Origin of the sequence: Leptospira johnsonii, assembly GCF_003112675.1 — a bacterium.
GTDB classification, from domain to species: Bacteria; Spirochaetota; Leptospiria; order Leptospirales; family Leptospiraceae; genus Leptospira_B; species Leptospira_B johnsonii.
Genome location: NZ_BFAY01000011.1, coordinates 1,556,023 through 1,671,365, shown reverse-complemented (window position 1 = coordinate 1,671,365; position 115,343 = coordinate 1,556,023). Strand labels below are relative to the sequence as shown.

Sequence of the window (115,343 nt, the reverse complement as noted above, 5' to 3'; positions counted from 1 at the left end):
ATCTCCGGCAAGGATAGAAGTCTTGTTCCCGAATTTGGAAGGAACACTTGGCATTCCTCTTCTAGTCTGGGCCTCATCCACCACATCGTCATGAAGAAGGCTTGCCGCATGGATCAGCTCCGCGATCGCACCTACGTCGGAGTATTTTTCTCCCTTATAACCCAAGATCTTACAAAGGCAATAATGTAGAATAGGACGTATCCTTTTTCCTCCGGAACGGATCGTATATTCTTTGATCTCGGCCAGAATGCGTAGATCTTCGTCTATGATATCTTTTAGTTTTTTATCGAACTTACGGACTAAGAGATCCTTCAATCCTTTTGCTTTCACGCGGGTTTCCTGTTACGACAGTATTTAGAAACGAATTTTCGGCTCAAGCAGTAAAGGAAGCGAGGAGAGAGGTTCGGAGCCAATTTATGGTCAAGGTTTCCACTTATTGTCCAGGGCAAGAAGATGACGGGAAAGGATCTTTTCCATATCTCTGTCCTCTTTTTTGCGGTAGATATGAATGAGGTTGCGAAACATTCTTTTGAGAATTGTCAAACTACTCGCATGAGTGAAATATCTTTCATGGGCCTGGAATCCGTTCGCTTTTAGAAAACGAATACAGGTAGAACGATCCAACATCACACCGCCGTGATAAGAATCAATATACGTTTGGAATTCGGAAGATTCGAAATGTAAGAGAAAATGCAGAGGCATATTGACCCCATATAAGGGGAGTTGTAATCTATGCGCCACTAACAGATAGATAACTGAAAGAGAAATTGGGATCCCTTTTTTAGAAGAGAATACCTTGTGAAGATAAGAATTGTTCGGGTCCTCGTATTGATCGTGATTTCCGCCGAAACCTTCTTCCTGAGAGAGCACTCTGGTTAAAAAATGCACCTTGACTTCGTCGGAAGCGAGGTCCTCGTTCAGGTCTACTAACTCTTCGACTCGAATCGCTATCTTATCCAGGTACGTTCTGAACTCCAAATAAGAAAGATCCGAATCAATGACAGAAGAAAGTAGAAACACACCTTCTTCAAGATCGTCATAATGATTTGGATGACCCTTCTCAGCTAAGATAGAATAACGATAACTGATCCTTTCCGAATGGACCGCAGCACTTACAGACCGTGCAAACACTCTGAGAGTCGGATCTTTTAGCTCATCTGCAATGTCTTGAACTCTAACTTGCCAAGGGATCATGCTAGCGATCTCTTTTATGATCCTAGATTTATCTTGAAGAGAAGAAAATTCCAACTGATAGAACTTATCCTCGATCTTATCGGGAGGAAAAGGAACTGTACCGAAGAAAGAATCGGAGGATTGCATATCTATAAAATCTAATTTCAAAAACGAAAGTCAATTCGGATCTGATAGATCTAAATAAAAAAAGGATGAGTACTATAAGTAAACTATGTCTTCCATCTTTTTCGAACGCACCTGTTTAAGTGATCGGAAAATGAATGAGACTTTTGTTATGTTAAGAGAAATGTTCGGGTTAGAAAAATTTCTTTTTCTAACCCAAGAGGATTAAACGGTTACTTGTTCTAATTCTTCCAATGCTTTCTTTTCTTGTTCAGCATTTGGAGGAGTTCCATGCCATCCTGGATTATTTTCCATGAAGGAGACACCTTTTCCTAGTACTGTATCAAAAAGGATAATGGTAGGAGAGCCTTTATGAGACTTTGCCTTTTCGAAAGCCGAAATAATGGATTCGATATTATGACCATCTGCTTCTAATACATTCCATCCGAATGCAGCAAACTTTTTGTTAAGAGGCTCCAGATTCATTACGTCTTTGGTAAATCCATCGATCTGTATCCCGTTCTTATCCATAAACGCAATCAAGTTATCGGTTTTATAATGAGCAGCGGATTGAGCTGCTTCCCAGGTCATACCTTCTCCACATTCTCCGTCAGAAATACATGCATATACTTTGTAGTCTTTTTTAGAGAGTCTCGCTCCCAAAGCGATCCCGACTGAAATGGAAAGTCCTTGGCCCAAGGACCCGGAAGAACTTTCGATCCCTTTTAAATAACGGGTAGAGGGATGTCCCTGTAATTTGGAGTTTATGTTCCGAAAGGTAAGAAGTTCAGATTCAGGAAAAAACCCGGCTTGGGCCATAGCAGCATAACGTACTGCGCATACATGCCCGTTGGAAAGGATCAATCTGTCCCTGTCTTCCCAATCCGGATCGGAAGGTTTATGGTTTAGGACCTTTTTGTATAATACTGCGTAAATATCCGCTAGTCCCAGAGGCCCTCCCGGGTGACCGGATTTGGCAGCAGTGACCATTTTGATCACGTTTTTGCGGATATTATTAGCGAATATTTTGATTTCTTTGGTGTCTTCCATGGTTGCAAAGGCTCCGTATTAATTAGAGCGGAACAGAAATAGTCCCGAGAGATAAACGAGTGTGTATAATGGTAGAAAAATAAAATGAAGCTTCCTATGGAATTCTTTTTTTCTAGTTAGTCCGGACCAACCCATGAGTAACATCAGGACCAGGGTAAATGCCGCAATAGCTCTGTGAATATCTATATACAGTTTATCTACTGTGGCAATCAGGCCTGCCTGCTCTATCCCTTCTCCCAAATACTTTAAACCGAGCAGATAAAACGCGGTCACCAGATTGAAAAGAATACCTCCCGAATTAAAAATCCGATGAAGTCGATTGTTCCGAAAACGAAACCAATACCCTGTATAAAAAAAGAGGATCGAGAGAGTCATTCCGGCATTTATCAGAAAAAGAGACATCTGTCCAAAAGACAATAATCGAAAGCAGGAGAAAATCCTTTTTAATCGATTGACCCGACAAAATGGTTTCGAAAACTGTCTCTGAACGCTGCCTTAGCTCAATTGGTAGAGCAGCTGATTTGTAATCAGCCGGTTGTGGGTTCGATTCCTATAGGCAGCTCGTTCATTTTTCGAATAAGATTGACCGGCCACCCTGAGCAAAAATAATGGCTTTCAACAACGGGTAGGTACTCAAGCGGTCAACGAGGGCAGACTGTAAATCTGCTGGCCCAGCCTTCGAAGGTTCGAATCCTTCCCTGCCCAAAAATTTCTTTCTTTCCCCTTAAAACAAAATCCTAATATACCAGAAGATCCGGAAGGATTCGAAGCTTGCAACCGTGAGCATTCATAGCGACCCGTAGGGAGCGTAAATGAATGCGACTCGAGCCCATGGATGGCGAAGAGCGCAAGAAAGACGCCGTGGAGCCCAGTCGAGCAGGATGCGAGACTGCGTAACGGCGAATCCGCATTTCTAATTTTACTCAATATTCCGCGAATCCTTTATTTGGAACCTCCAGCCCAACCAAGGTCTCATGTATAACAAGAGTAGCTCCATGAAAATCAAAAAAGAATTCGTTACACCTTATTTAGTTTTTATCTTCCTTACCGTCGGGGTCACGGGTGTCTTGATGTTCTTTCATATCTTGGATGATTATACGAAAGTTGTTCATGAGTTCTTGGGGCTAAGCTTCGTTGTTTTTGCGATTTTGCATATACGAATGAATTGGAGTAATATCAAAAATTACGCGAAGAAGCGGCAACTTCTTCTTCCGAGTATTGCGATCCTTATTCTTTCAGTCGCGTTTATTGTTGGCGGGAAAATACATGGGAATTTGGAAGACCAGATTTTGGAAAAATTCGCAAAGTCCCCTGTATCAGATTCTTTCAAACTATTGAACGGAGACTATCAGAAAGCAGCAGAAATATTGAAGAAGAATAATATTATTATAGATGATCCTTCTGATTCTCTGGAAGAGATCAGCGCCAAAAATAAAAAATCTCCAGAAGAAATAGTAGAATTAATTTTGAAGTGATCTCGCACATGAATTTCAACATATAAACCAAAACTTATAGATCTTACATTCAGAAAGTAATCATCGCAGAGCTAGACTCTTAATTCTTATTCCAAATCACGTAAGAAGGTTTTACCGAAACCACAAAGTATTTATCCTTTATACGGATCTCTGCGTAAGCACGATTTAGAATTTTACGATATACTATATATTCCAGATTCCAAGGACCAGGCTCGGAAGAAGGACCCAAAATTTTTGGTTGTGCGAGCTCTCCATTCGATTCGGATTCAGTTCCGTTTTTCCAGACCCATTTTACGGAAAGAGGGAGATAAGCAGGATCTGCAAATGCGAAGCTAGCTTCTTCCTCTTCTTCTGCTACGATAGAAAGTAATGTTTCCAAACTTCCTGGAGAGACTTCCTTGCAGAATTGAGGTTGGATGGAAGGAGTCCCGAAGAATGGCCTACGGATCACCTTACATAAATATTTTGCTCTGTCCGGAACTACAAGATCCGCTTCTTTATCACGAGCATCCCAAAAAGGAAATTTATTTCTGTTCTCCGGAGGAATGAGCTTATTTAAAATATCTGCAGACTCTGAATCTTCTTCCGAGTCGTCGTCTTTGTCGGAAATTTTGGCGCCTACTTGTTTTAAGAATAGATCGATCGCTTCTCTACCGCCGCCTTCGAGTGCATATGCAAATACTGGGTCTGGATTTTCTCTCATCAGAATCTTGAGAGCCGGCAAATAACTTTGAATCCAATCCCAGTTACCAGACTGGCAAATCTTCTTCATTAAAATTTCGGACTCGTCTCCTGCATTGAAAGAATCTCCGATCATTGTGCAGGCTTCTTTCTTTCTATCCATGATCAGAAGATTTTTTGCAGTCTCCCATTTTCCTCTTTTGGAAGATGCGTAGGTCCCGCTTGTCAGAAAATATCTGGTGCTTGATTCGAATTTTCCACTATGTCTGAGAAACTTCGCGTATAAGAATAATAGATCGGATTTGGATTCGTTGCTTAATTCTTTGAATCTTCCGGAGAAAAACACTCTTCTGTAAGGTGTTCCCTTTCCGGATTGGATAGAAGATCCCACCCAAAGCGGAAGCGCCTCATCTTTTGTCAGGACATCTTTGGAGAAAAGATAAAAGAATACGTTATCCCATCCTTCGAAATCCTTTTGTTTCATTTTTAAAGAATAACAAAGACGTATCAAAGAATGATTCTCTTTTTTGGACAATACTCTATAAGGATCAGGAGGAGTGGGCTGGATCAGTTCTCCAGTTTCCGGATGCACTGTCGGTTCCGGTGCTTCCCAAACTGGAGTTTCTTTAGAACATGAATTTATAACGGCCAATAAGGAGAACGGTGTGACTCCTAATCCATCCGAAAGTGTTTTTACTAGAGAGGACCATTCTCCCTTTTTATTTTTCAAACTTCCTGCTCTAGTTTGGTATTGGACCGCAGGAATGTATTTATTAAATTTTTCGTATAGAAAGTAAAGCCTGGAAGACGCAGTTTTTTTAAAGTCCCCTATGCCGGAAGATCGGACTACTTCTTCGTATAATGGGATCGCAAATATCGGAGAAAGTTTTTCTAACTCGTAAGCTTCTTCGTAAGAAACCCCGAAGCTCAAACTCGGGAATAGAGAAAATACCAGAAAGAAAAGGATCCCGATCTTTCTTTTAGAAAACATTCTTCAAAAGCTCCTGTTTTGCATCCGACTTATGGGTCAGAGGACAGGTTTCCGCAGGAAGATGGGCCGGATGAAATAATTCGCTGGTCTTCTTAGGACAATCCGGACCGGGAAGTTTTCCGGATTCAGGACAGATATCCATACTCACCGCTCTTTGGGAGTACTGGTATTTTTTTCTTTCTTCTTTATCGCCCGATTCTGCGGAATCGAATAGTTTAGCGATTGTTCCCCATAGAGGGGCGGCAATTGTTCCGCCTAACGCAGAACTTCCCATCCCAAAACCGGGAGAATCGTAACCCAACCAGACCGCCATGGAAATTCCAGGTCTCACTCCTACGAACCAAGCATCTCTATGCTCGTTTGTAGTCCCGGTTTTTCCGGCGACTTCTCCCCTATAGCCTGTGTTGCGGACGCCTGCATGATTTGCGCTTCCATGCAATAGGTCCACCATGATCTCCGCAGTAGGCGGTGTGATCGCTTTTCGAGTCTGGGGCCATTTTAAATTGAATTCGTCCTGGTCCTTTCTTTGGTAAACCACGTTACCCGCTCTATCTACCACTTTTTCGATCAAATGAGGTCGAATTATATTTCCGTCGTTTGCAAATGCAGAATATGCAGAAGCCATTTCTAAGGGAGAAAGCTCCAAGGAGCCTAATGCCAAAGAAAGATCTCGCCTAAATCTATTCTTTAATACTTTCTCTTCAGGAAAGAAAAATCTTTCGAATGCGCTTGATATCTCGCCTAATCCTAGTTTTTCGGCGATCTGGACTGCCGCAGTATTTTTGGATTTTGCTAACGCTATTCTAAGAGAAATATCTCCGTCGTATTGATTTCCTATATTTTCAGGCATCCAATTCGAAACTGAATTTTTATAGATCAAAGGTGCATCTAAGATATGTGTCGCTGGATTTGCGATCCCTGAATCAATCGCTTCCGAATACAGGATCGGTTTGATTGTGGATCCTGTTTGCCTGTACATTCCGGTGGCTCTTGGGAATTGGTTATCCGATTTGAATTCCGTTCCCCCATGTAAAAGAAGAACATCTCCTGTCTGAGGATCCACTGCTACGACTGCAGCCTGCAATCCGCTATCTCCTCCGGTCACAAATCGATCCGTGTCGATGAATAATTCCAATGCGGGAGAAAGTTCCGCCACTAAATTCCGGAAAGGATTTACATCCGCATTTTTACCGTTCTCCGTGAGCCTGTTTCGTCTAACCTGTCCGCTCTTTAAAAGATTTTCCACATGTGTTTTGATCACCTTTTGCAATTCCGCCTGAACAGGCTGAGAAATTGTGGTATAAACTGAAAATCCTCCACTTTCATAGATATTCGTATCCGGATACATCGTTTGCAGGAATTTTCTTACATGTTCCGTTACGTAAGGAGAATCATCTTTACGATTTCCATATACTGTCTCTCCCGGAGAACGAGTATTAAAAGCCTGATAGATCTCTTGGATCGTAGGCCTTAGATCTTCTTTTAATGCTCCGTCATTCTCCAGAGATCGGAGGATAGCCTCGACCCTTCCGGAAGATAGATCAGGATTTTTTAATGGAGAATAACGATTAGGAGCAGATGCCAAAGAAGCCAGAACGATCATCTCTGCCACATTCAAGTCTTTCGGTTTTTTCCCAAAATAGAACTCGGATGCACTTGCAAACCCGAATGCTCCATGGCCCAAATACACATTATTCATATAATGTAATAGGATCTTTTCTTTATCTAAGGAAGATTCGAGAGCATAGGCAAGTTGGGCTTCTTTCAACTTTCTTCCCAAACTTTTTTCACGATCGTTCAGAAGGATACGGGCCAACTGTTGTGTGATGGTAGATGCGCCTTGTTTAAACCGAAAACTAATTACGTTTACAAAAAATGCACGAAGCACTGAAGAATAATGGATTCCACCATGAGAAAAGAAACTGCGGTCCTCAACAAGTAGTACCATTCTTTTCAAATTCTCAGGATATGCTTCCCATTCTAAATTACTGGTTTTTTTACCGAAAATTTCGGAAACTTTTCTGCCATCCCTATCATAAATAACTGTAGGTTGATGAATATAAAAAATACTTAATAGACCTGGGACTTCTGCTTCTCTTTGGATGACTCCCATCCAGAAAAAGATCAGGAACACCAATGCTAAAGGTAATGGAATAACAATGAGCCAGATATTCGGGCGGAATTTAGGAAATTGGAACCTTCTTCCCCTCTCCAATAATCTTTCGGATAAGGTTTTGATCGGACGATGGAAAGCCGTAGGAGATTCGGTTTCGGTCCTGACTCTTTGGAACCAAGGACGATCTTCCGAATGATTTTTAGACCAGGATTCTTTCCAATTTTGCCATTTGGTTTGCAAACCTTCTAAAATACCGGCGAGCGGAGATTCCTTCGGAACTTCTTTTTGAATGGGATGAATGGCAGGTCGTTCTCTTTCTTGAAATGTTGGAGGTCCAACAGGCGGTAGCGGCGTCTCCTCTTTGGGAGATTGTTTTTCTTCTATAGTTTCAAGAGGAGAAGATACGTATTTGACTAATGCTTTCTGCCCGCAACGATAACAAGTGAGTTTAAAAACAGTCCCTGTAGGAACTCCTTCCGGCAGCCTGGAAACAGTTCCGCAAGAAAGGCATTCGAACTTAGTTTCTGTAAGAGTGCGGACCTTGGTTTCCAACATCTCTATTAATGTCGGAGAGATCCGCTTACCCTACAAGCAAGAAAGTGTTTATGGCACCGGTTTTCTTTCGGTGATTACCAGGAAATCCGCCAATTTCCAATCTTCTTCCTGAAAACTTTTGCCTTCTTCCGAAGGAAAAATACTGACTGTCAAAACATTCAGGCCCATCTGTTTCAGCCTATATGTCAGCCCTAAACTTCTATCAGAATGAAATCTTCCGTTCACATGCACGATCTTTCTTTTTAATAAGAAGTGTGCCTCCGCAATCGAGTCCGCCATAGAAGCGTCCCAAACATATTGGGCATCTATAAACTTTTGTTTGTCCGGAGAAAAACCTGTAGGTGCATGTTCTGCGATCATTGCAGAGAGAAGCTCTTCGTATTCTTGTTGTCTGAATAAATTATAAGTATATCTGGGCGGAAGAAAAGGAGATCTGATCTTGTACAAAGAGTCCAAACCTTGATGAGATACCAGGTTCACATATTTCCTGGGAGCGTTAGCCGCAAGCACTGGCAGATTTTTTTCTTTAGCAAAAGAAACCATCGGATGATAATCTGTTTGGTAATTCGGCCAAAATTTTCCCGAATTCAAAAAACCTCTTTCAGTGATCTCTCCTTTGCAATATTCATCCACAGATCTTTGCTGATCCTTCTCCAGCATCTCTAAGGAAAGGAGGGTAGAATATGCAGAGGTCAACTTTTTGAACGCCTCCAATTTCCAAGCATGTCCAACTTTATCGTTATGCTCTTCCCCGAATATGATGACATCTGCATCCTTCGCCTTCTCGATGATAGACGAAAGATCCACCTTGGATTTACTTTTTGAATCGTAGATTTCAGGATTAAAAGTTTGAGAGAATAATAAAGAAGGAAAAAGAAGAAGGATGCATAAAACACGAACCGACATGAAACTAGTTTGTAAATCGAAAGAAAAAAGAAAAGAACTTAAATAGGTATTAGAAGGTTGTAAATCGATCGACAAAGATACAATAGATTAGATCTTCCTACCTGTTTTTAACGAGGTGAAAATGAATACGGAAATCGTTACGATCAAAACAGCTCATGGAGAAATGCAGACATTTGTGGCTTATCCGGATTCTTCTCCTTCTCCTTGTATTTTAGTATTACAAGAGGCTTTTGGAGTAAACGATCATATCAAAGATGTCGCAGTCCGGTTCTCCAAGGAAGGTTATATTGCAGTCGCTCCAGAACTTTATTATAGGACTGCACCCCCAGGATTTGCTGGAAGTTACGAAGATTTCATGGCATTAAAACCTCATTTCAGCCAACTGACCCCTGAAAATTTGCAATCGGATCTGAATGCTGTCTTGGATTGGATCAAATCAAATCCTAAAAGTATCTCGGATAGAATTGCTAGTATTGGCTATTGTTTAGGTGGATGGGTTTCCTTTTTAGCAAATTCGCTTTTTACTTTCAAGGCTGCGGTTTCGTATTACGGATCTAGAATAGTCCAAACCTCGGAAGAATATTCTCCTAAACAAAATTCACCTTTACTTTTGGTTTGGGCAGGAAAGGACAGAAGTGTAAAACAAACACATATCGCTGCGATCTCTGAATTGTTAAAGAGATCAGGAAAAAATTTCGTGGAGTTGTTTTTTTCAGAGGCAGAGCACGGGTTCTTCTGCGACGCAAGAGCGGCGTACCATAAAACTTCTGCCGCTCAAGCGTGGGCAATCACATTAGCTTTTCTGAAAGAACATGTATAGGAACTCCTACATCTCGATTGGAAATTCAATGATCGCTGTTGGAATTCCTACATCACATACAATAAAATTACTCAAAGAGTGCGGCTCCCCTATTTTAGGACCTTCTCAATTTCATCCGTGACTTCTTTGCTATCCGGTTCTATTCCGGAACGGAATCTTGCCACGATCTTACCTGTAGGAGAGATCAGGAATTTTTCGAAATTCCATTTTACATCTCCTGGGTCCGGAGAACTAGAAGTGAGATAGGTATATAGAGGATGCTGGTCTTCTCCCTTCACGGAAATTTTGGACATCATATCGAAGGTTGCGCCCTTTTTCACTCTACAGAATTGTTCTATCTCTTCGTTGCTTCCCGGTTCTTGGGATAGAAAATTATTCGCAGGAAAGCCTACGATCTCCAAACCCTTGTCTTTATATTTTTTGTAAACCTTTTCCAAGTTCTCATATTGGTAGGTATACCCACATTTAGAAGCTACGTTTACAATGAGTAAGGTTTTGCCTTTGTATTTGGAAAGTACCACATCCTTTCCTTTGATATCCTTTACAGTAAAATCATATACAGCCTTAGGAGCGGCGAATAAAGAAGAAGAAAAGATCAATAAGGAAAGTAAGATCAAAACGGATTTGAAAGCCATAGTGGAATCATACCCGAGTCCCGGAAACAGGTCCATCCGTTTCCGGGATTTTCTTTCGGTCTTAAACAGGTTTTTTAAGAGAAGATCGTTTTATTGCAAAACGAACTCCTTGGAAGTTCCGGTGAATTTTTTGTAAGTCCAGAAAACTCCCCAGAATTGTTTCGCCAAACCGTTGTATACAACTCTGTAAGTCCCGGCTTGCTGATTACGTATCAACCAAGTGATCGTAACTTCAGATGTTGCAGAAAGATCTCCACCTGTCCTCGCCCAATCATATGCAGTATACGGATTATTATCGTTGGCGACTGTCGTCCAAGAACTTCCGTTCTTCTTTTGGATTTCCAAATATGTGTAGGTATTCGGATCATAATAAGAAGATAGAGATCCATCTAGTTTTTTATCCTGAACCACTCTTGGATGTGATCCTTGGAATTTGACTGTAACAGTATCCTTAGTTCTGTTGTAGGAAGAATTGGCATCAGTCAGAACTTTTCCAAAATCTCCTCCGTCATTCACTATACCGTTTTGGGATAACCAAGTTTGTATAAACTGTTGGCCGGAAAGATCAGGAGGATTCGGCCCGGCTGTCGTCGAACGATTTGCTACTATATCTTTTGCTATCCGATCAAACTCTTGGATCAATGCTGCGTTTGCCCAAGGACCATAAGCAGTAAAACCACCTTCGAAGTTTTGAGCGGAATATTCTTCTCGAGTAGTTAGATACTGAGCGTAAGCATTTGCCATCGCTCCTACAACCACGTTGGAGATCCCCGCCGGAGCAAGAGTACTCGTTAACTTTGCTTTTAACCTTCTTCCTGCATTCGTAGTAACTTCGAAAGGAGAAGCCACAATCGCAGTGTTTCCAATGGTAATCACTTGTAACGGAAGAACTACCGGAACAAAAGGCACCTGAGGATTCGGGAACCAGAAATTATCCACTTCTCCCACAGGAAGAAGAGTGAATTTTTCCTTATCACATGCCTCATACTTTGTGGAACCCAATGCCAATTGAGCGAGCGGCCATAGATAGCCCAGGATCTGAGCAGCGCCGCTTAAATTGGTCAAAGAATAATTCTTTTTAACCCAGGCTCCATTCTCAAAAACGAAATTGTTCCGGATCTCACCTTCTTTTGCAAACTCAACAGGTGCACCTTCTTCGTCTCCCGCCAAAAAGCCGCCGCCGATCGTTGCCACACAGGTTGTATTTCCAGTACCAGTATCCCAAGGCATGGAGAAGGTCCCGATATAAGAAGGATCTACAGCAATTTTATTATTCCAAACTACGTGAGAATGTCTGTATCCGATATTCCCCGTGAGAGTCGTACTAGCTGCATTATATAATTCTAATGCCCTACTACCTTGTTTTGTTCCATGAACGATAGGATTTTCTAATGTATCTAGACTTGGATCTATATCATTCGGTCTTAAGAAAGGTTTTGTGATATCCGTAGGATCTGGAGTATTCGGACTCACATCTCCCATCGGCCCCTGAGGAAATGCAGCCACGAAGTTTCCGCCAAATGTGTTTTCCACCAGATAAGAAGCGTAACCCTTATTGTCTCCATGAGCCCTACGATTAGTAATTCCGAGAGAAGTTCCGTGAACAGCAAACCAGTTTAGCAATCCGATCGGAGAACCATCCGTACCCTCAAAACGAAGTAAACTCATTGTTTCGTTTATATTCGTAGGGTAGTTTGCCTTGTCTAAATTCCAGTTATAAGCCGCAGAAGATCTATTATTCGCAAAATTGGAAAGATTTCCCGCAACAAACTTGATCCTTGCTTCTCTTCTATTATTATAAGCCGCCTTAATAGAATCTGCGATACCGTTCACTACTATATTATAATGAACTTTATCAAAACCGATCACTCCGTTGAATAGATTGAATAAAGTGTACCAAGAAATATTAGAAGGAGCGGAATGTGTATGTGTCGCGAATAAAAGTATATTATCATTATTAAACGCAGATCCATAACCGTCGGCCTGTAATTTTTTAACAACCCCCATCTTCACACCTTGGTACATATGGATCATATCGTTAGTAACGATAACCACTCGCCCTCCGCCGGGACGTTCTATTACAAATGCTCTGGAATAAAGCCTCATCGCCAAACCAGACATCTCGTCACCCGGACTATTATACCCGGTGCTAGACTGCACAAAAGGTCCGGTAATATCAGCCTTTGCGGCTCCTACCAAAAACACATCCGCAGGAGTAGATGTAGGTAGAGCAAGACTGTTCAAAATGGGATTAGAGCCGGACTCCTTTGATCCATTAGAAGAAACGGCCAGTTCTAACAATTTATCGTCGTCCGATTTCTGATCACAACCTGTTAGGATGAGGATCAGAGCCAATGCCAAGGTCAAAAATTTCGAATATTCCTTTTTCATTTCCCTTGCCTCCACAGTTCACGAAGTGGCGTAACCGAAATTTAAGGAAGGTCAAATAATTTTTAGAAAATATGTAAGTAAACACATACGTTCGAAAAAACATTATAAATTTTTAATTTATTTCGAACGTAGCAGCATCAATCTAAGAATATTTTATAATTCAAATATAAGTGATCGGTACATCAGTGTAAGTGGAGGTATTTTATTTCTTAGCAATGAACCAATCGAAACTAAAACTAGCAACATTCGACTGAGTCTCATCAAAAAGTTCCACCCCAACAGTGAGTCCCGCTCTTCCCTTCCTTTCAAGTTGGGCCATAAAAGCGGACCATTCTTGCTCGTCGATGACTCCTTTGGAGACCACTCTGCCTTGGGCAGGCTTCTTATATTTCACTTCGGATTTACGCACTACCGGAATGATCTCAAAAGGAAGAGAAGCTACTCTTGAAAGTAGATATTCTCCTCCACTTCCTTCTGCGAGAGCAAATAACGCAGCAGCATGTCCTGAGCCAACATGGTTTTTGTAGATTGGTTTGTCTTCCATGACTAAGAGAGCATCCTCTCCCTGTTTAGGTCTGGAAAGTTGGATATGCACATTGAATGGTATGGACAAAACGTCGAATTTCTCTGTCATATGCCTAGTTAGAAATTACGTTCGTTTTATATCAAATCGAAAAGAACGCAGATTCTTGATTTATTCTTAGATTCGTTTGTAAAACGAACTTTTGGACTACTCCATATCCAGCATTTTCATCTGGTATTGTAATTTCCCCCTGGATATCTTCAAAAGCCTAGCGGCCTCAGATTTATTACCTTTACATTTTTGTAATGCTGTTTCTATCAATCTTCTGGAATACATGGAAACCAAAGGCTCGAACCCGGCTGCATAAGATCCGTTCGCAATAGGAATTTCCCCGATCTCTTCTCTCTGGGAGCTTTTCAATTCCAATAGCTCGGGAGGAAGATCCGAAATTTTAATATGATCACCTTTTAGATCTGCGAGAGTTCGGATAATACAGTTCTCTAATTCTCGGATATTTCCGGACCAAGGAAATTCCAAAAAAAGATCCATAACTTCTTCGCTGATATTAGGTTTATCCATTTCCATTTGTTTGGAATAATGTTCCACAAATCGATTTGTAAGAAATGGAATGTCGGATCTTCTTTCTCTTAAAGGTGGAATCCCGATCTCGAAAACATTGATCCTATAATACAGATCCTCTCTAAAAGTTCCCTTTGCGACCATCGATCTAAGATTTCTGTGAGTGGCAAAGATCGCTCTACATTCCGCCTTAAGTTCAGAACGACCTCCCACTTGTTTGTATTTACGTTCTTGCAATAATCTTAATATTTTAGGTTGGATCTCTATAGGCATCTCACCCACTTCGTCGAAAAATAAGGTCCCACCGTTAGCCTCCGCGACGAGTCCAGCGTAATCGGACTTTGCATCGGTAAATGCTCCTCTTACATAGCCGAAAATCTGGCTTTCCCAAAGATTCGCCGGGACTGCAGCGCAGTTGATCGGCACAAATGGACTGTCTTTTCCTCTTCCTAATTCATGAAGAAGTCCTGCAATGATCTCTTTTCCAGTGCCTGTCTCCCCCGTAATCAAAACGGGCTGCTCTCTTCCGGAAATTCTTTCTACTCTATCTACTACCGCCTGCATACTTCTGGAAGCATATATTAAGGTCTTATTAGATAAGATCCTCTCCTGGGGAACTGCATCATAGATAGAATCCCTTTCTAAAATAGTTCTTTCTAAGTTGGAAGTATATTGTTGGAGTTCCTGCCTAGCCTCTCGAATGGATCGAACCATAGCATTGAATGCTTGGGTCAAGAGTCCGATCTCATCCTTATTGCGAACCTCTACTTCGACGGAAAGTTCTCCTCCTTCTACCCTATCCAAACCTTTTAATAAGGCAAATAAAGGATTTAAGATTGAGATCTTCATAAATATCAGAAAACCGAAAATCAATACGCAAAGACCTACGAAAAGTCGGATCGCCCAATCTAAAACATACCCATGAACAAAACTTCTATAAGAAGAATATTCAAGTCCCATCTCCGTATTATTTACAAAATTTTGATATACGATCAGAGGTTTTCCGGAAGAGGTCAAAATGAAAGATCGAACTCCTATAACTGCAGCACTCAGATCAGATTTGGAAGTATTCTCCCCTATCTTAGAAAGAAAAACGGAGTCCTTTGGAGGAGATGATAGTTTTGCATTTTGTAATACATTTGTCTGGATACTATCGTATTCGTTCTCTATCGCCTTGCTTAATCCGCCCGACATCACCTGGGTCACGGACAACGCCATTGCAAGTACTATAGTTAGTATCCGTACGGTAAGAGAAGTTCTATGTCCTCCATAACTTACAAAAAAGATATGAAATACAAAAAAACCGGAGATCACAGAGATAGCTAGTGCGTTTACGAATACTTCTGCGCTTACCTGACCGAGCCGGAACAAGGTTAGATAGATCGTAGGTATCAAAAAATTCAGGAAGAAGGAGCCCAAGATCCCAGCAAGAGCAATCCTTTTCTGATCCTTGTTCTTTAAGATCTGTGCGATTGCGATTACGATCACACTTAGAACTAAGAATAATGAAATGATCGCAACGACTCTTCCCGGAAAAGTAGCGGTTAGATCCCAGTATTGTCCGTTAAATCTAAACGTTTTGACCGAGTCCTTTGTCTCCCATACGAACCAAAGAGAGATACACGCAGCGATTCCCAATTGGATCCTAAAAAGATAAGAAGAAACTTTAGGAAAAATTACGGATGGAAATTTTAGAAAAAATCTTTGGAAGAAAACGCCGGCGAATAATGCGGCAGAAACTGAGACCCATCTATGTAATGCTCCTCTTGGATCCGTTTCGATGGAAGCATATACGCAGGCAGAATATAAAAAGACCAAACATAAAAAGGAGAGCATCAACTCCCTGATCCCAGAGATCTTATTTTTTACACTCAGGCAATACACTACGCCTAAAATACATAGCAGTACTGCGATCAAAAAAGAAAGGGTCAGGAATTGGAGATACATGAAATAAAAGCGGAGTTTAAAAAGACCATTCCGAAACGGAAGGTCAAGCGACATTTCGGTTTTCTTGGATCAAGTCCCGAAACGCCGCTTAAGTGATAGTTCTAACGTTTTCCTTTTTTATTAAAGTATTCTTCCAATCTTTCTTTTATGTTCTCTCGGATATCCAAATAGAAGAGTCCATAATCGGAGATATGATAATTTTTCTTATTCCCTCTTCTGGATTCGTAATTCGGATTAGAAGGTAGATCCACCCAAAGCATCTCCCCTTCACACTTAGTCCTAACATAAGCTTTATCCAATGCGGAGAACTGGATGCCCACTCCACCCTTATGTTCTTCTTTAGGAGTTTCGGGACTGTTCGGAGTCCAGTTCACAGGATTCACACAAACTCCTCCTATATATCTTTCGGGAGGAAGTGCAAAGTCTGAAAGTTGTGAACCCCATTTTTTAGAATTCCAACTGATATAACACCCTAGGTCTTTTGCATTCTTACAAACTTTCAGATTTTTAAACTCTGAAGAATGTATTGCCCAACCTGGGAGATATGCAGCTACAAAGTTCGGGACCTTCTTCTTGTCCAAATATTCTTTTAATACGTGAACAAGCATCATCGAACCTTGGCTATGACCTGCGATAAAGAACGGTCTTCCTTGGTTATAATGTTTTAGGTAGTGATCGAATGCAGAGAGTACATCTTTTTTTGCAATCTCGAATGCCTTCTCTCCATTTCCGGAATCATCTATAAAAGAATATAAGGCGGCCTGTCTGTATCTAGGCGCATAAACTTTTGCTGACTCATTAAAGACAGATGCTTGCATTTTTAAGGGAGAAAGTCCGTAAACGATCAAGCTGCTTCCGATCTCTGCATTCCATCCTTCTGCCTTTATAAAAGTGGTAGGATGAACGAAGAAAACATCCGCCTTCGCCACTTCCTGTCCGTCCGTCCAACCTACAATAGCAGGAACCTCATCCGGATCATCCTTCAATTCAGGAAGAGCTGCCCAGGATTCTTTTTTTGAATAATCTGGAGTAGTGGGAACATTCTCCTGGGTGAAAGGACCGGAAGGTTTGATCAAATACAGAAAGATCGAAGTGCAGTTTGAAAATAAAAATCCCCAGAACAGCAAAGAAGAATATAAGAAAAGTCTCATGCGTTAGAAATCCTCCTCTTTCCCTTTGATTTTTTTGGGAAAGATTCCAAAGAATACAAAGCAATATCCGTGCCGAGTATAGAAGTTCCGAACCTTGCAGATCCTTCATATATAACAGCGATTCTACTAGTTTGCGGAATAGAAATCGATTGAAATCAATCAATTGTCTATTTTCGGCGACTGAAAATGATCATTCGAATTTTCTTAGAACAACGATTCAGCTAATACTTTCAAAATTTTGAATCTATTTTGTAGAACGTACGCTATGCAAAACATTTTTTGCGTTAGGCACAAGTCTTGCTTTAGGAAGCATACCGGCCCGAATGAATTCGGTCCGGGGAGGAAAAAAAATGCTGAAGAGAATCACGATGTTAATGCCTCTATTGATCGGCGCTCTGCTATTTGCAGGTGCCGGAGAAGTAGACGCTTCTCGTTGTAAAACAACCGGTCTTTTGATCAAGACGACCAGTTGCTCTTACTCTACAAAAAAAATCGAAGCTAGACCAGGGATATTCAGGGATGTAAGATACCAAGTACCCGAAGGAACCGCACCTGCAGGTGGATGGCCTGTAGTAGTAATGTACCAAGGATCGTTCTTTACAGTACAGTTCTCTCGTACGCAGGGAGCACCGTTCGGTGGATATTACGAAGTAAAAGTCATCGAGAAGATGTTGGATAATGGATTTGCAGTGATCGCTCCGGACGCGGGGTTGGATCTTTTCTGGGAAACCAATATACCTACGATCTATGAACTGACAGCTGATTATATTTTCTTAAATAATCTGTTTGCTGCGATCCGCAATGGAAGTTTCGGTCCGATCAATGCGAATAAAAAATTTGCAACCGGTATTTCCAGCGGAGGATACAACACGAGTCGTATGGCGGTATCCTTCCCGGGAGAATTCAAGGCATTAGCGATCCAATCCGGTTCTTACGCAACTTGTAGCGGACCGATATGTATCGTTCCAACTCTTCCGTCCAATCATCCGCCTACATTCTTTGTACACGGATTCATAGATGCTGTTGTTCCTTGGTGGACCATGGATTTGTATTATGACAAACTCAGATCTCAAGGAATTCCTGCGGATAGATATACTGATTACCTAGCTGGGCATGAATGGGTATCTGCATCCGCAGGAAAAATATATTCTTGGTTTAACCAATACCGTTAAGTAAATTCCAATTCGAATCCGGTGTTCCCCGCCGGATTCTTTTTTTAGGATGAACCTATGAGATCCTTATCCAAATTCCGATTATCAATCTTCTCATTTCTTTTTACTTCAGTAATATTCTGTTTTTATTTTATATTCTCCGGATCAGATCCAGAATTATCCACTACTGCTAAAGCCCACGAGCCAGCGGAAGAACCCCTCAGCTTTGCAGAAAGTTTTACCGGATCTATTTTTTCGGAAGAAACTTCGGAGCCGGATCTCGACAAAAATTTTACGGACTCATTCATATTAGTCGAACTAGCAGGCTTTCCTTTTTTGTCCAAGACAAAAGAGATCTTTGAAAATTTAGGAGAGAATATATTCCGTCCTGGTCTAGACCAAACGGAAAAAGCAAAATCCTTCCATGAAAAACTGGAATATTTGGAAAACAAAAGATCTTTTGCAGGCTTAAATACTTTCGAAGAAGAAGATTATGTTCTGTTGCAGTTGAGAAAAAAAAAGGATCTGCGAGAGATCCTGAACAAAACATTCGAAAAGCTTAAAGAAGAACTTTCTGAGACCCGGAGAAAAGAATTCAGAACGGAACTAGAATCTTTGGATCGATCGATTTCCGAACTTTCTAAAAAGTCCGGAAATCATTAGTCTTATTTACGCATCAGGTCGATCTTTCCAATCGACTTTTTTTCTATTTTCCTATCCAATAACTATCTATATATTTCCTTTTTAGAATGTAGTAGTGAATACCGGTCCGATTGCCCAGGATCTGTTAAAACTGAACAAGATCTCAGGTTCCGAGTATGCATAGTTCGCCATGATCCCCATATTCGGATGTAGGAATACCAACAAGGTAGCGGAAACGTTCCAAGCGGCTTGGGTAAAGTTCCGTCTCGCGTTGATCGTAAGACTTATGAACTTTTTATAATCCATAAAGAAAACAATCCCTGCACTTCTTGCCTGTCTGGAGACCTGGGTCATCGAATCCACTGTGCTAACAGAGCCTACCCCTTGGTAATACCAAGCATCCAACATTCCATTTGGATCGGCAGGATATCCATTCACATTATTTTGTACAGTTCCTGCAGTAGTTCGTACGTTGATATGGTATTCGTTACCTGCATATTGGAAGTAAGGAGTGATGTACCAGCTTTGAATAGGTAACTTGATACGAAGTCCTGCCTTACCCACATCGGAACTATATCCATCGTCTGCATCTATTGTAGGAAAGGATTCGTAGAGCCCGTTGCCGACCGTCGTTCCAACAACGTTACGTGCCTTATAATACGCTCCGAACGCAGCGTATCCTATCCCCACCATGGGTTGAACATAACGACTTATATTCATATAATAGTCCAAGTTGGTAGAATAGACATTCCCTCCTGCATTTCCCTCCGCAGTATTCACGCCTATCGGAGGATTTCTAAGAGGAGCAAAATTTACATCCACTCTTGCGTATGTCGCTTGGAAAACCAAGGAGTCGCTTAGGATCATGAACTGTAATCCTTTTTGTGGACCGATCCCTTCTACTCCTAAGTCCATGGCTCCATTTTGTGTAAGACCACTCGCTCTGCCTAAAGAAGGAATTTCTCTTTGGCCGGAGTTTGGATTTACATAGTTGAACGGAAGTTTCGTCTGTAATTGTAAATCGAATTGGCCGGCAAAGGCTCCAAGTAAAATTCTCCATTTATCTTTAGGCGGTTCCGCAGTTTCTTTTTCTTCTGCGGAGATCGGTAAGACCATAAGTGGAAGAAATAGTAAGAGAATAAAGGCCCTCACTAACTTCCCTTTCCATCCGTATCGCATTAACATTCTCCTCGTTTTTTTATACGAGCCTCCTGAATCCAATTTGAAGTTTTCAGGAGACTAACCTCTCTAAGCAGTTTTCGTGCCAGAAAGTAATTTATAAAACTTTCCCGAGAAACACGCGTAAAACAAAGAGATAAAGCATTCTAATAGGAAACTGATTAAAATCGATCGACCGTTCTTTGCCATACTGATTGAAAACAATCGATGTTTTGGGTTCTCAAACAATCGGAATAAATTAAATGAAGAATTGATGCAGGATACGAGGGATCATCCAAAATAAAAATCTAAACTAGGATTGGCACGCTTCCTGCTAAAAGTCTTTGGGGGCTTTATGAGCTTGCAGCTGACTTTTTTTTCCTTTGGATCTTTGATCGTTTGTATATTCACCGCGGTGCTTGGAAGCTTTCTGGCCGCCATCCGCAATAGGTCCAAGTCCAGTTCTTATTTGGCTGGAGCATTTTTTCTATTATCAATTCATGCGTTCGCATTCGTGATCGCATACAGTATAGATTCCCCTATGGCAGCTTATCATAGATGGTTAATCTTGGCTGTCATCCCTGCATTCTCTTGTATGGGGCAGTTCTTTTTCTTCTACCCGAATCCAGTAAAAGAAAAATTTGCATTTCGTTTTTTAAGCGCTCAATTATTCGTTTGGATCACATTCTCCGTATATTATATTTTCTGCACATTTAGAAAAGAACCCGTATTTGATTTTACAGAGCAGATCTGGACCTTCTCTCTTCCGTTAGAAAACAAAATCTTAGGTGTTTTGGTATTAGTTTATTCTTTCCTAATGATATGTACAGGCATATGGAGAAGTTGGACTACTTCCAAAGAATCCAATCGTTTTACAGGACTATTCGTTCTATTCTTCTCCTTACTCATTTTTCCTCCAGTGATTGCAAATAGTATGAGCCGAGCCGGACTGATCTCTAGAACGGACTTCTTGACTGTGTATACATTCTTCATGATCCCTGGAAGTTTTGTGATCCTGGTGCTTTATATCAATACCACTGCGGACCAGACTCGTTTTCTGAATAGGATCACCGGGATTTGTTTGGGAACATTCTTACTCATACTATATTGGATAGGATTAGCTTCCGTTTCCAGACAAGAAGATACATTCGATCTAGGTAAATTGAGAGAAGCGGAGAATTCGATTTTTATAAAGAAGGCTGTTCCGGGATCAGATTCGGTATCGCATGTGGGAATTCCAACAGACCGAAATTCGCACTCCACCTCACGTGTAGGAACTCCTAAAAACCCAAGCACCCGCAAACGATTTTTAAGACAATCTTCTGGATATTATGGCTCCGTATTTCCATTAGAAGCAGAACGTTATTTTATAGAAGGTAACGAAGAAGAACCAAGATCCGTACTATATAGATTCTCTCTCCAGAATCGAGATCATAAATACGAGGCAACATTTCCATACGAAGAATATAGGAGCTTTCTCCATATAGCGATCAGACCTTACTTCGCAGTTTTATTTATTACTGTACTTGTAGTACTTTTTGGATTTAGGCTCTTCTTTAGAGGAGCGATCTGGAATCCTCTTAAAAATTTATTGATAGGAATTGGAAAAGTAAACCAAGGAGATCTGAATACAAAGATACAAGTTCGTATCCAAGACGAGATCGGTTTTCTTGCAGATTCATTCAACGGAATGGTAAGCTCAATCCGAGAAGCAAGAACCGCTCTTTCCGTATATGCGGACACATTAGAAGATCAAGTAAAGGATAGAACTTCCAGGCTCACGCAATTATTGGAACAACAACAGGGAGATTATTTTTTAACGTCCCTTCTTCTAAAACCTTTCGGAATAGAGACAATCCGGAACGGAAGTGTCTTTGTAGAATCGTTCACTCGCCAGAAAAAACAATTCGTATTCAAACAACAAAACCACGAGATCGGCGGGGATCTTTGTATGTCGACCAGCCTCAAGATCGGAGGAACAAATTGTACCGTGTTCATGAACGCGGACGCAATGGGAAAATCTATCCAGGGTGCGGGAGGCGCGATCGTTCTAGGCTCCGTATTCGGCTCCATCTTAAATAGAACAAGGCTATTTGAAGATAAGACGATAGAGTTTACTCCGCAACGTTGGTTGAGATCAGCCTTTTTAGAACTTTCTAAAGTGTTTGAGATTTTCGAAGGGAGTATGCTCGTCACCGCTATCCTAGGTGTGATAGAAGAATCCACAGGCAAAACTTATTTAGTAAACGCAGAACATCCTTCTCCCATCTTATACAGAAATGGAAAAGCAAGTCTGATCCCGACCAAACATTTTTTTAATCGGATCGGATTGCCTTTCGATTCATCTACAACGTTCACGGTTCAATCCTTTCAACTCAGACCGGGCGATTGTTTGTTTTTAGGTTCGGACGGCAAAGACGATCTGATCGTAGGTATCCGAGAAGACGGAACTAAAGAGATCAACGAAAATCAGGAAGCTTTCTTATCCAGGATAGAAGAAGCGCAAGGAGATCTATATAAGATCTACCAAGACATGGAGGAATATCTTACAGACGATATTTCTTTTTTAAAGATAGAATACTCACTTTCCAAAGAGCCGGTCAGAACGAACGGACAAGCTACAAGACTCGTATCAAAAGAAACGAATTAAAAACAATAAGGAGAAAAAAATGCAAAGTGGATTTTTACTGGAGATAGTTCTTCCGATCTCACTTTTTATAATTATGTTCGGGATGGGATTATCTTTGACGCTCAAAGATTTCGAGAGAGTCGCTCTATTCCCTAAGGCAGTATTGGTAGGACTTTTAGCCCAACTTTTACTATTACCGTTTTTAGGATTTATGGTTGCTACAATGTTCCATCTGGAACCGCTATTGGCTGTGGGATTAATGGTTTTGTCCTGCTGCCCATCCGGCCCGACTTCGAATATGTATTCGTATTTGTTCAAAGGAGATGTGGCTTTATCAGTAACGTTAACCGCTCTCATTAGCGTGATCAAACCTTTCACTCTTCCGTTCTTAACTTACTACTCCATGGTATACTTTATGGGAGAGGGGAAAACGATAGATCTTCCAATAGTAAAAACCATTTTGCAACTTTTCATTATTACGGTCCTGCCTGTAGGGATCGGAATGGCAGTGAAAAATTATTCTCCAAAATTTGCTGCTGCTTGTGAGAAGCCTGTAAAAGTTTTTTCAATGATCATTCTATTTGCGATCATTGCAGGCCTAGTGAAACAGAACTGGGAAAAAATGTGGGGATTTTTTGCTCAAAGCGGAGCTGCTGCTTTAACTATGAATTGTATCTGCATCAGTCTTGGATTTTTACTCGGTTTACTTTTGCGTTTAAGTAGGACCCAAGCGGTTACGATCGCTTTTGAGTTGGGGATCCAAAATGGAACCACCGCACTTTTGGTGACAGGGACCATTTTACAAGTTCCCACTATGACTGTGGTGCCTATTACTTATAGCCTGCTCATGTTTGTGACTGCATTGGTATTCGGACTATTCATCTTAAAAAATAGAAGATCCATTTTGGACCAACCTTCTTTAGAAAGAGCAAGTTAAAGTTTCTATATAAAAAACCCCGAAAGAGTTTCACCTTCGGGGTTTTAGTTTTAGAATTAGCTTTAATATTAATATTAACCTTTATATCTTTCGATCAACATAGATCCTGCAATTCCTCCATGAGCACATGCGGTGAGTAAGACCTTGTTCGCATTGGGGTCCTCTTGTAGATCCATGATCGCATTATTCACCAAGCGAACTCCAGTAGCACCGAACGGGTGACCGATCGCAATAGATCCTCCATTAGGATTGATCTTCTTCTCATCGAATTTTTTCTCCCAATCCCAACCAGTATCCATTTTCAATTGTTCCATAGCTGCGACTGCAGTGGCGGCGTAAGCTTCATGGATCTCAATGTAATCCATATCTTCTAATTTCAGCTGTAGGTCTTCCAACAAACCTTCTGTGGCGACTGCTTGTCCAAGTCCCATCAGATTCGGATGTACACCTTTCATTCTCCAGCCAGAAAGAAGTCCTTCTATCTTTAATCCTAGAGCATTTGCCTTTTCGACAGTGGTAATGATCACCCCCGCGGCCCCATCTGAACGAGGACTTGCATTGAAGATAGAAACAGTAGGTCCATGAGTTTTCTTCAGATCTTTGCCGTATTTTTTCTTAAAGTCTTCGAACTTACTCTGAGGATTATCAAAAAGAAGCATCGCTCTTCCCATACGGCTTGGATTTTCTACGAGACCTTTTCTGAGTTCCACTGCTTCGTCAATTTTTAACATGTTACCTTCTTGGTCTTTTACAGGAATGATAAACGACTCATATTTTCCTGCCATAGAAGCGTCGTAAGTACGTTTAAATGATTCGAATGCAACCTTATCAGTAATCTCACGAGACAGTTCATAATTCTGTGCAAGTATCTCTGCGGTGACCTGCATGCCGTAAGAATTCTCTCCATCATCCAAACCGTCTTCCAGAGTGTCTCTCAGCTCTACGCCTTCAGGAAGATTATCAGGCAGAAGTTTATTCAATTTCTCTAATGATCCGGTTTTCTTATTCAATCTTGCGTTTTTTACGATAAAGGGCATGTCCGTCTGGGACTCTTCCCCTATCACGAGAAATACTTCTCCTTCTCCCAAGATAATCCTTCTTGCTGCCTCCGAGACAGCTTCCAATCCGGATACACAATTATTGGAAAGAGTGATGGAAGGAATTTCATCCCTGAGCCCGATCAGATTTGCGATTACGCGGGCAGGATTCGGAGAACTTGGAAACCCTTCTCCCACTATGATACCGTCTATTTCTTCTTTTTTGATCCCGCTTTTCTGAATGATACTTTCCGCTACGATCTTTCCTAAGTGATGAGCTGGGTAAGCTCCCAATCCTTTTGCGATCTGCGCGAACGGAGTCCTAAGAGGTGTGCAAATTGCGAGTTTAGTTTCGAGTTTCATCGTTTTTCTCCCGATTTAATTCCGAAAATTTTCATTGGTGCATATACACTATTTAGACCATAAAAAACGAAACATTGAAAGTAAAATAAATTCCGAGCGACTAAAACAAATCCGTACAAACAAAGAAATAAAAAACCCCGAAGAAGTTTCCTTCCCCGGGGCTTGGATACAATTCAAAAAGCTAAGAATTAACCTTCGAATCTTTCAATGAGCATTGCTCCTGCAATTCCACCGTGAGCACAAGCAGTGAGAACCACTTTTTTAGCTTTAGGATCTTCTTGAAGATCCATGATCGCGTTGCTTACCAAACGGATACCAGTAGCTCCGAATGGGTGACCGATCGCGATAGATCCACCATTAGGGTTGATCTTCTTCTCGTCGAATTTTTGCTCCCATTTCCAACCGGTATCTTTTTCGATCTGAACAAGAGCTGCAACTGCAGTTGCTGCAAATGCTTCATGGATCTCAACGTAGTCTACGTCTTCGATCTTCACTCCGGTGTCTTTAAGAAGGGCCTCAGTAGCATAAGCTTGTCCGATTCCCATCAAGTTAGGATCAACGCCATACATTTTCCATCCGGAAAGTACTGCTTCGATCTTTAATCCAAGAGCTTTAGCTTTTTCAACAGTAGTTAAGATAACACCAGCTGCTCCATCAGAACGAGGGCTCGCGTTGAAGATAGAAACGGTTGGTCCGTGAGATTTTTTAAGATATTTGGAATACTTGGTTTTGAATTCATCAAATTTCATTTGAGGGTTTTCAAAAAGAAGCATTGCTCTTCCCATACGGCTTGGGTTTTCAACAAGTCCTTCACGAAGTCCAACTGCCTCATCGATAGTAAGTTCGGTTCCATCTTCGTCTTTCATCGGAATGATGAATGGAGCGTATTTTCCTGCTTTAGAAGCTTCTAATGCTCTTTTGAAAGATTCGAAAGCTAATTTATCAGTGATCTCTCTAGAAAGTTCGTAGTTCTGAGCAAGGATCTCAGCAGTTACTTGCATTCCGTAAGAAGTTTCTCCGTCGCCAAGTCCGTCTTCCAGAGTGTCTCTAAGTTCAACACCTTCAGGAAGATTATCAGGAAGAAGTTTTTTCAGTTTATCCAAAGATCCTGCTTTCTTGTTCAATCTTGCGTTTTTCACTACGAAAGGCATAGAAGTTTGGGACTCTTCTCCGATTACTAGGAAAAGTTCCCCTTCTCCAAGAATAATACGGCGAGCTGCTTCGGAAAGAGCTTCGATCCCGGATACACAGTTATTGGAAACTGTGATCGAAGGAACTTCGTCTCTGAGTCCGATCAAGTTAGCGATCACTCTCGCAGAGTTCGGTGCGTTAGAGAATCCTTCTCCGACCACGATCCCGTCGATTTGATCTTTTTTAACTCCACTCTTTGCAATGATGTCTTCAGCCACTATACGACCTAAGTGATGGCCAGGATAGGGTCCTAAAGCTTTCGCAATCTGAGCGAAGGGAGTTCTTCTTGGCGTACAAATCGCCAATTTTTTATCGAGTTTCATTGTCTTTCTCCAGACCTTTTATTTGGTACGTTCATTAGAATAAGATAATATTTCATTTAGAGCCTCCTTCAGGGAATTCGGTGACTCTTGCGAATACTTTCAACAAATCCTCTCCAGGTTTTTTAGGTCTAGATTTGCTTACGGATACTACGAGTAGATCATCCATGGATTCCGCCAGAATCTCTCCAGTTTCGGAGTCGCTGACCTCTTGTCTCATACGGCTCCAGATCTTATCAAAACTATGAATCCAGGTTTGTATCTTCGCTCTTCTGCCCGCGGCGAGAGGTTTACGATAACGGATCTTTCCACCCATATAGAAAAGTGTGGTGTCCATTGCGACCAGATCTTCCAGGCTCAGTCCACATTCTGCAGTAAAATTCCAGCGACCTTCTTCCAATAATCTCCAATAGTGAGAAGGGTTGTAGTCGCCGAATGGATTTCTTTCGCAATAAAATAGATCTCTCTCTGCAAGTGTGCGCTCGCAAGATCCGGAAAAAGAAGGTATAGATTCGAAAGAAGAGATCAGTTCTTCGGAAGTAGCTTCGGCCGCGATGAGTTGGAAAGGTTTTCCGTCCTTCTCAGTTCTTGCTAATGTTTTGATCTCTGCTGCAACTTTTCCGTTCGGATCCAAAACTTCTTGAGAAAATGTTAATAGGCCATCTTGGCCGGAGCGATAACTAGTGCGTATGGATAATTCAGTGTTTTCCATTTGTTGGGCAAGAAAACGAATATCACCCCCGACGGTTTGTAATCGAACTGATTCTTCGATCATTCTTTTCCAAGAATAGCCCGCTTCTTCTAGGATACGATACCTGTCCCCTAGGCAAGAGTCTTCATAAGTCCTGCTAGTAGTGTGTCTTTGTGTATCTAGATCCGAAAATCTGGTTCTGACTTGTTCTTTTTCCGTAACAGACATTTTGAACCGTCCTGACACTAGCTTAGACCCCTAGGAAATCGGGGCAATAAAAAAATACAGAACGTTCGTTCTGGTTTTTTATACGCTAAACCCAAATTCTATTGACGAAACGAGGTTTTTAGGGCAATACTGAAAAAATAACGTATTTAAGCACATGACCGCTCAAAGAAAAAAAAGAGATTCCGGGGCCAGTGTCCGAGAAAGAATTCTGGATACTGCGACAGATCTTTTCTACAAACAGGGATTTTCCAATACCGGAATGAGACAGATTATCCAAGAATCCGGGTCAGTGGCTGCTAGTCTTTACGATCATTTTCCTTCTAAAAAAGAACTTGGGATCGCTTACCTTGCTCGTCAGGAAGAAAAGACTCTTTCCGATCTTGGTTCTCTCATGGAAAGATATCCTGAAGTCCAAGAATTTTTAAGAGCTTGGGTGATCTTAAAAGAAAGACAGATCCGCCATCATGAATTTTTCGGAGATCCGTTTGCTGGTTTTGCAAATCAAGTTATGGATGCGGATCCTGAATATACCGAATTTCTAAAAGGTATCGCCGAAAAATGGACTAAGATGATCCGAGATTATCTCAGCCGCGCAGTTGCTTCCGGACAATTTTCCAGAACGATGGATATACAGTATGTTTCCAGAAGAGTGTTAATGGCGTATCATGGCTCCATCACTCTCTGGAGAATGACCAAAGATCTGCGTTATATCCGAGAAATGGAAGATAGCCTTAGGGAAATTTTCGAAGAATATACTGCGAAATAAATCGTATTTATTTCCGAGCTTTGGATCCAAATTTGATCTTGGATGCCGATTTGGTTTTTTGGGGCTCTTCGATCACATCTCTTAATTCCGTTTTTTCTGCCTGTAAAAGTTTTAAAGGACTTTCTGCACTTACCCTACAATCTTGCATATGCGTAGCAGAAAAATTTGTAACAGCTAACATCATCTGAGTCCAAGCAGTCATAGTTTCCGGATTTCTTTTAGCACTTTGTAATCCGTACAAAATAGGATCCTTCATCTTATCCATCAAATTGCAGGAAGGAAAATAGATCCCCCCTCCCTTCTTCAAAAATCTAGAGACTGGAATAAAAAGGAAATTTCTAATATGACTCGGTTTCCCTTTGGAAGCCTCAGCGAATTTCAAATAGATGATCAGGTTTTTTTCGGCAAGAGTTTCTGCCTCTTTGATGGACGCTAGATCCTTTCTTACGATGGAAGAAGATCTTGCAAACCCTCTTTCTATTTCGTGTCGAATGTGACGAGCACATAGATGCTGGATCATCTCCCATCCTCCAAGCACAACCGCTTGAGGACGATAGTAAGCGATAGAGTCATCGCTTTGCAGATAAAAATGTTTTCCTTCCTTCTGGTTCAGATCATAATATAGGTCCCCGATAATCACACTATTAGAGGCGTGCTCTTCGGCAGAATGTCGTAATTCCTCCAAGGCGACCGCATCCGTCAAAGGAACAAAAGAGTCGTTCCCGGCCAAAAAATCCAAACAACTCCCTATAAATTCATGGTGCTCACTATGCTCCTGATATGCGGTTACTTGGGGAGAATTACAAGTGAGCAGAAAGAATAAACTACTCAGAAAAAAGAACAGGGTTCGAGTCATAATCTAATCGACCGAGTATTTCAGAATCCTTGAATTTTGTCGGTCAAAATCTCAGATCCGGTTTTAGAAATATTGGGATTTAGATCGATTATAAAAGTCTGTTCAAAAATAAATTTCCAGCTTTAGGATTTTAGATTTGAAATAGGCGGTTCTATAACTAATCTTCGTCCCTCATGAAAGAGAAACTAGGCATTTTCAAAAAGCTCCGTTACCATTTCGATAATTTTATGTCTAGGGGAGGAGGTTCCGTCTTCGTAGCTCTGATGACCCTTTTCTTAGGAGCGTTCGTACTCTTATCCTTACTACGGATCTCCGGGGCATTCGTCTTTCCGGATGAATCCATCAAAGAGTCTGGCGATTTTTTATGGAGAGTATTTTTACAGATCTCAGATGCAGGAGCAGTTGCAGAGGATGGAGAATCCAACTGGTTCAATAAATTCGTAGGGATCTTAAGCGTATTTTCAGGTTTAGTCCTATTCTCCAGTTTAGTTGCATTCATAACAAACCAATTCGATCAAAAGATACAAGAACTCAGAAAAGGTAAAAGTGAGGTTTTAGAAACGGATCATACATTGATCTTGGGTTTTGGAATAAGGACCATTGAAATATTAAGAGAATTGATCGAAGCAAACTCTTCCGAATCCGGAAAGGCCGCGGTTATACTTGCGGACCAAGACAAGGAAGAAATGGATGATTTTCTTTCCGAAAATCTGGAGGATACAAAGACCACAAAAATTATCACGAGGTCCGGACTACCTTCTCATCTTCATTCATTAAAAAAAGTGAATGCATCCAAAGCAAAAAGTATCATCATACTCAATCCTTCAGGTTCGGAGGAATCTGAAGAAGGTAAATCCATAGGAGATGCAAAAGTATTAAAGTCCATTATGGCACTCGTAGCTTTAAAGGGAGAGTCCGGTCTTCCTCCTATCGTTGCAGAACTTCATGGATTAGAAAATCGGAATATTGCTTCTGACCTCTCCGAATCAGTCCAGGTTATGGACGAAAGAAGTATTCTTTCTAAATTGCTTGTTCAAACTTCCAGAACTTCCGGTCTTGCGATTGTGTATTCCAATTTGGTCGGTTTCGAAGGAAATGAGATCTATTTTTATAAACCTAAGAACGGTTGGAGAGGCTTAAACTATTCCGAAATTTCGTTTAGATTTAAGGAATCTGTCCCCTTAGGTTTTAGAAAGACCAGCGGGCAGATTATTTTAAATCCGGATCCTGAATATTTACCGGAGAATGAAGAAGATGCAATCATTCTTGCAGAAGACGATTCTAAGATCAAATTCGACGAGAAGCCCTTGGTTGTGACTGCTGCGCTTTCTTATCCGAATACTACTCTTTCACGGCCGATCGACAAACAATTGATCATTGGTTGGAATTCCAAAAGTAAGATCATCGTGGACGAATATGCAAAATTTTCCTCTCCAGACTCTCAAATTGATCTTTTAATAAACGAATCCAACGAAGAGATCAAAACTACTCTTGCAAAACTCAAGAGAAAATATCCTCAGATCAAGCTTAGATCCTTGATCGCAAATCTTTCCCAAGAAGGTATTTTGGAGAAACTTTCTCCTGAACAGTATGATTCCGTAATATTCCTGGCCGAGGAGAAGGAGAACATCGAGGAAGTAGACGCAAGGACCATTTCTCTTTTGTTGAGGTTCCGACAATACTTTAAGAAGAAACACCGATCAGGCGGTAAAAAAGCTGAGACCCAACTTATTACCGAGATCATGAATTCCGAAAATACGGAATTAGTTTTAGAAACTGGCGTAAAAGACTTTTTGATCTCGAACCAATTCGTTTCCAAAATGATGGCGCAAGTTTCCCAAGAACCGGATGTAATGAGAGTATATGAAAGTTTATTCGATCCGGAAGGAAGCGAGATCTATCTCAAACCCGCATTTTTATATTTCGAGGATTTTCCAAAACGTGTGAACTTTGCTGATTGTATGTATGCTGCCCAACAAAGAAAGGAAACCTGTTTTGGGATCAGGATCGTTTCGGAAGAAACGGATGAATCCAAAGGTTATGGAGTGTATTTGATCCCGGATAAGTCTGAATATTTTTCCCTGCATGAATCCGATTCTTTGATCGTTTTATCGGAAGACCAGTCTTAGTTTATTTCGTCTCTTCTTAGATAAATCGGGAGAAATACATTGAGACTAAGAATTTTTCAGATCCTAGTTTACACTCTGATTTTTACCTCCTCGTTTCACGCACAAGTCCAAACTCCTAAAGTGGATTTGCTAAACGGTTCCAATTCTCCTAAGTTTATTCTATCGAATTGGAAAACCGCTCCTTCTAACTGGGAAGAATTGGATAAATTTACTTTTCCGAATGGTAAAGATTTTGAATTAAAAATTCCGAATACAGTCGGGTACTACACAGGGCCGGATGGAGGAACTGTTTATCAGTGGAGTCCCGGAGTTTATAAATGGGATCTAAAAGACGGCACTAGTTTTATGCATAGATCCTCTGAAGAATGGGGATTAGAAAAAGAAGGAGTTAAGATCTATTCCTTTCCTAAAAAATGCCCGAACTGCCAATCGGAGCAAGTGCTAACCTTTCCCGACAAATCTCAGATCACAGTTTCTTTTTATACTGTGTCGGGCAAACTGGAATACCTGTATGAGAATACTTCGGAGAAAAAATTCTTCCGATTTACGAAACCAGGAAGATACGGAAAACTATCAGAACAGAAAGATCGTTTTTATTTCGAGTTCGAACCTAAAAATTCACTTTTCGTACATGCGTTTACGGAATCTAAAACTACGAAAGATTTTTTCAAAAAAGCGGAGAATGATTTCGATCTGGTCCCTTCTTCTAAGATCCTGGTAGCTTTTTTCCAAGATGCGAAATCGTTCAGAGAATTTAATAATCTAGCCGGGATTGCTTGCAGTGGTGGTAGAGGTGGGATTTACGGGATCAGTTTCTGCGATCCAAGTTCTGAAAAGGATATGATACCGGAAGATGCAGATCCGGAGATCAGAAGACATCAATATTCTACCCAACCTACTCATATGATCTATCATGAGATCACTCATCATATGCAGCAGATCAGATGTGGCGCGATCCGAACTGGAAAAAACCAACCCCCCATTGTTCAACCTGCCTGGCTTGTAGAAGGTCACGCCGAATTTATTGCACAATACGGGTGGCCAAAATATAAAGGAACCAAATATAGAGAATATTATGAAAACTTTATTCTCAAAAAGAACAAATTGCAGTTGGAAAGATCGGATCCTTATCTTGCTGGATTTCTTGCAATGGACTTTATCTCCCGAAAATACGGGATTTCTAAGATCAAAGATCTTTGGGATAAAACTTGTGAAGGAGAAAGTATAGATTCCGCATTAAGATCCGTGCTCAATTCGAATGTTTCTAAATTGCAATCGGATCTGTTAAGTTATTTAGATTCGGAAACCAAAGATCTTCCGACAAAATTTTTGGAATGGGAAATCGTCGGAACTATCACTTTACCTTTTACTTCCTCGGAAGCTTCTTCTTTCAATACGGAAGAAATTGCTGAGTTAACGAATATTACCGATCCTTCTTCCATTCCAGATATTCGAGTTCCTTTTTCGTTGAAGATAGAATCGCTGATAGGGAAAGCAGAAGGTGTGTTTCAATCTCCTAGAAAGGAAAGAGTTTTCCTTTTTAAGAATGGAACGTATCGACTGGAGACTCCTAAATACCAGGTGAATGTGTTCCCGGATGGGACAACAAGTTTCACTTCTGAAAAAAATTCGATTACTGTTTGGGGAGCCGGAACAAGGAAATGGGACTCCGGCGGAAAATCTCTTACGTACTTCCCACCGAAACAATAAAGGAGTCTAACGTTTCTTTTTAGGTTTTGCTTTTTTAGGAACTGGCTTAGTCGTTTTCTTTTTAGCAGGACTCGCTTTCTTAGTCGCCGGTTTTTTAGGAGAAGCTTTTTTGGAAGCAGAAGTGACAACGTCCTTCTTAATATCTTCCTTAGCAGCCGGTTTTTGTTTGATAGGAAGTGGATCCTTCTTCTCTTCGGAAGTGACCAAGGAGCCAATACACTCTATTCCTAGAGGTCCTAAATATAAATTCAGATGTCCATATTCAGGGATCTCAACATCGTCAAAATGGCCCAGGGTAGCGCTTTCCCAAGGACGGACTATACCTTCTCCTTTTGTAAACACCGCTTGTACATTATGAAATTTTGAATAAGTTTCTACAACTTCCTTCACTAATTTTGATCCAGGCATCATTTGCCAGGTGCAAGGAAAGATTGGAGCAAGGTAAGCCATATAAGTTCCATTCATAGGAGAACCTACGACGAAAATTTTTCGGACCCTGTCTCGTCCTTTATAAGTTAAACCTGCAGCGATCAATCCACCCATGGAATGGCAGATCAAATAACAGTCTTTGATATCCTTCTCTATTAGGAAATTCTCCAGTATCTTACTTTTTTTACGGATGTTTCCTGTTTGGAAACCAAGAGGGACTACATACACAGGATGTCCAAGAGAGATTAGATGTTTACGCATCGCCGACCAGGTCAGACCTCTTCCTAAAAATCCGGAAACACATACGATAGGTCGCTTGTATCCTTCGGTATGGTCCGGAAGTTCTATAAAGATCCCCAGGATATGACAGAAAAAATAATATATATGGTGATAGATCTCAGCTAAATGTTGTACGAATACGGGACGGATATTCCCTTTTTCAGGAAGGTAAGTAAGATGGTCTCTCTTCATTCGGTTTCTGCCGCGGGCGAAAATCCCGCCCTACGGTAGAATCCATTCTCAGCCCCGAGGCGCAAACAGAATTTTATGTCCTTCTACTCTGTGAAAAGTGGAAGAATGTCATTTTGTTTTAGCCTCGTATTCCGCAAAAAAATCGCATAATTCTTTTTGAGAATACTGATGATCCGCATAGGTAAAAGTGCCTGAGTTCATAATTTCAAGCGCAGCCTGACGGATCAGATGAAAACAGGCTCGAGCGAGACTTCCGCCTATGCTAATTCTTCGAACCCCAAGAGATCTTAATTGTTCAACGGTGAGTTGGTTATGACTTAAACCCATTACAACATTCAATGGACCATTGATAGAATTTACTAATGTGCCAATCGTTTTAGGATCTCCTATCCCTGGTATAAAAAGGCAATCCGGCCGCAAAAGCGATACCGGCACTCGTAGTTCCTATCGCAGAATATCCCGCACCTGCTAACATACGAGCGCTTCCGGCATCCCATGCGTTAGGCATTACAAAAATATCTTGAGAATGTAGGTTTCGGAATATTTCGCCTAACCGATCTTGAGTAGAAGCCATTCTTTCCTTTGAATATTAGTCTTTTTTAAACTTCAAAGAAGCTGAATTGATGCAGTATCTTAGCCCGGTCGGTTCAGGACCGTCGGGGAACACATGTCCCAAATGTCCGCCGCATCTGGCGCAAAGAACTTCCGTGCGCGTCATTCCAAGGCTTGTGTCCGTTTCAGACTGGACCGACTTGTCCGCTGTAGGTTTATAAAAAGAAGGCCAGCCGCTTCCGGATTCATACTTAGTGTCCGAATTAAATAACTCGGCTCCACAGGCAGCGCAAAGGTATTTTCCTTTTTCCTTATTGTAATAATATTCTCCGGTAAACGCTCTTTCTGTCCCTTTCTCTCTGATGATCCGGTATTGTTCCGGACTTAGGACTTTTTTCCATTCTTCTTCCGACTTCTGCACTTCGTATTTCATTTTACCTCCTTTCTTTTCTTTCGGAGCTCCTTCAGATTCGGAGCACCCTAATAGAAAGCTTCCTAATAAACATATAAAACCGATTCCTAATCCGATCCGATACATGGTTCAATTCCTCGTCAGAAACTTCGATTTCTCTCGGAAAAGGTTACTTTATGAGTTAAATTATTATATTGTTCTAGTTGTAAAGCTCAAACATTATTCCAAACACCTGTTCGGTTCTTCTCCTTTGTTCGCATTACAAACCAAAGTTATCAATCCAAAAACAAAGCGATCGGGTAATACTTGACACAAGCTTAATAAAGCAGTACACCTAATACCTCTAAGCGACAGGGAGTGTACAAATGATTCAAGGAAACTATTTCCAGGATAATGCCGACTTACAAACTCATTTTGATAATCTTATAGATTGGAAGGAGATCGTAGCAGCATACGAAGGCGATTTCCATGACGCCGCCAAATACAAGCAGACGAACGACGAAAGATATGCATATGCACCTTCTAGTGTCCAGGAAGCGATAGATTATTATAAATCTACCGTGGACGCATTGGGAGAAATTATGGGAGACTTCGTGGCTCCTCGTAGTAAGGAAATGGACCAAACCGGTTTAAAATATGAGAACGGCAAGGTCACCTTCCCAAAAGCACAAGAAGAATGTTATAAAACCTTAAAGGATGCAGGTCTTATGCCTATTTCCATCTCCAGAAAATACGGAGGTTTGGGTCTTCCTGCGACTGTACAATCCATGATGTGTGAGATAGCTGCCAGAGCAGATGCAGCATTCTGTCTAGCATACGGAAATATTAATATAGTCGAGATCATGGAAAGATATGCTTCCGACGAAATGTGCAACGAATGGTTGCCTCAGATCGCCGCAGGAAAGTTCAGCGCTGCCATGGCTTTGACCGAACCAAATTACGGTTCCGATCTACCTAATGTGCAAACCAGAGCGACTCAAGATCCGGATGGGATATGGAGGATTAACGGGGCAAAACGTTTTATTACTCATGCCTGCGGTTATGTGGATTCTCCTTCCGTAATTCTTACGTTAGCAAGAACAGGAAGCCCTGAGAGTGGAGCAAGAGGACTTTCTTTCTTCTTAGTACAGGGAAAAGACGTTCATGTAGCAGGGATTGAACATAAAATGGGATTACATTGTTCACCTACTTGCGAAGTAGTCTTTGAAAATTCTCCAGGAGTGCTCATCGGAAAAACAGGTTACGGTCTTGTAAAATATTCCATGGGGATGATGAATGCTGCGAGACTTACGATCGCAACCCAATCCTTAGGGATCGGAACTGCCGCCTATTTCGAAGCAAAAAAATACGCGTCAGAAAGGATACAATTCGGCAAACCTATAGAGAAAATCCCTGCAGTCCGAAAAATTTTGGACAAGATGGAAAGGGAAATTTTGGCCACAAGATGTCTAGTTTCCGAAACAGGAAGAACTATCGATCTCTATCATTGGAAAAAAGAAAGAATGCTCAAAGAAGAAGGTAAGAGCGAGAGAGATGTAAACCAAGACGAGACTATCCGTCGTTGGGAAAAACTCGCAGACTTATTCACTCCGATGAGCAAATATTACGCCTCCGAAGGTTGCGTGGCTCTTGCATCCGACGCGATACAGATCCATGGCGGAAGTGGATACACCGAAGATTACGATGTGGCAAGGATCTACAGAGACAGTAGGATCACCACAATCTACGAAGGCACCACTCAATTGCAGATCGTAGCGGCAATCGGAGGAGTGGTCTCCGGGATGGCAGCAAGCGGACATCTAAGGGCTTACGCAGAAGAAGAAATGTCCAAATTTTCTCCTTCTACAGATCTAAGATCTCTTTGGGAAAAATTGGAACAAGTAGTTCATTCTTACAAATCGATAGGAGACAGTTTTACAAAAGACGAACTCGCTTTCGAAACCGTGGAGATCGCAGCTAGATTCGTGGCAGGGATGTTGTTAGAAAAATCCCTTACTCAAGTAGATGGGGATCTGAAAAAACAAAGGATCAAACATTCACAAGATTATAATATAGATTCCTTAGCTATCGCAGAAGGAAATCTATTGCGTCTAGAAAGAGCGAACAGGCAAGCTGCAGCGGCTGTATAAAAAATAACGGCCGGCAATCGTCGGCCGTTTGTTTATTCTTCCTTTTTTTCTCCGGGAAGATGAGGAATTTCTCCTATTGCAACTCCAAGAGCAATACGATTTAGAGAATGTTGATGCAACATTTTTCGATAAGTCATCTCTGCATTTAACATTGCTATCTTGGAGGCAATCGCTTCTATCCTACTATTTCTACCGGAACGATAACCGCTCGCCTGGCTTTGAGAAGTTTCTTGAGCGGATACGAAAGCCTTTTGGTAGATCGCTAATATCTTTTGGGAATTCTTAAAACTTTCAAAAGCATTCCGGATCTCCTGAGTAGCAGTTCTTCTAGTTTGAGAAGCAGTTAACTTTGCTTGCTTCTTTGCAGAGTCCGCCGCCTTTAGATCCGCCATTTGAGAGAATGGAGTTAGAGGCATAGTAATCTGTAGCTGAGCAGTGATATCTTTGGAATGAGTCGTGCCGGGATAAGGAAAAGAATAATAATTATTTAATGCGATCGTAGGAGCAAAACCCACCCATGCCTTGTCCTTTTGTGCTTCGGCCACCTTGACACTTTGGTGGGCAGAAAGAACATCGTATCTTCTTGCTAAATATTCTTCAGGCTCCATACCGGTAGGAACCGGCTCCAATTCTGCCTTGAATCCAGCAACAGAGATCGGTTTTTCATAACCAACCATCGTGGCCAATGTGATACGCACTTGCTCCAATTGGAATTTTGCATCCGCAAGAACAGCCTCGGCGTTGGAAAGACTGGTCTCAGAATTAAGAAGATCCGATCTCATGATCCTTCCTACAGCATACATTCTTTTTCTTTCCTGCAAGGAGTCCTGATTCAACTCGTATGCTTCTTGGGAAATTTTCACACTTTCTTCCAATTGTAGAAAGTTGAAATAGGCCTGTGCAATTTCTAAATACATTCGACCTGCTTCATGTTTTGCTTCTAATCTTCTTTGCTCCGCCAAACTTTTGGAGGCTCTATAATCCTGGTAAGAAGATAGTCCCGCGGAGATCGGAATACTAAGTAACAAACGAGAACCTGCTCCAACAGTAGGAGGAAGATTACTTCCGGTACTGGAAGAAGGTAATAAACTGAGAGGATCCCCGCTCTGAATGGCCTTATATGTTTTATAATTATCTACTATAGAAGGCTGCTGTGTATGACCAGGGATCGAATAGAACTTGTTGAAAACATAAGAAAGAGTAGGCATAAAACCTGCGAATGCCTTGTCTTTCTGTGCTAGTGCTTGTTCTGTCGCCTCATTCTTTAAGGCAATCCTTTCCGTTCTTTCTACCGCAAGAATATAAAGATCATCCAAGCCGAATGTTTCTTTCGCGATAGTTTTCTCCACATCTTGCGTAGTGATCCCTGTAATATTTTTTAAACTTTCTTCCACTACTCCGTCTGCGACTTTCACTTCCGGACTGGAAGCGCATTCCCAAAACAGGAGACAAGCAAGAATGAAGAATATTATATTTTTATAATTCTTAAGAGTATCTACGTACTTCATCTTTCTCATTTTCCATAAGATAATAAGCGGCTGGGACGACCACCAAAGTGATCAATGTAGAAACGATCAAACCGCCTAAAATGGTGATCGCCATCGGGATCCTGGTTTCCGCTCCAGGCCCCAAGGCCAAAGCGGGAGGAATAGCAGCCGCAATCGAAGAGAATGTGGTCATGAGGACGGGTCTTAAGCGAACAGGGCACCCGATCCGGATCGCATCCGCAATATTCTTCCCTTCTCCCCTGACATGATTCACAAACTCCACAAGAAGAATGGAGTTTTTCTTAACGAGTCCCAAGAGTAGGATCAATCCGATAAAGCTATACATATTGAAGGACTGGCCGGCTATCCAAAGAGCGATTAACGCACCCGAAAAACTAAAAGGCATGGAAAGAAGAATGTAGAAAGGCTGCTTTAAACTATTGAACTGACTAGCCAAGATCATGAACGACATTACGATCCCTAAGACCAAAGCTCCCGACAAACTGGATTGTGATTCGGAAGCAGTTTTTGCAGAACCGGTAACATCTACATTATACCCTTCCGGGAGCATTTCTCTTGCGATCCGAATTGCTTCGCTGGTAGCCCAGGTTTGTCCTTTTTCTTTCGGTGGGTTCCCGAAAATTTTAATGGATCTATCTCTGTTCACTCTGGTGATATTTTTAAGAGTGTTGGTTGCTTGAAGAACCAGTACATCCTTCAAACGAACGATCTCTCCGTAAGTGTTCCTGACCCCAATATTCGGAATGATGTCCGTATTTTCTCCCATGTTCTTGTCTATCTTGACTCGAACATCGAAACTTCGACCATTCTCGGTAAAACGACTTACATTACGTCCTCCCATCAGAGGCCCGATAGTATTCCCGATATTCGCCATACTCACACCACGGAGTGCAGCCGCTTCTCTGTTTGGTAGAATTTTTACCTCCGGTTGTCCGGAAACATAGTCTGTGTCTATATCCAAAATCGTTTTAGAAGAATCTAATTTTTCACGGATAGAATCGGAAAGTTTCGCAAGTGTGGCCCAATCAGGTCCTGTCAAAACCAACTCGACGGGATAACCTCTTCCCGCGCTGAAACCTCTTTGGGAAAGATCTTGGACGGAAAACTTTGCTTCCGGCACAAGTTCTTTCAGATCTTTTCTGAATTCTATGAAAACTTCCGACTGAGTGATCTCACTTCCCGTTTTTTTACTCTTAGGACGGTTTCCCATATCCTTCATGGTAACAAAGAACATTCCGGTATTGGATTCGGTGCCTCCCATTCCTCCAATATTGCTCATATATTTTTCCACAATAGGACGAGAGCTGAGATAATTCTCTACCTTCTTCATCGCTTCGTCAGTGCGAATGATAGAAGAACCGATAGGCATTTTTGCTCGAACGATAAACCTTCCCATATCCTGAGGAGGAATGAACTCCTTTTTGAGTAAGAATAAAAAGATAAGAGAAAATGCAAAAAATAGAATAGAAGAGACAATCACTGTTCCGGGTTTACGTATTACAAATTCTAAAACTCTACCGTAAACTCTCTCGGAGAACTGAAGGAAGTTCTCTATCACAGGATCCATTCTTTTGAAAAAAGAAAAACGATCCGCGCTGTTCTTTAGTTTGGAAAAGAATGTGTCCGCAGGTAAGGTAAAAGGTGACTTCGATTTTTGTTTTTTCTGGGCTTCTTTACTTTCCCTATAACGAGAGGCTCTCATCGGAGTAAAACTCAATGCTTCGAATAGAGAAAGAGCAACCGCTACGGAAACCGTAACTCCGAATTCCAAAAAGTAACGACCTATGATCCCGGACATAAACGCAACCGGAAGGAAGATCGCGATGATCGCAAGTGTGGCAGCTAACGCAGCAAATCTAATCTCGGAGGCACCATCCAAGGATGCCTGGAACCAAGTTTTTCCGGATTCTCTATGCCTACTGATATTCTCCAATACCATGATGGCATCGTCCACGACGATACCCGTTGCCAAAGAAAGACCGAGCAAGGTAAATGTGTTTAATGTAAAACCTGCAAAATACAGTATTAAAAAGGTTCCCATTACGGAAGTAGGGATTGCAAGAAGAACGTTCCAAGTACTGCTCCAATTTCCCAAGAACAATCTACATACAATTCCTGTAAGCACAGCGGAAAGTATAAGAGTAAAAACTAATTCGTGAACTGAATCTCTGATAAAAGTAGTGTTATCATTGGAAATATTCATTTCGAATCCGGGAGGAAGACTCGGCCTAAGCTCTTCTACTTTTTCTTTCACCAAGTCGCCGACTTCTACTGCGTTTGCACCTTTGATTTTTTTGATCCCGAGACCTACAGCTGAGACTCCGTTAAATCTAGAAATTCTTCTGATCTCATCCAGGCCGTCTTCGATCTTAGAGACTTCTCTCAAGCGGACTGGACGGAACATCGCAGCCCCACTTCTGGAGTTGATATATATATTAGAAAATTGTTCTACAGTTGGAACATCTCCAACCGCTCTTAAAGAAACTTCGGAGAGTTTATTCTGCACTCTTCCGGAAGGAACTTCTATATTCTGTTCCGTTAATGTATTGATGATATCGGTGACTGTAAGTTCCGCTCTCAAAAGTCGGATCGGATCCAAGAACACATTGATTGTGCGGTCCACGTAGCCGCCTAGGATGATCTCTCCTACTCCAGGAACTTCTTGAAACTTATCCTTGAGCCTGGTCTTAACGAAGACCATCTTTTCTTGATCGCTTCTATTCGGGGCAGTCAATGCAACCCAGATGATCGGTTGGTCGTCCGGATTGGACTTCATGATGATAGCAGGGTCAAGATCATCAGGAAGTTTATTACTTACCTGAGCAATTTTGGTTTGGATCTCTTGGACTGCGACATCCACGTCCCGTTTGAGCTCCAACTCCACCGTAATCGTTGCAGAACCGTCCGTGGAAACCGAACGAACTTCTACCACACCTTGGACTGTCATAAGAACTTCTTCGATAGGATCGACTACGTCGGTCTCCATGACCTGAGCATTCGCGCCAGTCAAGTTGAGAGTAACGTTCACGATCGGAAAGTCCACGTCCGGCATCTGAGAAAGTCCCATACGAGAGAAGCCTATACTTCCCAGCAGGATGATAGCAGCCATCATCATCCACGCAAAAATCGGATTACGAATAGAAACCTCGGAAAGCTTCAAAGGAACCTCTTTCTATATATATTTGTAGGGAGGAATTTTTGTTTAGTTATAGGACCTGTCTTTTTCGCACAAGTGCCAGATTTTTTCTTGTCCGAAGGATCGGAAAAGGGTACTAAACAGAACTCATGTCGTTTCAATTATTGGATCCCGAAAAAGGAATATTTCTCTCGGAAGCAGGTTCCACGAATACCATCCTAAAAGGAAAGGAATTCCCACCAGGGTCTTGGATCCTAGCGGATTTTCAATCTTCCGGAAGGGGTAGAAAAGGAAAAACCTGGAGTATTTTGGGAAAAGAGCCTTTTATCTTTTCCGGCAAATTTTCCTCTGATTCCAACTTATCTTCACCCGGGCTATTCTCTCTCTATGTTGGAGTCGCGGTCGCTAAGGCGATTTTGGCCGTATATCCTTCTGCCAGCAAAAAAGACCTTAGGATAAAATGGCCGAATGATATCTACCTAAATGGAAAAAAGGTCTGCGGCATATTGATCGAAACGGAAAAAGAAGGAGAAGTTTGGGATTGGATCCTAGGGATAGGGGCCAATCTGTATGGCACTGAAATTCCGGATTATCTAAGCGACGCAGGATTTATCACTGACGATCAAAATGAAAAAGGAAGAAGGAACCGGTTTTTAGAAACATTACTTCCTCTTCTGAACGATGCAGTGTTAGCAATTTCAGATGGAGAAAAAAGAATAGAATTCATAAATGAAAAACTTCTCTGGAAGGGAGAGACCATTGCTTGGACGGAAAGCGGAGAACAAAAAACCGCAACTCTTCTAGGAGTTAATGAAGAAGGAAAATTATTAGCCCGGACCTCGGTCGGAAACATGGTCGAATTCATTGACAGCCCCGAGGATTTTAGGTCCCTGGGATAGAATGATCCTAGTAATCGACGTTGGAAATACCAACACGGTCTTCGGTATTTATAAGAACGGTTCCAAAGAACCGATTTTCCATAGACGAACAGTCACTCGAAGAGATAGAACCTCCGATGAGATGGGGCTTTATCTCAAGGGCTTCCTCCGAGAATTCGAAATAGATAGCGGCCAAATCGTAGGCGGCATCTATTCCTCTGTGGTCCCTCAATTGAATCCGATCATAGAAAGAATGATCCATGATTGGTTCCAAATAGAACCGATCAGAGTTCAATACCAAATGAAGTTGCCTTTCGGGATCAAGTATCCCAGACCTTTTGAGATAGGCGCAGATAGATTGGTAAATGCTGCTGCCGCCGTAAAGGATCATCCAGGAAAATCAATCATCATAGATTTAGGAACAGCTACCACATTTTGCGTAGTGGATGATACTCCTGATTATTTGGGCGGAGTGATCGCACCGGGACTTAAAGGTTCCATGGATGCCTTAACCAGAAACACAGCGCAATTACCTCCGATAGTATTCCAAGCACCTACTAAAATATTAGGAGATTCTACTATAGAGTCCATACAGGCAGGATTTTTCTTTGGATGGATAGGACTTCTGGAAGGGATCATCAAAGAAGTCAGAGCGGCTCACGGAAATGATTACAGAGTGATCGGGACTGGGGGACTTGTAACCACCATCCACGCAGCAAATCCTAAAATTTTCGATAAGATAGAACCCCTACTCACTTTAAGGGGACTGCAAATATTATACGAAGATAATACGAAATGAATCTTCTGATCGTAGGACTGGGAGGATTTTTAGGATCAGTTTGTAGATATATATTATCCCAAACAATCTCGAAAGAATCCGGTTTATTTCCGATTTCCACATTTGCAGTAAACATCCTAGGCTCTCTATTGATCGGAGTATTTTACGGACTATCTCAAGGAAAAATTTCGGAAGAAATTAGACTGTTTGCAACTGTAGGATTTTGCGGAGGATTTACGACCTTCTCCGCTTTCGCTTTAGAAAACCTAAAACTTCTACAATCAGGAAGCTATTTTAGTTTTTTTGCATATATATTGCTTAGCACGACAATTTGTATCACCGCGGTGCTGTTAGGCGTATATCTAAGCAAATAAAAAATCGATCGATTCTATCCTAGGGTTAAGGCAAACGGATCTGCGTTTTTGCGCAAAAGGTAAAAATTTCCGATCCATAGATTCTCCAATATATCACTTTTTTTTAAAAGAGCCGCTCATCGCGAAACCTACATAAGCAGACGCAATAGCATCCCAAGAATCATCATGCCCCGTTAAATTTTCCAGGCCTAAAAGAAGTTTAAGAGCAGCTTTAATATCTTTTTTGTCCGCGATCCCGCTGCCTGTAGTTCCCTTTTTGATTTGGGAAGCAGTCGGCTCGACTACAGGAATATTATGCTCTCCTAATGTTAAAAGAACGACCCCCCTCGCCTCGTAAACCTTAGCGGCAGTCGTTCTATTCTTAGCAAAAAACAATTCTTCGACAGAAGCGAGATCAGGACGATACTCATCCAAGATCGCGTCCAACTGTCTACGAATGGCAATCAAATTAACTGGACTTTTCGTTCCACTTGGAACTTCTATCGTGCCGTACGTAAGAACACGGATTACAGACTTATCTTTCTGAAGAACGGAATATCCTAGACGATGGGACCCAGGGTCTATTCCTAAAATTTTCACCAAAAAGACTCCTGAGTTAAAATCTTACTCTAAGTTGTAGGAACTCCTACCTGGGTAAAAGGGCGCCCCCGCCCGGCATCGGGTGGGGGGAGTGGCTTGTGGGAGAGCCAATTCCCCACTATCATAAATCCTTCCAATCAGCAATAGAATTTTCTCGCGCAAAACCTTGTAGGAATTCCAACAAAATTCTGCCAATCACCGATCTCAAGAAAAGGAAGAAGAAGCCGAAGAAGAAAACCCCCGCGACTTCTAAAAACTCTCAGCCGAATTCTTTTTCTAATTCAGGAGACAGTTCGAAATTGGAGTTCACACCTTGAACATCGTCGTGACCTTCCAAGTTATCGATCAACTTCATTACTTTTTCCGCAGTTTCTTTGTCAGAAACTTCCGCACCGACTAAGGCCACGAATTTGATCTCGGATTCTTCCGACTTGATCCCTTTGTCGGTCAAAGCAGTTTGGACAGCCTCATAATCATCCGGAGAAGTCACTACTCTGAAAACTTCTCCCTCGTTCTGCACATCTTCTGCGCCTGCACCGACCGATAATTCGAATAATTCCTCTTCGGAAATCTGATCGGAAGGAATCACGATGATCCCTTTTCTTTCAAAAAGACGACTAACGCTACCTGTAGTCGCCAATGAGCCGCCCAATTTAGTAAGAATACTTTTGATCTCGGGAGTGGTCCTAGATTTTTTATCTGTTACCGCTTCCACCATGATTGCGGTTCCACCAGGGCCGAAACATTCATAAAGGCATTCTTCGTATACAACGCCTTCCAACTCTCCAGTTCCTTTTTTGATCGCTCGGTCGATATTGTCCTTGGGCATGTTACTTGCCTTTGCCTTCAATACCGCGAGTCGAAGTCTCGGATTGGTGTTAATGTCCCCTCCGCCCATACGAGCCGCAACTGTGATCTCCTTGACCACCTTGGTGAAAATCGCCCCTCTTTTAGAATCGATAGCGTCCTTTTTGCGTTTAATCGTTGCCCACTTACTATGCCCGGACATCGGATTTCCCCTTACATTTAAGAATAGATCGGTTTAAAAAATATATAAGATCAAAAACAGGAAAGCCGGTCAAAAACCGGTCCCACTTTTTCAACAAAACCCGGTTTTTCCAGTCTGTCCATCCTTTTTGGCCTCCCCTCCCGTCGGAGAAATCCAACCCAAAAGCCGGACCTTTATAGCAAATTCGAAACTCCAAAGCCATCACCCTGAAAAAGATAAAAAGTATATTATGAATTCATAAAACGAATGGGCGGCTCCCTCGCAAACAACCGGTAGTGGGTGAGCGAGCCTATAAAGCTCGGGCAGCGCTGCTACGGGAGAGGTCTCTATTTTAGAAAAAGACCTCCCCACCCAATCGTAGCGACCCATAGGGAGCTATATTCCCGAAGGGTCACTGAGCATAGCGAAGTCAAATTTGTAATCAGCACCATAAATTTCACGCCCCACCCTACTTTGGGTGGGGGCCGGACGGTGGTACACAAAAACTTTCGAGCAAACAAATTGTGCCCATATCACAAATCTCTGTAAAAATCAACCGAATTTCATCTCCCTACACCTGTTGGAATTCCAACAGGATTTTCACTTGCAGAATAAATTCTGCATCCTCTTCCGACCTCCCATATTTCGCATAACGTATAACATCTTGTCACTGGATTTATGCTAAAAATCCATGCGTTATTAATAACGGTTGTTTTACATAAAACGATCCATTCGTCCCCCAATGCGATCTCTTTGTCCCTAATAAATTGACTAGTTATAGAACCTAGAGTAAACTCCCGCTTATGCGAATCCTAATCGTAGAAGATGATGTATTGTCCTCTCGCTGTTTGGAAATTTTAGCGAAAGAATTTTTGAATGAAAGGATACAAAGTATCCATGTAGTTTCAGATCCGGAATCAGCAGCAGAATTTATACGCAAAAATCCTTTGGATCTATTATTCTTGGATATAAATCTCCAAGGAGAAACCGGCTTCAAACTTCTGGAAATCGAAAGCAGAAGTTTCTTTCAAACGATCATTGTATCTTCTGAAAGAGATAATGCGGTAAAAGCTTTTGAATTTTCCGTGTTGGATTTCCTACCAAAACCGATCACAAGAGAAAGATTCGGGATCTCCATCCAAAGATATCTTTCATCTCATCCGAATATGTTCTCTCCGAAAGTAATTCCTCTAAAAAAAGAAGAGGGGATCAATTTGATAGAACCGGAGAATATAGTATTCGCAAGATCGGAAAGAAATTACACAAGACTCTTTACTAAAGATGGAAATGTGGAGAAGGTCAGAAAAACCTTGGACCAACTCCAAAAGGATCTGGAAGCATATGGATTCTTCAGGGCCCACCGAAGTTATCTGGTCCGATTGGAAGAAGTCAAAAAGATCTTATTCAAAACACCTACTACCTATCGACTACTTCTCCATACGGACCATAGTATTCCCGTTAGTCGATCCCAAGGAAGTAAACTTCTCTCATTATTCAAAAATTCGAATCATAAGGTATTAGGTCTGCCGTGAAACATTTCTATGTTGCAATTCGATTTAGGACCAAAAACTTTATACTATCTATAAAGAAACATTTTCAGATCTTAAGAGAAGTCAGAAGTAACGAAGAATTCATCCGATCCGCGTACTTTGAAGTCTATCTGATCCTCAGATATCTTTTCCCATTTTTATTCGTTGTTTATATCCCTTTTGCAGTCCTGGATTGGGCTGACTTTCTAAAAAACTCCGGGTATTTTCCCCTCTTAATTTATAACTCTATTTTTATTCCTGGCTGTTTTCTTTTTACAGCTCTTCTAAATTTTCCCATTCTAAAAAGCGAGAAAAGCAGAAGATGGATCGCGATAGCCGGAACCTTATTCTTAACTTCCGCAGGAACAGCGATGAACCTGTTGATCTTCCAATTCGGGACGGATATTTCTTTATTTGCATTCACTCAACTAGGGATCGCAGTGCTTCTTCGCTATCCGGATAAAGCAAAGAAGATCATCTATTTCACAAATTACGCAGTATTCTTCGCGGCAATGTTCTGGTTGGGAAAGAACTCATCTTTTTTGATACAGAATTTTTTCTTCACAATGGTTATGACCATTCTATTGGATCTTATCAGTTTCCTTACCAAGGTGAATTCTTTTCACAAAGAACAATTTATCCGAGATCTGAATCGAAAATTGGTGATGGAGTCTATTAAAAAATCTGAAATTTTAAGAATTGCGATCCATGATCTAAAAAGCCCTGTCACCGGGATCTTAAGTTTGGTAGGACTTTATACAAGAGAACCAAGTCATATATCCCCTTCGAATCGAATCGCTTCTTCTTATGTCGATCCTCCTGAAATTTTAGATCATATCGACAGGACTTCTCGTAAAATCCTAGAATCTATCGAAGACGTTCTATATCTAGCAAGTTCCGGTGACACGGAAACTATCGTGAATCAAACCCAAAAATTAAATCCGGAACTATTATTAAGATCCGTTGCCTGCAATCTAAACTTCTTATTCTCCTCAAAGAATATAAAGATAGAAGATAGTCTCTCAGAGTATAATATTTACTTCCAGGCAAATCCTCAGATATTATACAGAGTATTCGATAATCTATTAAGTAACGCCGCCAAATTCTCTCCTGAAAATTCTGAAATTTCTCTCAAAAGTGAACTAATTTCCAAAACGTTTGAGAAAACCCTAATTATCAAAATAGAAGATTCAGGACCTGGATTCCAACCCGAAGACGAAAAAAACATGTTCAGGGAATTTTCCATTCTCTCCGCAAAACCTACAGGCTCCGAATCCTCCAGTGGGATCGGACTGGCACTGGCTAAAAAATTATTAGATAGAATGGGGATCCGTATTCGCCTAGGTAACTCCGAAACACTCGGAGGAGCCCAGGTAATATTAGAATTTCCGCAATCAAAAGCGAAATAGGGAGTTAAGAACTGGAGGCAAATCAAAATGAAAGATGTGAAGAGAATATGGTTAGGAGGAATAGTATTAGCGTTATCCGTGACGTCATTCTACTGTAGTCCCGACCAAAATACGAACAATACACAGGACCTGGCTTTATTAGGAGGACTTTTAGAAACTCCTGAGAAGGGTGCAGGAAATCTAGCCGGATTAGATAACGCGGATCCGAAAGCGCAAAATGTTTTGGACGATCTAACAAGCGTGGTCTATGGCTCTTACGACGTAGTGTACATTCCGGGTGCTGTATGTAGCAACGGAACACCGTACAAAATATTCGTAGATCGCGCAGATGGGATCTTAGATTGGATCTTAGGATATTCCAGCAGATTATTAGTATACCTAGAGCCTGGAGGAGCTTGTTGGGATTACGAAAGTTGTACCGGGCAAACAGGTATTAGAGGAGCAGCAAATCCGAACGGTATTCCGGATAACCATATGAACTTCGGAGCGTTTATAGATCCGAACGTTCCAGGAGGAAGTCCTAATGCTGTGATCTCTCCGATCATATTAAGAAACCATCCTACTGGACAAAACGTTAAAACTTCCAATTGGAATAAGGTCTTTCTTCCGTACTGCACCGGAGATGTCTACGCTGGTAATAAGGTAGCGACCTATTCCGATCCAACCGGACAGAATCCTCCTATCACTTATCGTCATGTGGGCGCTAAGAATATGGAGCTGGTCATCAATTGGTTGAAAAATAACTTTAATAAGCCGAAAGAGATGCTTGTTTCCGGATGTAGCGCAGGCGGAGCTGGATCTTTGATCAACTATCACTTCATTAGAAAAGCTTTAAGTCCTTCTAAAAGTTATCTATTGAATGATTCGGGACCGATTTTCCCTGCTCCAGGGTTTGGGAACCAATGGCCCCTGCACCAAAAGATCAAAGACGCTTGGAATACGGAGTATTTTATCAGCAAGGCTCAACCTGATTTCCCTTCCATAGATATTCGTGCGGATTACGGAAAGATCAGCGAGGCACTGGCCCAAAAATACCCGAGCGATAAATTGGCGATCACTCTATTCAGAAGAGATGCCAATTATTCCATGTATTCTTATGCAAGATTTTATGGGTTAGATGAGAACAATCCAGCTGATAAAGAATACATCATTTCCACTCTTTGGGGTCAGGACATAGAGAATTTAAAGGCTCAATATGATAGATATCCGAATCTCGAATATTTCATACCATATTACAGAAGTATAAATGATAGCCATTGTACTTCTATCGTGGAATTTACCGGAACGGAGATAGAAAATACCGGAATTACGCTTGGGACCTTCATTAACGATTATCTATTGGGAAGCTCTACTTTCAGAAGTTTCTTCGAAAGTGTGAACCCGAACGATGCAAACGTAACGAATTTCTGGTTCGCGTTAGTTAACCTTTTACTATGATCTCTCGGAAGAAGGCGGTGAATGCCGCCTTCTTCTTTTTTCATTCTTCTTTAAGCCGCTTTTTCTTCTTTTAGCGGAACCACATAACCCCAAAAAAGAGCCATCGCAATTCCTGCAATATACATCCAAATACTGAAGATCGCAGAAGGAAGAGCCACCTTAGGACCAAAAAACTGGATCGCAAGAGTCATACCCAGAGTGGTATTCTGGATCGCAACTTCGATAGAGATCGTTCTCGCCTGCTTCTCCGCAATCCCCAGTACTTTAGGAAAAAGATAACCTGCTAAAAATCCGAAAGTGTTATGAAGAATGACCGCAAGTCCCACTAAAAGGACCATATCTATAAAATTTTCCCGGTTCTTATAAGTTACAAAGGCGACTACAAAAACCAAAAACAGAATGGAGAAAATTTTATAAGGAGTTTCTATCTTCTGAGCGATGTTAGGAAACTTATGTTTTACCGCCATACCGATAGAGATCGGAAGCACAATGATCACAACAACAGTCTTAAGCATTTCAACAAAAGAGATCTGCATCACACTCGACCCGGCAGGATCTAGTAAAGAACCGAAGAATGTAACGATCACTGGAGTCAACAAAGGACAAAGAAGTGTAGAAAGTGCGGTGATCACAACTGCGAGAGCCACATCTCCTTTTGCTAAATAATTGACCAAATTAGAAGTTGTTCCGCTAGGACAAGATCCCACGAGAATGACGCCTAACGCGAGTTCGTATTCCAAACCTAAGATCAAAACAACTGCATATGCAGCCAAAGGCATGATCACGAAATGGCCCAAGGTACCGACCAAGGTTTGGAGAGGAGTTGTAAAAATCCGTTTGAAGTCCCCGATTGCCAGCCCGAAACCCATTCCGAGCATTACGATTGCCAAAAGAGCCGGAAGAAGCCCCTTTTCGACTGCACCTAGTTGCATGATTCACTCCTTAACATAACACCTGTTTTATTATTTTTATATCCGAGAATGATCACGGATTTTCTTTCCGGAACCGTATCTTACTGGCCGGAAAGCCCTTGAGTGAAAAGCTTTTTTTCTCTCCGATCCGAGCGACTTTCTACTCCCAAAACCTTAAAGTTTAAATCAAATCGTCAAAGGGATCCGATCCGGTATTTTGGTTGCTGAAAGGTTCCGAATCCAAACTGACCCATTTAGTTTGACATAAAACTATATGCTTTCAAAAAAAGGGCATTCTTATACAACTGGAGGGAAGAATGTGCACTTTATCCTTCTCCGTTTCCGAAGCTGGCCTTTTCAAAAAAATATTAGAAAAATGGAAACTGTTTAAATTTAATAAAATGATCCGCAAAAATTGGCCTGTCTATCATAGGCTCGGCTCCAGATTCGAATTTGTATCCGAAGATCTTTTAAAACTAAGAGTAAGATTCCCTTTTAACAATAAAACCAAAGGTTATAATGGGCTTCATTTTGGCGGCGCGATTTACGCATTCGTAGATCCATTGTATGTGTATTCTATTTCAGAGAACTTAGGTCCGGAGTTTCTTGTTTTGGACACAAAAGCGGAGATAGATTTTCTAAAAGCAAGTAATCAGGATCTAATCGTAGAAACGGAAATTTCTCCCGAAGATATAGGATCCATCAAAGAAGAATGTAATAATAAAAAGAAAACGACCCGGATCTATTCAATAGAGATCTTAGATCCGGGTCGGCAGAAAATTGCCATCGTCAAAAAGACAATTTATATTAGGAAACTGAATCCTTCTTTTCCCATAACTTCAAGACTATAAATCCTGAGATTACTCCAAATATAAGGAAAACGCCACCTAACGTATATTTCAATTGTAGAACATAACCAATTCCGAAAAGCCAAGCGTACAAGGAAAATATCGCTAATAACCAGATCCGAACTCTATAATAGAATTTTTTGCGAGCGGAAACTCCGCCCCATTTCCCCCAGAAACCGAATGGTTGCAGTTTAGCCACAAAGGTATCTAATACTTTGTCCGGAACGGGAGCAGTCAAAAAAGTCACTAAAATAGAAACAATCACACTTCCCAATGCAGTGAAGAACAGTAGATAGTCTGCATTTACGTCCGGATATGCTTTATATAAAATCAATGAAAGAACTAGAGCAGTTCCCATTCCGGACAATTCGGTCCAAGCGTTTGTCCTCCACCAGATCCATCTTAATATCTGAGGCAAACCCAGACCGGAAGCCATCGCTAAGAAAAACTTCCAAGCGGATGCAATAGAATTCATCTGAGTTGCAACTAAGATAGCAATCCCTGCCATTAAGACTACTGCGATCCTTCCTGCGATTACAGTTTCTTTATTCCCTGCATTCGGTTTTAAGAATCTTAAATATAGATCGTTCACCAAATAACTGGCACCCCAGTTGATATGTGTATCTGCGGTAGACATGAATGCGGCCATCAAGCTCACGAATACTAATCCCAAACATCCTGCAGGCAAAACGATCTTCATGAGCACCGGATATGCGATCTCTCTGTCGGATTGAACGACCACACCTTCTGGCTGGAATAAGTCCGCGTCTTGCAAAGGGAATACGACCAAACAAACCAATCCTGTTAAAACCCAAGGCCAGGTGCGCAGAATAAAATTAGCGATATTAAACCAAAGAGAACCTAATTCCGCGTCCTTAGGAGTTTTTGCGGTATGTAACCTTTGGGCCAAATATCCTGATCCGTCGGAATGGTATTGGATCCACCATTGTACTCCGATGAATATTAGAAAAACTTGAAGAGGAAGTCCATGTTCATCTTCTCCTATCCTTGGCCAAAAAGAAATAATGGATTCGGATCTTCCCGGATACAGAATCTCTAATTTGGAATACAGGCCTTCTAAGCCGCCCACATACTGGATTGCGAAGATCGCAAATACGATCGCGCCTCCTATTCCCAAAGCAAATTGAAATAAGTCCGTAAAGATCACACCTTGGATCCCGCCCATACTGCTATAAAACACTACGACTGAGAAAAGGATCAGAACAGTAACTGTAGTATTCAAATCTCCTAATATTAGAAAGCTCGGCCAAGCTTCTGAGATCGATCCGAATACTTCTGCACCAAGCAATACATTCCAATCCAAGAAGGGAGCAGTGATCTTGGACATCGCCTTAAAGACCCAACCCAATATGATCGAATTAAAAAGAATACTTAAGAAAAAAGCCTTAGAAGCTCTGAGTATTGCGGCGCCTGTTCCGGAGTATCGTAATTCTACGAATTCTACGTCCGTAAGAACTTCTGCCCTTCGCCAAGAGGCCGCGAAGAATACCGTAATGATCAAATAGCCGATTGCCCAACTCCACCAGAGCCAGTTTCCGCCGACTCCGTCCAAGGCAACCATTCCTGTAATGACCAAAGGAGTGTCCGCGGCAAATGTGGTCGCTACCATGGAAGTTCCAAGCCACCACCAAGGTAGTTTTCTATCCGCGACAAAATAGGAACTCAAACTTTCTCCGGCCTTAGAGGAAAGAAGAAGCCCGGCCGAAAAAGCGAAAATGATATAAGCTAAGATCAGATACCAATCAATAGGAGAAAAAATGGGGCCCCCCTTCTCCCAAAGAAGGGAGAACTCTCCATAAAGATCGGCCGACTTTCCTTGAAAACAAGGATTCTTTCCCTTGCTTCTTATTTGATTTCTCTTGATCCCCTCTCCGAGCCCAAAAAGATGGTAGGCAGCGATGGCAAACATAATCGTCCAAAAGTATGGGGGAACATCTGTAGGATCTCCTGATCGCATCCGGAACGTAGCCGGTAGAATCAAACGTTATCATGAAGAAGGCAACCATGTTGTCGTAGTCGTTTCCGCAATGGGGCATACGACTGACGAGTTGGTGGATCTTGCAGATAAGATCACAAAAAATCCTCCTAAGAGAGAGATGGACATGTTATTGTCCACAGGCGAGCAGGTCTCTATTTCTCTTTTAGCAATGGCTCTCTGGGATATGGGAGTTCCTGCAAAATCGTTCACTGGTTCTCAGATCAAGATGATCACCGACGGGAACTTCTCCAATGCAAAGATCCAAGGAGTGGATCGTTCTAGAATCGATGCAGCATTAAATGAAGGAAGCGTTGTGATCGTAGCCGGATTCCAAGGGATAGACCAAAACGAGAACATCACTACCTTGGGAAGAGGCGGTTCGGATACTTCTGCGGTAGCGTTAGCCGCTGTGCTTGGCGCAAAAGAATGTGAAATTTATACGGATGTAGACGGGGTATATACTGCTGACCCAAGAGTGGTTCCCCAGGCCACGAAACATTCTCAAATCACTTATGAGGAAATGTTGGAACTTGCAAGCCTAGGTGCAGGGGTTCTTCATTCCAGAAGTGTGGAGTTGGGAATGAACTATGATGTGGTCATTCATGTACGTTCCAGCTTTAATAATAATCCGGGGACTTTGGTTGTAAACGAGGACAAAATTATGGAAAAATTGAAAGTAAGCGGAGTTACCGCAAAAAACGACCAAGCCAGAATTACAATCGCAGATGTTCCTGATAAACCTGGACTTGCAGCAGTTCTATTTGGAGACTTAAGTTCCAAAGATATTCTTGTGGATGTGATCGTTCAATCTTCTCCTTATAACGGAAGAAACACCATCTCCTTTACCGTTCCTAAAAAAGACCTGGGCCTGGCCCTTCCTATTCTGGAATCCTTCTCTAATTCCCAAGGCGCCAAAAAGCCTGAGATCAATGAAGAGATCTCTATCGTTTCTGCAGTGGGGATCGGAATGAAATCTCATGTAGGAGTGGCTGCTCAGATGTTCAAAGCTTTGGCGGAAAAAGAGATCAATATCGAAATGATCTCCACTTCAGAGATCAAAATCTCCTGCGTAATTCCAAGAATTCATGCAGAAACTGCCGTAAACAAGATCCACGAGACCTTCGGGCTTTCGAAAAACAGTTGAACAAGAGAGGATCGGGAGCATCCTTTTCCCTGTGTTAGGAATTTTTCCCGGATCCTCGGTTTCATTTTCGCGTAAAATCGCCTTATTCTCCGGTATAGTTTCTCTAAGTGTATTCACTTCAGAGATCCGTCCCGCCGAATCCTTAAATAAGATCATTGCAACCGTTGGAAACCAATCCATCAGCGAATTGGATTTCGACGATGCTCAAGATAAATACCAAAAACTTTCCAATACCAAGTACCTCAAAAATGAGGACATGAGAAAATCTCTCCGCACCAGGATTATAGACTTCCTGATCGATAGAGCCGTAGTAGATTCTATCGCAGAAGACGAATCCATTCAGGTGAACGAAAAAAGACTAGAGAGCGAGATCGAAAAAAGAATGGAGTTTATGGGGATCACTTCCCGCAAACAATTCGAAAAGGCGGTCGAGTCCAGTTCCGGAATGTCTTACGAGTTATGGTATACTGAACTTCCTTACCAGATCAAAAAAACGCAGCTTATGCAATACAAGGTGCCAAACCACCCTCCTTCGGATAAGGATATCCGCGCTTGGTATGCTCAGAACAGAGAAAAAGTAGGATTCGAAGTCCAATACAGACAGATCGCAATTGCTCCTAATAATGATTCCATTACGGAAGAATCCAGGATACATAAAGAAGCAAGTGAGATCAAAAAAAGCGTTTTATCCGATCCAGCTTCCTTCGGTTTGGTCGCAGGTTCTCCCAGAAACACCGACGCAGGCTTAAGAGCCAGAAAAGGACTTATCGATTGGATCTCTTCATTCGAATTATATAAAACTAACCGTTCCGTTGCAGTGGCATTATCCACAATACCTGTTGGTTCCGTTTCGGAAGTTTTCAGAGACGAAAGAAAACGTTATTGTATCGTCAAGGTAGAAGGTAAAAGGCCCACTCCTTTGGAAAACGTACGCCAAGGTATTGTCAATCTTCTCAGCCGGGAAAAAGAAGACGAAAATTTTATGAAATGGGTAAGAGAATCCAGGTCAACCGTGCCGATACAGATCTTCGACGAAATATATAAAAAAGAGAATAAGATCCCGGACCAACAAGAGACCTTTACCTTGGATTAAGTTCGGAAATTCGAAGCAAAACGGATCTCGAACAGAATATGAAATATCCCCCCCAAGCAGTCGTATTTTATCGTCCGGAAGATCTTATTTCCGTAAAAGGAAATATAGATCAGCAGACTTCTCTTCTCTATTTGGAACTTACTCTTAAAAAATTATCTTCCGTCTTAAAAGGGGTCCCTGTCTATTCCAATCGAAACCTCGGAACCGCCGACGAAGCCAAAAAGATCTGCAACAAATTAGAATATTCTGATTTCATAATATTTGAATCCGGATCGGAAGCGGATTTTTTCTCCAAGATCTGCGAAGCACTTCCTTCCTCCAGGACCGGAGATCCGGAATGGGACGAGACCTGTTTTCTGGTTTTTGACGGATTTGCGCCTATATTAGATCATACTCTTACTGAAGAATTGATACTTCGCCACGAAAAATATCTGGCCCAGTATTCTTACTCGGAAAATCTTCCTCCTGGTATTGTGCCCAGAATTCTTTCCAGAGAATTTGTAAGAAGTCTTCCGGCAGGTTATGCAGGAGGGACCCAAGACTTCTTAGCCAAAAACATTAACCAATTCGATACTGAAATTTTTTATACCTCTCCGGATCTGAGACAATGGAGATTAGACTTCTCCGCAAATAATCCAAGATCTTTCAGACTCTTGTCTTCTTTTTTAAAGGAGAAGGAAAACTGGAAGTATGATGAGATCCAATCCTTCCTGATCTCCCGTCCTGAAATATTCCGCTCCGCTCCCAGTTACTACGAAGTGGAATTGTATAGAGGATGCGAATACGAATGCAATTTCTGTCCTAGGCAAAATCTAAAACCGGAAGAAGACAATATAGTTTTAGATCCTCAGATCTTGGATAAACTTTTATCCCAAGCAGAAAATTTAGGACTCCCTTATAGTGTATGCTTTGGAGGCTTGGGAGAACCTACACTCCATCCTAATTTCCCGGAATTGGTCCAAAAAGTTTTGGCGTCTCCGAACCTAAAAGAGCTATTCATCGAATCCGCTTTATACGGCGACCTTTCCGATTTTATCAAAACTGTTTCTTCCTTGAAAGAAGAAGAAAAGAAGAAGATAGCATTGATCGTAAATCTGACCACCAGAGATAAAAAAGTTTATTCTAAACTTTACGGAAAGGACAACCTGGACAAGGTTTTACAAAATCTAACAGCAGTTTCTCAGGCCTTGCCTAAGTCTTCCATCCATTTACAATTCCTAAAAATCCAAGAAGTGGATTCTGAATTGGATTCCTGGTATGAGCAGACCCAAAAAGAAGGATACGAGATCATTTTACAAAAATATAATTCTTACTCTGATGTTCTTCCTCAGAGAAGAGCCTCGGATCTTACACCTCTAGGTAGAGATTTCTGCTGGCATATTTCCCGAGATCTATATTTGAACGCAGATGGAGAAGTTTCTATCTGCAAACAAACTCCCGGTTCAAAAAAACATTCTATCGGAAATCTAAACAAGGATCCCTTGGAACAAATTTGGGCCAAAGGAAACCCATTCTTCACTTCTTCCGCGAAAGGAGCACACGATACAATTCCGGCTCCATGTATTTCCTGCGATGAATGGTATACATTTAACGCCTAAGCCTAAGATCCGTTCTTTATTCGCTTTTATACAGGCGAGGACCGGATCCACAAGATTCCCCAAAAAAGTAATCCGTCCAATTCCTCCGAATTCGGATAAAACGATTTTAGATCATATTCATTCTAGGGTCCTGAAGATCTTACCGAATTCTAGGATCGTATATCTGGTCCCGGAAGGAGATTTGGAACTGGAATCTTTTTTGGAAAAGAAAGGAATGTTTCACTTCTCCGGACCTTTGGAAGACGTGCGAAAAAGGTATATTCTTGCTTCTGAAAAATTCAAAGCGGACTCGATCCTAAGATTAACCGGGGACAATCCATTTTATGATACGACCCACTTAGATCTACTCATCCAAACATTCATAGGATCGGATTCGGATCTGGCTTACTTCAAAGGACTGCCTCTCGGAACCGGAGGAGAAATTTTCAGGACTTCTGCACTTCTAAATCTTTCAGGCTCACAACAAGAAGAAAGACATAAAGAACATGTAAGTCTTCATATAAAAGAAGATCCGAATCTATACAAGATCACCGCAATCCCAAGCCTGTTGACAAAAGAAGAAGGTCCCAGGCTGGCAAATTTCAGACTGACTGTGGATACACCTGAAGATTTTGAAACAATCTCCGATCTACTTACTCAGAGATCATTCGAATCCATTTGCAATTTTAATACAAAAGAATTCCTAGAATGGGAGAAGGAAGCACCTTCACTATTCCAAAAGAACTTAGATGTTCCACAGGTAAGATTTGCTCTTCCTTCTCCGAACCAAACTAGTAAAGGAAAAGTGGGAGTATTGGTCGCTCCTGCGAAAGAATTCGGTTCAGGACATTTTTCCAGGACTTCTCTTTTGTATTCTTTCTTACCCTATAGAGGTTGGGAGCCTGAATGGCTTCCTACATTTCCTAAAGACGGAGAATATGATATTCTCCTAATAGATTATAGAGATATAGAAGTTCCGATCTCTTACCGAAAAACGAAAGTCCTGCTCTTGGATCATTTCGGAAAAGACAAAAAGAACTACAATTTTTGGGACCTTCTTCCCCATCCTGAAAACGATCCTAATTTTAATTGGGAGCAGATCCTAATTCCTCCGAATCTAATCTCAACGGCTACAAGTGAAGAAAAAAGTCCCACCAAAGAGTTTGAGATCTTTTGTTACGCAGGAAACTTAGGAGAAGAAGAATCCGAGAATCTGGATCAATTCCTCATCCAAAATTCTTCCAAAAAGAAAATTAGGATCGGAGGAACTCCTCCTCAAGCGGATGGAATAGAATATTTTCAAAGACTTTCACGAGTCCAATACTTGCAGACATTGAGATCCTCTGAAAAATTTTTAGGATATTTCGGCCAAAGTGTGTTCGAGGCCCTGTTTTTAAAAATACCTTCCGCAACATTTTCAATTTCTCCTATTCATAGAGAACTCTCTCATGTTTTAGAAAAATATAATATTCCATACACTGACCTGAGTAGTAAAACTGAATTCTCTTTAGGCACAAAAACGATCGGAGAGAATGGATATAAACTTTTGTTAGATAAAATAGATTCTCTTTAAGACAACTAACGTGCCTATGCGCGGGCATTGCAATCTGCGGAATGTAGATTTCGCGGGTCCATCTATTCAAACTTCACGCTCACAAACAACTCGACCGACCGTCGGATTTTCCGCCAGAAAGTCAGGAAACATTTTTCATTTTATTTGTTTCCTTTGTTGATTTTTTCGCCCGATGTTTTGAAATGTGTTTGACCGACGCATAGTCGGATGTATTGTCAAAACCGACTAACGGTCTATACCGACCGTCGGTTTAGCAGGAGGAACCACAATGATCCCAGCAAAAATCTCCACAAAAGAAAGAATTCTCAACGAATCCAGACGGCTATTCTTCGAAAAAGGGTACGAAACAACTTCCATTCAGGACATTCTATCCGCTTTAGATATAGCTAAAGGAACCTTTTATCACCATTTTCAATCCAAAGAAGAACTTTTGGAAGAAATCGCAGTGCAATTCGCCAAAGAAGCACATACTGCGATGCAAGCAGAGATTGGAGACTTGGGATCAGAAGGCACTGGCCTGGATAAACTCCGCCGAGCACTCATAGTTGCAAGAAACTGGAAAAAAGGAAAAGCAGAAGAAGTTCGGTTTCTTCTAGAATCCCTTTTCTCAGCCAGCAATCTTCAATTGAGAGATAAGATCAGACGCAAATCCGTGGACCTAAGTTTTCCGTTATTTGCTTCTTTAATCGTAGAAGGCCAGCAGGACGAATCGCTCAAAAGTGCATTGAGAGCGGATCACCTGACTTCCATCATTTTTGACCTAAGCGATGCTTTAGGCGAAAAAGTTGCTTTCTATCTTTTAGGAAGAAGTAAAGAATCCGAAGCCGATATCTACGACTTGATGCTTTCTTATCACAAAACGATAGAAGATCTGCTCGGTTGCCCAGAAGGCGGATTAGATTATTTTAGCAGAGAAGATTGGAGCGAACTCGCTCAACTTTTCAAAGGCGGTGGTGCGGTTTCTGTCCCAAGCTTGGAACCCTTACCATTGGTTGCGAACGCAGGTTAAGTGAAATAGGGTCCTGCCCCTAGGACAAAATATGTTACTTTATGCTTTAGTTCCTACACTCCCCAGATTGGATTCAAATTCAAATCCGGACGTGGAGGACTATTTAGAAAAAACTCCTTCCGTAAGGAGTGAAAAATTAAAGGATTTGGTGGATTCGATCCGGGAAGAATTTTCCGATCTGAGAGAAAGTCTGAAATATGGAATGCCTACTTTCGAAAGGAATGGGCGATGGGTCGCATTCTCGAACCATAAAAACCATCTTTCAGTCTATTTCTGCGAAGAATCTTTTGTAAGGGCATTTCGTGCCAAGTTTCCAAAATCGGAAAACGGCAAGAACTGCGTGTTGATCAAGGATAAGGAGAAGTTCCCTTCTTCTTATTTGAAAACATTGCTCAAAAAGACCTTACAATAAGGAAAGATCAATTCTCTAAGTATCTCACTAATAAAAAGATCTTTAGGTTTGCTAGGCCATAGAATCGACTCTATGGCCTTTTTATATTGTTTCCCGCCTATTCCTAAGGCCAGTACGACTTGACCTCTTCCTTCTACGGAAAATTCTATCCGAACGAAGGCTATGAAGAAACAAATCAGCGATCGTTACGAACCTACCAGCGTAGAACCGAAATGGATCTCTCTCTGGGAGAAGGAAAAAAGTTTTGAGCCCGACCTCAAAGCAGGCCAATCTTTTACGATAGTTCTTCCTCCTCCTAATGTGACCGGAAGCCTTCATATTGGTCACGCACTCAATCATACTATCCAAGATATTCTGATACGTATTGAACGTAAAAAAGGGAAATCCGCTCTTTGGGTCCCGGGCACAGACCACGCTGGGATCGCTACTCAAGTAGTTGTTGAAAGAGAACTCGCAAAAGAAGGCAAAAAGAGAACCGACTTCACCAGAGAAGAATTCGAAAAAAAAGTTTGGGAATGGAAGGAACACTCCGGTGGAATGATCCAAAACCAGCAAAGGCTTTTGGGGGAATCGGTAGATTGGTCCCGTTCCAGATTCACTATGGACGAAGGATTGTCCAAAGCTGTATTCAAGGTTTTCAAAACATTATATGACGAAGGTTTAATATACAGAGGGGAAAGGATCATCAACTGGTGTCCTAAAACTCTCACTGCAATTTCCGATCTGGAAGTGGAGCATAGAGAAGTAAAAGGTAAACTTTACCATTTACGTTACCCTATCGTCGGTCAACCGGGCAAATATCTGATCGTTGCTACCACAAGACCGGAAACGATGTTTGGGGACGTTGCAGTTGCCGCTCATCCAGATGACGAAAGATATAAATCCTTAAAAGGTGCGGAGTTGGAACTCCCACTTACAGACAGAAAAATCCCTCTATTATTCGATTCTTTTGTAGATAAAGAATTCGGATCCGGTTTGGTTAAGATCACTCCTGCTCACGACCCGAACGACTTCGAAGCGGGACAAAGATTAGGGCTCAAACCTTTACTTGTAATGAATCCTAATGCGACTCTGAACGAGAACGCAGGCAAATACGCAGGGTTAGAAAGATTCGTAGCTCGGAAAAAAGTAATCGATGATCTGCAAGCTTTAGGCCTAGTAGAAAAGATCGAAGAGCACACTCATTCTATCGGCCATAATTCTAGAGGTGGAGAAATTATAGAGCCTTACTTATCCACTCAATGGTTCTGCAAAATGAAACCTCTAGCTGAGCTAGCCGTCCAGGCGGTTCAATCCGGAGAAACCGAATTTGTTCCGAAACTTTGGGAAAAAACTTTCTTCGAGTGGATGAACAATATTAGAGATTGGTGTATCTCTCGCCAATTATGGTGGGGACATCGTATCCCTGCGTATCATTGCAAAAATTGCAAACATATAGAAGTTTCCGAAACCAAAGTAGACAACTGTCCTAAATGTAATTCCACAGAAGTGGAACAAGACACTGACGTTCTAGATACTTGGTTCTCTTCTCAGCTTTGGCCATTCTCCACTTTGGGTTGGCCGGAGAATACTGAAGATCTTAAAAAATTCTATCCTACATCTGTACTCGTAACCGGATTCGATATCATATTCTTCTGGGTAGCCAGAATGATCATGATGGGAAAGAAGTTCACAGGTAAGGCTCCTTTTGCCAAAGTGATCATCCACGGATTAGTAAGAGATAAAGAAGGTAAGAAGTTTTCCAAGTCCATAGGGAACGTTATCGATCCTTTGGACATGATGAATAAGTACGGAACTGACTCTTTCCGATTCTTCTTAGCAGCTACTCTGCCGGAAGCAAAAGACGTTCTTTTTGATGAAAGCAGATTAGACGGTTATCGTTCTTTTTGTAATAAGATCTGGAACTCCAGTCGTTTTATCCTTATGAACTTGGATGCGGATTGGAAATTAGAAGATCTGGAATCGAAATACGGTCCTAAACTAGACCCAATGGACAAATGGATCCTCCATAGGTTCAACGAAACTCTTGCAAATTACGAAAAAGCATATTCCAAATTTCTGTTTTTCGAAATGGCTTCTCAAATTTACGATTTTGTTTGGGGAGATTTCTGCGACTGGTATATCGAATTAGTTAAACCCAGAATTTATGGAAAACTGGGAGAAGAATCCAAAGAAGTCGCGAAACAAGTACTTGCAAGTATTCTAATTAAAGCATTGGGACTTCTCCATCCTTTTATGCCGTTCTTAACCGAGGAAATTTACGAAGTATTCAGCGAAGGGGACTTCCTGATCCAAACTCCTTTCCCAAATTCTTATAATGTTTCTCCAGAAGACGAAGGTGTTCTAAAAACTATTATTCTGCAAGATGTAGTGACTCAGATACGTGTGCAAAGAGCGGAGAACGGTGTTCCTCTGGATAAAAAATGTAAAGTGATACTAAAATCTTCCGAATCTTTAGTTGCTTCGGCAGTAAAAGATTTTGAATTCTCTATCTTACAATTAGCTCGTTTGGAAAGTATCGAAGTCAATACAAACTATGCAGGAGAAAAAACCGACTCTGTAGGAGCATTCCGTTTCGGAGAAGTGATCCTTCCTTTAGCAGGAATGATAGACTTCGAAAAAGAAAGAGCACGTATAGACAAAGAATTGCAGAAGTTGATCCAAGAAGAGGAAAAACTCGCTTCCAAATTAGGGAATGAGAACTTCATAGCAAAAGCGAATCCGGACGTGATCGAAAAAGAAAAAGAAAAACTGAAAAACGTCCGTGATAAAAAAGAAGTTCTCCAAAAAGGTTTGGAAAAACTAGGTTAATTTTCGGATTTCAAACCGCGGTAAATATTATGTCGAAGATCCTTTTAATCGGCTCTGGAGGTCGCGAAAGCGCTATCGCTTATAAGCTTCGCCAGTCCCCTAAACTCAGCAAATTGCATGTTTTTCCGGGCAACGGAGGCTTTCCAGACTCAGAGGTTTTAACCCCGAATTCTTTCGACCTAAAGAACAAATCTTCAGTCCAAAGCTTTATTCAAAAAAATGAATATGATTTAGTAGTAGTAGGTCCCGAAGACCCTTTAGTGGATGGGATCGTAGACTGGCTAGCGGAGATAGGAGTTCCTGTTTTCGGACCTTCTGCTTATTGTGCTCAAATTGAAGGTTCCAAAGAATTTGCAAAATCCTTAATGATAGAAGCGGGAGTCCCTACCGCAAAGTACGCTTCTTTCGAAGACTATGAGTCCGCACACTCATATGTTCAAAAAGAAGGAGCGCCAATTGTAATTAAAGCAGATGGTCTTGCCGCAGGCAAAGGTGTAACTGTTTGCACCGAACTTTCTCAAGCAACACAAGCCTTGAAGGAGATCTTTTTAGATAATAAATTCGGAAAAAGCGGATCCAAAGTTGTTATAGAAGAGTTCATGGAAGGACAAGAAGCTTCTATCTTTGCGATCAGCGACGGAAATACTTATTTCACTCTTCCTGCAGCTCAGGATCATAAAAGAGCGTATGACGGAGACCAAGGACCGAATACCGGTGGAATGGGCGCTTACTGCCCTGCCCCGATAGTTACTAAAGAAACATTAGAAAAAGTAAATACACAGGTCTTTCAACCAGTATTCGAGATCTTTCGTAAGAAAGGAAATCCTTATAAAGGCCTCCTATATGCCGGATTAATGATAGATAACAAAGGAAATCCTAGAGTTGTAGAGTTCAATTGTAGATTTGGTGACCCTGAGACACAATGTGTGTTACCCATGTTAGAAGGCGACTTACTGGAAATTTTCCAAGCATCTGCCAAAGGGGCACTCGGAGAAGTAAAAATAAGTTTGAGACCTGGAGCGTCCACCGTAGTCGTTTTGGCCGCGGAAGGTTACCCCGATTCTTATGAAAAGAATATTCCTTTGAATTTGCCTGAAACGAATAGTAAAGATCTAGTAGTTTTTCATGCAGGCACTTCAAAAAAGGATGGAAACTTAATATCGACGGGTGGAAGAATTCTAGGAATCTCTTCCTACGGTAAGGACTTAAAAGAATCTGTGGATAAGGTTTATTCTTATCTCGGCAGTTTCAAAATTTCCAAAACCTTCTTCCGTAAGGACATAGCGAGTAAAGCTCTTTAATTATGCCCTTTCTAGTTTCTGGAAATATCGATTTAGTCGAAAGGTCCAACCTTCGCAAATTAGAAAAACATTTAGGGATCATTCTATCTCCTCATCAATATCCTTTAGAGCAGTACAATCTAATTCGCGCTGCCTTAAAACAAAAACTGGATTCGGATACTCTGGTCCGTTCCATGACACGTAGAGAACTATTATCTTTTATTTATATACTCACTCAATTCGGGGATGTGGTCCAAAAGGAAACTCCTGACGAATATCTCGATGTAGAGAATGTTCCAGTAGTGATAGAATGGCAGGCCGGTCATTACATGATCCCTTACGAAGTTTTGGATTTTCTGGCTCAATCCAGAGTATTCCGAAATCAAAACTATCTTTTCGCATTAATACCAGCGCTTCCCAGCAAAGAAAAGAAAGCATGGTTAGAATGGATCGGCGCAGGTTACGGCAGGACCTTTCCAAGAGAGATCAATCACGAACTATACTTCCAATGCAGACATCTGCAAAAACCTTTCCAAGGCAAAAGTTTAGTCCAAGAGGAATCAATCCGATTGGAACAACTCTGGGCTCCGGGCAAAAATGAGACCGTAGATTGGTTCTATAAAGGGATTATGCCTTTTTATTCATCCATGAAGGAACTACAACGTTCCGAAAGAGATCCATTCCTACTCCATGTTTTGGATCTGATCCGCTCCGGAAAACTTGTCCTAAAACGACTTCCGGAAGAATTTGGCAGAAAGGATGAATTCCAGCTGGTCTCCACAGTGGAAGGAAACACTCCTCAACTCAGAGACACAGTGTTTAGCTGGGAAGAAGCCAGAGAAGAAAGAGAAGATTTTCTCTTTCGATAAATTCTCCTTTTACATTCAGATCTCGGATGCAAAGCCGGAAATTTGCAAATTAAATTAATATTATATATTTTATTGGACCGAAATGGAAGTTAAGAACGCCAAGGAACTGAAGCGCCTCTCTAAAGAACTTCAAGAGAATTTTCTAAATCGCTGGAAACTTCTGAATCTAGATAAGGACCAGGACCAACTCAAGTCTTATAATGATCGTATCGCCGAGCCCACTTTTTGGGACAACCAGGACCAAGCGAAATCGATCAGCCAAAGAAAGACTGAATTAGAAAGAAAATTAGACCCTTGGATCAAAATCCGAAGAGATATATTAGATTTTCCTGATTTAGTGGAATTGACTTTCGACGAGAAGGGCGAAGCCGGAGTAGACGAACTCAGCTCCGAATACCAAAGATTAAAGACTGAATTCGAAAGACTGGAACTTTTAGGCGCTCTAAACGAACCGGAAGATATGAAACCCGCTTTCTTGAATATCCACCCGGGTGCAGGTGGAACGGAGAGCCAGGATTGGGCGGAGATGCTTTTCAGAATGTATCTGAAATACTTCGATAAAAAAGGATACCAATACAGCGTTGTGGACTTCCAAGAGGGAGACGGCGCTGGGATCAAGAATGCCACCATACACGTGATAGGCGATTTTGCTTACGGATTTATGAAATGCGAGAATGGAGTGCATCGTTTAGTAAGGATCTCTCCATTTGACGCGAACAAACGAAGACATACTTCCTTTGTGTCCGTTCACGTTAGCCCGGAATTAGACGACGATATAGATATCAAGATTGAAGATAAGGATATCAGAGTGGATGTGTATCGTTCTTCCGGAGCAGGAGGACAGCACGTTAACACCACCGACTCTGCAGTTCGTATCACACATATTCCGAGCGGGATCGTGGTCGCTTGCCAGAACGAAAGGTCCCAAATCAAAAACAGGGACACTGCTTTTAAAATGTTAAAAGCAAGACTTTACGAACAGGAACAGGAAAGATTAAAAGACGACCTTGAAAAAAAGTCCGGAGAAAAAAAGGACATCGCTTGGGGAAATCAAATCCGTTCTTATGTATTTCATCCTTATAATATGGTGAAAGACCATCGCACAGATCATGAGACTGGGAACGTGCAAGCGGTCATGGACGGTGATATCGAGCCGTTCATCATGGCTTACTTAAAAACTCTTTAATGTTTCTCCTGAACTCCTTCTAAAAAGATGGTAACGATCGCATCGAATGCCATCGTATTAGAATAAGGACTTTGGAATAAGTAAGTCGGATTTAAGATCCCGTCCACTGCTGCCAGTAAAATATCAATCGTCAGCTCCGGTGTGACATCTTTCCGGATTTGTCCCGCTTTTTGTCCTTCCCGGAGAAGGTCCCCTAAACTTAATATCCTTTGTTTTCGGAACTCTCTCATAGTGATGAAAAGATCAGGGCGGACCATCTCAATATCTTTTGCAAATGTTTTGGACATCTTAGATCCCAGATCCGAAATGAAGAATAGGATTTCTTTCAGACGATCGATCGGGTCCTTAGTCTTATCCTGCAAAACCTTATCAAACTTTGCCTGGACCTTGGATCTCATTAGTTCGAAAACGGAATCGATAAGCTTATCCTTAGTATCATAATATTTATATAATGTTCTTTTGCTGATACCGATATGTTTTGCAATCTGGTCCGTATTCGTTTTCGCAAAGCCAGAAGACAAAAAAAGTAGAAAGGTTCTTTCTAAAATTCTTTCTATCATTTCTCCCCCTTTCCGTTGGAGATCATTCCATCCACAAGTTTGATCTGCTTTTTAGCTGATTTCGCGAAATCAGCGTCGTGAGTGACCATGATCACAGTAGTTCCTTCCGTTTTATTGATATCCTTAAAGATATCCATGACGATCTTTGCATTCGCGGAATCCAGAGCGCCAGTTGGCTCATCCGCAAAAAGATATCTAGGCTTCATCACCAAAGCTCTGGCAATCGAAACCCTTTGCATTTGTCCTCCGGAAAGTTTGGAAGGAATATGATCCAATTTATCTCCGAGATCGAATCGTTTCAAAAGACCGATCGCATATTCTCTTTTTTCTTTAAGTTTTCCCGCTTTTAAAGCAGGCATCAACACATTCTCCAAAGCGGTAAACTCAGGAAGAAGATAATGAAATTGGAATACGAATCCCATATGAAGATTCCTAAAAGAGTGTAGATCCGTTTGGGATAAAGAGCTGATATTTCTTCCATCAATACTGATAATACCTTGGGAAGGATCGTCTAAACTGCTGATCAAATACAAAAGTGTACTTTTACCGGAACCTGATTTTCCTGTTAAAGAAACAAACTCTCCTTCCTGGATCCCAAGACTGATCCCTTTAATCACTTCAGTGGGGGGTTTTCCGAAACTCTTTTTAACGTTCTCTAATATGATCCCCATTATTCCCCCCTAATGATCTCGATAGGAGAAAGTTTACTCGCCGATCGAGCAGGAAAAATGCTCGCGATCAAAGTAGCAATGAACGCAAGGAAGAAGGCCTGAAAATAAATAGAAGGAGCAAAAGACACCATCATCATACCTGATTTGGTCTGCATAAGTGGATTGGAAAAAGATACATGCTCCAGCCTCCTGCAGATCAGGTTTCCCAGAAGCATTCCTAAAACTCCACCAGCTATACCTAAGATCAAACCTTGGATCAGGAATATTTTCAGGATATCATTTGCCTCATATCCTATGGATCTAAGAATGGCGATCTCCCTTCTTTTTTGTCCGATCACAATGTTTAAAATATTATAAATTCCGAATGCTGCTACAAGCAGAATGGTCCCGACCAAAGCATAGCGAATCGCGTCCTGCATTTTAAATAAGGAAATGAATGTAGCATTCACATCTTCCCAACTCTGCACTTTTACATCTCCAAATTCCGCCCATTCTCTTGCTTTGAGAGTCGCTTTAGAGACATCCTTAAGACGAACTGCTATATCGCTGATCCGATTCGGAGTTTGGTTTAAACTTTGGGTATCGCCCAAATTTGCGAATACAGTGGTTTCATCAATCGCCTTGTTTCCCATTTGGAAAGAAGCAGCTATTTTAAAAGGAATCGGCTCCGATTTTCCGGTACTGATATAAACTGTATCTGAGATCCTGGCTCCGAGCAATAATCTCAATCCTTCTCCGATCACAAGTTTGTTTCCGCTTTCTTTGATCTCTAAGAAGTCACCTTGGATAATATTCTCTTTGATCCTGGCAACCTTGGATTGCAACTCTGGCTTAACTCCGATAATCCTACCTGCTTCAGCGATCTTCCCCCTTCTAAATATTACTTTTATCTGAAGTTGTGGAGAACTTGCTTCTACCTCCGGATCGGAAGCCACTTTTTTTTGCCATCCCGCCTGGTTCTCGATCTGTTCTGTGTCCCTTCTACCTGAAGGAGGAACGGACCAAAAAGGAATTTCCTTAGAATGGAAAAGTACATGGTCCAAGTCCTTTTCCCCTATAATTTTTACCTGAGAAGAGATCCTTATATGAGCATCGTTATTCACGAGCTGGTCGATAAGATATTCTCTTAAACCTAACATGATCCCTGAGATCACTATATAAGCGGTTGCCCCTAAAATAATCCCAAGTAATGTAAGAATGGTTTGTTTTTTACGGGCAAACATCTGCCTAAGAGCGATAAATAACATCTATTTATCCTCCTGGACAAGCACCTTATCTCCTAAGCTAACCTCTCCAGATACAAGTTCGGCGTATTCTCCATTCGTCAGTCCAGTCTCGATCTCTTTGACATGAACTTTGCCATTTTCTAATACTTTAATTTTTCCGGATATGATCCCTTTGACCGGAACTAATATTACGTTTTCCTTACTCGAAGTCTCTATCGCAACATCTGCAGTCATACCTGGAAGTATCTCAGGTGGAATTCCTATCGGAGTGATATGCACTTGGAATTGCCCATCCGCGGGATATACTGACTTTACCTCTCCCTCGAAGTTTTTATCACCCAAAGCTTCGAAACGGATGCGGACCCTCTGCCCTTTTTTGACCCTTACGGCACCCTTTTCCTCTAAAGAAACAGTCAGATATCTTTTTTTCAGATCCATCACTGTGACGACAGGGGTTTGGGGAACCACGGTCTCTTTAGTTTCGTAAGCAACGTTAGTCACCACTCCGGCAAAAGGAGATCTCATAGTCCCAAAGCTGTCGAACTCCACAAGAGGAGTTCCTTCTTGGACCTGGTCCCCTTCTTCCACATGAATTTTTCGGATGGCAGAAGGTATCGCGACCCTCAGATGATACACCTCTGAAGAGCTTACCGTTGCAAGACCATAGACGGATTCGATGATGGAGCCCCGAATGATCTCGGAGGTATCATTGTTGGAATTCCTATCTCGCCAAATAAAAAGAAGTATTAGTAAGATTATTGGAAGAATGCCCCAAACTAGAAGCTTAGGTCTCTCCTTGAGCTGAAGGATCCAACGATCAAATGGAAGAGAAATTTTCATGGCCTTGTCCTACTCACACTAGGACGGAATGAATTCCAAAAGTAAACTATTTTATTGCATTTCAGTTTACCAATTAAGATGCCATAATGACATGATCCTCTTTTTCAAAAACCGAACTTCCTTGGACTTCATGACTGAACCGCAGAGTAGGAACTCTAACAACAAATGACCAATCAACAGTCCCACTCGATTTATATTTACAACTGAACATATATTAATAACTATATCGAATCTCGAAATCAGAGGATCTATATGAACAAAACTGTTATAAAAGTTTTATATTGGGCAACCACAGGTCTTATCGCCGTTGGAAATTTGTTCGGTGCTTATGCGTACACAAGCCAAAGTCCACAAGTTTTAGAAGGACTCGCTCATCTTGGCTATCCTGGATATTTAGCTTTAATATTAGGACCTGCGAAAGGTCTGAGCGCGCTCGCTCTTCTTTATCCGAAATTTCCAAGACTTAAAGAATGGGCTTATGCAGGCGTCACCTTCAATGTATTAGGCGCTGGGCTTTCCCATCTTTTAGCAAAAGATCCAAACTTTGCGACTCCTTTCATTTTCTTGGCCTTGGTAGCTGTTTCCTATATCACTTGGAGAAAATTGGAAGCTGAAAAAGCTTAAGCCGTCCCCTTCGCAGTGACTCATAGAGAGCAAGAATAATTCGAATGTAGGAATTCCAACATAAATCGAAGCTCGCCCCCACCCTGCATTGGGATCGGGGGGAGTGGCTTGTGGGAGAGCTGCCATTCGCATATCAGAAATTTATAATTCTGGCAAACGAATTTTGCAACTTTGTTGGAGCTCCTACATCGCAAATTCGCTTGCGCTAGGACTGCCCTCTCCGTTACCCGCGAGGGATCGAGCCGTGGTCAAAAAATCGCGAAGGCTGTTTTTTGACCGGAGGTGAGAGCCCGGCCCGAGCAAAGCGAGAGGCGCGGCCAAAATATTTTTAATAAGAAATTATTGGCTCTCTTCTTCCGAATCGTTTGCCGTATTCTTCCCAAAATTTTCCGTTTGGGTTTCGAGGATTTTTTCGATCTCTGAATTCCGGTTTTAATCCTAATAGAAAATACATCGCTGTTTTTTCTTTGTTCTTCACTGGGAGTTTTCCTCGGGACTTGAATTGGAAATATTCGTCGGTCAAGTCCACGATAGATTGGGTAACGTTCACTTTGCCGGGTTCGCTATTGGATTCCATTCGGCTCGCAAGATTGACCGTGTCTCCCCATACGTCGTAGGAAAATTTTCGCGCACCTATTACACCTGCGACCAAGGGACCGGAGTGGATCCCGATCCTTGTCTTCCAATTGGGACCTTTTTTTAGTTTAGATAATTCTTCCAAACGTTCTAACATTTCTAATGCAGCGAGTAGGCTATCGACTGCGTGAGACGATCTATAAGATGGAACTCCGGCCACACACATATACGCGTCTCCGATCGTTTTCAATTTTTCTAATCTATGTGTTTCGGTCACCGAGTCGAAATGTCTAAAACAAAAATCCAATTCTTTTACAAGATCGTTAGGCGTGAGTTTTTCCGCAATGGAAGTGAACCCATAAAAGTCCGTAAATAGGACTGTGGCTTGAGTGATCAGCCTGGGTTCGGAACTCCCAGTCTTTTTAAGTTCTTCTGCGGTTTCTCTGGGAAGTATATTCAGTAAGAGTAATTCTGTTTTTGCCTTTTCTTCCTTGAGGGAACGATCCGCTTCCCAGGCAGCCTGTGCCAATTCTTTTCCTATGAAGGAAAACCATGCGACTACCAGGATCAAACTAGTAAAATAGAAGTAACTTCCGTATTTAGGATCCAAACTAAGTATAGGATCGAAAAAATATGGTATAATATGCACGGAAACGAACAAAAGTGCAAGTGCGGTTTCCATCATATAGATGTATTTCTTCTCTTCCGGAGGAAAGATATAAAAAGGAAATGCAAAACTTGCAAGAATGTATAGATCCAATCCTGCCTCCTGGGGCAAGATCCTTGAGATCATCAAAAGTTGCATTGTCCCTACGAATGCAAGTAGCAGTCTCGCTGCCTTATGAGAATGTATAAAATTCAAAAATAGAACGAACGCATATCCGAATATATTTACCGTCCAAAGCAGATATAACCAGATCGGGAACATCAATCCGAAACTAGTAAAGATAATATAATATACTACTGTGAATAGAGCCGTTATCAATACGACTGCATTGGTAGCGACTATATATCTGGCTCCGGGGGCATCTTCTACTCCGATCGATAATAGTCTTTTCCAGATCCTTTCAGGGATCCGACAATATTCGAACCAGGTCTTGAAAACGCTCATAGGCGACTATTTCATCGGGATTTTCAGATGTTGGAAATACTTATTTATTTAAAGTTATAAAATTCGAAACCATCGAATTCGGATCGTTTTACGAAGGGGCTTCGACAGAGTTCCGGATATGGTCCAAGACCCTATAATGTATTTTATGCAAGATCCAATGGATCCAAACATTCCAATAAGTAGTGGGACCGAATTTATTTTGGAACCAAGTTCTTCCTATCAAAAGTGTCTCATTCTTTCCTAAAGAGACGAGTTGGAAACTTCCTTTTTTAGAAGCGAAGTATCCGCTTAGATGAGTAGGTCTGATATTTTTATAAGGACTCAACTCTTTCATTGCATCCGGCTGACGGACCACATCAAACGCCAAGGAGGAATTTTCCTCCCATTTGGTAATGGCCTCTACAAACACTCCGTTATTAAACTCGCAGTATCGAATTGCGCCAATTCCCTTTCCTTCTACCCTGGCACGAACCGGATACGAGACCCCTGCATTAAAGATAAGTTCTTTTGGTTCGGGTATATCAGAAAATTCGAATAGACCTTTCCAGACCTTTTCTTTGGATGCAGAAATTTTCAAGCTGGTTTCCACCATATACCAATCGGATTCCTTATCCAATGTGGCTTCTAGATAGGCTATCGAAGGTAAGATCAAAAACAAAAATGGTAAAACGGAAGATATAAGCTTGGACTTTGCCTGCAGAAGATAAGCGATTCCCCCACCTAAAAATCCCAAAAAATAAGCGAGTGGCGCTGCCATTATAAGACAGATGACTCCTTCCATAGCGACTATAAATGTCAAAAAACCAGCGAGGGAAATAGAACTTGCGGAGACTAATAATGCTTGTTTAAAACTGACAAATTCCGTTCGGGAATATAAAGCGACGGAAGTGAATCCAATGATAAATGGTCCGCCAATGAACAAACTAGCTCCGTAAGTCTTTAATATATCCGTGGAAAAAAGACTGAATAAAAGAGTTATACTCGCAGTGATCAATATCGACCAAATGGAAACGATCAATTTGGATTTTGGGATAAACCCGTCAGAAGATCCATTGCCTAAGCTTTGGGAAGGACGATAAAGATCTTCTGGAAGTAAGGACAAAAGAAAGAACATTAGAAAGTTCAAAACGGGTACAAAAAATAAAAATACCCAGAAAGGACTCAGACCTACGCTCCTCAACCTCTTCAAACAAAGAACTGTTCCCAAATATAAAAATGGAAGCGAGAACGCAATCAAGGTGATATAAAAGGCGAAATCCTCCGATGAAGGATCTAAAGTGAACAAGGCCGTCGGATTTTTTATATAATCGATCGCCCACCATTCTCTATTAAAAACAAAATAGGATAATGATCTGTCGATTCCGTATTTGATGAAGAAAAGGATTACTCCCGATATAAAGAATTTTTTACGATCTATCGGGACCGATACTTTTAGGAGATCTTTGAATTGAGAGTAAAATTCCATTGTACGAATCGTTCCAGTCTCAATCCAAAGAGAACATATATTTCATCTTCTTCTCGACGATCGGCTCGTAAATCTCAATCGACTCTTTTCCGCCCATGACGCAACCTCTTTCGATACAAACTTTTGTCAGCTCCGGATAAACTTTAAAAATCCCGAGAAAGATAGAAACAAAACTTTTCAATGGGAAATCGACCGTTAGATATCGTTTCTTTTCGATGATCCTGTATTTTAAAGGAATCGATAATCCAGAAGGAATTTCAGTGACAGGTTCCGAAAACAATGCTCCAACTTCGCATCTCAATTTTTCTTCCGGAACAGTATTCGGGTTATCCTTATAGATCCCGAAAAGTTTATAATTTTTAAATCCCTTCTCCGGAAATTCCTTTTGAATAGCTTCGAAAGTTTCCCCTACATTCCTGTAATTCCCCACTCTTTCATGCGACAGAACATAGAATGGTCCTAATGTTTCTTCCTTTACTTGGATCGTGTCGAACGCACCCAAATAATAAAAATAGCCGATCCCTGAAACGATTAAGGCAAGAATAACGCCTAAGAAAATTTTCAACTTCATCATAAACTCCGGAAGGGAATTTTAATCAAAGAATCATGACGATTGCAAGAAGGATTTTGACCGATTAAAATCAGTATAAGTCGATTTAAACGAACAAGTAAAGAATCTATCGGACGCTAGGTTCCAAAAGACCGTATTTCTCTTTTACTTTTTTGATCTGAACTTCCATATCTTTCCAAAGTGTCTCTTTTTGAGGATGGAATGTGGCGTATACGCCTTGTCGGATCAGATCTACGATCTCATCCAAAGAGAAATCCAAAAATCTCCAAAGTTTAAAATATTCATAAGTCAGATTGACGTTAAATATTTCAGGGTCGTCGGTATTGATACAAAGTGGAAGACCTTGGTCGTAATAATAGCGAACAGGGTGATTCTGTTCTTTACGCACATATTTTCCGGTAAACACGTTAGACGTAACACAAACCTCTATCGGGATCTTGTTCTCTCTTAAATAATTCACCAACTCAGGATCTTGGATGGCAGAAGTTCCGTGACCGATACGCTCCGCTTTACAAAGTTCCACAGCTTCCCAAATCGCCCAAGGACCGTCGTCCTCTCCGGAGTGAGCAACCGTTCTGAGTCCTGCTTCTTTAGCTTTTTTGAATACTTCTGCGTAATCTCTGGCAGGCCCCATGAGTTCCGCTCCACCCAAACCGATACCGATCACTTCCTTATGTTTGAGTTTCAGTACCCTGTTCAGGTTGTTCATCGCATTTTCAGGACCGAAAGATCTGGAAACGTCTACAAGAAGTCGGATCTCTATGCCGTCCTTTTCCTTTTCTTCTCTAATACCTTCCACGAGTTGGCTCACCATTTCGTCGAAGTCCAAACCGTTTTGGATAAACTTAGAAGGAGCAAAGAATACTTCGGTGTACAGGATCCTATTTGCCCTCATGTACTCCGCTAGGCTTCCCACAAAATAATAAAGGTCAGCAGGCTCTTTCACCAAACTTTGGATAAAGAAGAATACTTGGATAAAACCGTTTAGATCTTTAAAATTAAACTTAGCTTCGAACTCTTCGTCGCTGAGTTGGATCCCATTTTTGGCCATGAGTTTTTTCATGGTGTCCTTATTAACACAGGCTTCTAGATGAAGATGGATCTCTGTCTTAGGTAACTCTCTAATCAGATTAATAACATCTTGATCTTGTAATTTTTTGGACGAAAGATCCGCAGGTTCCAAAAACGCAGAAGCGGTTCTTTGCCCGGAATCGTAAGCGTCCGTGTCTCCTAAAAGCCAACGAGGTGGATCTGAAATCTCCAGATCCAAAAGGCGTATCCTTTCGTTCAGAAGATTATTGATCTGTTTGTCGAAAGAGATTTGAAGGGAAGAAGAATAAGGCCTATCAGCGGGAAGTCTGCTTTTCAGACGGTTCAATTCGGAGACATCCCGGTCTAAAATCCGGATTCTTTCCAAAACTTCTGAGAAGGTCACGCCCACGGGAGCAGGGTAAGTAAAACCCCGTCGGATTTCAATTCGGAAAAAGATTCCGAAGGTTTTCCCCTTATCTTTTCTGAAAATCTTCCGATCCTAAAAGAAGCGCCGGAGGATTTTGTCTCATGATCACAGCAAGAAAAACGTTTTTACCTTTCGCACTCCCCTCGATTTCCGAAAAAGCAATCGAAGAAGTAGCGGCGGTACTTCGCTCCGGCTGGATCACCTCAGGACCAAAAGTAAAAGAATTCGAAGAAGAATTTGCTAAATACACAGGGGCAGAATTTGCCCTGGCCATGAATTCCGCGACCGCCGGGCTTCATCTCGCCTTAGAATCCATAGGACTCTGTTCCGAGGACGCAGTACTTGTTCCTACAGTAACATTTACCGCAACCGCAGAGACAGTCTGCTATTTCGGCGCCGAGCCAATCCTGACCGACGTGGATCCAATCTACAATCTAATGACCGAGGCTACCTTAAGAGAAACCATTGAAAGAGAATGTGTGTTTTCTAAAGGGAATCTGGTCCATAAAAAGACCGGAAAGACAGTGCGTGCAGTGATGCCAGTACATCTTGCGGGCGCAGTCTGCGATATGGATTCAATCAATTCACTCGCAAAAGAATATCATCTTTATGTAATTGAAGATTCTGCACATGCCTTCCCTGCGGTTCATAAGGGAGAAAGGATCGGAACCCATGGGGATTTTACCGTATTCAGTTTTTATGCTACTAAAGGGATCACCACCGGAGAAGGTGGAATGGTCACCACTCGTCATGCTCACTTCGCAGAAAGAATGAAGTTGATGAGACTTCATGGGATCAACAGAGAAACTTACGGACGTCCGGGCTGGTACTACGAAGTGGTTTCTCCAGGATTCAAATACAATATGAGTGATATCGCTGCGGCTTTAGGTCTTGTGCAGCTTGCAGAAGCGGAGGATCTTTGGAGAAGAAGGATCCAAATCGCCGAAATTTACCGCTCCGAATTTGCAGATTTGCCTTTTTTACATCTTCCTCTACCTGCGATAGACGGAGAACATTCTTGGCATCTATTTAGAGTAGAAGTGGATACTGTTCCAGGAAAGATCAATCGAGACATTCTTTGCTCTGAATTACAAAAACGAAATATAGGCTCCAGTCTTCATTTTATTCCCCTATACGAGCATCCTTTCTACCAAAGATTCGGATACGAAAGAAAAAATTATCCGAACGCGGACGCGATGTATAAGAGAACTCTTTCTCTTCCTCTATTTGCTGGAATGACCGACGGGGACATCGAAGATGTTGTCACTGCGGTAAAAGATATTTTTACAAATCTATAAGAGTAGAAATTAGAATCCGCCGGAACCAACATTCCTGCGAACCTTCTACTTAAAGAAAATATAAAACAAGAAAACCTTTACAAAAAGAACTAAAAAACCATCTTCCAAGTCGGAAGCCTCTTCTGCTTTTTCGAAAGAAGAAAGTGCGATGATCCATTCTTCGACTTCTTCCGCAATATCGGAATCGTCAAAAGCAGAAAGATCTATTTTTTTATAACCTGCTTTCGGAATCTCTACCCCGCAGACCAAACAAAGATCGGAGATAACATCCAAGGATTCTTCTCGGACAAGTTGGGAAAATTCTCCCATTTCTTTGCTTTCTATTAAAACCGCTTGTCCGAGCTCCAACACATCTTCCATTACGGATTCGGACCCTTCTTCATCCGCTAAATCTCTCCAAGACCTCAATGCTTCCAGAAGAAGGTCCGCAAGTTCTAAAACTTTTTCAGAAGCTTCTTTCTTGTCTTGTTCCGACAAATTCTCCGGAAGGCCTTGTAACCAGGAAGTCTGGACTGCTTGGATGGCCCCTTCTCCGCTGCTTAAATATCTCAAGAGCAAATAAACGAGGGCCCAAACATTCTCCTTATGTTTTTTTTCGGAGTAAAAGGTTTGGATGGATTTGAATTCTTTCAGGGCGAATGCCATAACTTCTACTAAATTTTGCGGGGAAGGAGCTTAGACAAGCAGAATGTAACGAATATCATTTTGCATTTTGTCGGAGGATCTGGAATACTGAGCCTATGCACCGTTTTCTTTTAGGACTGGTCCAATTAAACAGCGGATCCGATGTGGATCTGAATCTGCAAAAATGCGAGAACTTCATCCGTGAGGCAGCTTCCGAAGGTGCAAAGCTCGTCGGTCTTCCTGAAAATTTTCCTTTTTTAGGATCTGAAAAGGAGAAGTTAGAAAGAGCAGAAGAGATCAGAAATAAAACCGTAAATCTTCTTTCTGATATTTCAAAAAAACTGAATATAACAATTCTTGCCGGTGGATTTCCAAACCCCGCTCCGAACGGAAAAGTTTTCAATACTTCTATCATCTTCGGACCGGATGGAAAAGAAAAATTCGAATATCATAAGATCCATTTATTCGATACCGATCCCGGTGACGGGATAGAATACAGAGAATCCAGAACTGTGGAATCCGGCCAGACCATTCCGGAAACATACAAAAGCCCGGAACTTGGAAATATTTCCTCGGTGATCTGTTACGATCTGCGCTTTCCGGAATTGTTTCGAGAGATCGTAAAGAAGGATGCAGAAATAATTTTTGTTCCTTCCGCGTTTACTAAGATCACCGGACAGGCTCATTGGGAAATTCTATTGAGAGCAAGGGCTATCGAAAACCAATGTTTCATATTCGCACCGGCCCAAACCGGAACTCATCTAAATGGAAGAGAGACTTACGGACATTCTATAGTCGTGGATCCTTGGGGAAACATTCTCGGAGATGCAGGAGAAGGGGAAAAATTGCTATTAACGGAAATAGACCTGGAAGAAGTGCAGAAGGTCCGTAAAAAAATACCCGCACTAAAACACAGGCAAATACATTCTTAAATTATAATATATGAGAACTACCAGAAAAACTGCGATCATCACCGGGGCAGGAGGAGGCTTAGGAGAAGCATTAGCGATCCAACTCTCCAAAAGAGATTATGATCTCGCTTTGGTAGATATCAATTCCAAAGGACTTTCCAAAGTAAAGGAGAAGGTCAGAACCCCCAAAAACTTTATCAGCACCCATATCGCAGACGTTTCTTATCCTTCTCAAGTGGAAAAAACGATCCGAAGCGTGGAAAAACAACATGGAAGAATCGATGTATTGGTCAATAATGCTGGAATCTACATTGCCGCTCCATTCTCCCAATTGGATCTAACAGATTTCAAAAAGGTAATGGATATAAATTTCATGGGAACGGTTTATTTTACTAAATACGCTCTCCCAATATTACAAAAATCGGATTCTCCTTCTGTGATCAATGTTTGCAGCGATTTCGGATTGATCGGTTTTCCGAATAAGATCGCGTATTCTTCTTCCAAGGCGGCAATGAGAGGTTTTACAAATTGTTTATGGACAGAAGAAGGAGATAAAAATCTGCATGTGATGATCGTTTATCCTCCGGCGATCGATACAGGACTGATCAAAAACGCGAAATTCTGGAAAATAGAAAAAAGGACCTTAGAATTCGAATTTGTTCGTAAAAATTCCATCTCCGCAGAACTGGTAGCAAAACGTATTCTGGAAGGAATGGAAAAAAAGAAGAAGGTCTTAAAGATCGGATTTACGATCCGAGTGATCGATATCGCCTCCAGGTATTTCCCGGAGACGACTCATACAATTCTTACAAAGTTAAAGAATAGATTCGATTTTGTTTGAAAAGCTTATTCTATCCAATGAGGATATAAGCCCAAACGATCTATTACTTCTCCGTCATGAGCGGGAACAACTTCCAGATTCGGATAAGCTTTTAGAAGAGAATGTACTCTGTATATTTCTTTGCCTACTAACTCCTGATCCCTGTCTACGATAGATCTCAAAAGTCTAGTTCTATGAGATGGAATCTCGAATCCTTCTTTTGCCCAGGTTATATCTCCGGTAAAAAAGAATCTTTTTCCGGAAGGCAAGTTCAAGAACATTCCCACATCTCCCGCAGTATGACCTTCCATTGGAACAAATACTACAGAACCATCCCCGAACCAATCTAGACTTTTGGAATAGTTCTCATAAGGTTTGGAAGAAAAACCCAGATCCTTCCATATAATGTTTTCTGAATCTAGTTGCTTAGGCAAATAACCCTTCTCCACTCCGAAATCTTTCAGATGTTTTCTGCCTGCTTCGGTAGACCAGATCCTCGCTTTAGGAAAATCTTCTACCCCACCCGCATGATCCCAATGCAGATGAGAAAGAACGATGTCCCCGATTTTTTCCGAGTCGATCCCGTTCGTTTTTAACTGGGAGACCAAAGGATTCGGATTTTGATACGTAACCATAGGTTTTACATAAAATCTATGGTCTTTGTATTGTTCCTGGATCTGGGTCCCAAGCCCCGAATCGAATAGAAACGTTCCTTTGGGATGTTCCACATAAACGACACTATGATAGATCTGTTTTCTATGAAATAAAGGTCCGCCCTCGAATATCACTGCGGAAGACGCTTTCTTTTCCCCGGTCTTAAAGATCGTGAATTTGAGTTTGGTCAATCCGGAAGGATTTTCCAATCTTGGATCCTTGGATAATTTTTCCAACTCGGGTACTTCTGAAACTGCTAATTTAGGAATTCCTAATGCAGTACAGAATACTAAAAGTAAAACGGCGAGAATCGCCAAAAATGTGATTTTAAGTTTCATAATTATTTCTCCGAAACGAGAAGTTTTGCCGTTTTAGAAGCGGATCGTATCGCATTCGTATTTCGGCTTGTCCTGGAAATCAGGATGGCTCCTTCCAATAAGGAAAGAATTCCCACTGCGAGTTCCGAGGCTTTACTCTCCTCAAATCCGTTCTTCCGGAAAAACGAATCCAATATGGAGATCCAATCTTGGAAAACCGCAGCACAAGTAGAGTTGACTAAAGAAGGCTCCGAAGCGGTCTCGGAAGCAGTGGTCATGATCGGGCAACCTTTGGAAAAACCGGAAGATACTAGCCTATATTCCAAGGCGGAAAATATCCTTTGGATCCCGGAAGGAACTGATTTGGCAGAATCCAAAACCGCCTTCAGTTCTTTGGCCAATTCGTTGCCGGATACAAGGAGAGCTAAGGAGGCCAATTCCTGCTTTCCACCAGGAAAATGGAAATAGATCGATCCTTTGGGGGCCTTTGCGTCAACTACGATATCGTTTAAGCCGGTTCCCGCATATCCCCCGGTTTCCAGACGTTCCGCCATTGCACGGACCATCTTTTCCTTAGCAATTTCTCCCTTCTGACCCATAGGATCTTTAGATCAGATAAAAATAGACCGGTCAACATATTTTTTAAAGAAAAAACAAAATCTTAAACCGAGGACCTAGAATGGAGATTTTTAGGTTTTGCCTTCCAGAATTCCGGCCATATGCTCCCGGACTTCTACGATCAATTCTTCTTTAAGTTTTTGTTTGATGGCGCTGATCTTCTCTTCGAATTTCAATTTTTCACCCATTTGGCGGTACTGTATATCTCCCAGCTCTCGGAAAACGTCCGTTAGCATGTTTCCCTTAAATCCCAAGAAGAAGGTCAATCTTCTATACCAAGGGAATGTATGAGAAAGACAATTATAACCTACGTTCCGGAAATCTTCCGCAGCAGATTCGTCCGAAAGCAAAGGAAGAAGTTTGTCCTTGTTTTTAAATAACATCAAGAGGAAGCTCAGGCTGGTCATATTATTAAACGCAAATTTTTCTGATAATTCCCTGAGCATATTTTTAACTAAAACCTTATCCCAAGGGCAGATGAACAATTCAGGACCTTCCGGGCCGTAATACACACAGCTCAATAAACTGGAATCATATTGGACAGACTTAATAACTTCAGAATCAAACGGCAGGTCCCTTCCGATTGACAAAGACATATAACGTGCCATGGCGCCCTTTCCGCTCAGCACTACTTTTTTGAGTCCGTTCTCCACACTCTTTTCTCTGGCTCCCTTCAGGAACATATCACTTTCCAAAGACTTTTGAGAGATCACTCTGGATAAACGGAAGAAGTCGGAGTAGGCTCCTTTGTTTCCGGAAAGCTGAGTTAGCTTGGCAAATTCTTCCGAGTAAATGGATTTTCGGATCAATAGAGGATCGTTGTTTAATAGGCCGGATTCATCGGAAAGAATAGTTTCTCGAATTGAGATCAATTGTTCCGCTAATTTGGGATTTTCAGTTACTAATTTAGGGATCACCTTTTTTTCGTACAATTCAGATACCTGGGTGAATAAGGTATCAACGTCCTGATCCGGAACATGTAAATACCCGCAAGTAGAAGTTCTGGTTAGGATCTCTTCTTCCTGAATAAAGGAATGGATCAGTTTATAATAATCATCCAGCAATTCCTTTTGTATTAGATTTTTATGATATATTTTCCCCAATAATTCTTTTGCTTTGTCGGTATAGGCGTATTTAAAATGAGGAGTATTTCCATCAGCCAAAGAATACAACACTTCGTTCAGAACTATCTCTCTGTCGTTTTGGGAGGAGATCTCAAAATTTCGGATCGTTCCTGCGGATTTTCGGGTGATTTGGAAGAATATATCCCTCACAGTTTCCGGACTTCCTTTTTTGGAAGATTTGGCTCCTAATACATGAAGAACTATGTCCAACTCCCCTGTGTTCTTTTTGGCATAGATCCTGGGAACAACTAATAATAAACCTTTGGAAATCAGTTCACTGATCTCCTCCACAAACTTGTAATCCAGCTCCGTGGTTGCAGGATATGTGGGGATCTTACCGGAGTTTAAACCTTCGCCATTCGTAGATTCTCCAGCGAGTAACAAAAGCCTTTCCATTTCAGGACTGAAATATGGCCTTTCGTCATTAGGATAAGAGTCTTTGGATTTGATCTGTAAATATACCGGCCTAAAAGAGGCGAATTTTCCGAACTCATTCGTTTGTTGGTTTTGTTGATCAGGTGTCGTCATCGTGTCCATTTGAACATCCCAGAAAGAAATCAATAAATTTCTTCCTAAAATAGGAAGACGAAAATAATGAAGGGATTATTCGGAATTTTAAGATAATATAATAAATCAAAAAGTTATTTATGTTAACTAAAATTTTATAACCATTCCAAAATTAGTTCCAACGCATTATTCCTCCTAAAAAATATGTCTTATTATATTTTCCGAATAGACACAGTATACTTACATAAATAGAAAATATAAGGACCGTTCGTTTTAAAACGTTTTGCTGATGGCTTGTTGGAATTCCTACAAAATTATGGTAGGAATATGCTTGCTATACATCCATCCGGTTCCAAGATCTCCGCATGATACAACATCCCTGGCACGAGGCCAGTCCCGGCCCAAATCCTCCTAATGAAGTTCATGCACTGGTAGAAATTCCTTCCGGAAGTAAGGCCAAGTTCGAAGTGGATAAGGAATCAGGTCTTATCAAATTAGATCGGGTGCTTTTCGCTTCCGCACATTATCCAGCTCATTACGGCTTTATTCCCCAAACCCTGGGTGACGATAAGGATCCTTTGGATATTTTAGTTCTTTGTTCGGAAGAAGTCCCACCTCTTTGTTTGGTGCCTGCCAGAGTGGTCGGAGTCATGAGAATGATAGATAGAGGAGAAGGTGACGAAAAGATCCTGGCCGTCGCCTCGGGAGATAGAAGTTTCGACGGCATAGAACATGTCTCTCAGCTTCCAAATTCCTTTAGAGCGGAGTTGACCCACTTTTTCTCTGTTTATAAACAATTAGAAAAAAAAGAAGTCAGGGTAGAAGAACCGGAAGGCCCCGAGGTAGCGAAAGAACTGATCCTCAGAGCATTAGATTTTTATAAACAGAAGTTCCCTAAAAAGTGAGATCAGCCCAAGACCTCGTATACTTCGCTGGACTTGGATTTTCCCTTCACTTTCACTTTGCCTAATTTTTTAAAGGAATACTTTCTGCGATTCTTCAACTTGCGGTATGTGCTTTCGCTAAGTAGAAGATTCGCATGAAACTCCTTTGTCAATCCTTCGATACGAGAAGCAAGATTAACCGCGTCCGAGATCACTGTCCCGTCCATTCTTTCTTCTTCTCCGATTGTTCCGAGCATCAACGTTCCCGTATGAAGTCCGATACCGATTTGGATCGGTTCATAATGTCGATCCGCTCTGGATTGGTTTAGGCTTTCCAGTTCTCGGAGCATTTCCATCGCAGCATCCAAAGCCTGGTCAGGAAGACTAGGAAAGAGTGCCATGATCCCATCGCCCAGATACTTATCTATAAAGCCACCGTGCTTGCGGATAATAGGTCCCATCTTTCTCATATAAGAATTCAAGAAATCGAAATTATCCTTAGGAGTCATCTTTTCGGAAAGCTGGGTAAAGGATCTGATATCAGAAAATAGGATAGTCATTTCTCTTTGGACCTGATCTCCCAAACCGATCTCCGTGATATCGCTCTTATTCAAAAATTTCAGAAATGCCAAAGGAACAAATCTACTGTAGGCCTTGTTCACTTCTAACAAGTTGTCGGACAGACGTTCTATGTACAAGAATGCCTGGGAAAACCGGAAAGAGAGCAGATAAGACTGCACGAATATAAAAACGAATAATCCCAATGGAAGATAATATCCGGTATTGATCACGGCCTGAGAATATAAACTATCGTTGATCGCGGCAGCAGTTAAAGCGATCACTCCCCCGATCGCCATCAAGGAACCTTCTGCTCCATTTCTTACTAAACGAAGTAATACAACAAAGATCCACAATATTACGAAAATCAAACATACTTGAAAAGGGATCAAAGTATGAGTATAAATACTCGCAGGAGTGACTACCACCATCGCGGAGACTATTAGGTTAAATCCTATAAAAAACTTTCTTAACTTTGCAGAGAATGAATGCGGATACAATGCATCCAAATAATAGATGAAGAAAGGAACAGCTAAGTAAAAGGATATATACTCCAGCTTATTAAAAAATTCCCAAGGCAAATGAGGGAATTTTTGGATCAGGAATCTTTCTCCTGTTACAAAGATCCTAAGACAGATGCTCGCACAGAATGCTCCGAAAAACAACCCGGTCATGTCCCTTCTTCTTAAAGAATACAGACCGAAATGATATAATGCCATGATGATAATACTTCCGAACAAGAACATCTCGCTGAAAGAGCTATTGTCTCTGAAATTCAGAAGGTCCGTTTCTGTTCCCAATCTAAGAGATTCCCAAAGCCCTCCCTTATAATGATTAAAATTCGAGATCTCTACTTGGATTAAGATCTCTTTGTTAGGTTGTCCGATCGCAACATAAAGAGGAAGATACTGAGGACGAGATGAGTTTTCATCCGGACCCACCACTCCATTTCCCATGATCTTCTTTCCATCCACATAGATAGAAGCAGCAGTTCCTGCACCTTGGAAGTGCATCATGAGCCTTCCTTGGTTTTGGCCCGGAATAATTTTTAAAGTATATGTCCCGTAACCGAAAGCCATCAAAGGATTCATCCCTTCTAGTTTAGGGATTTGGTTCCAGTTACCCGGAACATTAACTATATGAGTTTGTGCATCTTTCAAACCCAGATCTGGCCTGGAGACCCCAAGTTTCATCCATTGGAATTTCCACTCACCATCCAATTTTACGATTCCATCTTCTGTGAAGTTCCAATCTCTCAGATCCAGGACTCCGTTTTCCGCAAGTGGAGAAATTTTAGCGGAATTTTTGCTACGACAAGAGAATAACGTAAGGACCAGAAATAGAAGGAGTGGAATGACTTTAAAAGATTTCATATGACTTTGATTCGAAATTTGACGATAGAACTGCTCTGTTTTCCTCGGTTCAGAGAATGAATTTCCCGGTTCTTCTGCGGAAAGAGGAGTAATACTAATAAAATTCCGAAATCAATTAAATCAGAAATTAAGAAATTCCAAGGGATTTTTGAAAAATTTTTCCAGTAAGAATCTATAACTCTCGTTCGATGAAAATCTTTAGAGATCTCCCGGACGAATATCCGGGAGTTTTTGCATCTTAGAATTTTTGTAAGAAGGTTTCCAAGATATTGCGGAATTCTTCCGGTTGGTCCAATTGCAACCAATGCCCTGCATTTGCAACCACAGTATGAGGAAATCCTAAATGTAGTCTATGCAATGCAAATTGGTCGTCATTTTCAGGAGTGACTATCGCAAGCTTTGGACCCACATATCTTTTTAAGGAATGGTTCGGATCGTAATCCAATAATTCTGATGTGATCTTGATCACCATATCCTTAGGAGCTCGAGTCAATTCTTTCATTAATCTTTCTTTTACGTCAGGTTTAGAATGCGCCAATAATTGTTCCCAATAGGATTCCGTAGTTTGCACATACGTATCTGAAAGTAATGCATTCTTGATCTGAGTGCGAACGGATTCAGGCAATTTTTTAGGATCGCCATTAGAATCCACAAGAACGAGTCCTGCTACTCTACTTGGATTTTCTCCTGCGTATTGTAATGCTACACTTCCTCCCATGCTGTGACCAACGAGTACGAATCTTTGTAATCCTAGAAGATTTACGACTGTGGCCAGATCCTTTGCCATAGAAGAAATTCTATAATCCCCATCTTTCGGAAATTCGGAGTCTCCGTGACCTCTAAGCTCTATACGAACCACTCTTCTGTTCGGAACGAGCGACTCCTTGATCTCTTCCCAGTGAGAAACATTTCCGCCGAAAGAATGAATAAATACTACGGGTATTCCACCGAACCCTTCGTCTTTATAAGAAATTTTACCTGTAGGCCCATGGACAGATGTTTTAATAATTTCACCCTTACAAAGAACGATGCCAAAAACGGAAGTTGCTAAAGTAATCATAAAAACAAGTATGCCGGATTATACATGACAAGTTCTGTCATATTTAGAGATTATACTAAATTAATGAGAGCTGATAGGCTTCTAAACATTCTACTGCATCTACAGGCCAAAGGAAGAACCACCGCCAAGGAACTTTCCAAAAAATTAGAAATTTCCGAACGCACAGTGCATAGGGATATGGAAGCTCTTTCTTCCGCGGGTATTCCAATCTATGCGGAAAGAGGGATTGGCGGGGGCTGGAGTTTAAGCGAGGGTTATAGAACAAACCTCACTGGTTTTAAAAAAGAAGAGGTGATCTCCTTATTATTGGTACATTCTTCTCGGGTCCTGGAGGACTTAGGAAAGAAGAAGGATTTCGACTCCGCATTCGTCAAACTCATGGCTTCTCTTCCCCCTGCCTATAGAAAGGATGCGGAAACTGCCAGACAAAGAATTCATATAGACGGTCTAGGCTGGGGGCGCGCGATCAGAGAGCTTCCACTTCTTCCCATACTTCAAGATGCGGTTTGGGAAGAAAAAAAAGTAAAGATCATCTACGAGAAAGATGGTGGAAAGCCTGAGCCAAGAATCATTGAACCTTACGGACTCGTAGCAAAGGATACGATCTGGTATGTAGTCGCCAAACGTGGAAAAGAGATGAGAGTCTATCGGATCTCCAGGATCAAAGAAGCCGCAATCACTACAGAAAGATTCGAAAGACCTAAAAAATTTGATCTGGGAAAATATTGGGAAGAATGGATCAAAGAATTCAAATCAAGAGTACCCAAATATCTGATCAAAATTAAAGTCACGGAAACAACTGCGGAACATATCAAAAGTATTCCGTATATGAAATGCCTGAGCCAAAAACCTATGGAAAAAGGTTTTACTGAAATGGTAATCGATATGGAAACCAAGGAATGGGCATTAGGAAGTATGCTGCAACACTGCGATTCCGTTTTCGTTTTGGAACCTTTAGAGTTGCAGGAAGCGATTCGACATAAGGCTAAAGAAATTCTGAAAATTTACGAATAAAAACTTCTTCCTGATCGAATTTTTAGAGAGTAAGAAGAAGATTGCTTTTCCCGCAAATCCGGGATAATTTTTTGAACAGAAATTTTCATGTCGTCTTCTCCTAAAAACTATTGGATCCGAAATCCGAACTTTCTCGAAAACCAGGAAGATGCAATACTCATCTCCGACAATAAAGGAAAACTTTTAGATTCGAATTCTCAAGCAAAAGAGCTCGGTCTTGTTCCTGAAAAAAACGATCTGAAACATTCTTCTTGGTATCCGGAACTCTCAAAGGCAGATTCCAAAGACCACACTCATCTTACCTTACATCTTTCTTCCGGCAAAAGGAGATTTATATGCAGAACAATTCCAATCTTAGTAGATGAAAAAGAACCTGCAAAAGCATTCTATTTCAGAGACATCACAGAAAGATCTTTTTCAGAAGCAAAGGCGAAAAGATACGAAACTCTTTTCAGAAGAAGGGAAAACAGGATTAAAGAATTAGAGATCCGTGATAAACTCACTGGCCTTTTTAATAGAGAATATATGATAGAATCCTTTCAAGCGGAACTGCATAGAGCGGAAAGAAGCGGCTCCACGATCGGGGTAGTTTATCTGGACATTGACGGATTGAAAGAGATCAATGAAACTTTCGGAAATAGCGGAGGAGACCTTCTTCTGAAAGAAATGGGCAGAATACTTTTGGAAAATTCCAGAAGAAGCGATATTTCCTCCAGGATCGGAAGCGAAAAATTCCTACTTCTTCTTCCGGGAGCACACAAGAATATAGTTTTGGAAAGAGCGGAGAAGATCAAAAGATTATTTTTAGAATCCAGCTCCAACGGCTCTTGGGGGGAAGTGAAAATCAATGTGTCCTTAGGAGTGGCAATGTATCCGGAAGATGGCTCCACGTATGATATTCTTATGCAAAAAGTGCAAACAGGAAATTAAATGACCCACGTAGAAAAGTTCGAAGGCGAAAGAGCCCAGGTTTATGAGAGAAGGATAGGCAAGATGATCCCATTCTATTCAGGGATCATGGAGTTGGTGGCGATCTATCTTTTAGAAAATACTCCTGAAAAAGGAAAGATATTGTCTGTAGGATGTGGAACCGGAGCAGACTTTGCCAAATTACTGGAAATTTCTCCGGATCGGTTTTCAATTACCGGCTTAGATCCTTCTCCTGAAATGATAGGGCAGGCTCAGAAAAAATTCCCCCAACTTAAATTCATCTGCGGAACAGTAGGAGAACTTCCACTCGCGGAGGAATATGACTCAGCTACTCTATTATTCGTTTTACATTTTCTGCCAGATTCAGGAGACAAATTTTCTCTACTGAAAGAAATCTGTTCTAGATTAAAAAAAGGAGGAAGTTTAGTCTTATTCGATCTATTTGATCCTGAGCCAAACGGATCCAAGACCTTATTCCAGAACATAAAATCTTATCTTATCAATATCCAAGGTTGGGAAGAAGAAGCAGTCGAAATCTATCTAAAAAGAGTGTTCGAACTGCATCGTATTGAAAGTCCAAGATACTCAGAACTTTTTCTGGAAGCAGGATTTTCTCAAAGTTCTCAAAAATTCAGATCCTTACACGTAGGTGGATGGATTGCGACTAAATAAGATCTTTTTAAAATTAACTTCTTTTGCTGGGCTTGAACGCTGATGTCATGTTTTTAGAGGCCAACTTCTTCTCGTAAAACTCTTTAGATGCAGCGTAGATCGTTTTTTCGAAGGTCGCATAAACTGTTCCCTCTTCGTCCTCGTATTTTGCAGGAAGATCGAAAACAATTTCACCTTTTTCTAATATATCTTGTTTTGTTTTTTCGATCAATTCTTCAGTGATCAAAAATCGGATCTTTACCTTGTCAAGAATGGGGCGAACAAATTTTACTTTTGCAGCCTTGTCCCAGACCACGTAGTCCGGTCCTAGTATCCACATCATCATCAACATATAGTACGGATCCACGGAACTATAGATACTTCCTCCGTAAATTGTCCCCACTCGATTTAAAGTGCGGAGATTTTTCTTTAAACTTACATGAAGTTCTTTTAGATCGGAAGAGATGAATTGTATTTTTCCTCCAGTGCACCACAAACAAGGCCAATGGTTTAAACGAAAACGCAACCACCAAGAGGAGAGAGATTCTTTTTTATCGCTAGAGTATAATTTCATACTGGCTTCTTTGCTGTCAGATTGAAAGTAGCCTTCTTCTCGGCAAGGCGATTTCCCTGCTGCTGGTTCCTAAAAACCCTGCTCTTATATTCCGATTATATTAAGGTAACAAATCTATAACCTTTTTATTCTTTAGAAAACGGTCGTTATGTTAACTTTTTAAAATTATTTGAAAGGACGTTGACAGGGATATAGTTTCGAGTATTTCTTTTTCTACTTCGGATACCGGAGCCAAGCATTAAATTTTCGTAATGCAGAAAAATAGATCATTTGAATGGTGAAAAAATGAAAAGTTCCAAGACAATTCCTACTCGGATCGTCGCAGCCGCATTTCTTTGTGCTGTCTCCCTGATCGGAGCCGGATGTAAAGATTCCTCCTCAAACTACGATTCTTTGTTATTTTTAGTCCAAGCTAACGGTAAATCTGGAGGCTCTCTCCCGGCAGACATAAATTATAAAGCGGAATACCTGACTCCAGCCCCTTTGGACCAACCAAGCGGAGTTCCTTTCGAAGGCGGAGGCACCAAGGGCAAAAACGGAAGAAGTCCAATCCCTGTATATGCCCCAAAATTACAAATCGATCCTCAGGCCTGGATGAGCAGCGGATACCTTTCCAGATCCAATACTCAGCTCAGAAGCATTTGTATCCCTGGAACGCATGATTCCGGAACGTATGGGATCCAAGGAATCGACGAGAATATTTCCCAAACCCAGGAATACAATGTGGGAGAACAATTATCTCTCGGGTATCGTTACTTCGATCTTAGGATCAAAAAGATAGACGGACAATTTAAGATCCATCATGGATCTAGCGTTTCCGTTTCTGCCCAAGAAGTGTTCCAGCATATCTCCAGCTTCGTGAACAATCGCAAGAAAGAGATCGTATTTGTGCATATCCAGAATGTAGACAGTATGAGCGACGCTGAACATTACGAGTTGAAAGACCAATTGGTTCTTCCTTATTTAGGTTCCAGAATGGCTCCTCGCTATTTAGGGAATTCTGTCAACTTCTCCCAACTTTGGAACTTGGATAAGAACGTGATCCTGATCTGGGGAGGCGGAAATTATTCAGCATTATCCGAACTGTATTGGAACCAAGGCGAGACCATGAAGAGCGATTGGCAGAATACAGGAAGTGAATCCGATCTGATCAACGGACTTAGAGCTCGCATCAAGGATGATAGAGGCGGTAAATTTTACGTAGCTCAGATGATCCTAACTCCGAACGCAACTCAGATCATTTTTCCTCCTTATTGGGGAAGTATAGAAGATCTTACCAACGACAAATTGGATCATGCAAGTTTTGTTTACGACTTGGATAGAGAAGCCAAAAAATCAGGACAACGTTTAAATATCGCGATGGTAGATTTTGCAGGTCCTCGTTTCTCTCAATATGCTTTCGAAGCATGTATGGATGTGAACGATCTGGAACCAAGATACTTCACTTTAAAAAGCAAACAATCCAATCTATGTTTGGACGTAAGCAATAGCAGCACTGAGAATAATGCAAGAGTCCAAGTTTGGAATTGTAATAACACCAACGCTCAAAAATGGTTCTACGAACATTCTACAAGTTATCTCAGAAGTAAACTGAACACGGACAAGTGTTTGGATAACGGAGCGGAGAATTGGAACGGAGGAAAAATAGTCCTCTGGGATTGTAAAGATATGAATAATATGAGATTCGATTTTTACGACGATTCTATGCGCGTTAGACAAAACGAATCTATTGCGGTGGACGCTAACGGTTCTAGCAGCGGTTCCTTGGTCAGCCAATGGACCTGGCATGGCGGAAACAACCAACGTTGGGAGAAAAATTACGAATCTCCTTACTTTGCTCTGGTCAACCAGGCTTCTAATCTATGTTTAGATATAAGCAATAGCAGTACTGCAAACGGAGCAAGGATCCAAGTTTACAACTGCAACGGAACGGATGCACAAAAATGGTATTATGATGCAGGGAACGGTTTCCTCAGAAGCAAACTGAATCCATATAAATGTATGGATAACGGTGGAGAAACTCGCAATGGAGGAAAGATCGCTCTCTGGGACTGTAAAGACATGAACAATATGAGATTCGATTTCGTAGGAGATAGTATCCGAAATCGAATCAACTCATTGTATGCAGTAGATGCTTCAGCTAATGGCAACGGTTCTTTGGTTCACCAATGGGAATTCCTGAATGCTAGCAACCAACTTTGGAAAAAATCGTACTAAGTCTGAGAACGAGGGGATCTAATTGATTCCCTCGTAACGGTACATCCAATCCTGTCCTTTCTTAGCAAAACTAGGCAAGGCCAGGGTTAGGATCCTATCTCTGATCCAACAGCCAACAGGACTCAACTTTTTCTTTCTGTTTCCGTTCCTTCTGGATTCTTCTATGATCCTTTCAACTCTAGGCCTCCTGATCGTTTCGAAATCCCTAAATGCCTCCGGAACCGAATCGGATCTTTCTAAAAGTAAAAATAGAGTATGAGAGTCTTCTAAAGCCATGGAAGCTCCTTGGCCGGTATGAGGACTCATTACATGAGCCGCATCTCCGACTAATAATACCTTATCATTTCCCCATTTAGGTAGACTCCTCAGATCATGAACGTTCCCTTTTAAGATAGTGGAAGAAGCGTGGATAATCCTTTCGATAGGATCATGCCATCCTTTATGTATTTCTAATATTTTATCTCTCCAAGCCTTATCATCCAAAGAATTCATCTCTTCTCTGGAATATTCCTTATCTCTAGGAATATTGCTCCACCACATCCAGGAAGTATCTTCCGTCTTTCCGCAGGCAGCGAAGCCGAAGAAACCTTCTGGCCCGAAAGTAAAATGGATCGGTCCTCTTTTAGAATATTTTTCAGGGATCACATTAGCGGGAACGAATCCTCCGGCATTTAAGATCCCCGTATATTCAGGTTTTGGAAAATTAGGGTAAAGAAAACTACGGACTTTAGAATGATTCCCGTCGGCCCCAATCAGAAAATCCCCTTCTACAAAACTTCCATCCTCGAATTTTGCGATCACACCTCCATTTAAAGGAAATTCAGCATGAGAGAATTTTTTTCCGTATTCCGTGGGAATTCCCTCCTTCTCCGCAGCTTCCAATAGCAGAAGGTGGAATCTCGCACGGGAAACCACGATTGGAGATTCTCCGAATTGTGAAACGGAACCATTCGGGATCATTGCAAGGACCCTTCCGGTATGATTCCGGAAAATCATCTCGTCGGAAAGTGTTCCTATCCCTAACATCTCCGAAGTCAGACCCAATTCTCTAATCACCTTCATTCCGTTAGGTGCGATCTGAAGAGCTCCGCCTATATCTTCCGCCGGACGAGAATACGATTCCATCAAACGGACCCCGTACCCTGCCCTTTTCAGAAATAATGCAAGAGAAGGCCCTGAAATTCCGGAGCCTACGATTATGAAATTGGGCCTTCCTTGTTTCATATTATCCTCCGAATGCGGCTTTGATCACCGTGAAGGCAGATACCAAGGAATATGCCATCATTGTAAAAGAAACGGAAAGAGAGATCATCCCGACCCCGAGTCCAATCGGAGATCCCCAAGAATACCAAGGGTAATCCGGAATTTCGTTCTTGCTATTTTCTGCCATATTTGTTCTCCTTAGATCGAATTAACTCGATGATTAATTATCTTGATTATCGAGATACTTGACGGTCTAAATAATTGCAAGACAAAAAAATCCCAAAAACGAAGCCCGAATTGATGGAATCCATTATGAACGATTCCAAAAACCTGAGCACCGTATCTATTTTATTCCACCAAACCATCGCAGATCGGCTTGGGCTCCATATCACTGATCACAAATGTGTGGATTTTCTATTTACACAAGGTCCCCAAACCGCCGGAGAGATCTCTAAAACGATGGGACTCAGCACTGGTGCCGTAACTTCTCTCATTGATCGCTTGGAGAAGAAGGGACTCGTAGAACGTAAGAATGATCCGAACGACAGGAGAAAGGTGAGAATTTTTCTGACCCAGGATTTGGCTGCCATGCAAAAAATCGGAAGCCTATTCGAAAGCTTAGCTAAATCCGTTTGGGAACAACTCTCCGGTTATACTGCGGAAGAACTAAAGGTCATTTTGGATTTTACGCGTAAATCGATCAGGATCATGGAAGAAGAAAGAGAAAAACTTCTACGGAACCGACCGGACGTATAAGAGTCTGTCCCAGGCTCCTGAAGCCGCATGGCGTGTACTATAACATCTTTTAGAAGGATTCTACAAAATCGTATTTTTTTTAAGCTTGCTCAACTAATCGATCTGGCAGAACAATTCTGCGAAAACTTTTAGAGCTAGGAATTTTCGAGCTTTTGGGAATTTTTTAGGGGAGGAAAGGATGAAAGCACTAGTCACAGGAGCCAGCGAAGGTATCGGAAGAGAATTTGCCAAACAACTTGCAGCGAAAGGGTATAAGATCACAGCAGTTGCAAGAAACGAAGTAAGACTCAAACAGCTAATGGACGAACTCGGAAAAGGTCATAAAATTATCGTCGCCGACTTATCCGATCCGAAATCAACGGCAAAAGTCCAAAAAGAATTAGAAGAAAACCATTATGATTTATTAATAAACAACGCGGGGTTCGGCGTTTACGGACCTTTTCATAAGGCGGACTTGCCTAGATTGCAAGCGATGACCCGTCTTAATATTGATTCCCTTGTTTCTTTGTCCTATTCTTTCCTAAAAAATTCCCAGTCTGGGGATTCTTTGATGAACATATCTTCCACCCTAGGTCTTGTTCCTATGCCTTCTTCCGGTGTATATTCTGCTACTAAGGCATTCGTAACTTCTTTCAGCGAGTCCTTATGGTACGAGCAGAAAAAAAGAGGCGTCTACGTTATGGGTCTTTGCCCGGGAGTGACGGTTTCTAACTTTTTCGAAAGAGCAGGAGGAGATCCAAAAGATTTTCCTAATGCGATCGCTCAATCCGCGGAAACTCTGGTAGAATACGCTTTGGCAGCTTTGAAAAAAAGAAGCTCCCCTACTGTGGTTTCCGGACTCCCGAATAAGGTTTTAGTAAAAGTTTCTAAGCTGATCGGAAGAAAGGCAACAGTTAGATTAATGGGAAAAATGAGGTAATATATAAAATGACGTCCCCTTTCTTTGGAGAATTTTTAGGCACATTTGTGCTCATACTTTTAGGAGACGGAGTAGTAGCCGGGGTTTTATTAGAAAAATCTAAAGCAAAAGATTCCGGCTGGATCGTGATCACTGCAGCCTGGGCATTCGCGGTTATTTTAGGGGTTTTTACGGCAAAAGCATTCGGAAGTGCGGATGCACATTTAAATCCAGCAGTTACCGTAGCGTTTGCAGTACAATCCGGAGAATATTCCAAAATCCCAATATACCTTCCTGCACAATTTCTGGGGGCATTCTTGGGAGCGGTGGCAGTATATCTGCATTATCTCCCTCACTGGAAAGAGACCAAGGACTCGGGAAAAATTTTAGCCGTATTTTCCACAGATCCTGCAATCTCAAATCCACCCTCTAACTTTTTCAGCGAGTTCTTAGGAACATTCTTATTAATTATAGGAATTCATTCCATCTTCTCAGCTCAGATCGCGGACGTAACCACACCGATCGGAGTGGGGTATGTTGGGGTTTTAGTCTGGGTGATCGGGTTATCAATGGGAGGGACCACGGGTTATGCGATCAATCCTGCGAGAGACTTAGGTCCTAGATTAGCACATTATATTCTCCCTATCCCACACAAAGGAAACTCAGGATGGAAATATGCATGGCTCCCTATTCTTGCTCCCTTAGCCGGCGGGACATTTGCAGGAATGTTTTTGAAAACTATATTATAATTCTAAAATTCTTAGCAGGGTCGGATCAACAGTTATGAAATCATTCCATATCAAACAAATATTCTTAATCTTCTTTTTAATCTACGCGTCCTGCGGAGGAGAGCAGATCCGAAACAAACCTATTGAAGGTAATTTAGATCTACAAGGCCATAGAGGAGCTAGAGGTTTAAAACCGGAAAACACATGGCCTGCATTCGAAGAGGCACTTTCCCAAGGAATGACCACGATCGAGTTGGACACAGTTCTGACCAAAGATCAGAAAATCATAATACACCATGATTCAGAATCTAACCCCGCGATTTGTACTAAAAAGGATGGATCCGAGATCATTTCTAAATCCATCTACGAACTGACTCTTGCGGAATTGAAAGAACTGGATTGTGGAACCAAAAAAAATCCTAAATTCCCGGAGCAAATTTCAGTCCCAGGAACGGAACTTTTGACCATCCAAGAATTTTTCGAGAAAGTACAAACCTGGGAAAGAACAGGAAAAAGAAAAATTATCCCTAAATTTAATATAGAGACAAAATTTCCGAACGACTCAGAGTCCCAAGTCTCGAATGAAATTTTAGAAACACATGTAAACCTTCTGATCAAAGCGATCGAAACTGCAAAGGTTACGGATCGTGCTACGATCCAATCTTTTTATCTTCCTGCAATCTCATTAGTGAAGCAGAAAAATCCTAAGATCAAAACTTCTGCGTTATTCTCCCTCACCTATCCTCAAGGAGCAGCGATGAAATTCGGTCTTGGTGGGTATAGAAGAGAACTTGTTTTAAATCAAACCAAAGAGTTAAAAGCCGATATTATTTCTCCTTATTTCTTATACGTAACGGATGAATTCGTTTCTAAGGCCCATTCTTTAGGAATTAAAGTGATACCTTGGACCGTTAACGATACGGAAGAAATGGAAAGATTAATTAAAGCGGGCGTGGACGGAATTATTACGGACTATCCGGATCGATTGAATTCAGTTCTAAAAAAACATTAGACAGGTCTTGGGTTCTGCTTATCCTAACGGGAAGTGAAGCGCTCTCTTTTACTTCTTTCCTCTTTCTGGTTTTGTTTCTCTTTAGAAGCGGCACCGATCCAAGACGGAGTCTTACACATTTCCTCTCCGGATCTAGCAGAACATTCCGAACTGATCCCATTAACCGGGAATTGGCAATTCATCTACGGAGAGTTTGTTTCTCCTGAAAAAAGCTCTACGGCTAACTGGGATAATTTATCCGTTCCGAAATCTTGGCAGGATACTAAAAAAGGAGATCGAGTACTTCCGAGAGAAGGGGCAGCAAGTTTTCGTTTATCCATCATTTTCCCGGAAGAGGATCTTAAAAAAGAGATCGGGCTAATGATGCCCGACTTTGCGTCGGCTTACAAATTATATTATAATGGAGAATTAATATACTCCTCGGGCACTCCGAGCTTAGAACCTTCTTCCGAAATTCCTAAGATCAAATCGGCGTATCTGCCTTTAAGAATAGAGAAAACGAATTCTGAAATTTTGATCCAAGGTTCTAACTGGATCAATAATTTCGGCGGTTTCTGGCAGGTCCCAAAACTAGGAACCTTAGAAGCGATCTACAGAGAAAAGCTGATTACACAATCCAGAGAGTCCTTTTTGTTTGGTGGACTTCTGCTCATCGGACTTTATCATACCGGTCTTTTTCTTTTTAGAAGAAAGGAAAGATCCGCATTCTATTTTGCATTATTTACGTTTTTATTAACTTTAAGAGTGGCATTGATCGGCAATCGGTTGGTTCTGGAAATTTTTCCGGACTTTCCTTGGGAATCCGTTTTTAGATTAGAGTTCTTCTCCTTCTATACCGCTGTTCCGATCTTTTTAATGTTTCATCGTTCCTTATTCCCGGAGGATACATTCTCTTGGGTTCCTGCAGCAGCTTGGGTTTTAGCGATCGTTTACAATATCACTCTATTATTTCCGATCGGATTTTTCACTAAGATCGTTGGTCCTTTTCAGATCGTAACCGGTATCGGCCTGCTTTACGTTTTGTTTACCGTATGCTTAGCAGTTTGGAAAAAAAGAGAAGATTCGCTATTATTTCTCACAGGATTTTTTGCATTCGGAATTACGGTAGGGATAGATCTACTTTGGGACAAATTGAATCTAAGAGGAATCAATCTTTCTCCTTATGGACTTCTAATTTTTACACTTTCCCAGTCCTTGGTACTTTCCAGAAGGATCGCAAGAGCATTCCGAAAATCTGAAATACTCAGTGAAAATTTAAGGATCACAAACAGCGCGTTAAATATTCTAAAAGATAATTTAGAAGTTCTGGTTCGAGAAAAAACTTCCGAATTGAATCATTCCTTGGAAATGATACGAAAAGACTTACTCGTTGCCCAAAGAATCCAGAAAAAACTTTTTCCGGAAAATGTAGAGGCTTATAAAGAACTAAAATATGCGGTAAAGTATCTTCCGAGAGACGAGGTAGGTGGAGACTTTTACGATATTTTCGAGATTTCCCCCGGAGTATATCGGATCTTCCTCGCAGATGCGACAGGGCATGGCGTCCAGGCTGCGTTAGTCACTATGGCAATCAAAGCGGAATACGAAGGAATCAAATTCGGAGCAAAGGACCCCGGATTCTGTCTGGATCTTTTAGATGATAAGTTTCAAAGGAAATTTTCCTCTTTAGGGACCATTTTCTCTTCTATCATCGTAGATATTTATGCAAGAGAAAACAGATTAGTTTATGCATCCGCGGGACATCCGGATCAGATCTTGGTACATTCTTCTAATCTTATGAATTTAAGAAGGACAGGTGCTATTATTGGTCTGAAAAACAAAAAAAGTTATGAGAACCAAGAGATGGATTTTTCAAACGGAGATAGGATGTTCCTTTTTTCGGATGGAGTATTCGAACAATTCAATTCAAAAAGAGAAGCCTGGGGAGAATCTAGGCTCAGGAATCGGATCTCCGAACTTTCGGAAGAACCTATCGAAAATATTCCTGATATGGTGATCAAAGATCTGGATCTATGGCTCGAATATTCCCAACCACAAGATGATATCAGTCTAATCGCGATCGAAAGAGTTTAACTAGATCAACTTTTCGTAACACCAAGCGGTTTCGTCGGAAGCCCATTTTCCGAAGGAATCGATACGTGCATATCCATGTTTTTCATAAAAACGTAATGCTTCCGGCTGAGGCGCGCCTGCCCTCAATCGAATCGATTTAAATCCGTTTTGTTTTGCGAAAGATTCCAATCCGTTAATAAGTTCGGAAGCAAGCCCTGTTCCTCTAAATTCAGGATCCACATACATCACATCTAATTCTGCAATCGAATCGTTCCAAGGAGTGATCGCAATACTTCCGATCGGTCGATTGCCGATTTCTGCAACCCAAAATGCATATTTAGGACCCTTGAAGTATTCTCCCTTCATTGGATTGGGAGCTTGGAAACCGTACCTGATTTGTATTTCCTTCCATAATGCATCCATCATTAAAATCGCTGAATTTGTTTCCGGATCTTGGAGTTTGATCTGTATTTTGGGATCCATTTTATTTCCAATTCTATAGTGATGTTTCGGATTCTGATTTACGAAATATTTTTACTATAGGCTTATAGTTGTCGTTTCGAATTCCGAAAGGATTTTCTCGTATACAAAACCTGAAAATAAAAAATATGACAGTCCAAAAAAAGTCCGCACTTCAATTTTTACTTTTTACATTACTCATCGATTTTATCGGCTTCGGGATCATCATCCCTGTGGTTCCCAATCTTTTAAAAGATATGTTGCAGGGGAACTTGAGTACCGCTGCGGTCTATGGAGGACTTCTATCCTTTACATATGCGATCACGCAATTTTTCTGCGCACCTATCATTGGAGGTTTAAGCGATAGATTCGGAAGAAGACCGGTCCTATTAGCCTCCTTGTTCGGACTAGGTATCGACTATGCTTTCTTAGCATTGGCTCCGAATGTGTTTTGGTTGTTTATCGGAAGGATCATCGCTGGGATCACAGGAGCAAGTTATGGAGTCGCCGGTGCGATTATCGCGGATATAAGCCCTCCTGAAAAAAGATCCCAAAACTTAGGATTGGTAGGAATGGCATTTGGGATGGGATTTATTATAGGCCCGATTATCGGAGGTTTGTTCTCCGAGTTCGGTCCGAGAGCTCCATTCTGGGTAGCTTCTTCTCTTTCGCTATTGAACTGGGTATACGGATATTTTGTTTTGCCTGAAACCCTTTTGCAAGAGAATAGAAGAAAATTCAATTGGGTTATGGCAAATCCATTCGGTTCAGTCGTAGGACTTGTTCGTTATCCCGGGCCTTTAAGCGGTTTAGTACTTTCTTTATTTCTAATATTCGTTGCGAACCATTGTATGGAAACCAGTTGGTCCTATTTTACGATGAATAAATTCAAATGGACCGCCACAAAGATTGGATTCTCTCTAGCAGTAGTGGGTGCATCACTCGCAGTTGTGCAAGGAGGACTACTTAGGATCATCATTCCTAAACTAGGACAAAAAAATTCCGCATACCTAGGGATTTTTGCGAGAGTGATCATGAGCGTACTATTTGCATTTGCCTGGGAAGAATGGATGCTGTATGCGTTACTTGTGCCTTTCTCCTTTTGTTTTATCGCAACTCCTGCAATCCAAGGTTATATTTCCAATCATGTTTCTCCTACTCAACAAGGAGAGTTCCAAGGAATTATGGGAAGTATGATGAGCCTAAGTTCTATCTTAGGCCCGCTACTTATGAGTTTTGTTTTTTCTTATTTTACAAGAGAAGGTATGCAGCCTTATTTTCCGGGTGCACCATTTGTAGTAAGTTCCTTTCTTGCGATCCTTAGTTTACTGATCGCAATCATTTCTTTCAGAAAAGAAAAACTCAGAGTGGGAGAAAAAATCGGAGAATGATCTATTCTTCGTCTTCTTCTAAGCCTAAATAGAACAAGGCCCAAAGAGTATCGAATAAGATCTGCATTAACAGCGCGAACCTTTCTTCCCTATCTTCTACGGTTTTAAAATCTTCGATCAAGAAGGTCACGAAAGGTTCTAAGATCCTTCTCTCTTCGAGATCAGGGATAGAATTCAAACTTTTGATGGAAAATTCTTTTTCGACAGGAACATTATGAAAATTTAAACGACTGTTCAGAACAAGAACTGCTATTTCCAGAAGTTCCGCATCTGACATTGTTTTTACGCCCGCATCATTCAATCCGGAAAGTAAGCCTGAAATCGCCTCGTCGGTGATTTCCTCACTTCTGTCCTCGTCTTCGTCGCTATATGCTTCTGAAATTGCGATAAGAACTGCAGTAGCTTGGTCCCAAAAAGAAGATAATACCTCGTCCAAACGAGCCTCATCCTCTTCGGTTAATTCCCTTTTGAACCCCGAGTCCAGATCATCATAATAAGGTTCCGGATCTTCGGTCTCGCAAGCTGCTGAAACGAATGTACGAATGGCGATCCAGAATGGGGACTTTTGGTGGCCTATGCGAAGAATTTCCTCTGCAAATTTGGCGACGGTGGCCCTCCATTCGGAAGGGGAATAGGAAGGAATCTCCATATTCAAATATTCCTTTTTCTCTTTAAACTCGTCGACACTATAACTCTTTTCGTATTATTTTTTAAGAATAATTTTAGGTTGCCCCTTCTTGGAAAGGATCGAATATTTCCTCATGAGTATTGACGAAGATTATGATTTCCCCAGATTTCGTTCCGATTCTAATGCAGGTCATTATGAGAGTTGGTTCGTAAGAGGAAATCATCCGGTCCGTCCTCTTGCAATTTGGATCCGATATACTATTTTTTCTCCAAAACATTCTCCTCAAAATTCAATAGGAGAATTATGGGCGATCTATTTCGACGGGGAGAATGGAAAACATTATGTTTCCAAATCGGAATATCCTATCTCAGAATGCGAATTTTCAGGAGATCCGTTCTTAGTCCGCATTGGTTCTTCCGTTCAAGATCATAAAGGACTTAAGGGAAAATCAGGAAACAAACAAGGTTCTACAAATATAGAATGGGACCTAAACTTCTCCGGAGGAGATAAACCTCTTTTTCTTTTTCCTAAAGATCTGTATTCAGGAGGTTTCCCCAAGGCAAAGGTCCTGGTCGGAAAACCTTCCCTACTACTTAATGGATTTGTAAAATTAGAAAATGCTAAAATAGAATTAAAGGATTGGAGAGGTAGCCAAAATCACAACTGGGGCTCCAAACATACCGACCAATATGCTTGGGGACAAGTAGCAGGTTTTGACGGAGAAGAAGGTTCTTTTCTGGAATTAGCCACTGCAAAGATCAAGATCGGTCCTCTCTGGACTCCCGCAATCACTCCGATCGTTCTGCGCTTGCATGGACAAGAATACGCACTGAACGGTTTATTCTCTTCTTTCGGAAGAGCGAGCTATCAATACTTCGATTGGAAATTTCAAGCTTCTTCTCCTGAAATAAAAATAGAAGGAAGAATTCACGCAGATAAAAAAGACTTCGCCTGCCTACGTTATGCGAATCCTCCAGGTGGTTGGAAATATTGCCTGAACAGCAAAATAGCAAGGGCAGAAGTTTTGGTCCAAAGAAAAGGAGAAACTTCTCCCCTTCGCTTACGATCTGCCAGAAGTGCAGCATTTGAAATACTTACTGAAGATCCTTCTCACAGTTTATTGACTGAAGTTTAAGAATCTTTTGCTTCTGTCCTTTTTCGGATTGACCAGGTTCCCTTTCTTGAAAATTTTGAGAGTCAGCCTCAGTTTCTTTTAATCCAAAGGAGCTACTCCTAGGATAAACCGAAGCAAAACGGGATTTTAGACAAAAATTTCCCGAGGTGGCCTGAGATGGAATGTTGAATTAGGTAAAATCCTTCTTGACTTTTCTTGAGACTTATTCTCACTTGCAAAATCAAGCCGGTCCCTGTCCCAGGTGCCGGAGGGAGTCATCCCCACAGTTCATCTCTGGCCCCGGCCGGATATTTTTCCGGACCGGGGATTTTTCCCAAATTTTAAGGAGATTTCCATGCGGAACATCCACACGAAAATATTTTCTATTCTGTTCAGTATGACCCTGTTCAGTTCCCTGATTTCTTGTGCGGGCCCAGGCAGTGATAATTCAGCCGCAGCAGCACTTTTAGGTTTGGATATTCCCGCCAGCGCAACTAAGCCTCAATTTTTAAATCGATATGCTGCACTTGCTTTCGAATCCTATACCCAAGCGGAATTGGACGCTTCAAACTTATCAGCAGCAGTTGATACTTTTGATTCTAACACGAACCCAAGTGCTTCTGATCTTACCAACCTTAGAAATCTTTGGGTAAAAGCTCGTGCAAGTTATTTGATCACTGAAGGTTTCCGTTTTAGCAATGGTCCTATTGATAATGATACAGTACTACAGTGTGATGGAACAGAATGTGAAGGTCTTTTGAATGCTTGGCCTCTCGATGAAGATGCGGTAGATAATTATATCGCAAACGGAGGCAATAGTGTTACCAGCTTCGCTTCGATCTTGGCTAAGATTGGAGATACTTCCTTAGGCGGAGAAGCAGATCCTCAAGCGGATAAGATCGTAATGACCGGATATCATCCAATCGAATATTTACTCTGGGGAAAAGACACTAGCAATACTACAGCAGGCGTTAGGCCAGCCAGTGACTTTGCTGATGCAACTACTAACGGTGCAAGACGCAGACATTATCTAAAAACAATCACCAATAGATTAGCTGTTCACTTAGGTTTGATCAAAGACCAATGGGATCCTGCTCAAACAGGAAACTTTAGGGAGACCTTCTTAGATTCTGCGAATGTAAACACTTCCGTCGGGAATATTTTCCAAGGATTAGGTTCCTTCATGGCAGGAGAATGGGGTGGAGAACGTCTCACTGGCGTGATCGGTGAAACCCAAGAAGAGGAGCACTCTTGTTTCAGCGATACTACTAAAGCGGATTTCTACTATGATGCACAGGGTGTATTGAATATCTGGACCGGAAATTACAGCATCCAAAAAGGTGTAAACATTAGCTCAGGGCCAGGACTTTCCGCTCTATTAAGCTTTAAACAACAAGGCGCAATCCAATCAGAGATCGAAAGTTCCAGAAATCTTTTCTGTATCAATCTTTCCGACACTGAATCCGCGGATCCAAACTTTACCAGCAGTTGTGCTTCCGGAAGTTTAACTCATAGATTCGACCAAGCAATTTCTTCTGCCGATAGCCAACACGGAATATTGGTAAATGTTCAAAGATTGATCGGCTCTACACTGAATAGGGATTTTGTTGCGGCTGCCGCAGCTATAGGATTTTCAGTAGCTCCATAATGAAAAGTCATTAGAAATATGTAATACAGGTTCGGTCCCTGTGAAAACTTCCGAAAAATATAAAAATATGAACTGTGATAAAAATTTAAATATCGGTTCCGGAACCGCAAATCCGGAACCGAACCCATCTCGGAGACGTTGGACCAGAACGATCCCGATCTTAGTATGTATTCTTCTTAACTTTTTGTACTGCGGCGGAAAAGAAGGAACAGATCCCCTCGGAATCGCTGCAATCATCGCAAGTCAAACAGGCATAGCGCCGGATCCGGGAGAGGCTTTTTCTGGTGGATACGGCACCCGATTTATTTCCAATCCAACTTCTTTCGATACTCCTGTAGTAAACATGAGTTCTGATGGAATTCAATTCAATACCGGAAATAACTTTTTCAATAGAGCTTGGGTGGCAGAAGGTAACAGCGCCTCCGCCGGTTTAGGACCGACTTTTAATACGAGTTCTTGCCAGAATTGCCATGCAGGAGATGGAAGAGGAGCTCCTCCCGATAGCGGAACTTTATTTAATTCTGTTGGGATTTTGATACGGCTTTCAAAGGTAGGAGTTTCCGATCCGACTACAGGTGGACCTGTAGGTTTGGATTCTTTCGGACTACAATTGAATCATAAAGGGATAGGTTGTGTTACACCACTCGCTTATGATTCCAATTTTGATTGTACAGGCTCCACCGGCCCGAACTTCACCCCACCTGAAGGTAACGCATCAGTATCTTATACAGGTGCAACTGTCGTAAGAAATTACACATCAGGCGGAACAGTAACCCTAAACACTCCAGTGTATTCTTTCAGCTGGAATGTGAATTTCGGAGGAGCACCTTCTTCCTTTAACTTTTCTCCCAGAACTGCTCCTATGATCCCTGGTTTAGGTCTATTAGAAGCTATTCCTGAATCAACTATCCTAGGCTGGGCGGATCCAACCGATTCGGACTCGGATGGAGTATCAGGAAAAGTGAATATGGTTTGGGACGCCAAAAATCATAAGAAGGTTTTGGGACGTTTCGGTTGGAAGGCGAACGAGCCAAGTTTATTCCAACAGAACCAAGGAGCTTTTTTAGGAGATATCGGGATCACAAGTCCTTTATTCTCAACTGATAATTGTCCAAGCACTCAAACCCAATGTTTGGCGGCGGCTTCCGGAACCGCAGATCCAGAGATTACTGCATCCATTGCTGAGTCGGTGAATTTTTACACCAAGTTGGTCGCTGTTCCTGCGAGAAGAAATTTATCCGATCCGGATGTAATCGACGGAAAGGTATTATTCTCTTCTATCAAATGTGATGCATGCCATAAACCTCTGGTCCTCACGGGAAATGTTCCAGGTCTTCCGGAACTTTCTTACCAATACATCAAACCTTATACGGATCTACTCTTGCATGATATGGGTCCTGAACTTGCCGACGGAAGGCCGGATTTTGATGCGGACGGACAAGAATGGAGAACCCCTCCACTTTGGGGACTTGGTTTGATACAAGAAGTAAACGGACATTTAAAACTCATGCATGACGGAAGAGCCAATGGAATAGAAGAAGCGATCCTTTGGCATGGAGGAGAGGCCGACACCGCAAGGACGGGTTTCCAAAATTTATCTTTAACGGACAGGCAAAAGCTGATCAAATTTTTGGAATCTTTGTAGGAGAAACGACGATGAGATCCATATTATCTAATTCTTTATTTAGAAAAACATTATACTTTATTTTGGTATCTTCCCTTGTTTCCTGCGGAGGTGGAGGCAAAGATCCTTTGCTCTTATTGGCGGCCGGCCCGGGAAGTTCAGCATTTTTAGAACATACCGGTAAATTCGTGATCATTCCAAGTTTGGAACAATTGACTACGGATACTGCAGCATTAGAAGCAGCGGCAGTTACTTATACTACTTCCGGAAACACGAATGTGACGAATCTTGCAGCCCTGCAAGCTGCTTGGGACCAAGTGAGAGTTTCCTTAAAGAAAGTGGAGCCCTACTATTTCGGACCGGCTACAAATCCAACTGAGTATTACACTAAGATGGATGGATTTATCAAATCCGGAGCGAGACCAAGTAGCAACTTGGTGAATCAGATCCTAACAAGCTCCGTAACCGTTTGTACAGCGACGAATACAACACTTAACAAAACAAATCTTTCGGCTTGCCCTCCCAAATACAAAGGAATTGAGTCTCTGGAAATCCTGCTTTTCGATTCCGATTTAAGCAGAACAACAATAGATTCAAACGCCAGTATTAATACCTCAAATCAAGGGAATGCAAGAAGAACCGATTATATTCTGGCACTCGCCCAGGTGATCAATCAGGATGCATTAGATTTATATAATAAATGGCTTCCTACAGGTGGCAACTTCCTAAATGAATATACCACCGGAACTGGGATCCAATTCCGTTCCCAAGGAGAGGCTTTCGATACTTATATCCAATCTCTTGGAAATTTAGTGAACCAGATCCAGGATAATAAATTAGGAAACGCCGCTTGTTTAAGTGTTTCTTGTTCCGGAGCAGGAAAAAGACAAGAGCCGGATCCTGTCTTCTTGGAAGCGATCTACTCTAGAGTAGCTTATAAGGATCTAAGAGATAATTTATTAGGGATCGAATTCGCATATTTAGGAGATCCTGCAGATCCAAAAATCAGTTCAATGTCCAAATTAGTCAGAGCCCAGAATTCATCCTTGGATGACGATATACAAGCTGAGATCACAAACTTTAAAAATATGATCGATGCTAAGATCAGCGGCAGCGCGGATCTGTATGCTGAGATCGACGCAGATGGTACCACAATGAACGGGACAAGCGTTACTACGAACGTAAAACCGATCTGGGATCAGGCAAAGATCTTAAAGAATCTGATGACGATCGACGCGTTCTCGGTCTTAGGAGTTCCAAATCTTCCTTCTTCCAACGACGGAGACTGATCCTTTTATAAAATGCTAATATATATTGTTTGAGATAAAAACGATATATATTAGCGTTCCGATCTTTTTTCAATCTACCAAATTTGTCTTGCCAAACATAGTCGTTAGACTTTCTCTATCGGACTATGTTTAGTTCTCTATTTCCATTAATCGCTTTTACCGCCTGGACCATTCTGCTCGTACTCATAGTAGTATCTTTTCGAACAGTTCAGGTATTGGCAGGCACTAAAAAGTCCAACGAGTTCCCTGCTTGGATACAACACGGTTCTGATCTGTATTGGAGGATCCATCGAGCTCACTTGAACTGCGTGGAAGGGCTTCCCGTTTTCGGAGTTTTAGTTTTGACTTTTATACTTTCAGGATATCAAAACGACACTTTTGATCTGCTCGCTTGGATCGTATTTGGAGCAAGAATCCTGCAAACAGGAGCTCATTTAAGTGGAGGAGGAGTTTGGAACGTGAACGTAAGATTTACTGGATTTATAATCCAATATATTTGTTTCACTGCAATGTTAGTGATATTAGTGCGTTCTATTCTTTAATCTTCAAACAACCGGGCAATTGCCCTAGCTGAGCGCGACAGCGATGTGTAGACCTTTAGTCCGGGCCTTGCCCGGATGAGCGCGAATGCGCGAAGTCGAAGCAGCGCGGTTCCCGCGAAGCGGGAAGTCGCCAATCTAACCAATTTTAAAAACATCTTGACCGTTGTGTACATTCGAGGTTAACCTTCGGAGATACATGGCTTCCAAGTTCGATTATCTCCGTAAAAATCTATACGCAATGGCGGAGCTTTGTTTGGAACAAATCCTGATCTTGGACGACGCAATTGAACAGGAAAATCCGGACCTTGCCAAACAAGTGATCGAAAGAGACGATCTGATCGATAGTTTGGAAAAACAAAACGATAACCTCTCCCAAAACGCAATCTTAGAAGCGGTCGCAAACCGTAACCTTCTCGGGATGGACCAAATTGATGGAGAAGTTGTGCTTAAAAGAGATCCGTTGCGATTTGCACTTTCTTCTATTCGTATCAACAGAAGTTTAGAAAGAATGGGTGACCAGATCGTAAACTGCGCCACTTGCTACAGAAGAGGACTTCTTCCCAAAGGATTTTTCAGACAGGAAGAAATTTTAGATAAAATGCTCTCCAGAGTAGTCACTCTTGTGGGAATGGCTGTAGAATCCTTAGTCGAAGAAAAAAACAGATTCTACGGTTCAGTTCATACTGTGGAAGAAGAACTGAACAATCTATGTCATGCTGCCTTCTTGAAATTCGTATTGGATCCAAGATTGGATAAAAACCAATTTGCCGATCTTTACAGGATAATTTTAGGAATAGAAAGAGCGGGAGACTATGCAGTAAATATCGCAGAAGAATTAGTGCGATTGAACACAGGCATGGACATTCGCCATCTTTCCGATCCGGTCCAGGTCACTGAAAAAACAAAAGCTTCCTGATCTTATATTCGAAAAATATAATTATTGCTGAACGCAGACCAGAGACTTTGTTACATTACAAAAGTCCGGAGTTCCTGTAGAAATTCCTCCAGTACTTGCATCCAGAGAGTTTGCGAAATTCCCTTGGTCCGAAGCGGAACTCGAAGTCCAGCCTTGGCATGTATTTGCAGTAGACCAATCCGTTTGTAAACCGGTCCAGTATCCTGCCGCAGTTGCGCTAATCCCACTTCCAGAACCGAAGCCGAATAATGCATTCGCGTCTGTAGAGAACGCTTTTACAAATGTCCCGCCGGCAAAATCTATATATTCTTTGTTTGATTTCAAGACCCAATCTATCTTAGAAGGCATAGCCCTTCTCCAGGTTCCTGCCACCGCAAAAGTTTTGTAGGTACCGGAAGGGAGCCCGCTGGAAAATAAAGTATTCGCCTCATTTTGACAAACAAAATCCGCAAATCCGCCGGATCCGAAATTTCCAGCATACGAAACGGCGGTAGCAAACAAAAATTTATCATTATCTTTTTGTAATATTGGATAAGGGATTGTTTCGGAATCTGGAGTAAGAATAGAAATGACTACGGAATTATCTGTGGAATCCGAATCGTCGGACATACCTGTTATAGTCAAAGTCTGAGGAATATTATAATCCGAAGGAGTAAAAGTCATCATTGCAGGTGAAATAGAAGCGATTGCAGGATTGCTTGTGGAAAAATTATAAACCACGGAAGAAGAATCCGGTTCATGGACTAAAGAGACGGACAAGAGTAAACTTCCACCTTCCGGAAGCGTATTTCCGCCTGTAATAATAATCTCCTTGTCACATCCGCTAATCAGACAGTTGATAATCGCATTTTCATAATATTCTTTCGTGCTTGGATCTCCGGAATTCTCGGATTTGATCGCACAGCCTATCTGAAAAGCCGAAAAGCAGATCGCAAAGAATAAAGAAATCCACCGGATACACATAAGAGCTCAAACCGGATCCTTAGAATGAGAAGATCCTGCTCCGTTCGTTTCGTAACCTTCTCTCTGATCTAAATAACTTTCTAACTCTTCTTTCAGACCGTGAGGAAGTTGTAAGCCTGAACTTTCTATCCTTTCGTTATACTTGCTGAAAGAAAATCTGTGGCGGGAAGTACCAAGGTAAACGCTCAAAGCTTCAGAGCCCCATTCTAAAATATCCCGGATATATTCCTCGTTCTCTTCCAACTTTTCTGCATACGGAATGAAAAGAGGTCTGTTCACAGGACGACCAATAGTTCTGTAAAATAAAAGTCTCCGGAGGACTTCGTGATCCTTCCAGTTTCCGGCCTCGAGAGCTCTCTCCACCATTCTAAGATTGATACAGTCTAAAAACTCTATTTTTAAATTTTCATTCTTCAATCTTCTGCGAAGGCTGGCCTTGATTTCTTCGGATTCATATAAAAAATTGGGGCAATATTCAGGACATTCTTGGTCCTTATGTAAATCACAATAATGTAATAGAATACAATCGATATCGGAAGAAGGTTCTACGATCCCAAAATTGATCGAACCTAAAATTTCCACGCCTGTGCGAAAGCCTTTGTCCTCCAATTCTTTTAAGGCGATGCGGCAAGCCTGCATTCTCCTCAAAGCTTCTTTGGTATCGTAGTTGCGGTATTTGTTTTTGAGGGCTACGTATTTTTCTATTAGATAGGTCATTCGAACAATTCTCGCAAATAGCGGTTCATACCGTTTAATACTATCTCCGGGATTTCATGTCCACCCGGAAATGCCAGCAACTCACCTATCCAGCCAGCCTCTTTTAAAACGGTTTCCAATCTTTTTGCGGCAGGATAACCAAGCACAGGGTCCATTCTACCATGACTTTGAAAAAATTTATAGCCCGGAGTTTGTTTCGCATACTGGGTCCAATTAGTCTCATCTAGTAAAGTTCCAGACAGAATGACAAGACCTTTGGGTTTTTTCTCCGCTTTAAGAGTAATCTCAGTCGCAAGCATTGATCCTTGAGAGAAACCTCCCAATATAATCCGATCCATTGGAACGTTTAAGGTCTGAATCATCTCTTCTATCTTTTGTTTTGCCTCGGCCAAACCTGCAGGATAACGTTCAAAAAGTTCCCTAGAACCTCCTGCAACCATTGCTCTTTGTAAGGCCTCCATATCGATCGGGAACCAAGCCTTACCGTTATAACCCGGCATAATCGGAACTTCTAAAATCCCATCCGGAAAAATGAAATTCGTTCCTTCTGGAACGTCCATATAAGAATATAAAGGAAGAAGATCGAATGCGTTCGCACCGTATCCATGCAGAAAAATGACATAGGCACCTTGAGGATCGCCTTGGATGCAAGCTGCTTTGACGGGCCCTATTTGGACGAGTGGGATATCATACATGGTTTCCTTGTAAGCAATGAGTTCTAATTTGGCAATACCATATTTTAAGCTTTGGTCTGGATTGTTCTTTAGAAATAAAATTTAAACGATATTCTCTGAATATTACTTTCAAAAGAAAAAGCTCCCAGCCGAGAATGTTATTCGAATTGAATACAATATGCGAAAGCTCATATACCTAGTTCTGATCTCATATCTTTCCCTAAATTGTGGAACCTATCTTCTTCTGCAAAATCAAGAACCTGATGACCAATCGGCATTTCAAAATTTCGTAAAGCTCACATTACTCGATTCTTCCGTCGGACTAGTCCATTATTGGCCCTTGGATGGAGATACTCGCGATATAATCGGCGGATTGGATCTAACTGCGGTAAACGGGACTCCAAGTTTGACGGCGGATCGATTCGGATTTCCTGGAAAAGCATATTACTATGATGGAACTGGAGGCCATCACCAATCAGCAGCCCAGGGGCCCTTGTTTATGGACGGGACCGTTTCTTCGTATACTGTTAGCGCTTGGGTAAAGGGAAAATTTCCTCCGGGAAATAACGGAAGTGAATTTATCTTCGTAAGCCAGGGAGCCGGACTAGGTCTTCAATTATACGCGTTCGCACCTGGTTCTTGTAGTGGCAGACTCAGGGCATTCACGAACAATGGAGGTTCGGGAGATGTGGACGTCGGCACTACTTGCGGTCAGTATCCGGAAGATATATGGTATCATATGGTCTACACTTGGGACATTCAAACATTAACCGCTTCTTTATATGTGAATAATGTTTTGGCTTCTTCCGGAACTTTCGGATCGAATCGACCTTGGGCCACAAATAGCTTTTTCCAATTGGGCCAATCTGACCTTTCTTCTCAACTTTTTGTAGGGAGCGTAGACGAAGTTAGAGTCTATAATCGGGCGATCTTTCCGGTTTCGAGTTTATGAGTGGGAATACTCCCCCTCATAAAATACACAAAAGCAACTAACGCTTTTTCGCGGTCTTCTTTTTTGGCTTCTTTTTATTTTTAGGCAATTGGTCTTGGACAGCTTTAAAATATTCGCAGACAAGATGATCCGACCAAGATATCGCTTTCCATCCTTCATAATATGCAATATGGCTTCCTCTTTTTGTATAAACATGGATCGAATTAGGAAGGTTTTCTAACCAATGCAAATTTTCTAAAACGTTCTGGTTTACACAGATGGGATCATCCTTTGCATTCAAGATCATAATCGGAGTTCGGATATTTTTCATTACCAATGCAGGATTCGAATACCGGTAATATTCTTCCTTATCGTCAAAACCGGAGAGTCTGTGCAAACGATCCTGGAATTCACCCAAGGTTTTGGATTCCAGCACTTCCTGAAATCCTCTTACAGAAGATAAGGTTTCATAGTGACGTTTTAAAAAATAATTAATCAGTCTTTGCCCCATGATCTTACTATAAACCGGATGAACTCTATGAAATGCTTTCTCAATATCGTATGCGGGTGAAATTGCAACTGCAGCATCCAATAAACTTTTAGTCCCGGATTCTCCCAGGTATCGAGCAAGCAGCCCGGAACCGGCGGAGATCCCCACTCCAAACAAAGGACTCTTCGGAAATTTTTTCTTAATGTAGGAGAGCTGTTCTTTTAGATCCGAAGTGGACCCCATCGTGTTTATTTGCGGCTTAGAAAGAGGAAGATTCCCATGTCCTCTCCTAATACAAACCACGGATGCCCATTTCAACTGAGCCCTGATTGCTTTCACAATAGACTTAACATCTTGCTCGTCCCCACTGATTGTATGAAAGACAATCGCGATTGGATCGGAATCTGTTTTTTTCTTTTCTTTAATATTGGACCAGGCAAGTCCAGTGAAGCCACCGTCTTTCATTCTAAGATGTTCCAGCTTATCGTAATGAAAAAATTTGGAACGATGTTCTCTAAAAAGTAAGAGAGCCAGCATTAGATGATTATTAAAACACCAGAATGTAGGAAAATATTTCCTAGTTAAACGGGGACAATTTTCAATTATTCTCTTTACAAACTCGCCTTCACTGAACTGAAGAACAGGTTCCTCTACCACTTCCAAAAAATAATATAATAGAAATGTGAGAGTGAGAAATAAAACAAGATAAACAAAGGGGAAGAACGAGAGCATTCAATAATCCAAATGAAAATACTTTGGGAAAGAATGAATGTAGAAAGACTAGGGTCTATTACTTTATTATTTGTATGATATAGCCGGAAAAAAATCGTCCAACGATCTTTATTGAATCAACTCTATATCTCCGGGAATCGACCGCTTACGAACCCCGGAGCCGATGCCTTTTTTAGAATTAGATAATTTCCCCGTTTGCTTTTAAGCCGGTGCAATTCTCGCTCGTAGCAACGGTTTGGCTCGGGTCTAAAACTAAAAGCCCAATGACCTGAACGTCTTTCACACATTTGTCCACGTCGGTTTTCTTGTAATATTTACTATCATCGATTTTTAAGAACAAATCGGTCATAAATAGGTCAAGAGCAGTAATCATTGCAGCATTAGCAGGATCCGCAGATCCATAATATAATATATCAGAAGTCATCGCAGCAGCTTTGATTTGAGACCTAGCTTCGGAACCTTTTACACTATCCGACAGACCAAGTGAATCTGCTACCGCACAATTGGCGAAAGACAAAAGGGAAACCATCCCAACAAACAATAATTTTCTCATACATTTTTCCTCATCATAGAACGTTATGATATCGTTCTGAAAAATCGATATCTACAATGGATAACTTGCGGAGGAGGAATGACGGACAGTTGGTGGTTAGAAATTTTTTATTGGTGAGGGAAAATTGTTAAAATGGGAACGTTATTCGATATTAAAAATACCTCATTTGTGATATAGGGTGGCTCAAATGGGATATGGGGTTTGTGTAAGTTTCTTTGGTCTTCGTGTGCATGGGCGAACTTGCGCAAACCCGCCCAGCGAAGAACACCCGCCGCTTGTAGGAGTTCCTACAAAAACAGGGACTGGATTTTCTGCTTGAAAAATTAGATATTTATGATAAAGGATTTTTTTGAGTGCACTAAAATCCTCCAGAGGACTATCGCGCTTCTACTGCTCTTACGGGGTTCTCCTTTTTTGAAATTTGTTTGATCACAATCTCAATCGGCAAGGAGAGCCTTTCTTTTAATTAGTAAATGTGCAAAAGATTTAGGACGTTATCTGGAATTTATAACTCCAAAAGTTTCCATCATTGATTTAGTGCGTTATGAACCTTCTACGATCGCCTTAATGGAATCTCACGGTAAACCGCCGGGAGAAAACGATTACGTGTCAGACGCGGACAGTAGAATGGAAAATGAATTTAAACGATTGGGTTGGAAGCAGGTTTCGAAACAGGCGTTAGGAAAGATGGAGATCGTGACGCTGGGAAGGTAGGAGTCGTGTGCGAAGCTAAGGTACCCTGTTCATTCCTGCATCAACCAACTTGAAAGCAAAAATTTCCAAGTAAAGATAGATACTTCTTGGATTATTTTCCGTTTTATTTATGAACGATAAAAACCCTAAGAATGCCCACCTTCCTATTCGGGTTAATTGGGTTTGATACTAGAAAGTAAGAGATTCATGTTGAAATATCTATTCTCCAAAAATGAGTCCGAATTACCTGCATTAAACGGTTTAAGGGCCTTATCTATTTTTTTAGTAATACTTTTTCATATAGGAGTGATCTTCAAGACTGAAAATCCAATCCTGATCAATGTTTTTCAAAATCTGCGAGCAGGGGTTTATTCTTCATCCTAAGCGGATTCTTGATTTACGGAGGTCTTTTAAAAGAAAACGAAAACACTTCCAAGATAAACTTAAAAATTTTCTATGTGAAAAGAGTCTTAAGGATCATGCCCGCATACTATCTTTGCATCCTAATCAGCTATTTTCAGACTCAGGGATCATATAAATTTTTTGATAAAATATCTAACCCTAGTGCGGCTGATATCGCCAACCATGAAAGATTAGGAAGAGTTTTATCCAATTCCTGGGGAGATTTTTTTTATATCTCCAATTATTTTAGAGACAGGTTATTCGAATTCGGATGGTCCCTATCTATCGAAGAGCAGTTTTATTTAGTCATCCCTCCGCTCAGTCTCTTTCTATTGTTTAAAGTCACAGCAAACGCAAGGCGGAGCATCCTAGTAATTTTATTTATTCTTCCTCTGATTTTTCGGATCGTTTATTATTTCTGGGGAATCCATAGGCTTTCCATTGAAGTTCATACAGAAACTCGTTTTGATTTTTTGATTTTAGGAATGCTGATCGCGGAACTTACATATTGGAAACCTCAATTTTTCAAGAACAGTAATATAAAGACCGACCTTCTATTCAGTTTTTGTATAATTGTCTCCTTGTTCTTCGCGTTCCAGCAGAGAAGAAGTCAAGTGAATTTAATTTTCGTCTTTACCCTATTTCAATTGGGGTTTGGATCTTTGCTTATGGCTACTTTAATCGAAGGTAGCTTTTGGAATAAAATTTTCGGGCTTTTTATTTTTAGACCAATCGCTCGAGTTAGTTACACAATGTATCTATGGCACGGAGGCTTATCAGGTACGATATTATTTTTATTCTATGGTCAGAATAATCCAGAATTAAAAAATTTGGGGACTTTCCTGTTAATTGGATTATTCACTTCAGTTTCAGTATTCTTACTCTGTATTCCCATCTTTTATGTTATCGAAAGACCATTTTTGATTTTAAAAGATCTCCTTGTTCGTAGGATCAAAGTAAGTAGTGATCTATAAATTGTGGAACGACCTTGAAATAGATCAAATTTCCGAAATACTACAATTGCAATCGTACAACAAGCTAAGATTGAATCACTCTACGGTCAGGAAATTTTACGTCGTAAAGTTTTGTTTCCAAATAGAAAAAGTGATCTAAAAAAGTTAGCCGAATTTAAAATATCTAAAGCCTCATAGATCGACTTAGTCAGACATGAGCCTTCTGCGCTATCACTAATGGAATCGCAGGGGGACCTGCTGGTGTTGCCGGAGCGGATTACAGATTGGAAAAAGAATTTATCAGTTTAGGTTGAAAGCAGACTGCGAAGCAGGGTTTGGAGAAGTAGGGAGGAACTTCAAAAAATAGCATTTCTAAGCATATATTTAAAGATCCATAAAACGAATGACCACTCCATATGATTATCATAATTCATGGTTTACGTGAAAGTTGAAACAGGTCTCATTCTTGAGATTTAGCATTAAAGAAAAATAC

The 115,343-nt window shown here is 41.4% G+C and carries 103 protein-coding genes and 2 tRNA genes (2 of these 105 only partly in view); 53 read left to right on the top strand and 52 right to left on the bottom strand.

From position 1 onward, the window contains the following. The 4 genes from LPTSP_RS16675 to LPTSP_RS16660 form a co-directional block, all read right to left on the bottom strand. Window positions 1-330, bottom strand: partial view of a polyprenyl synthetase family protein gene (locus tag LPTSP_RS16675; protein ID WP_108929771.1) — the beginning only. 630 nt of this gene lie to the left of the window's left edge; only the first 330 of its 960 coding nucleotides appear in the window; it begins with the start codon at window positions 328-330; its stop codon lies beyond the left edge, outside the window. A 90-nt stretch (window positions 331-420) separates the two neighbouring features. Continuing rightward, entirely contained in the window at window positions 421-1,320 is a 900-nt protein-coding gene (locus tag LPTSP_RS16670) for a transglutaminase-like domain-containing protein (protein WP_167396467.1), read from the bottom strand. 201 nt (window positions 1,321-1,521) lie between these two features. Continuing rightward, the gene (locus LPTSP_RS16665) at window positions 1,522-2,346 is read right to left on the bottom strand and encodes a transketolase (RefSeq protein ID WP_108929769.1); all 825 of its coding nucleotides are present in this window, start codon (window positions 2,344-2,346) and stop codon (window positions 1,522-1,524) included. Between the two features lie 18 nt (window positions 2,347-2,364). Next, window positions 2,365-2,748 carry a hypothetical protein gene (locus LPTSP_RS16660; RefSeq protein WP_108929768.1) on the bottom strand — a complete coding sequence of 128 codons (384 nt, stop codon included), beginning with the start codon at window positions 2,746-2,748 and terminating at the stop codon, window positions 2,365-2,367. Between the two features lie 87 nt (window positions 2,749-2,835). On the opposite strand from LPTSP_RS16660, the gene LPTSP_RS16655 reads away from it, so the two are divergent. The 3 genes from LPTSP_RS16655 (at window position 2,836) to LPTSP_RS16645 (ending at window position 3,821) form a co-directional block, all read left to right on the top strand. After that, window positions 2,836-2,908, top strand: a tRNA-Thr gene (locus tag LPTSP_RS16655). Window positions 2,909-2,969: 61 nt separating this feature from the next. After that, window positions 2,970-3,051 (top strand) — tRNA-Tyr (locus LPTSP_RS16650). 290 nt (window positions 3,052-3,341) lie between these two features. Beyond that, entirely contained in the window at window positions 3,342-3,821 is a 480-nt protein-coding gene (locus tag LPTSP_RS16645; protein ID WP_167396450.1) for a DUF4405 domain-containing protein, read from the top strand. A gap of 79 nt (window positions 3,822-3,900) precedes the next feature. On the opposite strand, the gene LPTSP_RS16640 is transcribed toward LPTSP_RS16645, so the two are convergent. From LPTSP_RS16640 to LPTSP_RS16630, 3 genes are read right to left on the bottom strand one after another with little or no spacing between them, the layout of a single operon-like run. Next, window positions 3,901-5,493, bottom strand: a complete 1,593-nt coding sequence (locus LPTSP_RS16640) for a hypothetical protein (RefSeq protein WP_108929766.1) — start codon at window positions 5,491-5,493, stop codon at window positions 3,901-3,903. Continuing rightward, the gene (locus LPTSP_RS16635; RefSeq protein ID WP_108929765.1) at window positions 5,483-8,164 is read right to left on the bottom strand and encodes a transglycosylase domain-containing protein; all 2,682 of its coding nucleotides are present in this window, start codon (window positions 8,162-8,164) and stop codon (window positions 5,483-5,485) included. The genes LPTSP_RS16640 and LPTSP_RS16635 overlap by 11 nt, the downstream gene beginning before the upstream one ends. Before the next feature lie 48 nt (window positions 8,165-8,212). Further along, entirely contained in the window at window positions 8,213-9,070 is an 858-nt protein-coding gene (locus tag LPTSP_RS16630) for a ChaN family lipoprotein (RefSeq protein WP_108929965.1), read from the bottom strand. Between the two features lie 121 nt (window positions 9,071-9,191). On the opposite strand from LPTSP_RS16630, the gene LPTSP_RS16625 reads away from it, so the two are divergent. Beyond that, the gene (locus tag LPTSP_RS16625; protein ID WP_108929764.1) at window positions 9,192-9,890 is read left to right on the top strand and encodes a dienelactone hydrolase family protein; all 699 of its coding nucleotides are present in this window, start codon (window positions 9,192-9,194) and stop codon (window positions 9,888-9,890) included. A gap of 89 nt (window positions 9,891-9,979) precedes the next feature. Here LPTSP_RS16625 and LPTSP_RS16620 read toward each other — a convergent pair whose 3' ends face one another. From LPTSP_RS16620 to LPTSP_RS16600, 5 genes are all read right to left on the bottom strand, one after another. Then, window positions 9,980-10,525: a glutathione peroxidase gene (locus LPTSP_RS16620; protein WP_108929964.1), complete on the bottom strand. Its 546-nt coding sequence runs from the start codon at window positions 10,523-10,525 to the stop codon at window positions 9,980-9,982. Window positions 10,526-10,615: 90 nt separating this feature from the next. After that, window positions 10,616-12,916: a neutral/alkaline non-lysosomal ceramidase N-terminal domain-containing protein gene (locus tag LPTSP_RS16615; protein WP_108929763.1), complete on the bottom strand. Its 2,301-nt coding sequence runs from the start codon at window positions 12,914-12,916 to the stop codon at window positions 10,616-10,618. Between the two features lie 202 nt (window positions 12,917-13,118). Beyond that, window positions 13,119-13,550, bottom strand: coding sequence for a YiiD C-terminal domain-containing protein (locus LPTSP_RS16610; protein ID WP_174704475.1), 432 nt, complete (start codon window positions 13,548-13,550; stop codon window positions 13,119-13,121). A 96-nt stretch (window positions 13,551-13,646) separates the two neighbouring features. Next, window positions 13,647-15,965, bottom strand: a complete 2,319-nt coding sequence (locus LPTSP_RS16605; protein WP_108929762.1) for a sigma 54-interacting transcriptional regulator — start codon at window positions 15,963-15,965, stop codon at window positions 13,647-13,649. Between the two features lie 101 nt (window positions 15,966-16,066). Further along, the gene (locus LPTSP_RS16600; protein WP_108929761.1) at window positions 16,067-17,116 is read right to left on the bottom strand and encodes a DUF3089 domain-containing protein; all 1,050 of its coding nucleotides are present in this window, start codon (window positions 17,114-17,116) and stop codon (window positions 16,067-16,069) included. 350 nt (window positions 17,117-17,466) lie between these two features. Here LPTSP_RS16600 and LPTSP_RS16595 point away from each other — a divergent pair, with 350 nt between their 5' ends. Together LPTSP_RS16595 and LPTSP_RS16590 are read left to right on the top strand one after the other, a co-directional pair. Continuing rightward, the gene (locus LPTSP_RS16595; protein ID WP_108929962.1) at window positions 17,467-18,288 is read left to right on the top strand and encodes an extracellular medium-chain-length polyhydroxyalkanoate depolymerase; all 822 of its coding nucleotides are present in this window, start codon (window positions 17,467-17,469) and stop codon (window positions 18,286-18,288) included. 57 nt (window positions 18,289-18,345) lie between these two features. Then, entirely contained in the window at window positions 18,346-18,930 is a 585-nt protein-coding gene (locus tag LPTSP_RS16590; RefSeq protein ID WP_108929760.1) for an OmpH family outer membrane protein, read from the top strand. Window positions 18,931-19,011: 81 nt separating this feature from the next. On the opposite strand, the gene LPTSP_RS16585 is transcribed toward LPTSP_RS16590, so the two are convergent. Further along, a complete protein-coding gene (locus LPTSP_RS16585) occupies window positions 19,012-20,088 on the bottom strand; it encodes a hypothetical protein (protein WP_108929759.1) in 1,077 nt (358 codons plus the stop codon). A 334-nt stretch (window positions 20,089-20,422) separates the two neighbouring features. On the opposite strand from LPTSP_RS16585, the gene LPTSP_RS16580 reads away from it, so the two are divergent. Together LPTSP_RS16580 and LPTSP_RS16575 are read left to right on the top strand one after the other, a co-directional pair. Further along, window positions 20,423-22,717 (top strand): SpoIIE family protein phosphatase, encoded by a 2,295-nt coding sequence (locus LPTSP_RS16580; protein WP_108929758.1) that lies wholly within the window; start codon window positions 20,423-20,425, stop codon window positions 22,715-22,717. Between the two features lie 19 nt (window positions 22,718-22,736). Continuing rightward, complete coding sequence (locus LPTSP_RS16575; protein WP_108929757.1) at window positions 22,737-23,633, top strand: bile acid:sodium symporter family protein; 897 nt, start codon at window positions 22,737-22,739, stop codon at window positions 23,631-23,633. A gap of 74 nt (window positions 23,634-23,707) precedes the next feature. On the opposite strand, the gene LPTSP_RS16570 is transcribed toward LPTSP_RS16575, so the two are convergent. From LPTSP_RS16570 to LPTSP_RS16560, 3 genes are all read right to left on the bottom strand, one after another. Continuing rightward, window positions 23,708-25,033 (bottom strand): thiolase family protein, encoded by a 1,326-nt coding sequence (locus LPTSP_RS16570; RefSeq protein ID WP_108929756.1) that lies wholly within the window; start codon window positions 25,031-25,033, stop codon window positions 23,708-23,710. 188 nt (window positions 25,034-25,221) lie between these two features. Beyond that, entirely contained in the window at window positions 25,222-26,547 is a 1,326-nt protein-coding gene (locus tag LPTSP_RS16565) for a thiolase family protein (RefSeq protein WP_108929755.1), read from the bottom strand. A 52-nt stretch (window positions 26,548-26,599) separates the two neighbouring features. After that, on the bottom strand, window positions 26,600-27,463 hold the full coding sequence (locus LPTSP_RS16560; protein ID WP_108929754.1) for a thioesterase family protein: 864 nt from the start codon (window positions 27,461-27,463) through the stop codon (window positions 26,600-26,602). A 154-nt stretch (window positions 27,464-27,617) separates the two neighbouring features. Here LPTSP_RS16560 and LPTSP_RS16555 point away from each other — a divergent pair, with 154 nt between their 5' ends. Then, the gene (locus LPTSP_RS16555; RefSeq protein ID WP_108929753.1) at window positions 27,618-28,229 is read left to right on the top strand and encodes a TetR/AcrR family transcriptional regulator; all 612 of its coding nucleotides are present in this window, start codon (window positions 27,618-27,620) and stop codon (window positions 28,227-28,229) included. Between the two features lie 7 nt (window positions 28,230-28,236). Here the strand turns inward: LPTSP_RS16555 and LPTSP_RS16550 are convergent, their stop codons facing one another. Next, the gene (locus tag LPTSP_RS16550) at window positions 28,237-29,085 is read right to left on the bottom strand and encodes a hypothetical protein (protein ID WP_108929752.1); all 849 of its coding nucleotides are present in this window, start codon (window positions 29,083-29,085) and stop codon (window positions 28,237-28,239) included. 227 nt (window positions 29,086-29,312) lie between these two features. Between LPTSP_RS16550 and LPTSP_RS16545 the strand changes: the two genes are divergently transcribed. Next, a complete protein-coding gene (locus LPTSP_RS16545) occupies window positions 29,313-31,214 on the top strand; it encodes a CASTOR/POLLUX-related putative ion channel (RefSeq protein WP_174704474.1) in 1,902 nt (633 codons plus the stop codon). Between the two features lie 39 nt (window positions 31,215-31,253). Further along, window positions 31,254-32,924, top strand: coding sequence for a DUF6055 domain-containing protein (locus tag LPTSP_RS16540; protein WP_108929750.1), 1,671 nt, complete (start codon window positions 31,254-31,256; stop codon window positions 32,922-32,924). 6 nt (window positions 32,925-32,930) lie between these two features. On the opposite strand, the gene LPTSP_RS16535 is transcribed toward LPTSP_RS16540, so the two are convergent. From LPTSP_RS16535 to msrB, 4 genes are all read right to left on the bottom strand, one after another. After that, entirely contained in the window at window positions 32,931-33,824 is an 894-nt protein-coding gene (locus tag LPTSP_RS16535; protein WP_108929749.1) for an esterase/lipase family protein, read from the bottom strand. A 108-nt stretch (window positions 33,825-33,932) separates the two neighbouring features. Further along, window positions 33,933-34,244, bottom strand: a complete 312-nt coding sequence (locus tag LPTSP_RS16530; RefSeq protein ID WP_245915605.1) for an isocitrate lyase/phosphoenolpyruvate mutase family protein — start codon at window positions 34,242-34,244, stop codon at window positions 33,933-33,935. Continuing rightward, window positions 34,201-34,398 (bottom strand): isocitrate lyase/phosphoenolpyruvate mutase family protein, encoded by a 198-nt coding sequence (locus tag LPTSP_RS19225; protein WP_217350171.1) that lies wholly within the window; start codon window positions 34,396-34,398, stop codon window positions 34,201-34,203. The genes LPTSP_RS16530 and LPTSP_RS19225 overlap by 44 nt, the downstream gene beginning before the upstream one ends. Before the next feature lie 15 nt (window positions 34,399-34,413). After that, window positions 34,414-34,809, bottom strand: a complete 396-nt coding sequence (gene msrB, locus LPTSP_RS16525) for a peptide-methionine (R)-S-oxide reductase MsrB (RefSeq protein WP_217350170.1) — start codon at window positions 34,807-34,809, stop codon at window positions 34,414-34,416. A 344-nt stretch (window positions 34,810-35,153) separates the two neighbouring features. Between msrB and LPTSP_RS16515 the strand changes: the two genes are divergently transcribed. After that, window positions 35,154-36,917 carry an acyl-CoA dehydrogenase family protein gene (locus LPTSP_RS16515; protein ID WP_108929746.1) on the top strand — a complete coding sequence of 588 codons (1,764 nt, stop codon included), beginning with the start codon at window positions 35,154-35,156 and terminating at the stop codon, window positions 36,915-36,917. Between the two features lie 32 nt (window positions 36,918-36,949). Here LPTSP_RS16515 and LPTSP_RS16510 read toward each other — a convergent pair whose 3' ends face one another. Together LPTSP_RS16510 and LPTSP_RS16505 are read right to left on the bottom strand one after the other, a co-directional pair. Beyond that, window positions 36,950-38,425 carry a TolC family protein gene (locus tag LPTSP_RS16510; protein WP_108929961.1) on the bottom strand — a complete coding sequence of 492 codons (1,476 nt, stop codon included), beginning with the start codon at window positions 38,423-38,425 and terminating at the stop codon, window positions 36,950-36,952. Further along, window positions 38,403-41,540, bottom strand: a complete 3,138-nt coding sequence (locus tag LPTSP_RS16505; RefSeq protein WP_245915625.1) for an efflux RND transporter permease subunit — start codon at window positions 41,538-41,540, stop codon at window positions 38,403-38,405. The genes LPTSP_RS16510 and LPTSP_RS16505 overlap by 23 nt, the downstream gene beginning before the upstream one ends. Before the next feature lie 170 nt (window positions 41,541-41,710). Between LPTSP_RS16505 and LPTSP_RS16500 the strand changes: the two genes are divergently transcribed. Genes LPTSP_RS16500 through crcB form a run of 3 tightly spaced genes read left to right on the top strand, consistent with a single transcriptional unit; the run spans window position 41,711 to window position 43,591 of the window. Further along, on the top strand, window positions 41,711-42,460 hold the full coding sequence (locus LPTSP_RS16500) for a biotin--[acetyl-CoA-carboxylase] ligase (protein ID WP_108929744.1): 750 nt from the start codon (window positions 41,711-41,713) through the stop codon (window positions 42,458-42,460). Window position 42,461: 1 nt separating this feature from the next. Then, window positions 42,462-43,238 (top strand): type III pantothenate kinase, encoded by a 777-nt coding sequence (locus LPTSP_RS16495; RefSeq protein ID WP_108929743.1) that lies wholly within the window; start codon window positions 42,462-42,464, stop codon window positions 43,236-43,238. Further along, complete coding sequence (gene crcB / locus LPTSP_RS16490) at window positions 43,235-43,591, top strand: fluoride efflux transporter CrcB (protein ID WP_108929742.1); 357 nt, start codon at window positions 43,235-43,237, stop codon at window positions 43,589-43,591. The genes LPTSP_RS16495 and crcB overlap by 4 nt, the downstream gene beginning before the upstream one ends. A gap of 93 nt (window positions 43,592-43,684) precedes the next feature. Here crcB and LPTSP_RS16485 read toward each other — a convergent pair whose 3' ends face one another. Together LPTSP_RS16485 and LPTSP_RS16480 are read right to left on the bottom strand one after the other, a co-directional pair. After that, complete coding sequence (locus LPTSP_RS16485) at window positions 43,685-44,170, bottom strand: crossover junction endodeoxyribonuclease RuvC (RefSeq protein WP_108929741.1); 486 nt, start codon at window positions 44,168-44,170, stop codon at window positions 43,685-43,687. A 259-nt stretch (window positions 44,171-44,429) separates the two neighbouring features. Then, entirely contained in the window at window positions 44,430-45,179 is a 750-nt protein-coding gene (locus tag LPTSP_RS16480) for a YebC/PmpR family DNA-binding transcriptional regulator (protein WP_108929740.1), read from the bottom strand. Window positions 45,180-45,961: 782 nt separating this feature from the next. Here LPTSP_RS16480 and LPTSP_RS16470 point away from each other — a divergent pair. The 3 genes from LPTSP_RS16470 to LPTSP_RS16460 are packed head-to-tail and all read left to right on the top strand — an operon-like array spanning window position 45,962 to window position 49,533. Continuing rightward, a complete protein-coding gene (locus tag LPTSP_RS16470; RefSeq protein ID WP_108929738.1) occupies window positions 45,962-46,690 on the top strand; it encodes a LytR/AlgR family response regulator transcription factor in 729 nt (242 codons plus the stop codon). After that, window positions 46,687-48,096, top strand: a complete 1,410-nt coding sequence (locus LPTSP_RS16465; protein ID WP_108929737.1) for a sensor histidine kinase — start codon at window positions 46,687-46,689, stop codon at window positions 48,094-48,096. The genes LPTSP_RS16470 and LPTSP_RS16465 overlap by 4 nt, the downstream gene beginning before the upstream one ends. A gap of 27 nt (window positions 48,097-48,123) precedes the next feature. Next, window positions 48,124-49,533 (top strand): pectin acetylesterase-family hydrolase, encoded by a 1,410-nt coding sequence (locus LPTSP_RS16460; protein WP_108929736.1) that lies wholly within the window; start codon window positions 48,124-48,126, stop codon window positions 49,531-49,533. Between the two features lie 50 nt (window positions 49,534-49,583). Here the strand turns inward: LPTSP_RS16460 and LPTSP_RS16455 are convergent, their stop codons facing one another. Continuing rightward, window positions 49,584-50,465, bottom strand: coding sequence for a bile acid:sodium symporter family protein (locus LPTSP_RS16455; RefSeq protein WP_108929735.1), 882 nt, complete (start codon window positions 50,463-50,465; stop codon window positions 49,584-49,586). Between the two features lie 296 nt (window positions 50,466-50,761). On the opposite strand from LPTSP_RS16455, the gene LPTSP_RS16450 reads away from it, so the two are divergent. Further along, a complete protein-coding gene (locus LPTSP_RS16450; RefSeq protein ID WP_108929734.1) occupies window positions 50,762-51,295 on the top strand; it encodes a PaaI family thioesterase in 534 nt (177 codons plus the stop codon). On the opposite strand, the gene LPTSP_RS16445 is transcribed toward LPTSP_RS16450, so the two are convergent. Then, a complete protein-coding gene (locus tag LPTSP_RS16445) occupies window positions 51,252-53,072 on the bottom strand; it encodes a sodium:solute symporter family protein (RefSeq protein WP_174704495.1) in 1,821 nt (606 codons plus the stop codon). The two genes, LPTSP_RS16450 and LPTSP_RS16445, sit on opposite strands and share 44 nt — an antisense overlap. Before the next feature lie 139 nt (window positions 53,073-53,211). Between LPTSP_RS16445 and LPTSP_RS16440 the strand changes: the two genes are divergently transcribed. From LPTSP_RS16440 to prfB, 10 genes are all read left to right on the top strand, one after another. Further along, window positions 53,212-54,435, top strand: a complete 1,224-nt coding sequence (locus LPTSP_RS16440) for an aspartate kinase (protein WP_108929733.1) — start codon at window positions 53,212-53,214, stop codon at window positions 54,433-54,435. 76 nt (window positions 54,436-54,511) lie between these two features. Continuing rightward, complete coding sequence (locus LPTSP_RS16435) at window positions 54,512-55,528, top strand: putative peptidyl-prolyl cis-trans isomerase (RefSeq protein ID WP_245915624.1); 1,017 nt, start codon at window positions 54,512-54,514, stop codon at window positions 55,526-55,528. 38 nt (window positions 55,529-55,566) lie between these two features. Continuing rightward, window positions 55,567-57,126: a spiro-SPASM protein gene (locus LPTSP_RS16430; protein ID WP_108929731.1), complete on the top strand. Its 1,560-nt coding sequence runs from the start codon at window positions 55,567-55,569 to the stop codon at window positions 57,124-57,126. After that, the gene (locus tag LPTSP_RS16425; protein ID WP_108929730.1) at window positions 57,101-58,678 is read left to right on the top strand and encodes a cytidylyltransferase domain-containing protein; all 1,578 of its coding nucleotides are present in this window, start codon (window positions 57,101-57,103) and stop codon (window positions 58,676-58,678) included. Before LPTSP_RS16430 ends, LPTSP_RS16425 begins: the two co-directional genes overlap by 26 nt. A gap of 268 nt (window positions 58,679-58,946) precedes the next feature. Then, the gene (locus LPTSP_RS16420; protein WP_108929729.1) at window positions 58,947-59,687 is read left to right on the top strand and encodes a TetR/AcrR family transcriptional regulator; all 741 of its coding nucleotides are present in this window, start codon (window positions 58,947-58,949) and stop codon (window positions 59,685-59,687) included. 31 nt (window positions 59,688-59,718) lie between these two features. Beyond that, the gene (locus LPTSP_RS16415; RefSeq protein WP_108929728.1) at window positions 59,719-60,099 is read left to right on the top strand and encodes an iron chaperone; all 381 of its coding nucleotides are present in this window, start codon (window positions 59,719-59,721) and stop codon (window positions 60,097-60,099) included. Between the two features lie 162 nt (window positions 60,100-60,261). Then, a complete protein-coding gene (locus LPTSP_RS16410; RefSeq protein ID WP_108929727.1) occupies window positions 60,262-62,910 on the top strand; it encodes a valine--tRNA ligase in 2,649 nt (882 codons plus the stop codon). Between the two features lie 29 nt (window positions 62,911-62,939). Further along, window positions 62,940-64,211, top strand: coding sequence for a phosphoribosylamine--glycine ligase (gene purD / locus LPTSP_RS16405; protein WP_108929726.1), 1,272 nt, complete (start codon window positions 62,940-62,942; stop codon window positions 64,209-64,211). Window positions 64,212-64,213: 2 nt separating this feature from the next. Next, window positions 64,214-65,059 carry a hypothetical protein gene (locus LPTSP_RS16400; protein WP_108929725.1) on the top strand — a complete coding sequence of 282 codons (846 nt, stop codon included), beginning with the start codon at window positions 64,214-64,216 and terminating at the stop codon, window positions 65,057-65,059. Window positions 65,060-65,141: 82 nt separating this feature from the next. Continuing rightward, entirely contained in the window at window positions 65,142-66,245 is a 1,104-nt protein-coding gene (gene prfB / locus LPTSP_RS16395) for a peptide chain release factor 2 (RefSeq protein ID WP_108929724.1), read from the top strand. Here the strand turns inward: prfB and LPTSP_RS16390 are convergent. Genes LPTSP_RS16390 through LPTSP_RS16375 form a run of 4 tightly spaced genes read right to left on the bottom strand, consistent with a single transcriptional unit; the run spans window position 66,242 to window position 69,542 of the window. Continuing rightward, window positions 66,242-66,805 carry a TetR/AcrR family transcriptional regulator gene (locus LPTSP_RS16390; protein WP_108929723.1) on the bottom strand — a complete coding sequence of 188 codons (564 nt, stop codon included), beginning with the start codon at window positions 66,803-66,805 and terminating at the stop codon, window positions 66,242-66,244. The genes prfB and LPTSP_RS16390 overlap by 4 nt on opposite strands. Beyond that, window positions 66,802-67,476, bottom strand: a complete 675-nt coding sequence (locus tag LPTSP_RS16385) for an ABC transporter ATP-binding protein (protein ID WP_108929722.1) — start codon at window positions 67,474-67,476, stop codon at window positions 66,802-66,804. Before LPTSP_RS16385 ends, LPTSP_RS16390 begins: the two co-directional genes overlap by 4 nt. After that, window positions 67,476-68,723, bottom strand: coding sequence for an ABC transporter permease (locus LPTSP_RS16380; RefSeq protein WP_108929721.1), 1,248 nt, complete (start codon window positions 68,721-68,723; stop codon window positions 67,476-67,478). Before LPTSP_RS16380 ends, LPTSP_RS16385 begins: the two co-directional genes overlap by 1 nt. Next, window positions 68,724-69,542 carry an efflux RND transporter periplasmic adaptor subunit gene (locus LPTSP_RS16375; RefSeq protein ID WP_108929720.1) on the bottom strand — a complete coding sequence of 273 codons (819 nt, stop codon included), beginning with the start codon at window positions 69,540-69,542 and terminating at the stop codon, window positions 68,724-68,726. It lies immediately after the preceding gene. 252 nt (window positions 69,543-69,794) lie between these two features. Between LPTSP_RS16375 and LPTSP_RS16370 the strand changes: the two genes are divergently transcribed. After that, window positions 69,795-70,166, top strand: coding sequence for a DoxX family protein (locus LPTSP_RS16370; protein ID WP_108929719.1), 372 nt, complete (start codon window positions 69,795-69,797; stop codon window positions 70,164-70,166). 328 nt (window positions 70,167-70,494) lie between these two features. On the opposite strand, the gene LPTSP_RS16365 is transcribed toward LPTSP_RS16370, so the two are convergent. From LPTSP_RS16365 to add, 4 genes are all read right to left on the bottom strand, one after another. Next, on the bottom strand, window positions 70,495-71,853 hold the full coding sequence (locus LPTSP_RS16365; RefSeq protein WP_108929718.1) for an adenylate/guanylate cyclase domain-containing protein: 1,359 nt from the start codon (window positions 71,851-71,853) through the stop codon (window positions 70,495-70,497). An 88-nt stretch (window positions 71,854-71,941) separates the two neighbouring features. After that, complete coding sequence (locus LPTSP_RS16360; RefSeq protein ID WP_108929717.1) at window positions 71,942-73,318, bottom strand: SRPBCC family protein; 1,377 nt, start codon at window positions 73,316-73,318, stop codon at window positions 71,942-71,944. A 19-nt stretch (window positions 73,319-73,337) separates the two neighbouring features. After that, window positions 73,338-73,883: a GyrI-like domain-containing protein gene (locus tag LPTSP_RS16355; RefSeq protein ID WP_167396466.1), complete on the bottom strand. Its 546-nt coding sequence runs from the start codon at window positions 73,881-73,883 to the stop codon at window positions 73,338-73,340. Between the two features lie 112 nt (window positions 73,884-73,995). Then, on the bottom strand, window positions 73,996-75,330 hold the full coding sequence (add, locus tag LPTSP_RS16350; protein ID WP_108929715.1) for an adenosine deaminase: 1,335 nt from the start codon (window positions 75,328-75,330) through the stop codon (window positions 73,996-73,998). A gap of 119 nt (window positions 75,331-75,449) precedes the next feature. Between add and LPTSP_RS16345 the strand changes: the two genes are divergently transcribed. After that, complete coding sequence (locus LPTSP_RS16345; RefSeq protein ID WP_108929714.1) at window positions 75,450-76,646, top strand: DegT/DnrJ/EryC1/StrS family aminotransferase; 1,197 nt, start codon at window positions 75,450-75,452, stop codon at window positions 76,644-76,646. A gap of 45 nt (window positions 76,647-76,691) precedes the next feature. On the opposite strand, the gene LPTSP_RS16340 is transcribed toward LPTSP_RS16345, so the two are convergent. Next, window positions 76,692-77,291 carry a hypothetical protein gene (locus LPTSP_RS16340; RefSeq protein WP_108929713.1) on the bottom strand — a complete coding sequence of 200 codons (600 nt, stop codon included), beginning with the start codon at window positions 77,289-77,291 and terminating at the stop codon, window positions 76,692-76,694. A 95-nt stretch (window positions 77,292-77,386) separates the two neighbouring features. On the opposite strand from LPTSP_RS16340, the gene LPTSP_RS16335 reads away from it, so the two are divergent. Further along, window positions 77,387-78,202: a carbon-nitrogen hydrolase family protein gene (locus tag LPTSP_RS16335; RefSeq protein ID WP_108929712.1), complete on the top strand. Its 816-nt coding sequence runs from the start codon at window positions 77,387-77,389 to the stop codon at window positions 78,200-78,202. 10 nt (window positions 78,203-78,212) lie between these two features. Then, a complete protein-coding gene (locus LPTSP_RS16330) occupies window positions 78,213-79,022 on the top strand; it encodes an SDR family NAD(P)-dependent oxidoreductase (protein ID WP_108929711.1) in 810 nt (269 codons plus the stop codon). A gap of 5 nt (window positions 79,023-79,027) precedes the next feature. Here the strand turns inward: LPTSP_RS16330 and LPTSP_RS16325 are convergent, their stop codons facing one another. The 3 genes from LPTSP_RS16325 to LPTSP_RS16315 all read right to left on the bottom strand — a co-directional run bounded on the left by LPTSP_RS16325 (window position 79,028) and on the right by LPTSP_RS16315 (window position 82,251). Next, window positions 79,028-79,993, bottom strand: coding sequence for an MBL fold metallo-hydrolase (locus tag LPTSP_RS16325; RefSeq protein ID WP_108929710.1), 966 nt, complete (start codon window positions 79,991-79,993; stop codon window positions 79,028-79,030). Window positions 79,994-79,995: 2 nt separating this feature from the next. Beyond that, complete coding sequence (locus LPTSP_RS16320; protein ID WP_108929709.1) at window positions 79,996-80,571, bottom strand: TetR/AcrR family transcriptional regulator; 576 nt, start codon at window positions 80,569-80,571, stop codon at window positions 79,996-79,998. A gap of 90 nt (window positions 80,572-80,661) precedes the next feature. Next, a complete protein-coding gene (locus LPTSP_RS16315; protein WP_174704473.1) occupies window positions 80,662-82,251 on the bottom strand; it encodes an exonuclease in 1,590 nt (529 codons plus the stop codon). A gap of 338 nt (window positions 82,252-82,589) precedes the next feature. On the opposite strand from LPTSP_RS16315, the gene LPTSP_RS16310 reads away from it, so the two are divergent. Further along, a complete protein-coding gene (locus LPTSP_RS16310) occupies window positions 82,590-83,126 on the top strand; it encodes an inorganic diphosphatase (protein ID WP_174704494.1) in 537 nt (178 codons plus the stop codon). A 2-nt stretch (window positions 83,127-83,128) separates the two neighbouring features. Here the strand turns inward: LPTSP_RS16310 and LPTSP_RS16305 are convergent, their stop codons facing one another. Both LPTSP_RS16305 and LPTSP_RS16300 read right to left on the bottom strand, forming a co-directional pair. Continuing rightward, window positions 83,129-85,036 carry an adenylate/guanylate cyclase domain-containing protein gene (locus tag LPTSP_RS16305; protein WP_108929706.1) on the bottom strand — a complete coding sequence of 636 codons (1,908 nt, stop codon included), beginning with the start codon at window positions 85,034-85,036 and terminating at the stop codon, window positions 83,129-83,131. A gap of 238 nt (window positions 85,037-85,274) precedes the next feature. Next, window positions 85,275-86,096 carry an alpha/beta fold hydrolase gene (locus LPTSP_RS16300; protein ID WP_108929705.1) on the bottom strand — a complete coding sequence of 274 codons (822 nt, stop codon included), beginning with the start codon at window positions 86,094-86,096 and terminating at the stop codon, window positions 85,275-85,277. Between the two features lie 63 nt (window positions 86,097-86,159). Here LPTSP_RS16300 and LPTSP_RS16295 point away from each other — a divergent pair, with 63 nt between their 5' ends. The 3 genes from LPTSP_RS16295 (at window position 86,160) to LPTSP_RS16285 (ending at window position 88,712) form a co-directional block, all read left to right on the top strand. Next, on the top strand, window positions 86,160-87,110 hold the full coding sequence (locus LPTSP_RS16295; protein ID WP_108929959.1) for a helix-turn-helix transcriptional regulator: 951 nt from the start codon (window positions 86,160-86,162) through the stop codon (window positions 87,108-87,110). 87 nt (window positions 87,111-87,197) lie between these two features. Further along, window positions 87,198-88,040: a GGDEF domain-containing protein gene (locus LPTSP_RS16290; RefSeq protein ID WP_108929704.1), complete on the top strand. Its 843-nt coding sequence runs from the start codon at window positions 87,198-87,200 to the stop codon at window positions 88,038-88,040. After that, a complete protein-coding gene (locus LPTSP_RS16285) occupies window positions 88,041-88,712 on the top strand; it encodes a class I SAM-dependent methyltransferase (protein ID WP_108929703.1) in 672 nt (223 codons plus the stop codon). A gap of 13 nt (window positions 88,713-88,725) precedes the next feature. Here the strand turns inward: LPTSP_RS16285 and LPTSP_RS16280 are convergent, their stop codons facing one another. Next, window positions 88,726-89,265 (bottom strand): DUF4442 domain-containing protein, encoded by a 540-nt coding sequence (locus LPTSP_RS16280; protein WP_108929702.1) that lies wholly within the window; start codon window positions 89,263-89,265, stop codon window positions 88,726-88,728. Window positions 89,266-89,550: 285 nt separating this feature from the next. Between LPTSP_RS16280 and LPTSP_RS16275 the strand changes: the two genes are divergently transcribed. Continuing rightward, window positions 89,551-91,482 (top strand): ricin-type beta-trefoil lectin domain protein, encoded by a 1,932-nt coding sequence (locus tag LPTSP_RS16275; protein ID WP_174704472.1) that lies wholly within the window; start codon window positions 89,551-89,553, stop codon window positions 91,480-91,482. Between the two features lie 18 nt (window positions 91,483-91,500). Here LPTSP_RS16275 and LPTSP_RS16270 read toward each other — a convergent pair whose 3' ends face one another. Both LPTSP_RS16270 and LPTSP_RS19145 read right to left on the bottom strand, forming a co-directional pair. Then, entirely contained in the window at window positions 91,501-92,706 is a 1,206-nt protein-coding gene (locus LPTSP_RS16270; protein ID WP_108929700.1) for an FAD-dependent oxidoreductase, read from the bottom strand. 1 nt (window position 92,707) lies between these two features. Further along, the gene (locus LPTSP_RS19145; protein ID WP_167396449.1) at window positions 92,708-92,872 is read right to left on the bottom strand and encodes a hypothetical protein; all 165 of its coding nucleotides are present in this window, start codon (window positions 92,870-92,872) and stop codon (window positions 92,708-92,710) included. A gap of 125 nt (window positions 92,873-92,997) precedes the next feature. On the opposite strand from LPTSP_RS19145, the gene LPTSP_RS16265 reads away from it, so the two are divergent. The 5 genes from LPTSP_RS16265 to LPTSP_RS16245 all read left to right on the top strand — a co-directional run bounded on the left by LPTSP_RS16265 (window position 92,998) and on the right by LPTSP_RS16245 (window position 98,152). Beyond that, window positions 92,998-93,441: a MarR family winged helix-turn-helix transcriptional regulator gene (locus LPTSP_RS16265; RefSeq protein WP_245915604.1), complete on the top strand. Its 444-nt coding sequence runs from the start codon at window positions 92,998-93,000 to the stop codon at window positions 93,439-93,441. Between the two features lie 178 nt (window positions 93,442-93,619). After that, window positions 93,620-94,360: an SDR family NAD(P)-dependent oxidoreductase gene (locus LPTSP_RS16260; protein WP_108929698.1), complete on the top strand. Its 741-nt coding sequence runs from the start codon at window positions 93,620-93,622 to the stop codon at window positions 94,358-94,360. Window positions 94,361-94,368: 8 nt separating this feature from the next. Continuing rightward, window positions 94,369-95,088, top strand: a complete 720-nt coding sequence (locus LPTSP_RS16255; protein ID WP_108929697.1) for an MIP/aquaporin family protein — start codon at window positions 94,369-94,371, stop codon at window positions 95,086-95,088. Window positions 95,089-95,122: 34 nt separating this feature from the next. Beyond that, window positions 95,123-96,079: a glycerophosphodiester phosphodiesterase gene (locus LPTSP_RS16250; protein ID WP_108929696.1), complete on the top strand. Its 957-nt coding sequence runs from the start codon at window positions 95,123-95,125 to the stop codon at window positions 96,077-96,079. Between the two features lie 33 nt (window positions 96,080-96,112). Next, window positions 96,113-98,152 carry a PP2C family protein-serine/threonine phosphatase gene (locus LPTSP_RS16245; RefSeq protein WP_108929695.1) on the top strand — a complete coding sequence of 680 codons (2,040 nt, stop codon included), beginning with the start codon at window positions 96,113-96,115 and terminating at the stop codon, window positions 98,150-98,152. Here the strand turns inward: LPTSP_RS16245 and LPTSP_RS16240 are convergent, their stop codons facing one another. Further along, window positions 98,153-98,614: a GNAT family N-acetyltransferase gene (locus LPTSP_RS16240; protein ID WP_108929694.1), complete on the bottom strand. Its 462-nt coding sequence runs from the start codon at window positions 98,612-98,614 to the stop codon at window positions 98,153-98,155. 125 nt (window positions 98,615-98,739) lie between these two features. Here LPTSP_RS16240 and LPTSP_RS16235 point away from each other — a divergent pair, with 125 nt between their 5' ends. Then, entirely contained in the window at window positions 98,740-99,981 is a 1,242-nt protein-coding gene (locus tag LPTSP_RS16235) for a TCR/Tet family MFS transporter (protein ID WP_108929693.1), read from the top strand. A gap of 1 nt (window position 99,982) precedes the next feature. Here LPTSP_RS16235 and LPTSP_RS16230 read toward each other — a convergent pair whose 3' ends face one another. Further along, window positions 99,983-100,630: a hypothetical protein gene (locus LPTSP_RS16230; RefSeq protein ID WP_108929692.1), complete on the bottom strand. Its 648-nt coding sequence runs from the start codon at window positions 100,628-100,630 to the stop codon at window positions 99,983-99,985. A gap of 112 nt (window positions 100,631-100,742) precedes the next feature. Between LPTSP_RS16230 and LPTSP_RS16225 the strand changes: the two genes are divergently transcribed. From LPTSP_RS16225 to LPTSP_RS16200, 6 genes are all read left to right on the top strand, one after another. Further along, the gene (locus tag LPTSP_RS16225) at window positions 100,743-101,744 is read left to right on the top strand and encodes a hypothetical protein (RefSeq protein WP_108929691.1); all 1,002 of its coding nucleotides are present in this window, start codon (window positions 100,743-100,745) and stop codon (window positions 101,742-101,744) included. Between the two features lie 334 nt (window positions 101,745-102,078). After that, window positions 102,079-103,371: an imelysin family protein gene (locus tag LPTSP_RS16220; protein WP_108929690.1), complete on the top strand. Its 1,293-nt coding sequence runs from the start codon at window positions 102,079-102,081 to the stop codon at window positions 103,369-103,371. 67 nt (window positions 103,372-103,438) lie between these two features. Continuing rightward, window positions 103,439-105,016, top strand: a complete 1,578-nt coding sequence (locus LPTSP_RS16215) for a di-heme oxidoreductase family protein (RefSeq protein WP_108929958.1) — start codon at window positions 103,439-103,441, stop codon at window positions 105,014-105,016. Between the two features lie 11 nt (window positions 105,017-105,027). Beyond that, window positions 105,028-106,284 (top strand): imelysin family protein, encoded by a 1,257-nt coding sequence (locus tag LPTSP_RS16210; RefSeq protein ID WP_108929689.1) that lies wholly within the window; start codon window positions 105,028-105,030, stop codon window positions 106,282-106,284. Between the two features lie 125 nt (window positions 106,285-106,409). After that, complete coding sequence (locus tag LPTSP_RS16205) at window positions 106,410-106,826, top strand: MAPEG family protein (RefSeq protein WP_108929688.1); 417 nt, start codon at window positions 106,410-106,412, stop codon at window positions 106,824-106,826. 196 nt (window positions 106,827-107,022) lie between these two features. Beyond that, window positions 107,023-107,742, top strand: coding sequence for a phosphate signaling complex PhoU family protein (locus LPTSP_RS16200; protein ID WP_108929687.1), 720 nt, complete (start codon window positions 107,023-107,025; stop codon window positions 107,740-107,742). 21 nt (window positions 107,743-107,763) lie between these two features. On the opposite strand, the gene LPTSP_RS16195 is transcribed toward LPTSP_RS16200, so the two are convergent. The 3 genes from LPTSP_RS16195 to LPTSP_RS16185 are packed head-to-tail and all read right to left on the bottom strand — an operon-like array spanning window position 107,764 to window position 110,117. Next, window positions 107,764-108,705, bottom strand: coding sequence for a DUF1554 domain-containing protein (locus LPTSP_RS16195; protein WP_108929686.1), 942 nt, complete (start codon window positions 108,703-108,705; stop codon window positions 107,764-107,766). A gap of 6 nt (window positions 108,706-108,711) precedes the next feature. Continuing rightward, entirely contained in the window at window positions 108,712-109,422 is a 711-nt protein-coding gene (locus tag LPTSP_RS16190; RefSeq protein WP_108929685.1) for a hypothetical protein, read from the bottom strand. Beyond that, complete coding sequence (locus LPTSP_RS16185) at window positions 109,419-110,117, bottom strand: alpha/beta hydrolase (RefSeq protein ID WP_167396448.1); 699 nt, start codon at window positions 110,115-110,117, stop codon at window positions 109,419-109,421. Before LPTSP_RS16185 ends, LPTSP_RS16190 begins: the two co-directional genes overlap by 4 nt. Before the next feature lie 157 nt (window positions 110,118-110,274). On the opposite strand from LPTSP_RS16185, the gene LPTSP_RS16180 reads away from it, so the two are divergent. After that, the gene (locus LPTSP_RS16180; protein ID WP_108929683.1) at window positions 110,275-111,048 is read left to right on the top strand and encodes a LamG domain-containing protein; all 774 of its coding nucleotides are present in this window, start codon (window positions 110,275-110,277) and stop codon (window positions 111,046-111,048) included. Window positions 111,049-111,085: 37 nt separating this feature from the next. Here the strand turns inward: LPTSP_RS16180 and LPTSP_RS16175 are convergent, their stop codons facing one another. Together LPTSP_RS16175 and LPTSP_RS16170 are read right to left on the bottom strand one after the other, a co-directional pair. Continuing rightward, a complete protein-coding gene (locus LPTSP_RS16175; RefSeq protein WP_108929682.1) occupies window positions 111,086-112,249 on the bottom strand; it encodes a YheT family hydrolase in 1,164 nt (387 codons plus the stop codon). Between the two features lie 178 nt (window positions 112,250-112,427). Next, the gene (locus LPTSP_RS16170; RefSeq protein WP_108929681.1) at window positions 112,428-112,802 is read right to left on the bottom strand and encodes a TIGR04452 family lipoprotein; all 375 of its coding nucleotides are present in this window, start codon (window positions 112,800-112,802) and stop codon (window positions 112,428-112,430) included. Window positions 112,803-113,702: 900 nt separating this feature from the next. Between LPTSP_RS16170 and LPTSP_RS19290 the strand changes: the two genes are divergently transcribed. Next, window positions 113,703-113,879, top strand: a complete 177-nt coding sequence (locus LPTSP_RS19290; RefSeq protein WP_245915602.1) for a hypothetical protein — start codon at window positions 113,703-113,705, stop codon at window positions 113,877-113,879. 8 nt (window positions 113,880-113,887) lie between these two features. Continuing rightward, window positions 113,888-114,871, top strand: a complete 984-nt coding sequence (locus LPTSP_RS16165; protein ID WP_245915601.1) for an acyltransferase family protein — start codon at window positions 113,888-113,890, stop codon at window positions 114,869-114,871. Window positions 114,872-115,273: 402 nt separating this feature from the next. Here LPTSP_RS16165 and LPTSP_RS16160 read toward each other — a convergent pair whose 3' ends face one another. Beyond that, window positions 115,274-115,343, bottom strand: partial view of a hypothetical protein gene (locus LPTSP_RS16160; RefSeq protein WP_108929680.1) — the final stretch only. It continues 419 nt past the right edge of the window; 70 of the gene's 489 nt are visible here — the last part of the coding sequence; the start codon falls outside the window, past its right edge; the stop codon is at window positions 115,274-115,276.

What these genes read in the sequence shown, in the direction of transcription:
- LPTSP_RS16260 (WP_108929698.1), top strand. Translation starts at nt 93,620, where the DNA reads ATGAAAGCACTAGTCACAGGAGCCAGCGAAGGTATCGGAAGAGAATTT.
- LPTSP_RS16380 (WP_108929721.1), bottom strand. Translation starts at nt 68,723, where the DNA reads ATGTTATTTATCGCTCTTAGGCAGATGTTTGCCCGTAAAAAACAAACC.
- LPTSP_RS16315 (WP_174704473.1), bottom strand. Translation starts at nt 82,251, where the DNA reads ATGGACACGATGACGACACCTGATCAACAAAACCAACAAACGAATGAG.
- LPTSP_RS16480 (WP_108929740.1), bottom strand. Translation starts at nt 45,179, where the DNA reads ATGTCCGGGCATAGTAAGTGGGCAACGATTAAACGCAAAAAGGACGCT.
- LPTSP_RS16500 (WP_108929744.1), top strand. Translation starts at nt 41,711, where the DNA reads ATGTCGTTTCAATTATTGGATCCCGAAAAAGGAATATTTCTCTCGGAA.
- LPTSP_RS16410 (WP_108929727.1), top strand. Translation starts at nt 60,262, where the DNA reads ATGAAGAAACAAATCAGCGATCGTTACGAACCTACCAGCGTAGAACCG.
- LPTSP_RS16265 (WP_245915604.1), top strand. Translation starts at nt 92,998, where the DNA reads ATGAACGATTCCAAAAACCTGAGCACCGTATCTATTTTATTCCACCAA.
- LPTSP_RS16340 (WP_108929713.1), bottom strand. Translation starts at nt 77,291, where the DNA reads ATGGCATTCGCCCTGAAAGAATTCAAATCCATCCAAACCTTTTACTCC.
- LPTSP_RS16570 (WP_108929756.1), bottom strand. Translation starts at nt 25,033, where the DNA reads ATGAAACTCGAAACTAAACTCGCAATTTGCACACCTCTTAGGACTCCG.
- LPTSP_RS16580 (WP_108929758.1), top strand. Translation starts at nt 20,423, where the DNA reads ATGAGCTTGCAGCTGACTTTTTTTTCCTTTGGATCTTTGATCGTTTGT.
- LPTSP_RS16210 (WP_108929689.1), top strand. Translation starts at nt 105,028, where the DNA reads ATGAGATCCATATTATCTAATTCTTTATTTAGAAAAACATTATACTTT.
- LPTSP_RS16440 (WP_108929733.1), top strand. Translation starts at nt 53,212, where the DNA reads ATGGCAAACATAATCGTCCAAAAGTATGGGGGAACATCTGTAGGATCT.
- LPTSP_RS16220 (WP_108929690.1), top strand. Translation starts at nt 102,079, where the DNA reads ATGCGGAACATCCACACGAAAATATTTTCTATTCTGTTCAGTATGACC.
- LPTSP_RS19145 (WP_167396449.1), bottom strand. Translation starts at nt 92,872, where the DNA reads ATGGCAGAAAATAGCAAGAACGAAATTCCGGATTACCCTTGGTATTCT.
- LPTSP_RS16370 (WP_108929719.1), top strand. Translation starts at nt 69,795, where the DNA reads ATGAACAAAACTGTTATAAAAGTTTTATATTGGGCAACCACAGGTCTT.
- LPTSP_RS16455 (WP_108929735.1), bottom strand. Translation starts at nt 50,465, where the DNA reads ATGCAACTAGGTGCAGTCGAAAAGGGGCTTCTTCCGGCTCTTTTGGCA.
- LPTSP_RS16180 (WP_108929683.1), top strand. Translation starts at nt 110,275, where the DNA reads ATGCGAAAGCTCATATACCTAGTTCTGATCTCATATCTTTCCCTAAAT.
- LPTSP_RS16295 (WP_108929959.1), top strand. Translation starts at nt 86,160, where the DNA reads ATGAGAGCTGATAGGCTTCTAAACATTCTACTGCATCTACAGGCCAAA.
- LPTSP_RS16620 (WP_108929964.1), bottom strand. Translation starts at nt 10,525, where the DNA reads ATGGCTTTCAAATCCGTTTTGATCTTACTTTCCTTATTGATCTTTTCT.
- LPTSP_RS16630 (WP_108929965.1), bottom strand. Translation starts at nt 9,070, where the DNA reads ATGTCGGTTCGTGTTTTATGCATCCTTCTTCTTTTTCCTTCTTTATTA.
- msrB (WP_217350170.1), bottom strand. Translation starts at nt 34,809, where the DNA reads ATGAAATACGAAGTGCAGAAGTCGGAAGAAGAATGGAAAAAAGTCCTA.
- LPTSP_RS16240 (WP_108929694.1), bottom strand. Translation starts at nt 98,614, where the DNA reads ATGGATCCCAAAATACAGATCAAACTCCAAGATCCGGAAACAAATTCA.
- LPTSP_RS16605 (WP_108929762.1), bottom strand. Translation starts at nt 15,965, where the DNA reads ATGTATCTCCAATTCCTGACCCTTTCTTTTTTGATCGCAGTACTGCTA.
- LPTSP_RS16575 (WP_108929757.1), top strand. Translation starts at nt 22,737, where the DNA reads ATGCAAAGTGGATTTTTACTGGAGATAGTTCTTCCGATCTCACTTTTT.
- LPTSP_RS16425 (WP_108929730.1), top strand. Translation starts at nt 57,101, where the DNA reads ATGAATGGTATACATTTAACGCCTAAGCCTAAGATCCGTTCTTTATTC.
- LPTSP_RS16665 (WP_108929769.1), bottom strand. Translation starts at nt 2,346, where the DNA reads ATGGAAGACACCAAAGAAATCAAAATATTCGCTAATAATATCCGCAAA.
- LPTSP_RS16635 (WP_108929765.1), bottom strand. Translation starts at nt 8,164, where the DNA reads ATGTTGGAAACCAAGGTCCGCACTCTTACAGAAACTAAGTTCGAATGC.
- LPTSP_RS16170 (WP_108929681.1), bottom strand. Translation starts at nt 112,802, where the DNA reads ATGAGAAAATTATTGTTTGTTGGGATGGTTTCCCTTTTGTCTTTCGCC.
- LPTSP_RS16590 (WP_108929760.1), top strand. Translation starts at nt 18,346, where the DNA reads ATGAGATCCTTATCCAAATTCCGATTATCAATCTTCTCATTTCTTTTT.
- LPTSP_RS16235 (WP_108929693.1), top strand. Translation starts at nt 98,740, where the DNA reads ATGACAGTCCAAAAAAAGTCCGCACTTCAATTTTTACTTTTTACATTA.
- LPTSP_RS16195 (WP_108929686.1), bottom strand. Translation starts at nt 108,705, where the DNA reads ATGTGTATCCGGTGGATTTCTTTATTCTTTGCGATCTGCTTTTCGGCT.
- LPTSP_RS16495 (WP_108929743.1), top strand. Translation starts at nt 42,462, where the DNA reads ATGATCCTAGTAATCGACGTTGGAAATACCAACACGGTCTTCGGTATT.
- LPTSP_RS16225 (WP_108929691.1), top strand. Translation starts at nt 100,743, where the DNA reads ATGAGTATTGACGAAGATTATGATTTCCCCAGATTTCGTTCCGATTCT.
- LPTSP_RS19290 (WP_245915602.1), top strand. Translation starts at nt 113,703, where the DNA reads ATGTTGAAATATCTATTCTCCAAAAATGAGTCCGAATTACCTGCATTA.
- LPTSP_RS16360 (WP_108929717.1), bottom strand. Translation starts at nt 73,318, where the DNA reads ATGGAATTTTACTCTCAATTCAAAGATCTCCTAAAAGTATCGGTCCCG.
- LPTSP_RS16545 (WP_174704474.1), top strand. Translation starts at nt 29,313, where the DNA reads ATGTCTAGGGGAGGAGGTTCCGTCTTCGTAGCTCTGATGACCCTTTTC.
- LPTSP_RS16190 (WP_108929685.1), bottom strand. Translation starts at nt 109,422, where the DNA reads ATGACCTATCTAATAGAAAAATACGTAGCCCTCAAAAACAAATACCGC.
- LPTSP_RS16430 (WP_108929731.1), top strand. Translation starts at nt 55,567, where the DNA reads ATGAAATATCCCCCCCAAGCAGTCGTATTTTATCGTCCGGAAGATCTT.
- LPTSP_RS16670 (WP_167396467.1), bottom strand. Translation starts at nt 1,320, where the DNA reads ATGCAATCCTCCGATTCTTTCTTCGGTACAGTTCCTTTTCCTCCCGAT.
- purD (WP_108929726.1), top strand. Translation starts at nt 62,940, where the DNA reads ATGTCGAAGATCCTTTTAATCGGCTCTGGAGGTCGCGAAAGCGCTATC.
- LPTSP_RS16625 (WP_108929764.1), top strand. Translation starts at nt 9,192, where the DNA reads ATGAATACGGAAATCGTTACGATCAAAACAGCTCATGGAGAAATGCAG.
- LPTSP_RS16275 (WP_174704472.1), top strand. Translation starts at nt 89,551, where the DNA reads ATGAAAAGTTCCAAGACAATTCCTACTCGGATCGTCGCAGCCGCATTT.
- LPTSP_RS16420 (WP_108929729.1), top strand. Translation starts at nt 58,947, where the DNA reads ATGATCCCAGCAAAAATCTCCACAAAAGAAAGAATTCTCAACGAATCC.
- LPTSP_RS16300 (WP_108929705.1), bottom strand. Translation starts at nt 86,096, where the DNA reads ATGATTACTTTAGCAACTTCCGTTTTTGGCATCGTTCTTTGTAAGGGT.
- LPTSP_RS16385 (WP_108929722.1), bottom strand. Translation starts at nt 67,476, where the DNA reads ATGGGGATCATATTAGAGAACGTTAAAAAGAGTTTCGGAAAACCCCCC.
- LPTSP_RS16200 (WP_108929687.1), top strand. Translation starts at nt 107,023, where the DNA reads ATGGCTTCCAAGTTCGATTATCTCCGTAAAAATCTATACGCAATGGCG.
- LPTSP_RS16615 (WP_108929763.1), bottom strand. Translation starts at nt 12,916, where the DNA reads ATGAAAAAGGAATATTCGAAATTTTTGACCTTGGCATTGGCTCTGATC.
- LPTSP_RS16280 (WP_108929702.1), bottom strand. Translation starts at nt 89,265, where the DNA reads ATGAAATTATACTCTAGCGATAAAAAAGAATCTCTCTCCTCTTGGTGG.
- LPTSP_RS16400 (WP_108929725.1), top strand. Translation starts at nt 64,214, where the DNA reads ATGCCCTTTCTAGTTTCTGGAAATATCGATTTAGTCGAAAGGTCCAAC.
- LPTSP_RS16660 (WP_108929768.1), bottom strand. Translation starts at nt 2,748, where the DNA reads ATGTCTCTTTTTCTGATAAATGCCGGAATGACTCTCTCGATCCTCTTT.
- LPTSP_RS16175 (WP_108929682.1), bottom strand. Translation starts at nt 112,249, where the DNA reads ATGCTCTCGTTCTTCCCCTTTGTTTATCTTGTTTTATTTCTCACTCTC.
- LPTSP_RS16305 (WP_108929706.1), bottom strand. Translation starts at nt 85,036, where the DNA reads ATGAAATCTTTTAAAGTCATTCCACTCCTTCTATTTCTGGTCCTTACG.
- LPTSP_RS16610 (WP_174704475.1), bottom strand. Translation starts at nt 13,550, where the DNA reads ATGACAGAGAAATTCGACGTTTTGTCCATACCATTCAATGTGCATATC.
- LPTSP_RS16510 (WP_108929961.1), bottom strand. Translation starts at nt 38,425, where the DNA reads ATGAAGTACGTAGATACTCTTAAGAATTATAAAAATATAATATTCTTC.
- LPTSP_RS16555 (WP_108929753.1), top strand. Translation starts at nt 27,618, where the DNA reads ATGACCGCTCAAAGAAAAAAAAGAGATTCCGGGGCCAGTGTCCGAGAA.
- LPTSP_RS16330 (WP_108929711.1), top strand. Translation starts at nt 78,213, where the DNA reads ATGAGAACTACCAGAAAAACTGCGATCATCACCGGGGCAGGAGGAGGC.
- LPTSP_RS16250 (WP_108929696.1), top strand. Translation starts at nt 95,123, where the DNA reads ATGAAATCATTCCATATCAAACAAATATTCTTAATCTTCTTTTTAATC.
- LPTSP_RS16290 (WP_108929704.1), top strand. Translation starts at nt 87,198, where the DNA reads ATGTCGTCTTCTCCTAAAAACTATTGGATCCGAAATCCGAACTTTCTC.
- LPTSP_RS16595 (WP_108929962.1), top strand. Translation starts at nt 17,467, where the DNA reads ATGCTGAAGAGAATCACGATGTTAATGCCTCTATTGATCGGCGCTCTG.
- LPTSP_RS16320 (WP_108929709.1), bottom strand. Translation starts at nt 80,571, where the DNA reads ATGGGTCAGAAGGGAGAAATTGCTAAGGAAAAGATGGTCCGTGCAATG.
- LPTSP_RS16640 (WP_108929766.1), bottom strand. Translation starts at nt 5,493, where the DNA reads ATGTTTTCTAAAAGAAAGATCGGGATCCTTTTCTTTCTGGTATTTTCT.
- LPTSP_RS16550 (WP_108929752.1), bottom strand. Translation starts at nt 29,085, where the DNA reads ATGACTCGAACCCTGTTCTTTTTTCTGAGTAGTTTATTCTTTCTGCTC.
- LPTSP_RS16365 (WP_108929718.1), bottom strand. Translation starts at nt 71,853, where the DNA reads ATGAGCGTTTTCAAGACCTGGTTCGAATATTGTCGGATCCCTGAAAGG.
- LPTSP_RS16185 (WP_167396448.1), bottom strand. Translation starts at nt 110,117, where the DNA reads ATGTATGATATCCCACTCGTCCAAATAGGGCCCGTCAAAGCAGCTTGC.
- LPTSP_RS16470 (WP_108929738.1), top strand. Translation starts at nt 45,962, where the DNA reads ATGCGAATCCTAATCGTAGAAGATGATGTATTGTCCTCTCGCTGTTTG.
- LPTSP_RS16535 (WP_108929749.1), bottom strand. Translation starts at nt 33,824, where the DNA reads ATGAAGAGAGACCATCTTACTTACCTTCCTGAAAAAGGGAATATCCGT.
- LPTSP_RS16600 (WP_108929761.1), bottom strand. Translation starts at nt 17,116, where the DNA reads ATGAGACTTTTCTTATATTCTTCTTTGCTGTTCTGGGGATTTTTATTT.
- LPTSP_RS16450 (WP_108929734.1), top strand. Translation starts at nt 50,762, where the DNA reads ATGTGCACTTTATCCTTCTCCGTTTCCGAAGCTGGCCTTTTCAAAAAA.
- LPTSP_RS16375 (WP_108929720.1), bottom strand. Translation starts at nt 69,542, where the DNA reads ATGAAAATTTCTCTTCCATTTGATCGTTGGATCCTTCAGCTCAAGGAG.
- LPTSP_RS16585 (WP_108929759.1), bottom strand. Translation starts at nt 20,088, where the DNA reads ATGCGATACGGATGGAAAGGGAAGTTAGTGAGGGCCTTTATTCTCTTA.
- LPTSP_RS16560 (WP_108929754.1), bottom strand. Translation starts at nt 27,463, where the DNA reads ATGTCTGTTACGGAAAAAGAACAAGTCAGAACCAGATTTTCGGATCTA.
- LPTSP_RS16415 (WP_108929728.1), top strand. Translation starts at nt 59,719, where the DNA reads ATGTTACTTTATGCTTTAGTTCCTACACTCCCCAGATTGGATTCAAAT.
- LPTSP_RS16215 (WP_108929958.1), top strand. Translation starts at nt 103,439, where the DNA reads ATGAACTGTGATAAAAATTTAAATATCGGTTCCGGAACCGCAAATCCG.
- LPTSP_RS16565 (WP_108929755.1), bottom strand. Translation starts at nt 26,547, where the DNA reads ATGAAACTCGATAAAAAATTGGCGATTTGTACGCCAAGAAGAACTCCC.
- LPTSP_RS16205 (WP_108929688.1), top strand. Translation starts at nt 106,410, where the DNA reads ATGTTTAGTTCTCTATTTCCATTAATCGCTTTTACCGCCTGGACCATT.
- LPTSP_RS16345 (WP_108929714.1), top strand. Translation starts at nt 75,450, where the DNA reads ATGATCACAGCAAGAAAAACGTTTTTACCTTTCGCACTCCCCTCGATT.
- LPTSP_RS16255 (WP_108929697.1), top strand. Translation starts at nt 94,369, where the DNA reads ATGACGTCCCCTTTCTTTGGAGAATTTTTAGGCACATTTGTGCTCATA.
- LPTSP_RS16230 (WP_108929692.1), bottom strand. Translation starts at nt 100,630, where the DNA reads ATGGAGATTCCTTCCTATTCCCCTTCCGAATGGAGGGCCACCGTCGCC.
- LPTSP_RS16505 (WP_245915625.1), bottom strand. Translation starts at nt 41,540, where the DNA reads ATGATGATGGCTGCTATCATCCTGCTGGGAAGTATAGGCTTCTCTCGT.
- crcB (WP_108929742.1), top strand. Translation starts at nt 43,235, where the DNA reads ATGAATCTTCTGATCGTAGGACTGGGAGGATTTTTAGGATCAGTTTGT.
- prfB (WP_108929724.1), top strand. Translation starts at nt 65,142, where the DNA reads ATGGAAGTTAAGAACGCCAAGGAACTGAAGCGCCTCTCTAAAGAACTT.
- LPTSP_RS16645 (WP_167396450.1), top strand. Translation starts at nt 3,342, where the DNA reads ATGAAAATCAAAAAAGAATTCGTTACACCTTATTTAGTTTTTATCTTC.
- LPTSP_RS16325 (WP_108929710.1), bottom strand. Translation starts at nt 79,993, where the DNA reads ATGAAACTTAAAATCACATTTTTGGCGATTCTCGCCGTTTTACTTTTA.
- LPTSP_RS16270 (WP_108929700.1), bottom strand. Translation starts at nt 92,706, where the DNA reads ATGAAACAAGGAAGGCCCAATTTCATAATCGTAGGCTCCGGAATTTCA.
- LPTSP_RS16285 (WP_108929703.1), top strand. Translation starts at nt 88,041, where the DNA reads ATGACCCACGTAGAAAAGTTCGAAGGCGAAAGAGCCCAGGTTTATGAG.
- LPTSP_RS16390 (WP_108929723.1), bottom strand. Translation starts at nt 66,805, where the DNA reads ATGATAGAAAGAATTTTAGAAAGAACCTTTCTACTTTTTTTGTCTTCT.
- LPTSP_RS16460 (WP_108929736.1), top strand. Translation starts at nt 48,124, where the DNA reads ATGAAAGATGTGAAGAGAATATGGTTAGGAGGAATAGTATTAGCGTTA.
- LPTSP_RS16335 (WP_108929712.1), top strand. Translation starts at nt 77,387, where the DNA reads ATGCACCGTTTTCTTTTAGGACTGGTCCAATTAAACAGCGGATCCGAT.
- LPTSP_RS16515 (WP_108929746.1), top strand. Translation starts at nt 35,154, where the DNA reads ATGATTCAAGGAAACTATTTCCAGGATAATGCCGACTTACAAACTCAT.
- LPTSP_RS19225 (WP_217350171.1), bottom strand. Translation starts at nt 34,398, where the DNA reads ATGGCTTCTACTCAAGATCGGTTAGGCGAAATATTCCGAAACCTACAT.